The organism is Stenotrophomonas sp. 112478_Sma (genome assembly GCF_056479905.1).
This window is the reverse complement of sequence record NZ_CM151072.1, coordinates 3941491-4053666: the sequence shown is the minus strand read 5'-3', so window position 1 is coordinate 4053666 and position 112176 is coordinate 3941491. Positions and strand designations below refer to the sequence as shown.

The following is a 112176-nucleotide window of genomic DNA, read 5'->3' as shown; positions in this document are numbered from 1 at the left end:
CGCGCCGGTGACGTGGACCTGGGCAAGAGCCTGGCCAACGTCGATTGCAGCCGCACCGTGGCCCGCATGACCCAGCCCAACCAGGACCTGAAGCCGGAGAAGGCCAAGATCGCCACCCTGGGCTTCGTCTACGAGCCGGCCAGCTGGCTGTCGGTGTCGGCCGACTACTGGTTCATCTACCGCAACAACGAGATCGTCGCCCCGGATTTCAGCCGTGATACCGACATCATCTCCTCCACCCGTTCGCCGATCACTGATGCCGATCGCGCAAACCTGGCCCAGCTGGCGGCGATGTGCGCCGACCCGGCCAGCGGTGTGAGCTGCCCCTCGGTCCTGCCCGGCTACAGCGTGGGCAACGTGGCCAGCGTGGTCGGCCAGTACAAGAACCGCGGCAAGACCCTGGTCGACGGCTTCGACGTGGACGCACGCAGCCGCTTCTCGCTGGGCGAGTGGGGCGGGCTGAACGTGGGCCTGGCCGCCACCATCGCCAATCGCAACCGCTACTACATGGATGAGGAAAGCGGCTGGTACTACGGCGACGTGGTGGGCTACTACAACAACCCGCGCCTGCGCGCCACGCTCAACGCCGACTGGACCTACAAGCAGGTGACCACCAGCATGTTCGTCAACTATGTGGGCGGTACCAAGTGGGCCCGTGACCGCGTGGATGAAGTGGATAACAACAAGGAGACCTGCACCGCCGGCTACCTGGCGCTGCAGGCCAGCAAGTGCGACGGCGCGCCGTCCTGGTGGACCGCCAACCTGAGCGTCACCTGGCGCCCCGATGACGCCTGGAACCTGAGCTTCACCGTCAAGAACCTGTTCGATCGGCTGCCGTTCTACGATCCGAACAGCTTCCTGGGTGACTCCAGTGACTACGCGACGATCTTCGGCCGTGGTTACAGTGTGACCATCGGTTATCGATTCAAGTAAGCAGGTTCGAGTGATCCAGCGCGCCGGTTGCGGCCGGCGCGCTTCCAAGAGGAGAGATGTTTGCCATGAAACGCAGGGAGTTCATCGCGGCCAGTGCCGCCGTCGCCGCCAGCAGCCTGTTGCCACAGACCCCGGCCTGGGCGCGCGGGCGCACGCTCCGCCTGGCCATGATCGGTACCGGCATGCGCGGCCAGGTGCTGTTGAAGGAGCTGGTGCGCCGCGACGATGTCGAGGTCATTGCACTGTGCGACATCGAGCCGATCATGCTGGGTCGTGCCGTGGACATGGTGACCAAGGCGGGCAAGCCTGCGCCGAAAACCTATGGCCAGGATCGCGACAGCAACGCCTGGAAGCGCCTTCTGGAACAGAAGGGCATCGATGGCGTGATCATCGCTACGCCGTGGGAATACCACGCGCCGATGGCGATCGCCGCCATGCAGGCGGGGGTGGCCGTAGGCTGCGAGGTGGTGGCCGGCATCACCCTGCAGGACCACTGGGATGTGCTGAAGACCCAGCTCGCGACCGGCACGCCGTACATGCTGCTGGAGAACGTCTGCTACCGCCGCGATGTGATGGCCGCCCTGCAGATGGTGCGACAGGGCCTGTTCGGCGAGCTGGTGCATCTGCAGGCCGGCTACCAGCACGACCTGCGCGGGGTGAAGTTCAACTCCGGTGATCCCAGCCAGCCTTACGACAGCGGCGTGGAATTCGGTCCCAAGGGCTGGAGCGAGGCGCGTTGGCGCACCGAGCATTCGGTGGAGCGCAACGGCGAGCTCTACCCCAGCCACAGCATCGGCCCGTGCGCGATGTACACCGGCATCAACCGCGGCAACCGCTTTACCCATATCAACGCTTTCGCGACCAAGGCACGCGGCCTGCACGAGTACACCGTGGCCAAAAGCGGTGGCACCAGCCACCCCAGCACCCAAGTGAAGTTCAAGCTGGGTGACATCGTGACCACCACGCTTGCCTGCGAGAACGGTGAGACCATCCTGCTGCAGCACGACACCTCGCTGCCTCGACCGTATTCGATGGGCTTCCGCGTGCAGGGCACCAAGGGTCTGTGGATGGACGTCAACCACTCGATCCACATTGAAGGCCGCAGCCCGCCGCACCAGTGGGAAGAGTTCAAGACCTACCAGGATCAGTACGAGCACCCGCTGTGGAAGCAGCATGCCGACACCGCGGCCAGCGCCGGTCACGGCGGCATGGACTGGTTCGTCATCCATGCGTTCGTCGAGGCACTGAAGGCCAAGGCGCCGATGCCGATCGACATCTACGATGCGGTGACCTGGAGCGCGATCACCCCGTTGTCCGAGCAGTCCATTGCCAATGGCTTCCAGACGCTGGAGTTCCCTGACTTCACCGCTGGCGCGTGGAAGCAGCGCAAGCCGATCTTCGCCTTCGACGGCACGTACTGATCCGTACACCCACGGTAGCGCCGGGCCATGCCCGGCGTTGCTGTGTGGACCGGTGTGCTCGCCCCTGTGGCGCTGGGCCTGCGCTCGGCGGCTGCCGGCTTCCAGTTCTTAGCGTGGAAGATCAGCGGCCTGCTGATTCTGGGGCCGTGCCGGTGGGCCAACAATCGATGGCCTGAGCAGGGAAAGATGGCGCGCCCGGAGGGATTCGAACCCCCGACCAATGGCTTCGGAAGCCACTACTCTATCCGGCTGAGCTACGGGCGCGTTGTAGAACCCACCGGTTGTCCGGTGGTAGGGCGGAATTCTAGCGGAGTCCACGATAAAAATCTGCCCCTGATTGCGCTGCTGGATTTCGAGCACAGAAGAACGGGCAATGTGGAACCGATGGCCGAAGCGCCCGGCCGCTCGCCCATCCGCAGGGAGGCCGACAATGAAGCCCGCTGGATCAGTCGAGAATCGCCTGATGAGATGATGGGACTCACGCTCAAGGTTGCCGGGTCCATGCGACAGGGGCATCGCCATACGCGCTCTGGCCGGTTCCTGAGTGCTCGCAATGCGGCTCGCAGTCGAACCCCTGCCCGGTATGGAGCACTTACCCGGTCGAGATGCCCCCAGCTTGGCCATGTCAGATGGCCTCGCCATCTGCAACTCCAGGCAGTTGGCGCAGCAGGCACCTAGCCGAGAATATAGCGGGCAGGGGATTCTGGAAGGCGCTTCCTCAGCAGGAACACAGTGAGACTCGTAACGGCCAGGCACAACACTGCACCGGATAGTACGAGCGCCAAACCGCTTGTTGACCATGGCCAGGAATCCTTCAATAGCGAAAGAATCGAGGGCAGGAACAACATATGGATCAAGTAAATGGCGTACGAGTTGCGTCCAAGCCAGGTGAGCACGCCGCCCTTGTGCAGGAGCGTCTGCGCATCGGCGAGGCGGATGGCCAATGCGAATAGTGCTCCTGAATACAGGAAATTCGAGACCTTGAGCTGCGAGAATGGGAAAGATCCGCCAATTGTCGCAAGCCAGTATTTACTCTCCAGCAGTCCAGCGGCGAAGGCAAGAAGCACAGCGCCAATGATGATGCGGAGCGGAATCCGTGAAGCATCGCGTCGCCACCCGGCTACCAGTCCGAGATGGTAGAAGGGGTACCAGACAAAGAAGGGCAGAGCATGAGCGGGAAAGCCCGATAGCCTGGTATTGGGTTCGATGGTCTGAAAATAATATGTGTATGCGATTCCCATAAGAGAAATGGAAATAATCACGATCCAGTGCGTTGTGAGACTCTTTAGACTCAGCAGCAAAGGAGTTAGAAGAGTGAACTGGCACAGGACTATTACGAAGTAGCCGATTCCTATTCCCGTTCCGAATACATAGCCTTTGAGCATCGTGATTGGATCTATCCCTTCACGGAACGCTCCAACGCCCAGATAGATCGTGGTCCAGACCAGATACGGCGGCAGTATTCGCAGCAATCGGGAAGAATAGAATTCTCTGATGCAGGTAATCTGCCCCTTCGGAGCAAAGAAACCTGCGGCTGCAAAAAAAAATGGGACTGCGAAGTTGGTCAGCTGTCTGATCCACATTTCCTGGGTGGCGGCGCCGGATCCTGCAGTGCCGCCTGGGAATCCGCTGCACGCATGAATCGTAACGACTGCGGCAATGGCGAGCCCTTTCCAGTTATCCCAATATGCTGATCTCATGAATCATCCTTCAAAGGAACTGCGGGACGTCGCCAGTTGGTCAGTCATGTGGTTGCAATTCAATAACGGACAAAAGGGCTGCAACGCTATCATTCCCCGATGACGTCATGAATCAATGGCGCTATCTGCGCCGCTGCAAGACGTGCAGCCGACATGCTGGGATGATGCGAGTCAAAAAGTATGGCGTTACCGCCGGGCGCGAAGTTGCATATATCGCGTTGGCAAAAGAGCCTTTGAGGGGAATACAATGTTGCCGACTTCGACAGCGTGCTCTCAAGTTCTTTCATCCCTTCGAGTTGGATGACGTGTTCGGCGCTCCCGCCGCGTGCAAGATAAGTTGGCAAGTCAGTGCGCTGGCTGATCATCGGAAACGGTCCAATTACAATGACATGCTTTCCGACACTCCTGAGGAACGACGCCGTTCTGGCAAGCTCGTTCTGCCTGGTCGCCGAGCGTGACACCGGTGATTCGAAGTATGCCGATAGAATTACGACGCCGGTTGACTTGTCATCGGCGAGGCTTTTGGCAACTTGCTTGTTCCAGTCACTGCACTGAGGGCGGTTACTCGTACCCACGCCGTTGGAGCTGGGCGGGCAGGATGAATAGGTGAGCTGCCTGACGGAAAAGCCCTGCTCACTGATAGCTTTCGCCATCTCTACACCATGGCTATCTCCCCACACTGCCACCTTGAGGCCGTTCTTGGGACCAAGCACGCAGGCTGAAGAATAGTCAGGGAGGCCTCCGTCGAAATGGCACCGAGCCCGGTCTGGACTGTAGTCGTTCCTGGCGGCGTCAAACGCGACCGTCGAGGCAGGTAGCCGGCCCGGCCATCCTCCGAGAGAGGAATAGATTGCCGAGACGAACAACAAGATCGCGGTCGAGGAAGCTGCGCCTACGAAAAGCGTTCTGCTGCCGATCTTCGTGCGATCGCGGGTGGGCGATTCAACAAACCGCCACGTGAGCCATGCAAGCAGGGACGACAGAAGGATGACGATTGCCTTGCCCAAGCTGCTTTCGAGCCAGCCCACGTTCCTAAACAGGGTGATTACTGGCCAATGCCAGAGGTACAGGGAGTAGGAAATGTGGCCAATAAAGACCAGCGGCCTTGTGCTGAGCAATCGTCCAGCGAAGCTGCTGGGCCCAGCATAGATCAGCATGGCCGCGCCTGCGGTTGGCGCGATGGCCGCATAGCCGGGGAAGGGAGTCGACTTGTCATAGACAAACACTGGAACCATGGTCAGCGCCAGTCCTATGGCGCCGATCAATCCAGAAGCCCGCGTTGGAGCAGGATTGTCTCGGGTCGAGATGTAGATGGCCAGTGCCGAACCCACCAGAAGCTCCCACGCGCGCGTAGGCAGGAGATAGAAGGCTGCCGAGGGCGATCGCGGTGTGAGATAGATGCAGGCGCCCAGTGAAAGACCGATCGCTATCAGCGTTATCGCCAGTCGATATCGACGCGCATACTTGACGGTCACAAAGAGTGCGAGGGGCGCGATCAGATAAAATTGCTCCTCGACACCCAGCGACCACATGTGCAGGAGCGGCTTGGCCTCGGAGACAGGGGAGAAGTATCCCGACTGCAGCCAGAAATTGATGTTTGCGACAAATAGCAGGGAAGACGCGACGTCGCGTCCGAACGGCTCGAACTCGCTGGGAAGCAGGATGAAAGGTGCGCAGATGATCGTGAAGAACACCACGACTGCAAGAGCAGGAAATATTCTTCTGATGCGCCGTTCGTAGAACGATAGAACACTGTAGGTGTTGTTATCAAAATCTCTCAGCAGGATTCCTGTAATCAGGAAGCCGCTGATCACGAAAAAAATATCCACACCGACGTACCCGCCGGTGATGAGCGGTATGCCTGTGTGATAAAGGAGCACGGGCAGGATAGCGATCGATCTTAGGCCATCGATATCTGCGCGGTACTTTTGCATCTGATTTCCCTGGTCGCCAACTGGGTGTTCTAGGAGAGCTGCTGCGTGAGCCGTCGAGCTTTCGCTCCGTCGGGGGCGGAATCATTCACATCTTTCGTTCTTCGCAGCGCCGGCTGCCAGGCATACAAGCGCAATGCCCAGTGTTGTATACACATTGTTGAGGGCCGATACGGAAAGGCCACTTGCCAGAACGATGAGAATGACGCAGAGCCGCTGATGGCGTTTGGCGTTCTTCATCACACCGATGAGGTAGATGAACGTCAGGGCGGTTACTGCAAGGCCATGATCGTAGATCACCCGCATATTAAAGCTATGCAGGATGACGGAATAGCAACTCCCGTTGCCGCTAAAACTGAAGAGCGATTGATAGTAGGAGAGTGACGAGCACACGTGCGCGGGAAGTGGAGAAATCCTATCGGCACCAAGTAGATAGTCCGTTGTGTCCCAGTCTCTTATCGACTCAAGGAACATCATCAGAAACCGAAATCTATCGATCGACTCGATTCCACCTTGTGAGCGATTCTCGAAAATCAGGAATGCAAACACGACTGCTGCGGTGCCGGCGATCATTCCGCCGACGACTTTTGCAGAGTTACGGGACCTGAAGTCGAACGCGAACAGAACGGCCAAGGCGGCAGCGATTGCAGCGGAGCGAGATCCGGAGAGGATGACCACGGCCAGCAGTGTGCCAGTCTGCAATCCGCTGATCTTTACACCTGAAACATGGGCGCTGAAGTAGACGAGTGACAAGAAGATGATTTCGAAGTTGTTCTCTGTCATCAGAACGGGCCGATCAATTCCGATGACCCGCTTTGCTAGATAGACACTGAAGAACATGAAAAGGCAAAGGTTCAGCAGTCGCCTGAAATCTTCCGATTTCATGGGGCCAGGTGCCCACGCGAACGGTGCGAGCAGGATCAAGTACCAGACGAATTTGTACGCCTGCGCAAAGTCCAACGGATTTGTATTCCGCAAGCCAACGGCAAGCGCCGCACCGGCGACAAGGTAGCCAATCCAGAAGAGCTGCTGAGCAAAGAGCCGATCCTTACGTGCGCCATACACCCACAGCAGGGCAGCAGACGATGCCGCGAAAACCAAGTCCAGCATGGGCTCGCCAACCGTCACGCCGGACAGTCGAGGTAGCCACGCTGTTGTCACGATGAGAATCGTTCCAAGGTAGAGTAGCGAAATTGGATACGGCCGGCGTTTGATGGTGAATGCGCTGGAAATACTCATTCTTGGAATTCACTGCTGCTTGGGCCCTTCTGCTTCAGAGAGCGAATGGCGACAGAGACAATAGAGCGGTAAAGCGATCTTGGTAGCATGAATCGCAACCAATGACGGAGCGCCACCTTGGGCGGCACTTTCGCGACAGTCACACTTTGTACCAGATCCTTCAGGACAACCAGGAAACGATGCTTGGGCTGATAATAGGAGAGCACTGTAGCTCGATATCCGATGATCTCCGCCGGTGTCATCATATGGGCGTGCTGGTTCAACCACTGGGCAGGTGCCGCTGATCCCGCATGGCGCGACGTACGTCCTACCTCGCTGATGTCCGTCCAGACGATCAAGGGTTGCTCCAGCATGCGGAACTTGGTCCCATCCACGTCCACTCTGAGGCAGAAATCAAGGTCTTGACCCTTGCGAAGCTCAGGATTGAACTTGATCCGCTTCGCGAGGCTGCTGTCCATGACGATCGTTGAGGTCTGCACGAACTGATTTGCGATGAACAGATAGCTGGCCATCGACTCATCCTCCCGGATCGGGCGGTCGGGACGTATCCACATGCGCTCGGGAACTCCACGGTCCACCTTGGCGTAAGAATAAAGCGCCGGATAGGGCGACCGACGCAGATACGCGTGGAAGAGCTCCAACTTCTCGGGTACAAAGAAGTCGTCGGAATCAAGAAATGCGATGTAAAGTCCGACTGCGGCCTCGATTCCCGTATTGCGCGCGGCCCCCCCTCCCCCGTTGGGCCGCTGTATTACACGGAAACGCCGATCCGCAAGCTGGTCTACCAACCTGGTCAGCGCGTCGACATCCTTTGATCCATCATCGACGATGATGCATTCGAAATCGGAGAACGTCTGACCCTGAACCGAAAGCAGCGTCGGGAGAATGGTTGATGAGCGATTGTAGGTGGGAATCACAATCGAAAAGAAGGGGGACATGCGTGTCTCTCATCGGCTGCTACCCGAGCCATGGGAAGTGGAGAAAGCAGAACTGCCGTGCGACTATTTTGAAGCCAGCTTGGAATGATCTGTCAGCGCGATCCACAGCGAGTGAGGCGTTGTAACGGCATATCGGACGAACAACTCCTTCGGTCGCGTGGCCAAGCGATGAACCCACTCCAGGTTGTTGCGTTGCATCCAGGCAGGAGCGCGAGGATAGTCACCGGTCACGTAGTTGAAGCACCCTCCGCAGGTGATGATCCATCGCGGCTTCAGTTTGTCGCGCCAACGAACGCAGAATTCCTGCTCCTTGGGCTTCCCCAGGCCGACCCAGAGGATATCCGCGCCGGAAGCGTTGATTGCGTCGACAACTTCCTGTTCTTCGTCCGGGGTGAAGAACCCATTGCGACGGCCAGAAATCTTCATGCCCTTGTACTGCTCTTGCAGAATGCTGGTGCATGATGAATTGACGCGCTCCTCGGATCCCAGAAGATAGAACCCAAAGCCGGTATTCTCGAATGCCCTCGAAAAATCGTGGAGCATGTCAGTTGTGGCACTGCGCTCAGGGATGGCATTGAGCTTCAATCGCTTGGACAGGGACACCAGAAATCCTCCATCGGCATGAATGATGTCGGCCTCCTGTACAAGTGAGCCAAATCTGCGATCGGTGCGTGCCAATGACAATGCGTGGCCATTAGCATCGAACACCAGCTGCGCAGGGCGCGATCGATGCGCGCAGTCGTAAAGCGCCATGTCCACCAGGTCCTGCCGTGACGCGCAAATGATGTTGAAGTCGCCAAACCGCACGGTATCGAACGTGGGCCGCTTCAGGGGAACTGTCGGTGCCGGGATGCTGGTTGCCATTGCCGCCTTTCGTCGAACTGATTAGTAGAAGTAGGGATTGGATTGCCCGATGGCGAACTTCGCTTGCCTGATCCGGCCTATGACGAAGTCCAGGAACGGGCCGCGGCGCGGCTCCATGATGTGCGTGCGCAGCTGTCGGTACTCCTTCGAAAAGACGATCCGATTGCTGGAATGCCACTGCTTGTGTGCCGAGGAGAAGTGCATGATCGCCGGTGACTCGAGGAATGACATGGACCAGCCAGGTGCGAGCTCTCCAGCCAGTTCCTTGTGCCTGAGCAGCATTGATACCTGGCAGTTGTACGTGGGATCAAGCTCGCGCCACCGTCCCCTGAGCACGGCATTCAATGCGTCCTGGTCCGGCATCCTCAGCAAGTCCGTGTTGGCGCGTAGATACGCCAGAACTTTGTCCTTGGTGCCATCAGCACGCCATTCTGCGCAGTTCAGGAGCAAGACGCCGGAATTGAAATAACGATCACCGTCCGCCAGCCCCAATCGACTTCCATCATAGAAGGGATTGATGACCGCCCCCGCCAGAACACCTTCCAGGTCGATGTTGAACAGGTCGCTAAGACTGTGTCTTACAAGAACGTCGCAGTCGAGGTACAGGACCTTATCCGCGTCGAGCAGTTCTGGAATCAATAGCCGGTAATACATGCCTCTGGAAATGTGCGTCACTTCCAGTAGGTCGCCGAACTGAGCGGGATCAATGACATGGACGGTCACATCACCGGAGCATAGTGCTTTGAGTGCACCCAGAACGCCAGCCTTTGGTTCCTTGTCCACGATGATATCAACCGAGAACTTGGTGCCCGACGCGCAGCTCTTCGCGATTGATTCTACGGCAGGGACTATGAAGTCCACATAGCGCCCATCCGCGCAGAAGCAGTAGCGCTGCGGCTCGTGGGGAATCTGTTTGTCAGCGTTCAAGGACATATTCAGCGATGCGTTTATGGTTCATGACCACATACGCCACCATCAGTGCAGCGTAGACGGCCAGGGTGTGAACAAAGCCGAGGTGAATGAAACCGTTGTAGCCAATGATCAGGAAAACGTATCCGGACAGCGCCGCCACGCAGGCCAGGTAGGGTGCCTGGTTCTTCATGAGCTGATAGAAGGCCATGCGGGTGCGCAGTCCGCAGGCGCTGGCGGCGGCGAAATAGAACAGCATTCCTGCACTCAGCCGTTGGGCCGCCATTGCGACACACGCGCCTTCCACGCCGAAGAATTGGCCGCCGATCCAGACAAAGACAATCAAGGTCAATGCATCGACCAGCGACAATATTCCTCGCTCACGGTAACGCGCCATCGCTTCGAGTGCGGAAGAGCCAAGTGGCGAAGACAGCAGTCGCGGTGGGACAGCGGCCGTCACTATCAGAGTAAGAGAAATCGCGGCATCCCACTTTCCGCTCCAGACATGACGAATGACGAATGGGAACCACACCAACAGGGAAAGGCACAAGGCCCCTGACATCAGCGAAAGCGCGTGGCCGGCCTTGTGCAGCCCTGAGCGAACTCTAGCCGCGTCGTTTCTGATCGCGGAGAAGAGCGGCAAGAGGAGATGATTCAGCGCCATTCCGATCAACTGCACCGCTGCTGCCATCAACTGATAGGAAAAGTAGAACAGCCCGAGAGCCGCTTTGCTCAGGATCAGAGACAGCACGAGGTACTCGCCTCGTGTAGCAACGTTGTTGAGATAGGAGGAAACAATCAACCACTTGCAGCGTTTGAAGAACGCTCGAAGCCTGCTTGCGCCCGGCCATAAGGGGCTTGCAATGCGCGGTTGGCCCCAGCGGTACATGAGAAATGTGACGAGCGCCAAAATCACTTGGGACGCGACAAAGCTGTAGATTCCCGCGCCAGCTGCGGCGAGCCCGGCCATGCTGAGGTTGCTGGCCAGTGCCGATACCGATTCAACTCGGGAAATACGCTTGAAGTTGAACGCGATCGCCGATCTGGCCTTGTATGGGAGTGCGGCGATGTTGAACGGCATGGTGAGCGCGAGCACTACCGTGATCCAAAGAAGCCGCGGATCGTGGTAGTGCTCAGCCATGATTGGCGCCGCCACAAGCAACAGCGCAACGCCGCTCAGATTCAGTATCTGCGCAGAGGCTGTGAGGCTTGGTGCTTGGGATTCAAAATCGTCACGATGCTCCTGCAGTATCTGATAGAGCCCGACTTCCTTGAATCCGGACGCCAGGAGATAGACGATGGAGATGATTGCAATCAGTCCGAAGTCTTCCGGAAACAGGAAGATGCCCATCACCCATTGGGCAATGAACGCAGACGCCCTGCTCGTCAGCACAATGACCAGCAGGTGGGCAAACCCCTTTTTGCCTACTTGGCTCAGATTCACGGGTTGCCCAATGCTTCGTTGAGGTATCGCTTCGAGCGCAGGATTTTACTCTCCAGATCGTCGCTGATGCTCAGGCGCGCGCCATCGCGGACAACCCGAGTGACCGCTGCCCTCACAACGTTGGGATCATTCTCCAGCACCAACAGATCAGAGGCATTGAAATCTCGCATCATGCTGACGATCCTCTCGGAGCGCCAGCCTGAGGAATAGGCGATGCAGGGACGGTCGAACTTCTGGGTGAAGATGACCCCGTGGAAGGAATCGGTCACCACATACGCCGAGTTCTGGATCGAACGCAGGAACTCCAGGGGGCCATAGTCATTTATCAGATGCGACGCCCACGCAGGTTTGTCAAAGTTCTTCTCGCCGTTGACAAAATGAACCTCCAGATTGGGGTCGGACTCCTTCAGCTGGCCAATGATGCGTTCAGCAATGGGGAAGTTTGCGGTGTCCAATGCATAGACCATGATGTATCGACCGGATGCGGCAGCACCTTCCCCATCGGACTTCAGCTCGTTGAAGTCATGGAGGAGCGTCGGGTCGACGACAACTGTCGACTCAATGCCGATCAAGTCGGCGATGATCTGTCGGCTCACCTCATTGCGAACTGCAAGCGCGTCGAAATTCTTCAGATCCGGCGCAGCCCTTGTGATTATCTCGGGCTTCTGCTCGCGCGTACCGAAGCAGGAAGCGTAACTTACCTTGCGTGGACCGCCGTGGTGAAAGCCTTGGAAGAAGTACGAATCGTACTTGGGCATGAACTTCGTATTGAAGGTCTGGTCGCTCCCGGTAAGGATCACGTCGAAGCGCGCCAAGGCGGCATTGATGGCCTCTTTGGAGGACAGTTGCGGAGCCAGCGGAAGCCTTGAACGAAAGGCGTCAAAACGTCGGTATCGCTTGGCCTGCCGAAAGCGCCTCAGGACGGCCTTGAGCGGATTCCCGCCCTTCAGCCCCATTCCTCGCCAGAACGAGGTGTTCCCCACCATATGGGCGGGGTGAGCCGTGGGTACGACAACTTCATGGCCGATACTGCTCAGGTATTGCGCAGTCGCGTATGCCTGCAGCAGGCCGCCATAGTTGTAATTGAATGAATAGGTCAGAAGCAGCACGTTCATTGCTTGTGCTCCAAGTCCGGGAAGTGAGCAATGTCCGCCAATGGTCGACGCTCTGATCGAGCCACGCTGTACTCGTCCTTGAGTGGCCCGATGGCAACCATCATGATGATGCTCTCCGAGTCCGGGATATATCCCAACTTGCGGATCCCGATGTCCCGCGTGATGGGCGCAGACCAGTTAAGCGGGCACGCTCCGTATCCCTGCGCGTGAATGCCGAGCAGGAAGTTCTGCGCGAACAGGCCGCCATCGATCCAGTGTTGGTAGCGCTCAGTCGGTTCAAGCATCTCGGCGATATCCACTGTCACGATTGCAATGACGGCGGCAGTGTCTCCGAAGCCGCGATTTCCCTTCTGATAGCTCAGTGCCTTTCGCTTCTGCTCTTCGGTCGTAAGAAAATAGAGTCGGCCAGCCTGGCGATTGCACACGCACGGCGCAAACTGGGCCGCCTGAGCTGCCTTCAACAACACCTCTTGTGGCACGGCTCCATCGCCGAAGCCGCGCACTGAGCTGCGGCTGCGCAGGAAGGCTAGATGGATCTCAGAGTCTTGCTGCCGCACTTTCATATGCTTGAGAGCCGAGCCGGAGGGCGCAAATCCTGCATTGCGAGCGCTGACGACCGACTGCGTTACGTGCGAAGGCGAAGGTGTACCCATCTCCGCGTTGAAAGCCATGTAAGTATCAAGGGCGTCTGCGGACAGTTGCACTTCATGTGCGCAGATGCCATCCCGCATGGCCCGCTCCATTTGATCGCCAAGATCCTTGGTCATCTCGGCGCCGAATCCTGGCCGCGGCTGAGGCAACGCTAGACCTTTCTCCACCATATGGTAGTACTTGGTCATGAGGGCGCCACGCGTGGCCGGATGCGTGCGCGTTCTCAGGGTGCCGCTGAATCTGACGAAACGGTAGATGTCATACGAGTAGACTTTCGCGTAGCCATAGGCCACTTTTATAAATTCAGTTAGCTTTTTCATATGGCTGTCGTGCCGATGGCGGAATGAGGGTGGTTTTCACGCAGCATCGCGCGTCACCAGGAATCCGCGGCCTTGGGGGTGAGAGTGGCATTGGCGATTACAATTCAGTCCGAACCGAAAAGGTCGCGCGTGTAGACTTTCTTCGCGACATCCTGAAGTTCGCCAGAAACTCGGTTGGCTACAATTACATCAGCCTTGCGCTTGAACTCAGGCAGGTCGTTGACAACGCGGGAGCGGTAGAATTCTCCATCGCGGAGTGATGGTTCGTAGACTATGACTTCAATTCCTTTCGCCTTGATTCGCTTCATGACGCCTTGAATGGCTGAGGCGCGGAAGTTGTCAGATCCGGCCTTCATGACAAGTCTGTAGATACCAACAGTCTTCGGGGCTTGTCGAATGATGGCATCGGCAATGAAATCCTTGCGCGTGCGATTTGATTCGACAATGGCGTGAATCAGGTTCTGAGGCACGTCGCTGTAATTGGCCAGCAACTGCTTCGTGTCCTTCGGTAGGCAATAGCCGCCATACCCGAACGATGGGTTGTTGTAATGATTGCCGATGCGCTGATCGAGGCTGACCCCTTCGATGATCTGGCGGGTATCAAGGCCGCGGGAGCTGGCATAAGTGTCCAGCTCATTGAAATAGGCGACACGCATGGCCAGGTAAGTATTGGCGAAAAGCTTAATGGCCTCCGCCTCGGTGGCATCGGTAAACAAGGTGGCGATCTCCTTGCGGATGGCGCCCTCTTTCAGCAGTTCTGCGAACTCGGTTGCACGCGCTGAGCGTTCGCCCACGATGATGCGGCTTGGATGAAGGTTGTCATACAGTGCTTTTCCTTCCCGCAGAAATTCGGGGGAAAAGATAATGTTATCGGTTCTGAAGCGGGCCTTCAGGGCGGCCGTGCATCCTACCGGCACAGTCGACTTGATGACCATTATCGCATTCGGATTCGTGGCAACGACATCCTGGATGACGGACTCGACCGAAGACGTGTTGAAGCAATTGCTGTCTGGATCGTAATCGGTCGGAGTTGCGATAATGACGAAGCGTGCGTCTTTGTAGGCGACCTCTCGGTCAAGAGTCGCGCTCAGTTTCAGAGGCTTGTTCGCCAGAAAATCTTCGATCTCCCGGTCTTCGATCGGGGACCGGCGGGAGTTGATGAGCTCGACACGGCCTGCATCGATATCTAACGCGACAACTTCATGGTGTTGCGCCAAGAGCACAGCGTTGGACAGGCCAACGTAGCCTGTTCCGGCAACGGCAATCTTCACTTCAGCATCCTTCTCTGGCGTTGCACTACGTCAGTCGTGCCAACTGGGGGAGGCAGGGTAGACGCGGTGTGGCCGTCGCGCCCCTCGGCGTCGGTCATTCCAAGGTCCTTGTTCATTTATGTATAGGGGCGTTCATTTTGGGGTTGCACAACGCGTGCAGCCCAAAGCGAAGATTGAATCGTACTACAGCGAAGCTGGCCTATCGCTGGACCGAGAAGGCCCGCTGGCGCCCAGGTGGTTAGTCAATTGCACTTGACTTTGTTGCGCAGGGTGTGGTTGTCGCCCCGCTCCCTTCGGGCCAAGGCTTCGCTGTGCCTGGCAATCTAGTACACTGATGCGCTGGCTAGATTTTGCGGTCACCCTGAACACCCAAGCCTTTGATCGAGCAGTGAATCGTGGCCGCGCCACTGCGTCTCCTCATTTTGAAGTGGAAGCGATGACAAGACAGACGGAAGCCCGAGCAATCAAGGACGATGAGATCGATCTCCGAGAGATCCTTGGCACGATTCTCGACCGGAAGTGGTTGATTGCGGCGGTCACGGGGCTCTTCTTCGTGGTGGGGACGTTGTATGCACTGCTCGCCACTCCGGTCTACCAGGCCCAATCGATGGTGCAGGTGGAGTCCAAGATGCCCGGCATCCCCGGGCTTTCCGAGCTCACTTCGATCGGCGTGACAGGTGCGAGCCCGGCAGCAACCACCGAAGTTGCGCTGCTCACCTCACGTAGCGTGATCGGCAAGGCCGTGGATGACCTGCGTCTGGATATCAGCGTGGCTCCGTACCGGTTTCCTTTGCTGGGCGACTATTTTGCGCGCCGCTTCATGCCCGAGAAGTCGGGTGAAGTAGCACCTGCCAAGTTTGGTGCAGAGAGTTACGGATGGGGCGGAGAATTGCTTGACGTCCAGCGGCTCGACGTCCCTGAAGCTCTGATCAATCGGGAGCTGGTGCTGCGTGCTGCCACGGATGGCGCGTTCGTCCTGGAAGATGACGACGGCCGCGTCTTGCTCAAGGGGAAGGCGGGAGAAAGTGCCCAGGGGGGGGGAGTGACCATTGAGGTGGCGCAACTGCGTGCATCGCCTGGTACACGCTTCAGGGTCATCAAGCTCCGTCGCCTGGATGTGATTTCTGGCCTGCAACAGGCTGTGGTTGCCGCCGAGCAGGGCAAGGACTCGGGCATCCTCAAAGTTACATTCGAGAACGAAGATCCCGAACTGGCCGAATCTGTTGTTCAGCGTGTTGCCCAGGCCTATGTGCGTCAGAACGTTGATCGTGGGTCTGCAGAAGCGGCGGCACAGCTTCAGTTTGTGAAGGAGCAACTCCCCATCGTGCGCAAGCAGGTGGAAGAAGCTCAGCAGGCGATGACCAACTACCAGTCACGCGCCAATTCCGTTGACATCACCATGCAGACCAAAGGTCTCCTGGATCAGGAAGTGGCTGTGGAGGGCAGCATCCAGCAGCTGCGCTTGAAGCAGGCCGAGATGGATCGGAGTTTCACGCGAGAGCACCCCGCCTACCGTGCACTGCTGCGCCAGATCAGCGAACTTGAGAGCCGGAAGTCCGGCTTCCAGCGCCAGGTAAGTAGCCTGCCGGATACGCAACAGGAGTTGCTGCGCTTGACCCGCGACCTGCAGGTGAGCAATGAGCTTTACACCGCGCTGTTGAACCAGGCGCAGCAATTGGATGTCGCCCGCGCAGGCACGGTCGGCAACGTGCGCATCGTGGATCCGGCCGTAGTTGATACAACCAATCCGGTGAAGCCGCGTAAGGCCCTGATCATTGCTATTGCTACGCTGCTGGGCGCTTTCCTGTCCACCGCCTTTGTCTTCCTCCAGCGTATGCTCAACCCCGGCATCGAAGACCCAGCCGACATCGAGGCCATGGGCTTGCCGGTCTACGCGGCCATCCCGCTCAGTGCGTCCAGCACGCTGCCAAAGCTGCGCAAGGGCAAGCACGGAACGCGCGTAATCGCCGATGGTCGCCAGCATCTGCTGGCCGTTTCAGCTCCCGCTGATCCGACGGTGGAAGCGCTACGCAGCCTTCGTACCAGCCTGCATTTCGCCATGCTGGAAGCGAAGAACAACATCCTGACCATCTCGGGTCCACGTCCTGGGGTGGGCAAGACCTTCGTTTCGGCCAACTTGGCGGCAGTAATCGCGCAGGCAGGGCAGCGTGTGCTGGTGATCGATGCCGACATGCGCAAAGGCACGCTCCATAACATTCTCGGCGTGTCGCATCAGAACGGTTTGTCGGACGTGCTGGGCGGCAAGCTCAGCGTTGAAGACGTGATCCACCCGGTATCCGGCTTGGAAAGCATGCACTACATGGTGCGTGGCAACATTCCACCGAACCCGGCCGAGCTGCTGATGCACCCACGCTTCGCGCAGCTCCTGCAGGACATGTCGAACAAGTACGACCTGGTGATCGTTGATACGCCGCCAATCCTGGCCGTCACCGATCCGGCGCTGGTGGCGACCCATGCCGGCTCGAGTCTGCTGGTAACCCGCTTTGGCGTGAATCAGGCCAAGGAGATCGAACTGACACTGCAGCGCTTTGAGCAGAACGGCGTGCAGATCAAGGGTGCAATCTTCAACGCCGTCGAGAAGCGTGCCACTGGCTACTACAGCTATGGCTACTATGAATACAAAACCGACGGCAAGGAGTAATTCCCTGCCATCGGAGGGATGAGGAAGCCGACGGCAAGGTGTCGGCCCTCTGTGTGTTTCGTGGGCGAGGATGCTCCGGGCACCATTCACATCAAGGAAGGCCCCGATGCGTGACATTCTCATCTGTGGCGGTGCCGGCTACATCGGTAGCCACATGGCCCAGCACTTGGCCGAGCAAGGGCACCGCGTCACGGTGTTCGACAATCTGTCCACCGGGCATCGCGAAGCCGTCGCCTGGGGGGAGTTGGTTGAGGGCGACTTGCTGGATGCCGCATCGTTGCAGCGGCTGTTTGCCGGCCGTCGCTTCGATGCAGTGATGCACTTCGCCGCACAGTCGTTGGTTGGTGAATCCGTACGTGATCCCTACGCGTACTATGCCAACAATGTCGGCGGAACAATCAACCTGCTGCAGGCAATGCGCAAACATGGCACTGAGCGCATCGTGTTCTCGTCTACGGCAGCGATCTTTGGTGAGCCGTGCTCAGCGCTGATCGATGAAGACCATCGCAAACAGCCCATCAACCCCTACGGCGCCAGCAAGCAAATGGCCGAGCGCGTACTTGCAGACGCTGCTGCCGCATACGGCTTGCGTTCCGTGAGCCTGCGTTACTTCAACGCTGCCGGGGCGCTGCCGGAACATGGGATCGGGGAGGCGCACCGCTGCGAGACTCATCTGATACCCAATGTGCTGCGTTCGATGCTTGGCCAAGCAGGACGTCTCCAGGTATTCGGACGCGATTACGACACCCCCGACGGCACTTGTGTGCGGGATTACGTCCACGTGCAGGATCTTGCCCGAGCTCATGCGCTGGCACTGGACTACATGGACACGGAGCCCGGTGCACATGCGTTCAACCTTGGTAACGGGCAGGGTTTCTCTGTGCTGGATGTGATCCAGACAGCTGCGACCGTATCCGGCATGCAGGTCCCCTACGACATCGCTGATCGACGTCCAGGTGATCCTGCGCGATTGGTGGCGTCCGGCGAGCGGGCGCGCCGGTTGCTGGGATGGCAACCGACATGGACCGAACTGGCGCCAATCATCGAGAGTGCATGGCGCTGGCATCGTGAGCCTGCAGTATGGGGCAGGGTCTGAGTTCAGCGCTGTCATGCCGTGCGCATCGGCGTATCATCGGCGAATGATGCAAGACCGTGCCCCCTTTGCCGACATTCCGCGCTGGCGGCATTACTGGAGTCTGATGCGCGCGGATCGTCCGATCGGCACGTTGCTGCTGCTGTGGCCCACCTGGTGGGCGCTGTGGCTGGCGGCAGGCGGCATGCCGCCGCTGTGGACCCTGTTCGTGTTCACCGCAGGTGTCTGGCTGACCCGCTCGGCGGGGTGTGTCATCAATGACTACGCCGATCGCTGGCTCGACCCGCATGTGGAGCGCACCAAGGCCCGTCCGCTGGCGACGGGGGCGATCAGTGGCCGTGCCGCGCTGGTGCTGTTCGCGGTACTGATGCTGGTGGCATTCGGACTGGTGCTGACCCTGAACGGGCTGACCATCGGCATGAGCTTCATCGGCGTGTTCCTGGCCGCCAGCTATCCCTACCTGAAGCGCTATACGCACCTGCCGCAGGTCTATCTGGGCATGTCGTTCGGCTGGGGTATTCCCATGGCATTCGCCGCGGTGCAGGGCGAAGTGCCGCTGCTGGGCTGGCTGCTGTACGCCGGCAACATCCTCTGGTCGACCGCGTATGACACCTGGTACGCCATGGTCGACCGCGAGGACGACCTGAAGATGGGCTCGCGCTCCACGGCGATCCTGTTCGGGGACCTGGATCTGGTGATCCAAGGGGTGCTCTACGCCCTGTTCCTGGCGACCATGGCGCTGGTCGGTGTGCGCGCCGGCCTGGGGAGCTGGTACCTGTCCGGCCTGGCGGTGGCTGCGGCGCTGGTGGTGTACGAATTCTGGATCTGCCGCAACCGCGAGCGGGGGCCATGCTTCAAGGCGTTCCTGCACAACAACTGGGTCGGCGCGGCGCTGTTCGCCGGTATCGCGCTGGATCTGGCGCTGCGCTGACAGGCGCAGCCGGGCAGGGGCGCGATGCCGTCCTACGACCAATAGGCGACTGACAGTCCCCGCCGCGAGGCCGAGAATCGAGCCATCGAACCTGGGAGGGTAGGTGATGGCCTCGACGGCAGCAGTACAGGATGGCTGGATGGCGCGCGCAGCGCTGCGCTCGGCCTCCTGGGCGGAAAAGTGGTTCCCTGATGCCTACGTGTTCGCGGTGCTGGGCGTGGTCATCGTCGCCCTGGCAGCCATCGGCTTCGGTTCCACGCCGCAGACCACGGCCAGTGCCTTTGGCGATGGCTTCTGGAGCCTGATTCCGTTCACCATGCAGATGGCCTTCGTGGTGATCGGCGGTTATGCCGTGGCCACCGCGCCTGTGGTGGCGCGCTTCATCGAACTGCTGGCGCGGGTGCCGCGCACGGGGCGCGGTGCGGTGGTCTATGTAGGCCTGGTCAGCATGCTGGCTTCGCTGCTCAGCTGGGGCTTCTCGCTGGTGTTCGGCGGTCTGCTGGTGCGTGCATTGGCGCGCCGGACCGATCTGCGCATGGACTACCGCGCAGCGGGTGCCTCCGCCTACCTCGGCCTGGGCGCGGTCTGGGCGATGGGCCTGAGTTCTTCGGCTGCGCAGCTGCAGGCGAACCCGGCCAGCATGCCGCCGGGGCTGGTGGAGATCACCGGCGTACTGCCCTTCACTGAAACCATCTTCCTGTGGCAGTCGATCGTGCTGACCGCGGCGTTGATCCTGGTGTCACTGCTGATTGCCTGGTTGACTGCGCCGGCGACTGGCAGTGCGCGCACCGCTGAATCGTTTCCCGGTGCGGCGCAGGCCGAGCCTGAGCCGCTGCAGCGCCGCACCCGCCCCGGCGAATGGCTCGAATACAGCCCGCTGCTGACCGTGCTGCTCTCGTTGCTGGCCTTCGGCTGGCTGTTCAACGAGTTCGCCAACAAGCCGGTGGTGACCGCGATCGCCAACCTCAATACCTACAACTTCCTGTTCATCTCGCTCGGCCTGCTGCTGCACTGGCGCCCGCGCAGCTTCCTCAACGCGGTGGCCAAGGCGGTGCCCAGCACGACCGGTGTGCTGATCCAGTTCCCGCTGTATGGCGGCATCGCGATGATCCTCACCCACGCGGCCGGCGCCGATGGGCAGACGCTGGCGCACCGGCTGTCCAGCCTGTTCGTGCACATCGCCAGCACCGATACGTTCGCTCTGGTGATGGGCGTGTACTCGGCGGTCCTGGGCTTCTTCGTTCCCTCCGGCGGCGGCAAGTGGATCATCGAAGCACCGTACGTGATGCAGGCGGCCAACGAACTGAAGGCGCACCTGGGCTGGGCTGTGCAGGTGTACAACGCCGCCGAAGCACTGCCGAACCTGATCAATCCGTTCTGGATGCTGCCGCTGCTGGGCGTGCTGGGCCTGAAGGCCCGCGACATCGTCGGCTTCACCTTCATCCAGCTGCTGGTGCACATCCCGCTGGTGCTGGGCCTGCTGTGGTTGCTGGGCATGACGCTGGATTACGTGCCGCCTGTGATGCCATGAGGTGCTGCGCCCGCTGCGCGGCCGGGCCGGGCGGGCGCCGCTGAATGGGTCACAGCCTCTGCGGGCATGAGCACATGCCGAACCCGCATGAATCCTTCAGCCGCTTGCGGCACAAGGGGCCACGCCGGTTCATTCACGCGCATGCACATTTCTGTAGCTGCGTCACAACGCATGGTTAACCCACCGCTGCAGACGATGGCCGCAACCACCGCATTCCGCGAGTGGCACTGGAGACACCGCAATGGGCCAGCACAATCAGAACCAGCAGAACCAGCAGAACCAGAAGCAGCAGGATCAGCAGGATCAGCAGGGGCGCGGTCGCGATCAGCAGCAGCAACAGCAGCAGGAACAGCAGCAGCGCGGCCAGCGCAACCAGCAGCAGGGCGGGCAGGACGAGGAAGAGTGACCCTCGCGTCCCTGTCCAGCATCGCCTGAAGCCCCGCCTTGTGCGGGGCTTCTCATTCCAGTGTGCCGATCCGCTCCAGCACGGGCGCCGCCGACATGTCGTTGGGATTGGTACCCGGTACGCCCTGCGGTACGTCCATGCCCATGCTGCGGTAGAGGTCGATCCAATGCCGGGCGATCTTCCCGGTCTGCGGATTGCGGAAGTTCATCGGCTGCAGCGCGAATACATGGTGGGCACGGAAGGCACGCTCGATGAAGTCCGAGCAGTAGTAGCTGTCATCGTTCGGCACGTAGGAGGCGTTGTAGGGCCTTCCAAGCAGGGTACGCGCGGTGGCGACGGCGTCGCCGATGGCAGCGTTGTGCGGTGCGCGCAGGCGGTAGACCACGATCTGCCGCAGCCGGGCGCGCGCCTCCTGCTGGAACGTAGCCAACGTCTGCCGGCGCGAGCCCTTCTCGTCCGCATGCAGCACTTCCCAGCCCTGCGTCGTGGCGGCCACCAGGCCAACATGATCGAAACCGGGATGAGCCTGCGTACCGGTCGCATCATCGATGGCAGCGCTCAGGCCACTTTGCCCTGCGGTGACGAACAGCAGGTCGCCCTCCTGGAGATCCACGGCCGTCGCCGCGGCAGCGGGCAACAACAGGGCGAACAACAGCAGGATGCGGCGCATGGAGGGTCCGGCAACGGGAGGGAGCGCCATTGTAGGTTCCTGCACGGCACACGGCCCGTTCAGCCCCGCCGATGCGGTACGGCGCGTACCTCCCAGCCCAATTCCGCATCCCGCAGCTCACCCGCGGGTACATCTCCCATCAGCACCTGCAATCCCCGTGCGTTGGGCAGGTCCTTCTGTTCGGGGAACCAGCGCCGGTCGGCGGCAACGACGATCAGCAGGCCTTCGTCATCGCCCATCGGTGCGAACTGGGCCGAGGGCGCGCTGATCGGTTCCAGGCCGAAGCGCCCGGCGGCCTGCAGGCGCACCGAATCGACATCGTGGCTGGGCAGGCCGACTTCGCTCAGGCAGGTCATCTCACTGCCATGGAAGGCGCCCTCCTGCGGACTGCACGGAAGCCGGCGCCGGCCGATCAGCTCCAGGATCAGTCCATCCGGGCCGGTGAAGTACACCGACTGCGATTGCCAGCTGCTTTCCAGCGCGAAGTAGTCCAGTCCTGCCGGGTTGCGCTGCAGCGGCGTACGCTCGCGCAGCCAGGTCATGGCGGCCGCGAAACGGTTGTCCGGCACGTTGAAGGCCAGGTGCACGCCGCCGACCGCGACGTCCTCGGCCAGCCGCAGCTCGATCGTGCTCCAGCCGATGTGGATGCGGTTGCCGCTGACCGGCAGCTGCAACACATCGCGGAAATAGGCCGCCACCCCGGTGACGTCGGATACCGGTAGGGTGAGATGCAACAGACGCATGGTCTCTCCGCCTCGAAGCGTGCGCTGACAGTGTAGTGGCACGGGCCTTCGCGCGCCGTCGTCATCCGTGCAACCGGGCGTCGCGAAGCGCTATGGTCGCGGCTTCAGGGCGGCCTCGAAAAACCGCTGCGCCTCCGCCACGGTGCGTGCATGCGTCTGCGCTCTTGGCGTCTGGCTGCTGCACAGGGCGGGCAGTCGCTGCTGGCCCAGCGGCGTGCATTCGGACAGGAAGTCGTAGTGGCCGACACCGGGCAGGACATCCAGTCTCGCCTCCGTGATGGACGCCTTGGCGACCTCCGCGTTGGTGGCCGCAGGAGCGACCGTATCCGCCGCGCCCTGGATGATCGACACCGGTTGCCGCAGCGCCTGCAACTGCTGGGGCGGGAACGCCTGCATGATCGCCGGTGCCATCAGGAACACGGCGCGCACACCCGGGACCGGGCGGGCATCATCGGCGTTGGCCATCCACGGCGCCAGATCCGCCGCCGCCGCCGCGGCCTTGCGAGCCTCCAGGGTGTGCGACGGCGCCTCGCTCTGTGGCTGGCACACACCGTCATCCGGATGGGCTTCGCAGAAATCACGCAACCGCCGCAGGTCCGGTCGCGCCCCCGCCGCCAGCAGGGCCGTGTAGCCTCCGGCCGAGAAGCCCATTACACCGATCCGCTCCGCATCCACGTGCGGCCCCAGCCTGGGATCGGCCAGCACGGCGGCCAATGCGGCGCGCAGATCATCCGCACGCAGCCAGCTCAGCATGCTGCCCTGCAGGGTCAATTCATCCACGCCGTTGTTGCCGGGATGGTCGACGGCGATCACCAGATAGCCGGCGCGCGCCAACGCGGTGCCCAGCCAGCCCATCATGCGGGCGCTGCCGCCGTTGCCATGCGAGAGCAGCAAGGTCGGCAGGCGGCCACCGGCAATGGCGGCCTCCGGCGCCGCCTGGCCCACCACGAACAGCGGTGCATCGGGCGGACCGATACGCAGTGGCACTTCGCTGCTGCCCGCCATAGCCGGATACCAGACGGTGTAGCGAAGCGTATCGCGCTGCTGCGCGTCGCGTACCGCAGCGCTGGCCACGGTGGTCACCGCCTGGTGTTCGCCGGCCAGGCCACTGCCGGGGACGCCGGCGAGCGACGCGGGGGCAATCAGGACCAGGCCCAGCAGCAGGTGCATCAAGCGCATCGCACGACTCCTTTCAGTGTGTTGCATTCATCAGGGGTGGGGGTCCACGGGCAGCCAGATCTCCACACCGCCATTGCCGCTGTGCTCGTCGAAGCGGGCGTCGTAGCGTTCCAGGTCCGGCGCCGCGGCAAGACTCAATCCGGAGGTGGGCAGATAGTGATCCAGCAACCAGAACCAGGTGGCGCGGATGGACGAGATGTGGCCGTCATGCCAGGCCACCAGATAGCGGCGCGCGGGAATCTGCAGGCGCTGCCAATGTGCTGGAATCGAGGTCAGCGCGGCGCTGGGCAATGCGGCCAGGTAGGTGAATCCGCCGTCGTCATCGCTGTCGTGGCATACACCAAAACTGACCGGTGCGGGTTTGGGCCACTCCCGGTTGAGCTGCGCCCATTGGCCAGGGATGGCGCCACTGCTGTGGCGGGTGTGGCGCATGCCGATTCCGGCCACTTGGAACGAAGGCGTGTCGAGCAGGCGCGGTGCCACGCTGCAGGCGGTGGGAATGTCGTCCACGCGCGCCGCCTGCACCAGGACCAGATCCGCAGTGCCGGACTCGCGCACCCGTTCGGGGGTCTGCCCGAACTGCTCGCAGAAGGCACGGGTGAACGCGGCATGCGTGGAATAACCGGCGTCCATCGCCACCGGCAGGATTTCGTCGGCGCCGTCGGCCAGCCGCTGCGCTGCCATGCTCAAGCGGCGGCCGCGCAGGTAGCGCATCACCGACGTGCCGGTGCGCGCGTGGAACAGACGCGACAGATGGAAGGGCGACAGGCCAGCCGCAGCCGCGATATCGGCCAACGCCAGCGGACGGCCCGCATGGGTTTCGATGTACCACAACGCCTTGCCTGCCGCGCTCATCCCGCCATCCCCGCTGCACTGTCCGGCACAGTAGCGGATCGGCTGCCGCTGCGCTTAGCAGTTCTTGCGCAGTGGATGCCTGACATGGGGGAGAGAACCGGGCCGCCGGTCGACTCCGGCAAAGTCCCCGGCCGGCCGGGAGAGCCGGCCCGCCGGGGATACCACACAACGCTTTACCGCCTTACTTGGTTTCTTCCCACTGCACGACGTCGGGCTCGGCGGCGCGGATGCCGGCGGTCGACAGCAGTCGTGTGGTCGCGTCCAGTGCGGCGTTCACCGATGGGTACTCGACGATCGCACGGCCGGAGGCCTTGGACACCTTCACCACGGTGCCGCCGGTGGCCGTTGCCGCGCGCTGTGCGGAGGCCGCATCGGTGAAGAAGACCTTTACCCGGGAGGTGGCCACCACCGGCGCGCCGTCGCTGGAAACGGCGGCGGCGAACTTGCCGGCACCAGCATCCAGACGTGCAGCGGCACCGGTGCTGCTGGCCTCGGTGGAGCGCTTGCTGCGGGTGCCAGTGGCGGGCGCCGGTGCGTCGGTCGAGGGCGTGATGCGGAACTCACCGCCCTTGGCCTGCTGCACGGTAGCCGACGGCGCCAGCTGGAAGCGGGTCGCGCCCACGTTGAACGCGCGGCCCGTGGCCCTGGCCTTCAGTTCCTGTGCGTCCACGGCAGACAGGCTCCGGGCTGTGGGGGCCTGGGTCGAGCTCTGCGCCCAGGCGGTAGAGGAGATCGCCGCGACGGCGAGGGTGGTCAACAGAATGGTCGTCTTCATCATCAGTGCCCCAGAACGCGGATCTTGAAGAATTCGAGGCTGCCGCGCGACGCTGCGTTCGCGGACTGCCCCATGTCGGTCACTTCCAGGGTCCAGGTGCCGTTGCCGGTCTCATCCAGGAAGGCGTTGCTGGACAGCAGGTCCCAACTGGTGAAGTTGCGCTGGATCGCCACGGAACCCGACAGGCCGGAGCCGATCGAGGTGAACGCCGGTTGCACCACGCTGCGCGTCCCGCTGGGCGAAACCAGCACGAACTGCAGCTGGCGGGTGTTGCTGTGATTCACCCGGAAGCCCAGCTGCACCGATTCGACGTTGCGTGCGACATTGGCCAGCTGCACCGTCAGCCGCGCTGCCGCAGCGGAGGTGTTGCCGATGGCGACCCGGCGCGTGGTGTTGCGCCATCCGCTGTCCACCAGCGGCCCCAGAGACTGGAAGTTCTCTGCGACCTCCACCGCGCGCGCCGCGTTGACCACGCCGAAGCCGTACCAGTTGCTGTAGGCCCGGTTTGCAGCGTTGACGGTCCAGCCCGGCACCAGCGTGCGTCCATCGGCGAGTGTCACGGCAGGCTGGTTCGGGTGGTTGCGGGTGGCCGTGGTGGCCAGGATGTACTTCACGTCGCGGTACGTCAGGTTGGGATTGGTTTCCAGCACCAGCGCCGCCACGCCCGATACCATCGGCGCCGAGGCCGAGGTGCCATTCATCTTGGCGGTGTAATTGCAGGTGCTGTCGACAGCGGACTGATTGCCGTCCAGTGTGTTGCGCAGGCTCGTGTTCTTGTTGCTGCCCTGCGCGCAGCCGGTGACATCGGTGGTGACGATGGCCGGATCGTAGCGGACGGCAGGCTGGCCCGGGACGACCTGCCGCTGCCAGCCGTACTCGCCACCGAATGCGGACACCCACAGCGCGGCACCGGTGGACGAATAGGACGAACGCACGCCGTCGGCGCGCACCGCACCCACGGTGATCACATTGAACAGATTGTTGCGGGGGTCGCGGCCGGCAGGCACGCAGCCGGTGCCGCGGTTCTTGGTGTCGGTGGTGCAGACATCCTGCGTCTGGCTGATCGATGCGTTGTTGAAGTTGTTGCCGGCGGACTTCACGTAGATGCCGCCGCTGCCGCCGCGCGTGCCGGACAGCGCCTGCTCGTACGCGCGGATATCGTTCTCGCTGAACGCGAACGGCAGGTTCGGATTGCCCGGGCCTGCGCCCCAGCTGTTGTTGAACACCTGCACGTCGGCGGCCTCGGCGCCGTCCCACCACGAGTACTCGATGTTGGCCGTCTGGCTGCCGCTTGCATCGGAGGCCAGTACGTTGAAGCCCTTCAGCGTGGCCGCCGGGGCGACGCCGCGCACGCCCACGCCGTTGGCGCCCACCGCGCCGGCAATGCCGCCGACCATGGTGCCGTGATTGTCCACATCCGGAGCGGAGGGGGAGGGGTTGTTGGAGTTGTTGGCAAAGTTCTTGCCCGCCACGGCTGCCACATTGGCGGCCAAGTCCGGGTGGGCGATCTGCAGGCCGTCGTCGACGATGCCGATGATCACTCCTTCGCCGCGGATGCCATTGCGGAACAGCCCATCCACGTTCAGATCATTGCCGGCAACCGGGCGCGTGTCGCCCTGTACCGCTTGCCCGGTGTTGAGCAGATGCCATTGGATGCCGGCCAGCGGATCGGCCTGCTGGGCCTGGGCGGTCACGGCCAAACTGCCCAGTACCAGGGCAGTGGCCAGGGCCAGCCGCGCGGAGCGCGGTGGCGCGGAGTGGTGCGTGTGTCGCTTCATACACGAATCCTTCTGTTGTGAATCGGCCTGGCAGGACGGCGGGACGGAATTGCCCCATCGCAACGAGCCAAACGCGACACAACTGAGAACCCCCTACCTCTTCACGGCAGCAATCTGCAGATGTGCCGATTGCGTCACAAACACTCATGCCCCGCGGTAATGACGACTGCGTATTCCTGTTGTAAGGCCGAGCCTGGCCTCGCCGCAGAACCGAAGGCTCATCGCGCGCCTTCACCACCGACTGTGTTACCAAGGCCCGTGCACTTCCCCGCAATGGAGCAGGACGATGGTCAATCCGCTGGCCCAGGCCCATCGTGGCCTTGGCACGACGCTGTTCAGCCTGTTGAACCCGATCCCGTTCGGCTTCTTCGTCGGCGCCCTCATCTTCGATGCCATCTACCTCAACTCTGCCGAGGTGATGTGGGGCAAATCCGCGGCGTGGCTGATCACGCTCGGCCTGCTCATCGCCATCGTGCCGCGACTGATCAACCTGTTCGCCGTCTGGCGACGGGGCAACACTGCCACGCGCATCGACCGCCTCGATTTCCTGCTCAATCTGGTGGCGGTCGCCCTGGCCATCTGGAACGCCTTCGTGCACAGCCGTGATGCGTATGCGGTGGCCGTTCCCGGCACGATCCTGTCGGCGCTGACCGTTGCACTGATCGGTCTTGGCCATGTCCTGTTGTCACTGCAGCCGCCGGTGCTGCAAGGAGGCCGTCATGGTTGATCGCATCGTGCCCGTCGCAGGCGGGCTGGTTCTGGCCGCGATCCTGTCGGCGTGTGCCGGCAAAGCCGAATATCACCCCAGCGAACAATCCGGTGCGCATCCGCCGCTGCCGGCGCCGGAGAACTACCTGATGCCGCCCATGCAGGTACCGCGCGGGGTGGGCTGGGCCGATGGGCAGGCGCCGTCGGTGGCCGACGGACTGAAGATCGAGCGCATCGCTGCCAACCTGCAGCACCCGCGCCGCCTGCTGACCCTGCCCAATGGCGATGTGCTGGTGGTGGAAGGCAACGGTCCGGGCACCGAGCCGGTCACCACCCCCAAGCAATGGATTGCCGGCAAGGTGAAGGCGCGCTCGGGCAAGGCCGGCAAGGGAGGCAACCGGGTCACGCTGCTGCGGCGCGCGCCCGGTACTGCCACATGGACCCAGCACGTCTACATCGAGGGCCTGCATTCGCCATTCGGCATCGCCCTGATCGGCGACACGCTGTACGTCGCCAACACCGACAACATCATGAAGTACCACTACGTGCCCGGCGAAACGCGCATGTCCGACAAGGGCAGCGAATTCACCGACCTCCCCAGCACCGTCAACCACCACTGGACCAAGGATCTGCTGGCCAGCCGCGATGGCAGCAAGCTGTACGTGGGCGTGGGCTCCAACAGCAACATCACCGAGAACGGCCCGGCCATCGAGTACCGGCGCGCGGTGGTGCTGGAGGTGGACGTGGCGACCAGCGGCAGCCGCATCTATGCCTCCGGCCTGCGCAACCCCACCGGCCTGGACTGGGAACCCAGCACCGGCAGGCTGTGGGCAGTGGTGAACGAGCGTGACGAGATCGGTGCCGACCTGGTGCCGGACTATCTCACCTCGGTACAGGAACATGGTTTCTACGGCTGGCCGTACAGCTACTACGGCCAGCATGTGGACGAGCGTGTGCAGCCGCAGCGGCCGGATCTGGTGGCCAAAGCGATCCGCCCGGACTACGCCATCGGTTCGCACGTGGCACCGTTGGGGCTGCTGTTCTATACCGCCCAGGCACTGCCGGCGAAGTACCACGGCGGCGCCTTCATCGGCGAGCATGGCAGCTGGGACCGCTCTCCGCTGAGCGGCTATGAAGTGGTGTATGTGCCGTTCAAGGATGGCAGGCCGACGGGACGTCCGCAGACCGTGGTCAGTGGCTTTGCCTCGGAGGACGAGAAGACATTGAGGGGCGCACCGGTGGGCATGGCCATCGACAGCGAGGGCGCCCTGCTGGTGGCCGACGACGTCGGCGATGTGGTGTGGCGTGTGTCGGCCAGGTAGCTCTGCAGAGTCCAGCCATGCTCGACTGCTCTGGATCTGGCTTCTGTAGGGCCGAGCCCATGCTCGGCCTACGCGCGCAGCGCAGGGTTTCCGCGTACAGGTCGAAGAGCAGCCGAACGTGGGCTCGGCTCTACAGTTCCGTGGTACCGCTGCGGAACCCGCTGAACACCGATTCGGCCGCAAACCCGACGCCGCCCAGCAGCACGCCGAAGTACGCAACCGTGGCGACCAGGAAGGCATAGCCGGCTGCCACCGCCGCGCCATCACGCTGGATGAAGCCGATGGCGAAGGACATCAGGGCAAGTGCCGGCAGCGTGTTGCTGAAGGGAATCGGCCCGGCCGGTGCCATCAGCAGCAGCGTGGCCGCGATCAGGGCCAGGTTGTTCAGGCGCATCATCTTCTTCGAGCGCACCATCACCGCCAGCCGCATCGGTCGCGACAGGCGCTCCATGCGGTGCACCCACTTCAGTGCGCGGCCAAGGTTGGCCTTCAGCTTGTCGGTGGCGATCTCGCGACGGGCCAGCTTCTGGGGCACCCACAGCGGGCGGTTGCGCACCCGGCTCAGGCCGATCAGCAGGATCGAGGCACCGAATACGGTACTCAGCCCGGGAATCGACACCGGAATGATGAAGATGGCCGAGAGCAGGATCACGATCAGCAGCAGGCCTTCATCGCCCAGCGCGCCGAGCAAGGTGCCGACGCTGACCTGGTCACCGGGCAGCTCGTCGATCATCTGCTCGATCTGCTGGGCCAAGGGGGCGCTGTCGTTGGTTTCGGGGGCAAGGTAGGTCATGCGTCGCAAGCTTCTCCAGGGAAGGGCGGTCAACGGGCCGTCCTGCGGTGTGGGACGCACAGGCCGTGGCAGTATCCCGGCCAACGTGGGCAAAGAGGTGAACCGGGCATGAGGGGGTAAACTGGCGTGCCCCGCATGAGTTGAACGCAATGGACATGGGCCGCAGGCAATCGACCGTCGAACTGGTCGCCATCGACATGGATGGCACCCTGCTGGATCCCACCCACGCGCTCACCGCACGCGCCAGGCAGGCTATCGCCCAGGCGCGCGCGCTGGGCGTGCATGTCGTGCTGACCAGTGGCCGCCCGGTCCCCGGCCTGGCGCCGTTCCTGCACGAGCTGGGCATCGATGGCAACGACGACTACTGCATCGCCTGCAACGGCGGCCTGGTGCAGCGCATCGGCACGCGTGAAACGGTGGTCGAGTACCCGCTCAGCTTCGACGATTTCCTGTTCTGCGAGCAGGTGGCCCGCGAACTGGGCGTGCATTTCCAGGCGCTGGACAGCCAGCGCATGTACACGCCCAACCAGGACATCAGCTACTACACGGTGGCCGACTCGCACCTCTCGCGCATGCCGCTTTCGTACCGCCGAGTGGCCGACATGGATCCCACCATGTCCTTCATCAAGCTGATGATGATTGATGAGCCGGAGGTACTGGATGCGGCCATCGCGCGGCTGCCGAGTGAGCTGACCGAGCGTTTCGCCGTGCTGAAGAGCGCACCGTTCTTCCTGGAGGTGTTCGATCATCGTGCAGGCAAGGGCCCCAGCCTGCAGAAACTGGCGGAGCACCTGGGGATCGACCGTGCCAACGTCATGGCCATCGGCGACCAGGAGAACGACCTGACCATGCTGCAGTACGCCGGCACCAGCGTGGCGATGGGCAACGCGATCGATGCGGTGAAGGCCGTGGCGCGCTTCGAGACCACCACCAATGCCGACGAGGGCGTGGCACGCGCGATCGAGCGCTTCGTGCTGCGGTAGGGTCCGCGGCGGTAGGCCGTCTCCTGCGTCGACGCAAGGTTCACACAATGTTGCCGCGTCATGCTTCCTGGCATGGCCCAGTCCGATTCCGCCCAACCACCGATCCGTCCGGGCGTCCGAGCATGCCCGCGACCCGCGCCCTGCGCTGTGCCCGGGGTCGATCTCGACGCCGAATATCAGTTCTGGCAGGTCTATGAGCGTCTTGTCCGCCCCCTACCCGGCGGGGGCCTGCGGCGGGCCTGGCTGGTTCTGCAGGCGGTCTACCGCACCCGCCTGCGATTTCCTGCGGACACCCAGGAAGTCGCGCTCGCGCGGGTCATGTTCGGCAGCAATACCACTGCCGAGCGTTCGGCCGAACTGCAGGACCTCTACGGTCTCGTCAGTCGCCGTCTGGCAGCCGTCGCTGCCCGGGGCAGAGGTGCCTCGCGCAGCGGGGCAGGCGATCGCGCGAGGACCGGACCCCGCTGATGGCCCGCGGCATCCGGCGAAGACATCCAGCCCGGCGTGATACTCGGTGGTACTGACCTGGAACAGGCCCAGCAGTGAGTGGAACAGGTTGTCATGGCTGAACACCCGCGTAGCCGCATCGCGGCGCAGGCACGCAGGATCCAGTTCTGCATGGGAGGCGAACTGCGCGGAGAACCACATGATCATCGGCACCTGGGTCTGCTCCTGTGGCGCGATGAGGTAGGGCGTTCCATGCAGGTACAGGCCGTGCTCGCCGAGTGACTCACCGTGGTCGGAAACGTAGATCAGGGCCACATCGCGGTCGTCCGAGTAGGACTGCAGCAGGTCGATCGCACTGCCGAGCATGCGATCGGTATAGACAAGCGTGTTGTCATACGTGTTGACCAGCGCTTCATTGCTGCACTTCTGGATCTGGTTGCTGTCGCAGGTTGGACTGAAGAGACGGGCGTCTGCGGGGTATCGCTGGAAGTAGGTGGGGCCATGGCTGCCCAGCGGGTGCAGAACGACGAGGCCGTCGCCCTGCATGGCTTCGATGCGCGATGACAGCCCGTGAAGGAGGATTTCGTCAAGGCACGTGCCATCGTCGTTGGTACACAGGCTGTCGACCTTCAACTGTCCCATGTAATCCGTCGGCACCCGCGCACACACGCCCTTGCAGCCGCCATTGTTGTTGTCACGCCAGACCACGTCGACACCGGTCTTCCTCAGGATGTCGAGGACGTTCTCCTGCGACGCGGCCCTCTCCGCATCGAACCGTGTGCGCGGCATGGATGAGAACATGCACGGCAGGGAGATCGCGGTGGCGGTCCCACAGGACGATACGCTCTGGAAGCTGATGACGTTGTCCTTGCGCGACAGCATCGGGTTGGTGGGTCTGTCGTAGCCGTTGAGCTGGAAATTCCGGGATCGGGCGGTCTCCCCTACGACGAGGATCACCAGCCGGGGTCGGGGGCCCCGTGCACGCACGGCGTCGTCGGCCAATGTGCGCAGCGGCTGGAGACGGGCGCGGTGGCTGCTGCCGAGATGGCCATAGGTGTGCCGCACGATGTTCAGTGGCAGTACCTGTTCCCTCAGATAGCGGTTGTTCCGCAGCAGCGATGAATAGTCCTTGTAGAAGCCCAACGCAATGGTGACGAGCACCATCATCGTGGCAAGAACGTTTGCCAGCCACACCAGGGAGGATCGCAGCGGACGGCCGTGATTGCCCGTCCGCATGAGCAGCAGGATGCATGAGGGCAGCACGCCCAGCAGGAGGACGGACAGCACCAGCGGGAGCGAGAAGTAGGAAGCCATCTCGGCCTGATTGGTCTCCAGCACGTTCTGCACCATGCTTCTGTCGATCAGTACGCCGTAATGCAGCATGAAGTAGCTGGCGGCGCTGCTGACGATCAGCAGCAGCGCCAGAAGCGGCTTGCGCAGCAAGGGCAGCATCCCGACGGGTGTCAGCAGGAGGTTGAACAGGCAGAACAGCAGCAATGGCAACGAGCCGATGAACAGTGCGCTGCGAAAGCCATGGATCTCCACGATGGACCACAGGCTCTTCCAGAGGGCCATGTTGCCCGCCGTTGCGAAGAACGCGGCCGAGAGCCAGACAAGCGTTACCGGATGTGGCCGATGCCACGTGAAGCAATCGCGCACGTGCAGATCCTGCGGAGCCAGAGAGGCGCGCAGTATCTGGACGCGTTCATCAGGAAGTTGTCAGCTGCGGATGCGGACCCAGCAGGATCACCACCCATACCAGCGCGACCATCACAAGCACCACGCTCTGCGCAGCGCTGCCCATGTCCTTGGCGTTCTTCGACAGGGGGTGGTACTCGAGCGAGATGCGATCGACCACCGCCTCGATGGCCGAGTTGAGCAGTTCAACCACGAGGCTCAGCAGGCTGACGGCCAGCATCACGGCACGCTCCACCGCGCTGATGTCCAGCACACAGGCGATCGTCATGAGCAGGCCGTGCAGGACAAGCAGTTGGCGGAATGCTGCCTCCCCACGGAATGTGGCGATGAAACCGTCGCGTGAGTGAATCAGTGTGTGCAGGATGCGTCGGAATCCGGTTCTGCCGTGTCGGTACTTGCCGTCACCCTGCGGTGCGTGCTGCTGCTGCATTGTTGACCTGCCTCTCCATGAAAAGGTGGCCAGAATGTGGCGGGCAATGTCAGCAAAGTGTCAGGCACGCGCTTGCGGCGAGGACAGGTGAAGCAGGAATCGGCACCCCTGAGCAGATGTCTCCACCTTCATCTGCCACCCAAGGTGCTCTACCACGCGCTGCACGATGGACAGCCCCAGCCCTTCGCCATCCTGGCGTGCGCTGGGAAGGAACCTGCTGAACTGGGCAGGGTCGATGGTCGGGGGCAGGCCCGGACCGGTGTCGGCGATGGCCAGCTCGCCCTCCCGCAGGGCGATGCGGACCTCGCCCTTGTCGGTGTACTGGCAGGCGTTGCGCAGCAGATTCCACACGACGCAATGCGCCAGCTCCGCATGGGTGACCACAGTGACCTCCTCTGGTGCATCCAGCCGCAGTGTCACGGGCTTCCCTGCGAGCCAGGGTGCACAGCGTGCCATGCACTCCTGGACAATGGCACGCAACGGGACGTCGGTCAGAGAAAGGCTCGCAGGGGATCTGGAGAGCAGCAGCAGGCAGGTCAGCTGGCGCTGCATCTCCTGTGTGGTCCGCAGGATGCGGTCGGCGCTGGGCAGCAGATGGCTGTCGGGCGGCAACTGGTGAAGCAGTGTCTCGGCCGCGCCAGCGATGATGGCCAAGGGCGTACGCAGCTCGTGGCTGGCGTCTCCGGCAAAGCACCGCTCGCGGTGCAGGAACCGCTCCAGCTCATCGCTATGCTGGGCAAAGGCACGCGCAAGAACGCCGATTTCGTCGCGCGCGTCCTGGTACGGGAACGGCTTGGATGTGCGCTGCACCGCCTCGGAAAGTCGGGTGATCGGAGCGATGACGTGGGCCGACGTCAGTCGCCCGATCCAGTAGGCGCACAGTACGCAGGTCAGGATGACCAGTGCGGCGAAGGCATTGATCAGGTGTTCAAGGTAGGCATAGTGCTCGCCGTCCTGGAGCAGGTAGTAGCGCTTGCCCTCGACGTCGAACACCCGCAGGTGCCACTCGTTGGGTGCGGGCTCGCCGTGGTAACCGGGACCATACTGGCGCAGCACGGTCGGCACGTTCTCCTCGTCATAGAGCTGACTGTCATGCGTGACCACGCGTGGTGATCCAAGGCGGATCGCATCCTCCAGCCTGCGTACCTCGCCATCCTGCGCCCGTGAGACCGCCGAGGCGCGTACCTCGTCATAGTCGACGAGCTCGACCACGGCGATGAAGCACATGGCTCCGGCCATCAGCAGCACGAAGGAGACCGTGATGCGCGTCCGCAGCGACATCCGTTGATAGATCGACGTCCACGCCGTCGGTCCTGTCGGCATGACCTACTCCGGTTGCCCGGGCGCGGGGTTGGAAAGACGCCAGCCTACGCTGTGTACCGTTGCGATGAGCGGGTAGTCGAAGCGCCGATCCACCTGCAGGCGCAACTCGTGGATATGCGTTCGCAACGCGCCACTGTCAGGCGGCTCGTCACCCCAGATCAGGTACTCCATCTCCTGCTTGCGCACGACGGCCGGCGCCGCCCGCACCAGTGAAACGAGCAGTTTGTGGGCCGTCGGCGTAAGGCTGATCGCCTTGCCGCACCGCCATGCCTGCGGCGAGCGCGTATCCACCTGCAGCTCCTGCCACGCGATCACCGTGTCCACCTGCCGGCCCTGGGCTCGACGTACCAGGGCCTTGATGCGGGCATCCAGCTCGGCCAGTGAGAACGGCTTGACCAGGTAATCATCCGCGCCCAGGGCAAGGCCCTGCACCCGGTCGTCCACCTGGTCGCGCGCGGTGAGCATCAGGATCGGTATGGGGTTCTGGAACTCCTGCCGAAGCCTGTGGCACAGCGTCATCCCATCGAGGCGGGGCAGCATCAGGTCCAGCAGAACGGCGTCATAGTCGTTCTCCGTCGCGCGGCGCAGCCCGCTGGCGCCGTCCCGCGCATCGTCCAGCACGTAGCCCAGTGGTTCCAGGAACGCATACAGATTGGCTACCAGCTCGGGATTGTCTTCAATGATGAGCAGGCGTGTCATGGGCCGCGCGCATGAGGAGACATGAAGCCCGAACTTTGGCCGATCCACCGACGTTTGCCAAGCCTCGTCGCCCGTTCCGCCAAGGGCCCGCACGCCATGACTGCGGCATGAAGCAGCTGCGCATGTTCTTTTTCATCTCTTGAGCTTTCGCCTATCGTGTGCGGTCCAGCGGGCATCGACAGACGGAGGAAATCATGGAGACCAGACGATCGGCGCGCCTGGTGATCGTCGATGAAGACGGAAGGCTTCTGCTGTTCCGGTACCACGACGAACACCACGCGCCCTTCTGGGCGACCCCGGGCGGTGAACTTCTGCCGGGCGAGAGCTATCTGGACGCGGCGCGGCGCGAGCTCCGGGAAGAAACCGGACTGAACCTGCAGATCGGCAGGCTCGTTGAGGAAAGGGACGCCGTCTATGCGGTCGCCCGTTCGACACCCGCGAGATGGCTGGAGACGTATTTTCTGGTTCACGCTCCCGCACAGCCAGCCATTCGACGTGACGGCTGGACAGAAGAGGAGAACGCCACGATCACGGACTGGAAGTGGTGGCGCGCAGAGGAAATGAGAGAGCAGCCTGCCTGCGTGTTCAAGCCGGAATGGCTGCCGGCATTGCTGGAGCGGCTGCGGTCATGATGCAGCATCATTGGCTCGCCTTCCCCCGATCCAGCTGTCGATAGCCAATCGCCTCGGCCAGATGTGCGGTCTGGATGTTCTCGCACCCGGCCAGATCGGCAATCGTGCGTGCCACGCGAAGAATGCGATGCATCGCGCGCGCTGACAGTTGCAGGCGCTCGATGGCGTGTTCCAGAAGATCCTGGTCGGCCTCGCTCAACCGCGTGCACGCGCGCAGCGCAGCGGGCGGCAGATGCGCATTGAGTCCCCCGCGCATCTGCTGCCGCGCATGCGCAGCCTCCACCCGCCCGCGCACCGCATCACTGGGCTCGCCCAGCGGCGTGCTCTCGCGCAGCTCCACCGCATCCATGCGCGTCACCGCGATGTGCAGGTCGATGCGGTCCAGCAATGGGCCGGAGACACGGGCGCGATAGCGGGTGATCCGCTCATCGGTGCACAGGCAACGGTTGCTGCGGTCGCCGGCCCAACCGCAGGGGCAGGGGTTCATCGCCGCGACCAGCTGGAACCGCGCCGGAAACATCACGCTGCGTGCAGCGCGGGCGATGCGGATGTGGCCCGATTCCAGCGGCTCGCGCAGGGTCTCCAGCGCGCTGCGGTTCCACTCGGGAAGTTCGTCCAGGAACAGCACCCCATGGTGCGCCAGTGATATCTCGCCGGGGCAGGGCGGATTGCCGCCGCCCACCAGTGCCGCAGCGCTGGCGCTGTGGTGTGGCGCGCGGAACGGTCGTTGTCGCCATCGCTTCGGGTCCAGCCCTTCGCCGCTGACCGAGGCGATGGCCGCCAGCTGCAACGCATCGATCTCGGTGGACGCCGGCAGCAGCCCGGGAAGGCGTGAAGCAAGCAGGGTCTTGCCACAACCGGGGCTGCCGATCAGCAGCAGATGGTGCCCGCCGGCCGCAGCCACCTCCAGCGCGCGCCGTGCATGCACCTGCCCGCGCACATCGGCCAGATCCGGCAGCGGCAGGGGCATGGTGTCCCCCCGCTCAACCTGCGGCAGCAGGCGCGGATTGCCCAACCCGGCGCAGCATTCCAGCAACGTGCGGGCCACGCGCACGTCGGCGTGTTCGGCCAGCGCCGATTCGGCCGCATTCCCCGGTGGGACCACCAGGATGCGGCCCGCTTCGGCCGCCGCGATGGCGGCGGGCAGCGCGCCTGCAACCGGGCGCAGCTCGCCGGTCAGGCCCAGCTCGCCCAGGAACTCGTACGGCAGCAGCGACTGCGGCGGGATCTGGCCACTGGCGGCAAGAATGCCCAGAGCGATGGCCAGATCGTAGCGCCCGCCTTCCTTGGGCAGGTCGGCGGGCGCCAGGTTCAGGGTGATGCGCCGTTGCGGGAAATCAAAGCGGGCGCAGAGCAGCGCCGCACGTACGCGTTCGCGCGACTCGCGCACGCTGGTTTCGGCCAGGCCGACGATCTGGGTGGCGGGCAGGCCACCGGAAAGGTGTACTTCCACCCGCACCAGCGGGGCCTCGACCCCGGCGCGGGCACGGCTGTAGACCAGGGCCAGGCTCATGTGTGCTTCCTGCAGAGAGAGAGGCTCGATGGTGCGGCCGTCACTCTGTCCGTCGCCATCAGGCATTGCTGGCCAGGCGCCTAGGGCTTTCCTGCGTGGCACGAGGAGTGGGGGGAGGCACCGACGCGCGCGCGGTTCGGTATGACCGTCGGCCAAAAGCAGATAACCACTGAGCATTTCTGCATTGGGGCGCGGGCGGGGTTAATGAATGTGCGATGTCTGGTCCACCGATTGCGGCTGGCATTGCTTCCCCCACTACCCGTACAGCCCACGATGACGACAGCTCGTTCTTCACTGCGCCCGCGATTGCTGGCGTTGGCGGTGTTGCTTGCCACCGCGTCTCCCACACTTCATGCACAGTCCACCACCGGCGCGATCGCCGGACAGGCGCCGGCCACCGCCCAGCGCATCTTCGTTCGCAGCGATACCGGCCTCACCCGCGAGGTGACGGTCGATGGGCGAGGCCGCTTTACCGTCGGCCAGCTGCCACTGGGCCGCTACGTGGTGGAAGCACGCGATGCCGAAGGGAACGTGCTGCAGACCCGCGAGGGCATTTCGCTGACGGTAGGCGCCAGTACCGAGGTGTCCTTCGCTGACGTCACCCGGCTGGACGGTGTGCAGGTCAGCGCCGACCGGGCAGCGGCTGCGATCGATGTCAGCAGCGTGGACTCGCGCACGGTGATCACGGCCGAGCAGCTGCAGCGCCTGCCACTGGGTCGCTCGGCCGAGGCGATCGCGCAGCTTGCGCCCGGGGTCAACGGCAACAGTGGCAATGGCACCTATGCCGGCCCGACCGGTGCACAGCTGGTGAGCTTCGGCGGTTCGTCCGCTGCCGAGAACGCCTACTACATCAATGGCTTCAACAGCACCGATCCACTGCGCGGTCTGGGTGGCCTCACGCTGCCCTACGGCAGCATCGACCAGCAGGAAATCTACACCGGTGGCTACAGCGCCAAGTACGGCCGTTCCGATGGCGGCGTCATCAATGCGGTGGGCAAGCGCGGCACCAATCAGTGGCGATTCGGTGGCCAGGTCACCTGGGAACCAGCGTCCACGCGCTCGGACAAGGACGATGTGCGTTACCCGGGCAATGGCGCGCTGTATTCACCGGAAAGCCAGGACCGCGAGTGGGTGACCACGCAGAGCATCTACGCCGGTGGCCCGCTCCTGGAAGACCGGCTGTTCTTCTTCGGCTCGTACGAGCTCGAGCGCCGTGAGGGCACCGACGTCAAGAATGTGGAGGCGACCAATGCCTACTCCCGCTATGAGTACGACCGCCCGCGCTGGTACGCCAAGCTGGACTGGAACATCACCGACAACCACCTGCTGGAACTGACCGGAGCCTCCAGCCGCAATGTCTTCCGGGGCGATAGCTTCGCTTACGACTACGACACGCTCACCCGCGGTGCGCAGCGTGGCAAGGAAGACACCACCAAGACCGGTGGCGACCTGTGGACGGCCAAGTACACCGGCTACCTGACCGACCGGCTTACCGTCAGCGCGCAGTATGGCGAAATGCGTACCGATGACTACATCGGCAACCCGGCCTACGACGGCAGCCTGACCTACATCAGCAGCGCCACGCTGCAGAATCCGGCGCTGAACGGTGGTACGCCGATCACCAATGCGCGGACCACGTCGCTGCTGGTCAACCCGGATCGCGGCAACCGCACCAACAACCTGCGACTGGATGCGAACTACAGATGGGGCAACCACAGCATCACGGTCGGCATCGACAACCAGAATGCCCGTGCGCTCAACCGTGGCTCGGTGGCCTCCGCCGACGGTTACTACTGGATCTATGGCCAGTCCAACCCGAACGTGCCCCTCAATACCGGCCTGGGCGTGCCGGCCACCGGCGGCATCCGCAATGGTGAGGACGGCTATTACGTGCGCCAGTACATCTACAGCGCACTGGCGTCGGTACGCGCCTCGCAGCGGGCGCAGTACATCGAGGACAACTGGCAGGTGACCGACCGCCTGCTGTTGAACCTGGGCCTGCGCCTGGATCAGTTCACCAACTACAACCGCGATGGCGACGCCTACATCAAGCAGACCAGCGGTCAGTGGGCGCCGCGGCTGGGCTTCAGCTGGGACGTCGACGGCGACGGGCGCTTCAAGGTGTTCGGCAACGCGGGTCGCTACTACCTCGCGCTGCCGCTCAACCCGGCCTTCAACGCGGCGGGCGCGACGCTGGCCACCTCGACGTACTACACCTATGGCGGCATCGACAGCAACGGTTATCCAACCGACCTCACCGCGTTCTCCGGCGCGGTGTCGGCCAACAACTACTACGGCGTGCTGCCCGATCCGAAGACGGTGGCGACCTCCGGCATCGAGCCGTCCTACCAGGACGAGTTCATCCTGGGCTTCAGCAGGGCGCTCGGCCAGAACTGGGTGTACGGCGCGAAGGCGACCTATCGGGTGCTGCGCAGCGGCGTGGATGACTACTGCGATATCGGCGCGGTGCTGGCCAAGGCCGACAGCCTGGGGTATGACGTCACCAAGGACAGCAATCCGGTCAGCTGCTGGCTGATCAATCCTGGCCGCGCGAACACCTTCAATCTGGTCGATACCAGCGGCAACTACGTAAGCGTGCCGCTGACCAATGCCGAGATGGGCTTCCCCAGGTTCAAGCGCAACTACTACGCGGTGAACCTGTCGCTGGAGCACCCGTTTGATGGCCGCTGGTATGGCCGGGCGGACTACACGTGGTCGCGCAGCTATGGCACCACCGAAGGCCAGCTGCTGTCGGGCATCGGCCAGACGGCGGTGTCGACCACGCAGGCCTGGGATTACGCGCAGCTGATGGAGCACACCAACGGGCCGCAGAGCAATGACCACACCCACCAGTTCAAGCTGCACGGTTACTACCAGTTGACGCCGGAATGGCTGGTCTCGGCCAACCTCAAGGTGATTTCCGGCGCGCCCTTCAGCGCGTTGGGTTCGTATGGCCCGAACTTCGAAGACCCCTCCGGCTACGGCATTGCCTACCACTTCTACAACGGCCAGCCCGCGCCTCCGGGCAGCCAGGGGCGGCTGCCCTGGCTGAAACAGCTGGATCTGGGTGTCTCCTACCGGCCTTCGGTGGCGGCTGGGCGACTGGGCTTCAACCTGGATGTGTTCAACGTATTCAACAGCCAGGTGGCGTTGTGGAAATCGCCGTACTCCGAGTTGGATCCGGGGCAGCCGGACCCGCTGTACGGCGCAGCGACGGTACGGCAGGCACCGCGCTCGCTGCGCGTCAGCGTGAGCTACGACTACTGAGGGAATGCGCCGGCACGGGCGGGCATAAGCTGCCACCAGTAGGGGGGCGGACGATGCGTGGCTCGAAAACCGGGTTGTGTTGGGCCGGCGGGCACGAGGCCCCCACGCACCGCCCGCCATGGCCGGCAGGCGGAGACTTCATCACAACGGCGGGTTTTCGAGGCCCGGCCACCGATGCACGGTGGCCGGGCAACAATTACCTGCCGTTGTGGGGAGTGCCAAGGGATCGGGGCCAATGCGGCCAGGCCCGAGACGTTTCTGGCATTGTCGTATAGGGAGGAGTGGCGCGAGAGGCTTGAACGGCGGGGCTTTCGGTACTTCTGCGACGGCCCCGTCAGATTCGTCTGTTGGAGGGAGAAGAGTGCGTTGATTGCGACAGCGTGCGGCGCGCGTCTGCGAAGGTGCGAGTGACTTTCCACCTATTGACCGTCCAGCGCGCCACGGCGAGTCTGACTGCCGCGGCACTGCCCTTAGGACGAGAGGGCGGTGGTGTTTGAATGGATTCGCCGACCCGCGCAGACCCCGACAAGGATCATTGCAGATGTTGCGCCACAGCCGACCTCTTCTTTTCGCGGGTCTGATACCCCTGCCATGGTTCCTGTTCTGGACCACCGTTGCTGCGATGCTCGCACCCGGTTACAACCCGATTGCACAGCACGCCAGCGAGCTGCTGCAGGCACCCGCGCTCGCAAGCCTGTGCGGACGGATCGCCGCCATCGGCTGCGGGCTGGGGTTCGTACTGTTTGCCATCGCGCTATGGCGGGAATCCGGGCGCCGGATCGCCGTGGGTGCCGCCTGCTGGATGATCTTTGGCGTCTCCATGTTGACCAATGGGCTCTGGCCCATGGGTCATCCGATGCACGGCTTCTACGCCATCGGTATCGCGAACATCATTGCGCCGGCGATGTCGCATATTGAACTGAGGGCCTGGTCGGCCAACCGAAGGGCCTATGCCGTGACTGCCGTGGTGAGCATCGCGGCAGTGGTCTATCTATGGTTGAACCTGGTGGGCGCGGATCCGCAGGGTTTCAGGGGACTCACCCAGCGCCTGTTCTCTTCCATCAACTCCCTGTGGCCCTTCCTGGTCGCGCTGTACCTGCTGCGCAGGGGGCCAAGTGCACTACAGATGCAGCCCGCGCATTGATGGACAGGCGTGCCAGGCACTGGGCGATCGCGCAGGTCCGATCAAGGCTGACATCGACGGGACGCGCATGCTGAAAGACATTCCGAAAGGACGACCCGACTTCAATGGCAGCATTCGATCATTCCCTGGTAACGCTCCGATTTTTCGGCGACGACCTTCTGCCGGATGAGATCAGTGCCCTGCTGGGGGCGGTTCCAACCGCCTCGTATCACAAGGGCCAGGAACTTGGAGGCAGCCACTCGGGCGTCGTGCGTATCGCCAGGACCGGAAGCTGGCGAATGGCCGCGATGCGTCATGAGCCTGAAGATCTGGAGGCTCAGATTTTTGAGATCCTTGATCAGCTCACCGGAGATCCCGCCATATGGAAGTCGCTGGCACGGTTCCGGCCTGACCTGTTCTGCGGCCTTTTCATGGGCAGCAGCAATGATGGTGTCTCGCTTTCGCCCAAGGTCCTGCTCGCCCTGGGAGAGCGCGGCATCGAGCTCGGCCTTGACATCTACGATGCCGATGAAGAGGTGCGCAACGCTCAGCACCAATAGACCATCAGTTGATGATCTCGCCACTCCCCGATGCGACGAATTCCCTCAACTGCCGGATGAAGTCCGCATCGTAGGGTTCCCACTCGGTGATCTCACCGACAATCCGCAACGGCTGTGCACTGCGATACGACCGTGTCGGGTTCCCGGGAAACTTCTTGTTGGTGACGTTCGGATCGTCCTCGAACGGCCCGGTCGGTGCCACCACGTACACACGCGGCGGTCCCTCGCCCCGGGCCATCTCCGCGGCCAGCCCGGCGCCCTTGGCAATCGTGGTGAAGTAGATGTGGTTCATCACCACGCCATCGCGATAGTTGGAGCCGTAGCCGGCAACCAGCAGATCGCCCGTGGCCAGGTCGGCCCGGGTGCCGTGATAGAACGGCCCGGCGACCTGATCGCAGGTGTCCTGCGAAACGGGTGTCCATTCGGTGTCCTGCGTCATCGCGATACCCCAGGTTGTCCTGCCGGATCGACAGGCCGGCGAGTCTAGGGGGCCAGGTGGGCCTTGCTGCAAGGCCCCATCCGGGAAATAATCTGTAAGTGGGAGGCGCAGCGCGCCTCCTTTTTCATTCTGCGGCGCGGCGCCCTTCCAGCTCGCGCACCGCTGTTTCCAGCGCATCCAGCTTCTGGCGGGTCTTCAGCAGCACCGCGCGCTGCACTTCAAATTCCTCGCGCGTGACCAGATCGAGCTTGGCCAGCCCAGCCTGCAGCGCGCTCTTGAAGGTGGCCTGCAGTTCCTCGCGTGATTCGCGCAGGCCCGGCGGCACCAGGTCGCTGAGGCGGCGGGCGAGGTCATCGATTTGGTTCAGGTCGATCATGGGGTGCTCCGTGGGTGGCGCCCGCGCATCAGGCGCGGGCAGGCCGTTCAGCCACAAGGATACTGCCGGCGCGCGCTGCCCGGACAGGCAGCCGCGGCGTCGCACCGGGCGCGTTCAGGCGCTATCCTCCACGCCGGAAGACAGGAGATCGACGATGAAGATGGTCATGGCGGTGATCAAGCCGTTCAAGCTCGACGACGTGCGCGAAGCGCTGGCCGAGCGTGGCGTCACCGGCATCACGGTGACGGAGGTCAAGGGCTTCGGCCGCCAGAAGGGGCATACCGAGCTGTACCGTGGCGCCGAGTACGTGGTCGACTTCCTGCCGAAGGTGAAGCTGGAAGTGGCCGTGACCGATGACCAGGTGGAGGCGGTGGTGGAAGCCATCGTCAAGGCGGCCGGTACCGGCAAGATCGGCGACGGCAAGGTATTCGTGTATGACCTGGGCAGCGTGGTGCGTATCCGTACCGGCGAGCTGGACGCAGACGCGCTGTAAGCCGTCCGGCGGGATGTTGTAGAGCCGAGCCGATGCTCGGCTGCCGTTCCGCCGTTATGTAGAGTCGAGCTTGCTCGACTCTACAAAGAGCAGCCGAGCATGGGCTCGGCTCTACAAGGAGCGGTAAAGCGGTGAGCGGAGCGACGCTTACCGGCGCTTCGCCCACTTATAGAACCGCTTCCAGCCCTGGCGCACTGCGGCCACCCAGCCGGGGTCGGCCACCAGGGCGGCCTGGGTGGCGCTGGGCGCCTGCCCGGTCACGCGCTGGCGGATCTTCAGCAGGTTCTTCATGTCGCTGCGGCGCATCTGCCGGGTCAGCGGGTTGCGGCGCAGCCAGCGCGGTGCGCGCCAGGCCGAGGTGAAGTCCAGCAGCACCGGTACGCCGCCGCTGACCACCACGTTGGTGCCGTGCAGATCGTTATGGGTGATGCCGGCCGCATGCAGGCGGCTGAGTGCGTGCTGCAGCTGCTCGAACACTTCATTGCCGACTGCCTGGGCGGTGCTGAGGGTCTGGCCGGGAATGAACTCCATGCCCAGTGCCAGGCCTCCCAGTGTTCCCAGCAGCGCCGGCGCGTGCTTCCAGCCGCCCAGGCGCTGCAGCATGCGCGCTTCACGGCGCACCATCAGGCGTGCGACCAGCGACAGCGGCGTGCCGCGATAGCGGGAGTAGTCCTTGATGACGGCCTCGCGGCCATCCAGGCAGGTGCGGTAGACATCGGGGGCCAGCAGGCGTTCGCCACGCTTGAGCAGCAGGGGCGTGGTGGCATCATCGCCGCAGGTCTGGCAGGGGGAGGCAGGAAGGGGCATGGCGGGGTCTCGGACGACCCGGTGGGCGGCGCTGAAGCGTCAAGCGAACCGCTGAGGCGGGGGAAACTGGCTAAACTTTCGTTAAGTCAATTTTAGTACCGGCAAGTTCGCTAATCCACGTTCTGTCGGAGAAATGTCGGGGCCGTGGCTGGAACAGTTCGTCGCGCACGGGCGGACAATTTCGTCTCACTTTTCGGTTTGAGGCATTGAAAATCAATAAGTTGAAGAAGAAATACACCCGTTCAGCCAAGCGCCGCTGAACATGGCACACGTGTGGCTTGACCCCGGCGCACGGCCTGCCGACCATAAGCTGTTCATCCGCGACATCGGCGGCCGCCCCGTTCCGGCACGTCCCCGTCCCCTGCCGCGTTGCCACCGATGCCGGCCGCCTGCGCCGTGCATCGCCCCCTGATTCCCGTTCCGGCTGCCGCCGGAGGAAAGTTTTTGATGATCAAGATCGTACTGGCAGTGCTGTTCGTGGCCTGCGTGCTGTACATCCACTTCCGTGGCAGGGTCCGCGCGCGCTGGTCGCGCCAGCTGCTGGACCACTCCAGTTTCATGGCCCCGATCAACGTGGTCATGTACATGTTCTCGAAGGTGCCGACCACGCCGTTTCTGGACCCGGGCAAGGAGTTCCCGCAGCTGGAACCCCTGCGCCAGAACTGGCAGATGATCCGTGACGAGGCGCTGGCGCTGCGCGATGCGCAGAAGATCGCTGCGTCCAGCAGTTTCAACGATGCGGGCTTCAACTCGTTCTTCCGCCGTGGCTGGAAGCGCTTCTACCTGCGCTGGTACGGCCCCTCGCACCCGTCAGCGAAGACGCTGTGCCCGAAGACCGTGGCCCTGATCGAGTCGATTCCGGATGTTCGCGCAGCGATGTTCGCGCAGCTGCCGCCGGGCAGCGAGCTGCGTCCGCACCGCGATCCGTTCGCCGGTTCGCTGCGCCTGCACCTGGGCCTGAGCACCCCCAACGATGATGCCTGCTACATCGAAGTGGACGGCATCCGGAAGAGCTGGCGCGACGGCGAGTGGATGATGTTCGACGAAACCTACATCCACCACGCGCATAACGAGACCGAGCAGGACCGAGTGATCCTGTTCTGCGACATCGCGCGCCCGCTGCGCTTCGGCCTGCCGGGCCTGTTCAACCGTGCGGTGGCCGCCACGCTGCTGGCCGGTGGCGCTTCGCCGAACCTGCCAGGTGATCCGACCGGGGGTGTCAACAAGGCATTCGGCAGCCTGTACAAGGTGCGCCTGAAGGCCAAGGCGCTGCGCGAGCGCAGCGTGGTGGCCTACCAGGTCATCAAGTGGGGCCTGGTGGCGGCGGTGATTGCCGGAATCTGGGCGATCTGATCGAACGGCCGCCGGGCATGGCCCGGCGCTACCGGAACACGAACAACCCGCGCTGCTGCCAGCGCGGGTTTTTTGTTGGATCAGCTCTTCAGTGCCGCCTGCACGAACGGCGGGGTCACCAGCACGCCGGTGTGCAGCGCGGCGGTGTAGTACAGGGTCGTGAAGGTCTTGGCGGCCGAATCAGCCTGGCGGAAGTCGAAGCTGCTGTCGCCCTTGCGCGCCATGGTCACGCTCCACCAGCCGGTCGGGTAGCACGGCTGCGGGAACGGCAGGGTCTTGAACGAACCGAAGCCGGCCTTGCCCATCTCGGTACGCATCTCGTTGATCAGTTCCAGCTGCATCAGCGGCGATTCGGACTGCTGCACCAGGATGCCATCGTCCTTCAGCGCCTTGAAGCAGCTCTCGTAGAAGGCCTTGTTGAACAGGCCTTCGCCCGGGCCGACCGGGTCGGTGGAGTCCACGATCACCACGTCCACGCTGCCGGCCGGGCAGTTGGCCATGTAGGCCACACCGTCGTCGAACAGCAGTTCGGCGCGCGGATCGTCGTTGGAGTCGCACAGCTCCGGGAAGTGCTTGCGCGCCATCACCGTGACCTGCTCGTCGATGTCGCACTGGGTCACGCTCTCCACGCCCTTGTGCTTGAGCACTTCGCGCAGGGTGCCGCAGTCGCCGCCACCGATGATCACCACGCGCTTGGGAGCGGCGTGGGTGAACAGCACCGGGTGGCTGATCATCTCGTGATAGAAGAAGTTGTCCTTGCTGGTCAGCATGATGGCGCCATCGATGGTCATCAGGTTGCCCCAGTCGGTGGTCTGGAAGATCTCGATCTTCTGGAAGGGCGACTGCACCTCGTCCAGCTTGCCGGTGATGCGGTAGCCGATGGCCGAGCCGGTGCGCTCGAAATGCTCGATGTACCAGTTGTTGCTGTCAGTCATGGGACGTGTCCTTCTGGGGTCCTGTTCGGAGGGGGTAGAGCCGGGTTGGCGGCACGGGGCCGCGTGGCGCAAGCCACATCCGGACGGATCGGCCTGTTCAGGTCCGGCAGGAGCCGGGTCACGGGCGCGGGCGCGCATGATAACGAACCTGTGGGCATATAGGCGTTATCATGCCCCCCCCTTTTTTATTGCCAACAAGGCCGACTGAAATGACCGATTGGTCCCTCGACCAAGCCCGCAAGACCTACTCGATCCCGCATTGGGCGGATGGTTACTTCGACGTGGATCAGGCCGGGCACATGGTGGTGAGACCGACCGGGGCGGACGGCCCGGTGGTGTCGCTGCCCAAGGTGGTGGACGCCGCCCGCGAGGCGGGCGCCAAGCTGCCACTGCTGGTGCGCTTCCCGGACATCCTCGGCCAGCGCCTGGGCAAGCTGCAGGCGGCATTCGCCCAGGCCCAGCAGGACTGGGATTACGCGGGTGGTTACACCGCGGTGTACCCGATCAAGGTCAACCAGCACCGCGGCGTGGCCGGTACCCTGGCCAGCCACCACGGCGAGGGCTTCGGCCTGGAAGCGGGCAGCAAGCCGGAGCTGATGGCGGTGCTGGCACTGTCGCGCCCGGGCGGCCTGATCGTCTGCAACGGCTACAAGGACCGTGAGTACATCCGCCTGGCCCTGATCGGTCGCAAGCTGGGCCTGCAGACCTTCATCGTCATCGAGAAGCCGTCCGAGCTGAAGCTGGTGCTGGAAGAGTCCAAGGCGCTGGACGTGAAGCCCGGCCTGGGCGTGCGCATGCGGCTGGCGTCGCTGGGCGCCGGCAAGTGGCAGAACAGCGGGGGCGACAAGGCCAAGTTCGGCCTGTCCCCGCGCCAGCTGCTGGACCTGTGGAAGTCGCTGCGCGATACCGAGTACGCCGATTGCCTGAGCCTGCTGCACTTCCACATGGGCTCGCAGATCTCCAACGTGCGCGACATCGCCAACGGCATGCGCGAAGCCACCCGCTACTTCGTTGAACTGTCGCAGCTGGGCGCTAAGATCACCCACGTGGACGTGGGCGGCGGCCTGGGCGTGGATTACGAAGGCACCCGGTCGCGCAGCTTCTGCTCGATCAACTACGGCTTGAATTCGTATGCCAGCAACATCGTGCAGCCGCTGGCCAACGCCTGCGAAGAGCACGGCCTGCCCCCCCGCGCATCGTTACCGAGTGCGGCCGTGCGATGACCGCGCACCATGCAGTGCTGATCGCGAATGTGTCCGAAGTGGAACAGGCGCAGGAGGGCCGCGTGCCGGACCAGCACGATGACGAGCCGGCTTCGATCCGTCATCTGCGCGAGATCCACGAGGAACTGGACGTGCGCCCGGCGGTGGAACTGTTCCAGGAGGCGCAGCACTTCCATGCCGAAGGCCTGTCCAGCTACGCGCTGGGCCAGATCGACCTGCCGCAGCGTGCGCGCATCGACGACCTGTTCTACGCCATCGCCCACGGCGTGCGTGCACGCCTGAGCTATGACGAGAAGAGCCACCGTCCGGCGCTGGATGAACTGAACGAGCGCCTGGTCGACAAGTACTTCGTCAACTTCAGCGTGTTCGAATCGATTCCCGACGCGTGGGCCATCGACCAGGTGTTCCCGATCGTGCCGATCGAGCGGCTGGACGAAGTGCCGGACCGTCGCGGCATCATTGCCGACATGACCTGCGACTCGGACGGCATGGTCAAGACCTATGTCGAGAACGAGAGCCTGGACAGTTCGCTGCCGCTGCACGCGATAAAGCACGGCGAGAGCTACCGCATCGGCTTCTTCATGGTCGGTGCCTACCAGGAGATCCTGGGCGACATCCACAATCTGTTCGGTGACACCGACGCGGTGGAAGTGGTGGCCGATGCGGACGGCTACGCGATCACCCAGCAGCGTCGTGGCGACACCACCGACGTGATGCTGGACTACGTGGGCTACCGGCTGGACGACCTGCGCGCGGCCTATGCCCAGCGCGTGGCTGCCGCCGGGCTGTCGCCGGAGCGTGCGCAGGAACTGTCGCAGGCGCTGGAGGCGGGCCTGACCGGCTACACCTACCTGTCCGACGAGCCGCTGGTCTGATGCCTGCGGCAACGCCGGGCATGGCCCGGCGCTAACGGTCCTGATGAGCGCCCGCGCGATCTTCCACCTGTTCCTGCATGCCGCCGTGCCAGCCCTGCTGGCATGGCTGTTCTGGCGCAAGCGCTTTGCGTCGGCGTGGTTGCTGATGCTGCTGGGCTGGATCATCGACCTCGACCATCTGCTGGCCGATCCGATCTACGCGCCGAACCGCTGCAGCATCGGCTTCCACCCGTTGCACACCGCGCCGGCGATCGCGGTGTACGCCGGGCTGTGCGTGCCGAAGAAGACCCGTCTGGTGGGCATCGGCCTGGTGATCCACATCGTGCTCGACGCCATCGACTGCTGGTGGATGCACCACCGCTGAGGCGGGTCGTGCAGCGCCGGGGCGGCTCTACCGGGGAGACGGGGCGTCCGTCGGGGCCAGCGGCAGTTCCAGCCGTGCGCGCAGCCCCGGGTTCTCGTTGGAAAGGCGCAGTGAGCCGCCGTGGCTGGCGGCGATCTCCGCGGCGATCGCAAGGCCCAGGCCGCTGCCTTCCACCCGTTCGTCCAGGCGTACGCCACGTTGCAGGACACTCTCCAGCTTGGCTTCGTCCAGCCCCGGGCCGTCATCGCGCACTTCGATATGCAGCCGGTCCTGTTTGGCCAGGGCCCGCAGGCGTACTTCGCTGGCGGCCCATTTGCCGGCGTTGTCCAGCAGGTTGCCCAGCATCTCCTCCAGGTCGGTGGCTGCGCCGGCGAAGGCCAGCCCGTGTGCCACGTCCATCTGGAAGCGGATGCGGCGGCCGGCATGCACGCGGGTCATCAATCGGCACAATGCCTCCACCGCGGGCGCCACATCGCTGCGCTGGTGGTGGTCCACGGCCAGGCCGGCGGCCAGGTAGCGGTCGATGCTCGCACGCATGCGCGCGCCCTGTTCGTGCACCGTGCGCCGCCAGCCGCGTCCTTCACCCTCCGCTTCGGCCGCCAACACGCTCAGCGGCGTCTTCAGCGCATGCGCCAGGTCCTCGGCGCTGCTGCGCGCGCGCGCGACCATGCGCTGGTGGTGATCGAGCAGGGCATCGAGCTCATCGGCCAGCGGCGCGATCTCCAGATCCAGCCGGCTGCGGTCGATGCGCTCGGCATCGCCACGGCGGATGCGTTCCAGCTGCTGGCCCAGGCCGCGCAGTGGGCGCAGGCCGAAATGCACCTGGCTGGCCAGCACCGCCAGCCATGCCGCGACCAGCAGGCCCAGCGCGAGCGCGCTGCGCTGACGGAAGGCGGCGGTGTCCGCGTCCAGCGCGCTGCGATCATGGGCAACCAGCGCAATGTAGGGCTGCGATGCACGTGGCAGGCGCACCTGCTGCACACGGGCGCGCAGCGATTGCTGCATCGGCCCGCTCAGATTGCGCTCGGTCGGGCCGGTGGCCGTGACCGGCAGGGTCTGGTCCCACAGCGAGCGCGACTGCAGCAGCACCTTGCCGTTGCGGTCGGTGATCTGCCAGTAGGCGCCGGAGAACACACGCTGGAAGCGCGCGTCGTTGGGTTCCTGGCGCAGCCGCAGCTGTCCGTCGGGATCGATCTCCGCCTGCGCGAGCAGAGTCAGCATGTCCTGCTGCAACTCGCCGTCAAGACGGTCGCGCGCGCTGCGCTTGAACAGCTCGCCCAGCAGCACGCTGGCCAGCACCGACACCAGCACCAGGCCGATGCCCCCCACCAGCAGCAGCCGCCGCCGCAATGAAGGCTGGCGCGCGCTCATGCCTCGGCCAGCCGCCAACCCTGGCCACGCACGGTATGGATCAGTTCCACGCCCAGCTTGCGCCGCACCCGGCCAAGCAGCACGTCCAGCGCGTTCGAGTCCGGATCGTAACCGCCTTCGAAGACCTGTTCGCCGAGGCGGTCGCGGCTGATCACGCGGCCGGCGTGATGGATGAAGTAACTCAGTACGCGGAACTCCTGGGGACTCAGCGGCAACGGTTGCCCGTCCAGTTCAAAGCGACCGGCGTTGACATCAAGCTGCAGGGGGCCGCACTGCAGGCGCGGGCTGGCGTGGCCCCGGCTGCGGCGGATCAGGGCACGCAGGCGCAGCACCAGTTCATCGGCCTGGAACGGTTTGGTCAGGTAGTCATCGGCGCCTGCATCGAAGCCGGCCAGCTTGTCGTGCCAGCGGCTGCGTGCGGTCAGCACCAGCACCGGAAAATCGCGGCCATGGGCACGCCAGCGCTCGATCACGCTCAGTCCATCCAGGCCGGGCAGGCCAAGATCGACGACTGCGGCATGCAGGTCCTCGATCTGGCCGATCTCTTCCGCACGACGGCCATCGGTGGCCACATCGACCACGTAGCCGGCCTGCTCCAGCAGGGGCTGCAGGCGTTTGGCCAGCTCGGTGTCATCCTCGGCAAGCAGGATCCGCATCAGTCGTCCAGTTCCATCTTCAACAACGTCCCGTTGCGCGCATCATAGTCCAGCTCCACCACTGCGCCGTCGTCACGCAGGATCTCCACCTCGTACACCGCGTCGTCCAGCTCCACCTCCAGCAGTTGGCCGGGCTGGCGCCTGAGCGCGTCGCGCACCACCTGTTCCAGGGGCACGTAACGGCCCTGCTGCACGGCGCGGCGCGCGACCTGCTGCGCCGGGTCCGGCGCAGGGCCGGCAGCGGAGCCCGGAGTGGCCAGGGCCAGCAGCAGGGGCAGGGAGACCAGCATCGGTGACGGATCCTCGGGCGATGGCGACAGGCGCGAGCATGGCACCGCCGACTAACAGCCGACTAACGATGGCCGCTAAGGGGCTGTTAGCCGACCGCGGCATCGTGGTGCTGCCGGAATGGTCCGGCCACGAACAGGAGAACTCCCATGCTGAAGTCGCTCACCCTCGCCACCGTCGCCGTGCTGGCCATCGCTCCGGCCGCGCACGCTGCACCGCTGGGCATGGCCCAGGCCGAGCAGGCCCTGCGCAAGGCCGGCTACACCCAGATCCACGAGATCGAACGCGATGACGGCCTGTGGGAAGCCGACGTCAGCCGCGCCGATGGCCGCTTCAGTGAGGTCTACGTAGACCCGAAGACCGGCGAGATCTTCGATGAGCACAACGGCCGCGCGCTGCTGCCGACCGAGCAGGTGCTGGCCAAGGCACAGTCGCAGGGCCTGCGCGAGATCCACTCGCTGGAGCGCGATGGCGCCACCTGGTCGCTGGAAGCGCGCAATGCCCGCAACCAGAAGGTCGAGGTGCGCCTGAGCGGCTATGACGGCCGCATCCTGCACAGCGAACGCGACGGCTGGCTGGATTGAGCGCCTCGGGCAGCGCCGGGCCATGCCCGGCGGCCTGATGCATGCGCTGCGCTCGCCGGGCATGGCCCGGCGCTACCCGCAGGTGCTTACCAGCCGTAGGGCGGCGGGTAGTCCCAGTAGCCGGGGCCGCGACCGTAGGAGCCGCCATACGGGCCGAAGAACCCCGGGCCCTCGCCTTCGCTGACGTGGATGTTGAGGTTCACCCCGCGGGTCTTGCCCTCGTCGGTGGTGTAGTTCTTGCTCAGATTCAGCGTGGCGGCGTTGTAGTGGCTGTTGCCACCCCGCTTGGAGTACCCGATGCCGGTGGTGAAACTGCCGGAGACCTTCACCTTGTCGTCCTGCACGTCGGCGATGCGGGCATCGTCGTGCACGCGTGGGCCACTCTTGTCACCGTAGTAGGTGCCCGGCGGGTCCTGCTGCAACGTCGGATCGTTGAGGTAACGCATCGGCGCCTGCGGCAATGTCAGGTCCAACCCGGATGCCTGCGGTGCGGTGGCGCCGGCAGCGGACTGGGCGAGCACGGTCCCGGGCAGGGCCAGGCACAACAGCAGGGTCAGGGGGCGGATCATCTTGGCGCTCCAGCGGACAGGGACCACGCCACACGCGGCGTTACAGGCCGACGCTAGCAGGGCGTGCTTGAATGATGCCTGTCGGCACCGGATTGGGGTAGAGCCGGGCCATGCCCGGCTGCAGGTCACAGCCGCCCGAACCCGAACAGCTCCGCCAGCGGATGCTTGCGCCGCTCGATGCGGGCCCGCAGCAGTTGTGCGCCGATCATGGAATAGGTGATGCCGTTGCCGCCGTAGGCCATTGCCAGGTGCACGCGCGGCCCCCACTGTTCATGCGGGCCGAAGAACGGCAATCCGTCGGCGGTCTCGGCGAAGGTACCGGCCCATGAGAATGCCGGTACCGGGTCGAGCTTGGGAAACCAGTGCAGCAGCTGCTTCATGAGCTTGTCTGCCTTGCCTTCCACCCGCCGGTCGCGCCGTGCCGGAATGTCGATGGCATCGTCCAGCCCGCCCACCAGCAGGCGACGGTCGCCGGTAGCCCGCAGGTACAGATAGGGGCGCGCGCTTTCCCACACCATCGTGCGCTGCAGGGGGCCCAGCACCGCGGCATCGACAGGGTCGGTGATGAAGGCATAGCTGCTGCGGTTGCGTGCGACGCGCTGCGAGAGCCAGCGCTGGTTGGCGTATCCCATCGCCAGCACCACGTGGCCTGCGCGGATCGTCGCGCCTGATTCGGTCTGGGCGGTTACGCCCCGTGTGCCTGGCGTCAGCGTGTGCAGCACGGTGCGATCGTGAATGTGGCCGCCGCGCTGGCGCACCCGCTTCAGCAATCCATAGGTGAGGCAGTAAGGGTCGACCCGCGCTGCCTGCCGGGTCAGCAATGCGCCGCCGGCGTCCACATCGAAGCGCTCCGCCAGCGCCTCCGGGCCCAGCCAGCGGGCGTCCAGGCCGGCGCTGCGGCGTGCCTGGCCCTCGGCCATGAGGCGGGGCACGTCGCGGTGGCGACTGGCCAGGTACAGGCTGTCCATGCGCCGGAAGTCCACGTCCTTCAGGCCACGCGCCACTTCGCCCAGTGCCGGGATCGCCTCGGCACAGGCCCGGTAGGCCAGCGTGGCCGCGTCGTGGCCATAGCGCTGGGCCAGTTCCAGCAGATGGGTGTCGATCTCGTACTGCAGCAGCGCGGTGCTGGCGGCGGTGCTGCCCCAACCGATGTCGCGCTGCTCGATCAGGGCGACATCGTGACCGTGACCTGACAGCTCATCGGCGATCAGTGCGCCGGTGATGCCGCCGCCGACCACCAGCACATCGCAGCGCAGGTCGCCCTCCAGCGGGGGAAATGCCTGGATCAGGCCATTGCGTACGGCCCACCAGGGATAGCCACTTTTCAGGTCCATGGTGATGGGTCAGGCGGTGGGATGGCCGGTGTGCGGCGTGTGGATCAGTTCGGACAGATCGAAGCCCTGCAGCCGCGCCGTGGCCAGATAATGGTCCCGCACGGTGGCGTCCAGCTTCGGCTCGCGTGCCAGCAGCCACAGGTAGCGGCGATCGGGGCTGCCAACCAGCGACACGCTGTAGTCCGGAGCGATCTGGATGACCCAGTAGTCGCCCTTGGCGAAGGGCAGCCAGCGCAGGCCCTTGGGTAGGAAGCTCACTTCCAGGCGCGCGCTGTCGTTGTCGACGGGGCAGGCTTCGCCGCTGGCCTCCTCGACCTGGCCGTCCATGCGGCAGCGGTTGTGGACGCTGACGTTGCCGTTGTCGAGCAGGCTGTAGTGCGCCGAGACATCGGTGCAGCCTTCCGGCTCGTGGCGCATGGGCAGGCGCGCGATCTCATACCAGGTGCCCAGGTAGCGGGGCAGCTTGAGGTCGGCGACGGTCTTCAGTGGCAGCTGTTCGGTCATCGGCAGGCGCAGCGGGAACGGGCCTCCACGATGCCGACGGCCTCGCCACGAGCGGGTGAAGCCGGAGCGATGGCGGTGTCCAGAACATTGCGTCGCCGCGGCGTCATTCCCGCTGTCATCGGCGCGGCGGTATCCTGCCGCCAGCGCCGGGTGTTCCGATCCAACCTGAAGTGGAGGTGCCGATGTACCAGGTGATCCTGTTGAAGAGTGAAACCGCGTTCGCGCGCGAGCAATGGCCGCAGGTCGACGATCTGGTGGACTATGAGGGCGTCAGCTACAGCCTGCGCGCCGGTCCGCGCCAGCCGCTGCCGACCGACCACGACTGGCCTCCGGTGGCGGTGTACGCCCCGGACGAAATCACCGAGGAAGAGTTCCAGGACTGGTATGCGCTGCAGCAGCCGACGGTGGAGGAGCTGCGCTTGAAGTACTGAACCGCGGGGGCGGGTGCTGCGGGCGGTGCCGCCCTGGGCATCCGACCTTGACCGGTCGTGCCGTATAGTCGCGCGCAGGCGCGGTGGTCCGCGCGAACCGGTGTGCATCTGGCGTGTCTTCCTTCCTGCAATCGATCCGCATGCGCGGGCCCTGGCTGGGCCTGCTGCTGGGTGCTGCCCTTCTGCTGTCCGCGCCCGCGCTCGCGCAGAACGAGGCGCCTACGCCGAAGCAGCAGCTGGCACAGATTGACAGCGCGCTGAAGGAGATCGAGCGCAAGCGTGACGACGCCGAAGCCACCGAAACACTCGGCACGCTTTCAGAGAACGCGTCGAAGGCCAAGCGGGATGCCGAGGCGCTGGACAAGTCCCTGCAGCCACAGCTGGATCAGCTCAATGAGCAGCTGGCCCAGCTGGGTGAAGCGCCGCAGGGCACCACCGAGCCCCCCGACCTGGCCGCGCAGCGACGTACGCTCACCCGCGAGCGCGATGCCCTGGCCGCGTCGGTGGCCCAGGCAAAATCCATCGCGGTGCGTGCCCAGCAGTTGAGTGCGGACATCGACAAGCAACGTTCCGCGCAGATCAGCGAGGAACTGGGCCGCAAGGTCGATTCACCGCTGTCGCCGTCGCTCTGGCGGCAGGTGGCCGATCAGCTTCCCGACGACATCGCCCGCGTGCGCCCGTTGGCGCAACAGGGGCGTGACACCCTGGGCAAGGCCATCGACACCCACGGCTGGAGCACCCTGCTGCTGGGCCTGGCCGCAGCACTGGTGATGATGTTCCCGCTGCGCCTGTGGCTGCGGGCGCTGGGGCGCCGGTTCGCCGCCTCGGAACGCGCGCCGGACGGCCGCCTGCGCCGTTCCGGCCTGGCCATGTGGCTGCTGCTGGTGGGTACCCTGCTGCCGGGCTATGCGGTGGTGGTGCTGGTGGCTTCGCTGAATGCCATCGATGGCATCGCCCCGCGCCTGCAGAACGTAGCCGATGGCGTGGTGGCGGCGACCTTCGCTGCGGCCTTCATCGCCGCGCTCAGCGCGTGCCTGCTGATGCCCAGGCGCCCCTCCTGGCGGCTGCTGAACCTGGATGACACCGCCGCGCTGAAGCTGCGCAAGTACGCCTGGGGTGCCGCTGCGCTGGCCTGGCTGAGCAACGTGCTGGTGGCCATTGACCGTGCCACCCGCACCAGCGACGTGACCACGGTGGCACTGGATGGCGTGATTGCGCTGACCTACCTCGGCCTGATCATGGCCATGCTGGTGACCCTGGCACGCCTGCACCGGCGGCAGACGGCCGAAGCCGAAGCGAAGCTGGAAGCGCAGGCCGATGGTCTCGGCGCACAGCAGCCGGTGCGCCGCAGCAGTTGGTTGGTACTGGCGCGCGTGGCTGGCAACATCGCGGTGGTGGCGGCGATCATCGCCACGCTGCTGGGCTATGTGAACTTCGCCAAGTTCGTGAACCAGCAGTTGATCGGCGGCAGCATCGTGGTGCTGGCAGCCACCCTGCTGTTCAAGTTCGTCGATGATTTCTGCACCTGGCTGTTGAACGCCGACAGCAAGGTTGGCCAGACCATCCTGCTCAGCACCGGCCTGAGCGTCTCCAGGCTGGAGCAGGCCGGCGTGCTGCTGTCGGCGGTGCTGCGCACCTTCGTGGTCCTGATCGCGCTGCTGGCACTGGCCGCGCCCTTCGGCAATGTCGGCTCGATCGTGGAGCGCTTCGCGTCGCTGGCCAATGGCATTCCCATCGCCAAGGACCTGACGCTGGAGCCGGGCCGCATCGTACTGGCCATCGGCGTGCTGCTGGCCGGGCTGGGGGTGATGCAGGTGGTGCAGCGCTGGCTGGCCGACACCTACCTGCCCAAGACCGAACTGGATCTGGGCGCGCGCAATTCAATCAGCACCGTCGCCCGCTATCTTGGCATCATCATCGCGGTGCTGTGGGCCCTGACGGTGATGGGCCTGAACCTGCAGAAGCTGGCGCTGCTGGTCAGTGCGTTGTCGGTGGGTATTGGTTTCGGCCTGCAGGCGATCACCCAGAATTTTGTTTCCGGCCTGATCCTGTTGGCCGAGCGACCGGTGAAGATCGGTGACTGGGTGAAGCTGGGTGACCAGGAAGGCGACATCCGCCGCATCAATGTGCGCTCGACCGAGATCCAGGTGGGCGACAAGTCCACGTTGATCGTGCCCAACTCGGAGCTGATCACCAAGACCATCCGCAACATGACGATGGGCAACAACCAAGGCCGCATCCAGATCCAGTTCGCGGTACCGACCAGCACCGACGTCGCCGGCCTGCGGCAGGCCATGCTGGATGCCTATGGCGCGCACACCAGCGTGCTGCAGACGCCCGCGCCGACGGTATACATCGACGGCATTGCCGGCGGCCAGATCACCATCAACAGCTTCGCCTACGTGGCCAGCCCGCGGCAGGTGTACGGCACCCGCAGCGATCTGTATTTCAGTCTGTTGCAGATCCTGGCGGAGCGGAACATTCCGCTGTCCACGCCAACGGACATCCACATCACCCGCGACCCCCAGGAGTAGGGGATTCCCGGCAGGGCTGCGCCCTGCACCTGCCGAGGCCGGAGCAACAGCAACAGCAACAGCAACACCAACACCAAGCATTCCATGGGATGGCGGGGTGGGTCCGGTTGCGGGGGCCGCTGCAAGTACGTCCATGTAAGCTCGGTCGCCGCATCCATGCGGCTCACGCCCCCGCAACCGGACCCACCCCGCCTTCGACAGATTTCCGCGATCTGCTGGAATTGCTTTTGGGGTCAGATCCGTTTTCTTCCGCAGAAAACGGATCTGACCCCAGATTGCTTTCGATATCTGACAGAAGTGTCGACCAAGGTCGACACCTACCCACACCTGCCGGAAACCGTCAGAGGTGGGGCGGTGTGGGTTGGCAGGACCGTTGGCGCCATGGATGGCGCCATCGAGCCCCCATGGATGGGTTTACGGCGTGTCCTGCCAACCTACACCGCCCCGCCATCCCACGGAATGCACGCTGTTGCTGCTGCCTTTGCTCCAGCTCGCAGCAGGTGCAGGGCGCAGCCCTGCAGAGAACCCTATCCCCGCGGTCGGCTGCGCGAGGGCACCAGCGCGAAGGTATCCACGGCCAGCTTCTCGGCGTGATTCAACCAGGCGCGGATCTCCAGATCGTCCACTTCATGATCCAGTCCGAAGGACACATTGATCTTGCCGTCGGCATCAGGCTGGACCCACTGCTGGGCCAGCACCACCTTGCGCTGCGATGACACGGCCTCGATCCAGAAACCGCGATCCGGGCGCGTGCTTGCCACCAGCTGCAGCATGTACTGGCCGGCGCGGGTGCGGCGGCCCTTCTGGGTGATCATGTGGGCCTGGCGCACGCTCGGGCGCGGGCCCTGGAACGCATCCAGCGGCGCGTCCACCGCGATGCCACCACGCAGGTCGTCGTCGCGGTACAGCTTGATGCCGTTGTCGCGGTTCACCAGCAAGGCGCACCAGTCGCCGTCGGCCGACCCATCCTCGAATGCGGTGCAGCGATCCACATAGGCCAGGGTGTTGTCCGGATCGGCATCGTCGAACTGGCGGGACGTGTTCTCCAGATACACCGACTTCAGGCCCCAGTCCTTGTCGTACTCCAGCAGGACCGGCGGCTGCACGTGCTGCATGCCCACCACCACCTGGTCGTCGTTGTCGATCCTCAGTTCGCGGGTCGGCTCGCCCAGCCACAGCGACCGGGCGAATGCCAGGTACTGCGGGTAATCGCGGCCGCCATCGCGACGCGCCGCGACGCTGGCACTGGGGGCACGTGTTTCGTCCAGCAGCGAGCGGCCGAAGCCCATCGTGCGCAGGCCCGGATCGAGCAGGCCCAGCAGGGTGGCGCCGGAGTCCAGCGTCGAGCCGTTCTCCGCCGCCAGCTGGCGCGGCGCCACGCCATCACCGAGGAACAGCAGCAGGTTCTCGCGCTTCTGCCTGGCCAGCACGTGACTGAGATCGTTGGGCATCGCCAGATGGTCCGAGGCGATCACGATCAGCGTGTCCTTGCCGTACGGACTGGCCTGGATGCGCTGGACCAGCTGCGAGATCAGGCGGTCGGTGCATTTGAGCGCGTTGAGCAGGCCGATGTTGCCGTACTGGCTCTGGTAGCGTTCGCCCTTGCACGACACCGGCAGGTGGCCTGCGGGATGGTGCGTATCCATGGTCAGCGTGGTCAGCATGAACGGTGCGCCGGCGCGCGAGAGCTGCTCGAAGCGCTGGTAGGCGGTGTCCAGCAGCACGTCATCGTGTACGCCCCAAGCAGAGTAGTGAATGCGCCCGATCTTCTTCTGCTGCTTGAACCACGCCAGATCATGTACTTCGTCGAAGCCGTGGCTGGCCAGGAACTGGCCCTTGCCGGCGAACTGGCCGTTGGCGCCGCCCAGATAATGGTTGGTGTAGCCCTGCTGCTTCAGGTAGTCGCCCAGGCACACGGCCTTGGGGAGGAAGCTGCCCATCCGGTCCATGCTGTTCTCATCGCCCTGCGAGGTGGTCAGCGGCACGCCGCACATCGATGCCACCAGCCCGGCGATGGTCCAGCCACTGCCTTCGGCCGATGCCAGGCCGCGCACATCCAACGACCTGGCGGCCAGACGATTGAGATTGGGCATCAACCCGGGAAACACGTTCTCGTCCAGATAAGTGCGTTCAAGACTTTCGCCGTAGATCCAGACGATGTTGCGCGGCCGCTGCAACGGCTGGGTAGGCACCTGGTATTCCGGCGCGATGCGCGCGAAATCAACCGGTCGCAGCTGCTGGTAAAGACGCTGGCCGTCGCGCGCCAGCGGACTGACCATGAGCGTGACCACCCATGCGACGGCGAAGCCGGCGAACCAGGCCGCACCCCGTCCGGGCCGATGCCAGCGGCGGACCCGCGTGGCGAACAGCGGTAGCAGCGAAACCAGGGCCAGCACGATGAAGCCGGCGATGTAGCCCTTGAAGTCGGCGACGCCGGCACCCTCCATGTCCGCACCCAGGTGGTACAGCGTGGCGGCGTTGAGTCCGTCACCGGAGAGCTTGTCGATCAGCCACCACGTGCTAAGCGCCAGCAACAGCAGTGAGAACGAACCGGCCTTCCACCACATCCATTTGTCGGAAGCGAGGAACAGCCAGACCAGCAGCAACAACGACAGCAGAAGGATCCAGAGCATAGGCGGCTTCGGCAGTGAACGGGGTGGTGCGATGGACGTCGTACCGACGCGTGTCCATCCGACCGGCGCTGCCGCTAGCATGTGTGCATGACAGGCCGATGACCCGATAGTGCATGCACGAACCTGACTGAAATGTTTGTTGATCGACCGCGTGCGGTAACAGCGCGATCAAGTAAAACGAGCGTGAAAATGCGCGTTGGATTGCATTAAGAACCGCATGAATGCGGCACTTCGGAGATGGACGTATGGCGCAGGTGCACATATCGCGCACCACGCACTCCGCTCATCGATGGCCGCGTTCCTCGCGTGCCCGCGCGCGCCGATCGAACAACAGCGCGCTGGTGACGATGCCCAGCCCCAACGCCACGCCGATCAGCATCAGCACCAGCGCGATCGCCGGGTAACCGAACACATGCCAGCCGGTATCGAGCTTCATCATCAGCGATGCGGCGAGAATCAGCGCTGCGCTGATGATGCCCGCCGCCACGCGGTTGGCGATCTTCTGCAGGTTCTCCATCAGCCGTGATTCCTCCAGCCCGGTCACCTTCATCTGCAGGCGGTTCTCGGCCAGCAGGGCCATGATGTCCGACAGCTTGCGCGGCCCATCGCGCAGCAGCTGCTGCAGCTCCATCGCCTCGCTGGCGAGGTTGGCGGCCGACAGCGACTTCTTCAGGCGCGCGCGCATCACATGCTGCAGCTGGCGTTCGACGATGCGGCGCGTGTCCAGTTCGGGCGCGAGCAGGCGGCAGACCGTCTCCAGGTTCAGCAGCGCCTTGCCCAGCAGGCTCAGTTCCGGCGGCGTACGCAATCCACAGGCCGTGGCGATGCGCACCATGTCCAGCACCACGCGTCCCTCGGAGAAGTTGCCGCTGGCGGCATAGCGCGCGATCAACTGGCCGGTCTCGCGCAGGTAACGCTCCTCGTCGAAGGCTTCCAGCCGGGTGCTGATGCTGATCAGATCGTCCGCCACTTCTTCGCCGCGGCCATCGACGGCGGCGAACAGGATCTTCAGCAGGCGCTCGCGCAGCCGCGGTGGCATGTGCGCGACCATGCCCAGATCGAAGATGGCGAGGCGACCATCGGGCATCACCCGCAGGTTGCCCGGATGGGGATCGGCGTGGATCTCGCCATGCACGAAGATCTGGTCCAGGTAGCCCCGGATCAGCGCGGCTGCCAACGGGTCCATCGACTGCTCGGTACGGCGTACGCCGGGTATCGCGTCCACGCGAACGCCGGTGGCCAGCTCCATGGTCAGCACGCGCTGGCTGCTGTAATCCCAGATCGGCTGCGGGACCCACAGGCGCCGGAAGGGCCGCAGATGGCGCCCGAAGCGGGCCAGGTTCTCGGCTTCGGCGTGGTAATCCAGCTCCTGCATCAGGGTCTTGGCGAACTCGTTGAGCCAGTCGCGCAGGCGCACCCGGCGGCCGACCTGGGTCAGGTGATCGGCGGCCAGAGCGAAGCTGCGCAACGCTTCCAGGTCCGAACGCAGCTGCGCGGCGACCTCCGGCTTCTGCACCTTCACCGCGACCTGCCGGCCGTCATGCATCACCGCACGATGGACCTGGGCGATCGAGGCGCAGCCCAGCGGCTCGGGGTCGAAGGCCGCGAACAGCTTGCTCACCGGTGCCCCCAGCTCCTGCTCGACGATGGCGTGGATGCGTTCGACCGGAATCTCGGCCACCTTCTCCTGCATGCGCTCCAGTGCCGTGGCGAACTCCACCGGCACCATGTCTGGACGTGTGGACAGCATCTGGCCCAGCTTGACGAACGTCGGCCCCAGCGCTTCCAGGTCACTGACGAACTGCTCGGGATTGCCGTCGGCCGGCACCTCGGCCTGGCTGCCGGCTGCGTCCAGGTTCATGCCGGAGAACACCCCCGAATGACGGTAGCGCATCAGCAGGCGCAGGATCTGGCTGCGTCGGCTCATGCCTTTTACCAGCGGTGGATTGCCAGTGGCGGTGGGCGGATTGTTCAAACGGCACTCCTTGTGGACAACGACCGGTAGTGCCGGGCCATGCCCGGCGGAACGGGATCACCTCGCCAGTCTGGCCGGGGCAGGGTAGGCACGCGGTGAATCCACTTCCTCCCGGGCCGTTGGATCGGTCAGAATCCGTCCATCCTCCCTCCTGGAACCCCCATGGCCGGTGCCAGCCTGTTTGCCCTGCTCGACGATATCGCGACGCTGCTCGATGACGTCTCGATCCTGACCAAGGTGGCCGCGAAGAAGACGGCCGGTGTGCTTGGCGACGACCTGGCGCTGAACGCGCAGCAGGTAACCGGTGTTTCCGCCAACCGTGAACTGCCTGTGGTCTGGGCGGTGGCCAAAGGCTCGCTGCTCAACAAGGTGATCCTGGTTCCGGCCGCGCTGGCGATCAGCGCCCTGGAAGCCTGGCTGCATGGTCGTGGCTGGAACGTGCCGCTGATCGTGCCCTTGATGATGATCGGTGGCGCATTCCTGTGCTTCGAGGGCGTGGAAAAGCTGGCGCACCGTTTCCTGCATTCGGCGGACGAGGACGCCGAGCACCAGGCCGAGCGGCGCAGGGCGCTGGCCGATGCGGAGGTGGACATGGTGGCGTGGGAGAAGGACAAGGTGAAAGGTGCGATCCGTACCGACTTCATCCTCTCTGCCGAGATCATCGTCCTGACACTGGGCGTGGTTGCCGCCGCCTCGTTCTCCCAGCAGGTGCTCACCCTGGTGGTGGTCGCATTGGCGATGACGGTGTTCGTCTACGGACTGGTTGCCGGCATCGTCAAGCTGGACGACGCGGGCCTGTACCTCTCGGGTAAGGGCGGAGCGGTCGCAGCGTTCGGACGCGGCCTGGTCGCATCGGCGCCGTGGTTGATGAAGTTCCTGTCGATCGCCGGCACCGTGGCCATGTTTCTGGTCGGCGGCGGCATTCTGGTGCACAACGTGCCGGCGCTGCACCACGCGGTGCAGGCGCTCGGTGGCGAGGGCCAGTGGGGCTGGCTGATCGGCGCGGTTGCCAACATGGTGGTGGGTATCGTCGCTGGCGCCATCGTGCTGGCGGCGGTGACCGGCATCCAGAAGCTGCGCGGGAAGTAGCCGCGTCGCCGGACGGGCGGCGGTAGCGCCGGGCCATGCCCGGCGGAGCGCTTCAGCCCGCCTGCACGCGGTTCTTGCCCTGCCGCTTGGCCGCGTACAGCGCCTCGTCGGCGCGTCGCAGCAGCGCCTCGCTGTCATCGCCGGGCTGCCATTGCGCCAGTCCGGCACTGAAATGCACCGGCACGCGCCGGTCCTGCACGGTCAGTACCCGATGCGCCAGTGAGCGCTGCAGGCGCTGCACGGTGGCCATGCTGTCCGCACCGGGGGTCTCCGGCAGCACCAGCACGAACTCGTCGCCGCCCAGCCGCGCGATGCCATCGGTGGCGCGCAGCAGCAGCCTGCACACCGCCACCATGTGCTGCAGCAGCGCGTCACCGCCGGCGTGACCATGCGCGTTGTTGGTCTGGTGGAAGTCATCCAGATCGATCACCGCCACGCCCAGCGGCGTGTTGTTGCGTTCGGCGCGCGCCAGCTCGCGCTGCAGCAGTTCGTCCAGGCCCCGGCGGTTCAGTGCCTGGGTCAGCGGATCGATGCGCGCGAGGTCGCCGGCCATGCGCAGTTCCTGTTCCAGCTCGGCGATGCGTTGTTCAGCGCGCTCCACGTCCAGCCGTGCGGCAGCCAGGTGGTCGCGTGCCTGCGCGGCCTGCTGCTGCACTTTGCCGGTATCGCGCATCACCTCCTGCAGCAGCTGGTTCAGATCGGCGATGCTGCGCGCCTCGCGCAGCTGCAGTGCGTAGCTGCCGATACGGTCATGGTATTCACCGGTGCTGGTGGCCATGCCATCCATGCGTTCGATGAAATCCCCCATCAGTCCGCGCATCGCCGCCTTGGAGTCGTCGATGCCCTGGCGCAGCAGGCCCTGCCGGTAGATCACCTCGCGCAGCTCGGCACGCGTTCGTTCAACGGCCTCGGCCTGCAGCGGGCCGGACAGCAGTTGCCGCACCGCCGCGATCTGGCCCTGCAGCCAGCTGCGATCGTCCAGCAGTTCGCTCACATTCTCCAGCAGCAGTGCGAACAGCTCCAGCAGCAGCGCCTGCTGTTCCTGCCAGCTGCCGGCACGCACGCCGATCTGATGGCCGAGCTCGCGCACACCCTGCTCGATCGGCTCCAGGGCGCTGCCCGGCTGCCAGTGGCGCAGGCGAAGGGACAGCGCCTGCGCCTGCTCGCGCAGGTCCGGGTCGTGCTGCAGCAGCGCCACTACCGCGCCGCCCAGCAGCAGGCGCAGCTGTTCGGACAGGCGCAGGCTGTCGGGCTGCCCATCCGGTGAATGCTGGTCGATGGTGCGGATGTACTTGTCGATCAGTTGCCGCATCGCCCGCCCGTAGCGTGGCCAGTCGGCGCTGGCCTGCGCGGACTGCAGGCGATCACCCATGTCGCCCAGTTCGCCCGGCAGCGTCGCCATGCCATTGGCGAACGCGGCCAGCAGCGGCTCCGGCGCATCGGCACCGGCAAAGAGCCGTTGCAGGCTTGCGCTGCTGCCGCCCTGCAGGACCACGCGCTCGCCCTCACCCGCGTCGGCAACCGCGCGCACGCGTGCCGGCGGACCGAGGGCGGTGCCGGGGGCGGGGCGCGGATCGGGGTGGTCCGTCATGGAGCGAATCCTGGGGCTGGCAGGGTCTGGTTCCAGCATATCGGCGCGGCTGCCGATGGCTTGAACGGCTAGGATGGGCGACAGGATGCCGCACGGGAGGTGGTGATGCGCGTGATGTTGCTGGGGGCGACCGGCCTGGTCGGCGGGCTGACACTGCCCGGGCTGCTGGACGACCCGCGCTGCAGCGCCGTGATCGCGCCCACCCGGCGTCCGCTGGCGTTGACCCATGGGAAGCTGGAGAACCCGGTGCTGGCCTTTGACGCGCTGCCGGCCTCGCCTGAGTGGGCGCGCGTGGACGCGGTCATCTGCGCGCTGGGCAGCACCAGCGCCCAGGCCGGCAGCCGCGCGGCCTTCCACCGCATCGACCATGACTATCCGCTGGCGTTCGCCCGCCTCGCACAGGCACAGGGCGCGAAGACCTATGTATTGAATTCCGCCGCCGGTGCCAACCCGCAGTCGTCGATCTTCTATAGCCGGGTGAAGGGCGAGCTGGAGCGTGACCTGCGCGCGCTGGGCTTCGCCTCGCTGACCCTGGTGCGGCCTGGACTGATCGGCGGCGAGCGCACCGAGGTCCGTCGTGGCGAGCGTTTCGCACTGGCGGTGCTCGGTGCCCTGGGGCCGGCACTGCCGCGGGCATGGCGGATCAATCCAGCCGCCGAGATCGCCAAGGCACTGACCGGAGCCGCGCTGGCCCCGCAACCGGGTGAGCACGTGGTGACATCAAGCGCACTGGTCGGCTGATGTCGCGTGCGCTGCGCCTGACCCAGCTGCTGCAGCTGCTGCGCCGCCATCGACGGCCGGTGGCCGGACAGGTGCTGGCCGATGCGCTGGGTATCAGCCTGCGTACGCTGTACCGCGACATCGAGACGCTGCGCGGGCAGGGCGCTGACCTGCGCGGCGAGGCCGGCGTCGGCTACCAGCTCGCGCCGAGCGACACGCTGCCGCCGATGACCCTGCCACCGGCCGAGATCGACGCGCTGGTGCTGGGCCTGCGCTGGGTGGCGGCCCGCACCGAGCCGGCGCTGGCCGAGGCTGCCCGTGATGCGTTGGCGCGCATTGCGCATGTGTTGCCCACCGCTCGCCGCGAGGCACTGCGTGACAGCGGTCTGCGCGTGGGCCCTTCACGAACAGCGGCGAAGGTGCCGGCGGCCCGGCTCCAGGCGGTGCGCGAAGCCGTAAGCGCACAGCAGCGCCTGAAGTTCGGCTACGAAGATGCGCACGGCCAGCGCAGCGAGCGCATCGTCTGGCCCTTCGCGCTGGGTTACTTCGACGAAGTTCCGATGCTGGCGGCGTGGTGCGAGAGCCGCGAAGACTTCCGCCACTTCCGGCTGGACCGCATCCGCCAGGTGCGCGCGCTGGAGGATCGCTATCACGTGCCACGCGCCATCCTGCTGCGGCGCTGGCAGAAGGCCCAGGGCATCGCACCGGACTGGTTGGATCGTTCGTAGCATCGGGCTTGCTCGACGGCCTTCGAGCTTGGCGAACAGCGGGCGAACAATCGCGATGCTGCTGACAGAATCTGTCAGCAGGGCGGTACCACCATGAAGGCTCCCAACAACGGAGCGTCCCCATGTTCAGGCCCAGCACCCTGCTGCAGTACGCAAGTGATGTCGCTGCCAGCGCCGCCTTCTACAGCGGCATCCTCGGCACACCCCCCGTCGAGCAGTCGCCCGGCTTTGCCCTGTTCCTGCTCGGCGACGGCGCCGCGCTCGGCCTGTGGCAGCGCGATGACGTGCAGCCGCCGGTGTCCACGCAGGCCGGCGCCGCGGAACTGGCGATGGTGGTCGCCAACCCGGAGGCTGTACAGCAGATGCACGACGCGTGGCGCGCACTCGGCGTGCAGATCGTGCAGGCCCCGGTCACCCTGGAATTCGGGCATACCTTCGTGGGTGTTGATCCGGATCGGCACCGCCTGCGTGTGTACAGCCGCGCCGAGGGCCTACCCGCGCGCGGTTGAATCAGGGAGGGAGCCGGTACGTGCCGACTCCTGGACCTAGCCTTGCTTCTGCGCTGCTTCGATGACGGTTGCAAATGGCTCGTCGTCTTCCGAATTCCATGCAATGGCCTGCTGGGCCAGTTCTCCGACCACATCGCGCTCAGGATTGCACCGCTTGAGCTCCTTGATGAACTGCCGGACCTGACGGGGCGTCAGTTCACAACCTGGATAATCGAAGAGATTGAGCGCGGCATCTGATGAACGGTCCAGCAGGTCGGGCGCGAGTATGGAGTAGGCTTTGATGTAGCGGGAGAGCGGAATATCCGACAGGAAGTTCTCGGCTGCACACATGATCGAGGCATCATGTGGCGGGTTCCGAAGGAATTCCCTCATGACCGCAAGGACGACTTCTACCGACGGCGGTTTCGTCAGTGGCCTGTAGAAGTGGTTGGCATATGCACGATCACCTTCGCGGGTGACCGCAGCATCCGATAGCGTTGCGAGCGTCGTGATCCAGACGTCAGCGTCCAGCGGCGTAGCCGGTTCGGCATGTCCTTGTTGATCGGCATTGGGGGTGACCGCCCGGACGATGGGCTCGCCGTTGCGCCATGACTGCAGGCGGGAGTCGATAATTGCGTACACCTGCTCCTGTTTGTCCCACATGGCGTCCGGCGATGGCATGGTGTCTTGAGGGAACAACGAGAAGAAGTCCGAAAAGTAGGGAGCGGCCATGCAGAAGTAGCGAACGGTGAACTCCAGCAATTCCGGGTCAAACGCAGCGCCGGGGATTTCGTCCTGGAAGGCAGCTTCGATGCATGCCAGGGAATCTGCCGGCGAGGGGGCGGCTGCCACCGTAGAGCCGACCGACGCGTCAAGGAAAGCGTGATTTCGGGCAAGCCAGCGCAGGAAGATGATCCCGAGGACCCAGTTCGTGTCTGACGGATCCTCATCCCTCGTCAACCGTAAGAAGAATGGAGAGGCGCGGAAAAAATCATCACCCGCCTTCAGGAATTCTTCGAGTGCGGGTGGTGTCTCAGCCATGGAAGTTCGACGTCTGTAGAGGGGCTCAATGCTATCGAGCTACTCTTGGGAGTCCATGCAACTATCTTCAAAATGCTCCCCCGCGCTTTCGACTGACCGTCGGAGAGCCCAGTAGATCCACGCCATGCGTGGATGGGGCGCGATGGAGCAGGCAAAAAAAGCGCCGGGCAGTGCCCGGCGCTTCGTCCAATGATGTGCCAACCAACAGTTGGCACCCATCCCATCAGCTGGCCAGGGCCAGGTCGTCCATCATCGCGCGCAGGAAGCGGGCAGCTTCGCCGCCGGTGGCTGCGCGGTGGTCGAAGGTGACCGACAGCGGGATGACCTTGTGCGCTTCCACGCCGCCCATCACCGGGGTCATCTGGTGGCGGGCACGGCCGGCACCGACGATGGCCACGCACGGCGGCACCACGACCGGGGTCGCGTAGCGGCCGGCGAACATGCCGAAGTTGGACAGCGAGATGGTGTAGCCACTCAGTTCCGAGGCCGCGATCGAGCGCGCTTCCACCTGCTCGCGCAGGCGGTTCACGCCCTCGCGGATGCCACGGGCATCCAGCATGTCGGCGTTGCGCAGGGCCGGCACGAACAGGCCGTCGTCGGTGTCCACGGCGATGCCAATGTCCACCTGCGCGTGCAGGGTGCGGGTCAGCGCTTCGCCATCGAACCAGGCGTTCATCGCCGGCACCTTCTGCGCGGCAACCACGATGGCACGCACCAGGCGGGCGGTGACGTCGTTGCCGGGCAGCCAGGCATGGATGTCGGCGTCGTCGTTGAGCGTGGTCGGTACAACCTTGCTGTGCGCATCGGCCATCACCCGCGCCATGTTGCGGCGCACGCCCTTCAGCGGTTCCGGCTGGCCCTTGGCGACCACGCCCGGCGGTTGCGTGCGCATCGGCTTGCCCGCCGCAGACAAGGGGGTGCGGGTTTCGTTCTGAACCGGCGCAGACACCTGCGCCGGGGCCGGCGCGGCATAGGCCGCAGCGGCAGCCGGGGCCGGCGCGGCGCCGAGCTTGGCGGTGCCGTTGGCGGCGGCCTGCTTGACGTCGGCCATGGTCACCGCGCCATCGCTGCCGGTGGCGCGCACGCGGCTCAGGTCGACGCCCAGCTTGCGGGCCATCGCACGCACCGCCGGTACGGCCTTGACGCCACCGACGGCCAGCGCCTGCTCGGTGTGCACGGCATTGGAGCTCTGCATCGCGCCGACCACTGTGCCGGCGTCATCGCGCTCGGCCTTGGCGTCCTCGGCGGCGGCCGGTGCCGGAGTCGGCAGCGGCGGCGGGGTCGGTGCTGCGGCCGCAGCCGGTGCCGGCGCATGGCCGTGGCTGTGGCCGGTGTCCTGGCCATCGGCACGCTGCGGCAGGTTCGGGTCGATCTCGAAGCTGGCCAGCACCGAGCCGGTCGGAATGATGTCACCGGCCGCACCGGACAGCTTCAGCACCTTGCCGGAGACCGGCGACGGCACTTCCACCACGGCCTTGGCGGTCTCCATCGACACCAGCGGCTCGTCCAGCTTGATCACATCGCCTTCCTTCACGAACCACTCGACGATGGTCGCGTCCGGCAGGCCTTCGCCCAGGTCGGGCAGGTTGAAATTCTTGGTCTGGCTCATTTGCAGTTCTCTTCCAGCAGTTCCAGTTCGCGGGCCGGCAGCCAGCCCGTCGCACCATTGGCGCGCTCGGACCACCACCATCCGCCGTGTTCGTGATGCAGCTTGACCATCTCGCCGCTTTCCACATCCAGCTCGCGGGCGTCGTAATCGCGCAGGGCTTCGGCGCGACCGTCGTCCAGCAGTTGCAGCCAGGCGACGGGCGCCCAGCCGGCGCGTCCATCGCTGGTGCGTACCCAGGCAAACGCCGGCCATTCCTCGTCACGTACGCCTACTTCGACGATCTGGCCGGTGCGGAACCGGAGCGGGTTGGGATACTGGCTGCGGTAAGCCCCAAGGAGGCGGGCCCGCATGTCAGCCTGCCGCCACCGCGCGCTTGGCCGCGGTCACGATCCGGTCCACGCTCGGCAGGTACTTCATCTCCAGGCGGAACAGCGGAATGTGGGTGTCGTAGCCGGTAACGCGCTCGACCGGGGCCAGCAGGTCGTACATCGATTCCTCGGCCAGGCGCGCGGCGATTTCCGCACCGAAGCCCGCGGTCTTCGGGGCCTCCTGCACGATCACGCAGCGGCCGGTCTTGGACACCGACTCGGCGATGGTGGCGAAGTCCAGCGGACGCAGCGTGGCCACGTCGATGACTTCGGCACTGATGCCCTCGCCAGCCAGCTTGTCGGCCGCTTCCAGCGCTTCCTTCACCTGTGCACCCCAGGCGACCAGGGTCACGTCGGTGCCGTCGCGCAGCACGAAGCACACGTCCAGCGGCAGGGCTTCGCCGTCGTTGACGACCACTTCCTTGTACTGGCGGTAGATGCGCTTGGGCTCCATGTAGATCACCGGATCGGGATCGCGCATGGCGGCCAGCAGCAGGCCATAGGCGCGCTGCGGGCTGGACGGCAGCACCACGCGCAGGCCCGGCACGTTGGTGAAGATCGATTCGTTGGCTTCGCTGTGGTGTTCCGGCGCACGGATGCCACCGCCCCACGGCACGCGCAGCACCATCGGGCAGTGCAGGCGGCCACGGGTACGGGTACGCAAGCGCGCGGCGTGGCAGATGATGTGGTCGACCATCGGGTAGACGAAGCCATCGAACTGGGCTTCGGCCACCGGCTTCATGCCCTGCGCGGCCAGGCCGACGGTGAGGCCGGCGATGGTCGTTTCATCCAGCGGGGTGTCGAGGATGCGCTGCGCACCGAAGCGCTGCTGCAGGCCGGCGGTGGCGCGGAACACGCCGCCGTTGACGCCCACGTCCTCGCCCAGCACCAGCACCGACGGGTCGTGTTCCAGCTCCCAGGCCAGCGCCTGGGTGATGGCTTCGATCAGGGTGATGGGGGTAGCGGTCATTGCGATGTCTCCACCGGCGACAGCAGCGCTGTCGGCGGCATTGGCCTGGGAAGCGGAAGCGCCCGTCTTGATGTCATCCATGGCGCTGCTCCAGGGCAATGGCGGCCGCGCGCTGGGCCAGAAGATCCGGCGGCGGATCGGCATACAGGTAGTCGAACATCGCCTCGACCGGCTGCACCGGGGTATTGAGGTACTGGTTCACTTCCTCGTCGACCCTGGCGCCGCACTGCTCCACCCAGGCCTTTTCTTCATCCTCGCTCCACATGCCCTGGGCGGTGAGGTACTTGCGCAGGCGCAGCATCGGCTCACGGGTCCAGGCATCCTTCACTTCGGCGTCGTCGCGGTAGCGGCGCGCGTCGTCGGCGGTGGTGTGGTCGGACAGGCGGTAGGTCATCAGTTCCAGCACGGTGCCGCCTTCGCCGGCGAGGCCGCGCTCGCGCGCCTGTTCCATCGCCGCCAGCACCGCGATCAGATCGTTGCCGTCCACCTGCAGGCAGTGCAGGCCGCCAGCCAGGCCCTTCTGTGCCAGCGTTTCGGCGCCGGTCTGCGCCGAGCGCGGCACCGAGATGGCCCAGCCGTTGTTGACGATGCACAGGATCAGCGGCAGCTTGTAGGCACCGGCAGAGTTCAGCGCGGCATAGAAGTCGGTCTTCGAGCTGCCGCCATCGCCACACACCGCCACCGCGACCTGCTGCTCGTTGTTGAGCTTGAACTTCAGCGCGGCGCCCGCAGCGTGCAGGCACTGCGTGGAAATCGGCACGCAGAACGGGAAGTCCTTCACCGCATTGCCGGTGAAGTCGTTGCCGCGCTCGTCGCCGCCCCAGTACATCAGCACGTCGTACGGGCGCACGCCACGCATGAACATCGCGCCGTACTCGCGGTAGCTCGGGCCGAGCACGTCGCCTTCGCGCATGCCGGCGCCGATGCCCACGTGCGCCGCCTCGTGACCCAGGCAGGCGGCATAGGTACCCAGCTTGCCGGTGCGCTGTAGGGCGATGGATTTGCTGTCGAACGTGCGTACGTACAGCATCTGCTTGAACAGCGGCACCAGGACGCGCGGATCCTTCAGGGATTCGGGCAGGTCGTCGCGGACGAGCGTGCCGTCCGCATCCAGATACTGCAGGTATTCGATCTTGAATTCAGCGGCAACCGTCATCGCGTACTGCACCTTCGACAGAGAAGTTACAAATGATATGAATCGCCATGTTAAGGAACGCGTACGAAATAGCCTTCCTGCGGCGCAACACGGCGATTCCCCGTTGTACCCCTGCCGGCGGGTGGAGGGCCAATAACAACAACGTATTCAGTCGTTGCTGCATAGCATCAGAATACGCCTCCGGCTGACTGCCGGCGCAACGTCGCAAACGGTTCCACGCGCGGGCGCGCCATTGGCGGGTGATCCACGGCTCACCGCACGGCCCGGTATGGATCCTCCCGCTGCCAGCGCGGCGGCAACGCGCTACCCTTGCCGCCCCCGATCTGGTCCCGCCCATGTCCGTCGACAACAACCAACGCGATCTCGAAGCCGGCATCCACACCGACCTGCACGGCCGGCTGACCTACGGCGGCTACCTGCGGCTGGACCAGCTGCTCAGTGCCCAGCAGCCGCTGTCCAACCCGCCGCACCATGACGAGATGCTCTTCATCATCCAGCACCAGACGTCGGAGCTGTGGTTGAAGCTGCTGGGGCACGAGCTTGGCGCGGCCATCGGCTTCCTGCAGCGCGATGAAGTCTGGCAGTGCCGCAAGGTGCTGGCCCGCAGCAAGCAGGTGCTGCGCCAGCTCACCGAGCAGTGGTCGGTGCTGGAAACCCTGACCCCGTCCGAGTACATGGGCTTCCGCGACGTGCTGGGGCCTTCCTCGGGATTCCAGTCGCTGCAGTACCGCTACATCGAGTTCCTGCTGGGCAACAAGAACGCGCAGATGCTGCAGGTGTTCGAGCATGATCCGGCCGGGCAGGCGCAGCTGCGGAGCGTGCTGGAGGCGCCCAGCCTGTACGAGGAATTCCTGAAGTACCTGGCCCGCTTCGGCCATGCCGTGCCGGCAATGTACGAGACCCACGACTGGACCCAGCCGCATGTGGCCGACGACGCCCTGCAGCCGGTCTTCGAGCGCATCTACCAGGACACCGACCGCTACTGGCGCGAGTATTCGCTGTGCGAGGACCTGGTGGACCTGGAGACGGCCTTCCAGCTCTGGCGGTTCCGCCACATGCGTACGGTGATGCGGGTGATCGGCTTCAAGCGTGGTACCGGAGGCTCGTCCGGGGTCGGCTTCCTGCGCCAGGCGCTGGAGCTGACCTTCTTCCCCGAGCTGTTCCAGGTGCGGACCACGCTGCAGGCCGCGCCCCCGCCGGAGCTGGGCTGATCCCCATTCATCCGGATCCCGGCCGGCGGCTGGATCGTTTCAGATGCAAGTTCAGCGAGCAGGCGGGCACCTGCCTCAAACGGCGTGTATTTGACGTGAACGCCACAAGTCGGTGATCCTCGCGCGTTGCTCCATTGCACATCGGACGTGCTCGTCATCCACCGAACCAGGAATCCCGCATGAGCGTAAACGCCACTGCGAACACCCCGGAGCCGGCGCTGCCGGACTTCAAGACCACGCTGGGCCACCCGCGCCCGCTGTGGATGCTGTTCATGACCGAGTTCTGGGAACGCTTTGCGTTCTACGGCATCCGCTGGGCCTTGGTGCTGTACATCGTCGCCCAGTTCTACAACGGCAACGCCGCCGGCGAGGGCGATGCCAGCCGCATCTACGGTGCCTACCTGGCGCTGGTGTACGCGGCGGCGATCTTCGGCGGTTACGTGGCCGACCGGGTGCTGGGCTACCAGCGCTCGATCCTGACCGGCGCGATCATCATGGCGGCCGGCCTGTTCATGATCTCGCTGCCGGAAGAGCATCTGTTCAAGCTCGGCCTGGCCACGATCATCGTGGGCAACGGCCTGTTCAAGCCGAACATCTCCACCATGGTCGGCAAGCTGTATGGCCTGAAGGACGAGCGCCGCGATTCGGGCTTCACCATCTTCTACATGGGCATCAACATCGGCGCGATGATCGCCCCGGTGCTGACCGAGTACCTGGCCCGCAAGGTGTTCGGCACTTCGGAAATGCCGTCGTACAAGGTCGTGTTCATCGCCTCCGGCGTGGGCATGCTGATCTCGCTGGTGTGGTTCTACATCGGCCGGGCCGGCCTGAAGGGCATCGGCGCACCGCCGGCCGGTGCCGAAGGCTTCGGTCGCATCGTGATGGTGCTGGTGGGCGCGCTGGTGGCCATCCCGGTCGCCTACTTCCTGCTGGCGACCGGCGCCACCGCGCTGGCCTGGATCCTGGGCGTGATGTTCGCTGCGCTGGCCGTGCTGCTGCTGGTCGAAGGCATCCGCGAGGGCAAGGTGCAGCGCGACCGCGTGATCGCCATGCTGATCATCTTCGCGTTCAACGTCATGTTCTGGATGTTCTTCGAACAGGCCGGCAGCTCGTTCACCTTCCTGGCCGAGAACATCGTCAACCGTGACTTCGGCAACTGGACCTTCCCGACCGCGTGGTTCCAGTCGGTGAACTCGGTGGCCATCATCACCCTGGCGCCGCTGATCGCCTGGATCTGGGTGGCCCTGGGTCGCGCCAATCCGTCCATCCCGCGCAAGTTCGGCCTGGGCCTGCTGTTCAACGGCGCGGCCTTCGCCCTGCTGATGTTTGCCCTGTCGCAGATGGTCGTGGACGGCAAGATCCCGTTCTGGACCCTGTTCATGGTCTACGTCATCCAGTCCGTCGGTGAGCTGTGCCTGTCGCCGATCGGCCTGTCGATGGTGACCAAGCTGGCCCCGGTCCGCCTGGTCGGCTTCGGCATGGGTGGCTGGTTCCTGTCCACCGGCATCGGCAACAACCTGTCGGGCATCTTTGCCGGCGCCGTCAGTGGTGAAGGCGGCATGACGATCGATTCGGCACTGAAGGGGTATACCTTCGGCTTCTGGGCCCTGATCGGTTCCGGCGTGGTGCTGTTCCTGATCGCCCCGCTGATCAACAAGCTGATGCACGGCGTCAAGTGATGAGAGGGTAGCTGGCATGCGTACGAAGCTCGGTGGTGCGATGGGGATGGTCTGTGCGGCGCTGATCGGCGCGTGTTCGCAACCCCCGCCACCCGCCGCCACCGGGCCGACGCAGCCACTGGATACCCGTCCCACCGAGCCACCGGTCGCTGACCCCAGCGAACCGGTGGCCTCGGGCAACACCCCGGTGGCGGCGGATATCGCCGCCATCGCCGGGCTCAGTGCACAGTTCGACCCGGCCCGCGACCCCGCCGACGATCTGGCCACCGCCAAGGTGGAAGCCCAGCGTGGCAAGAAGCGCATCATCCTCGAGGTCGGCAACGCCGGCTGCGACCGCTGTCATGCGCTGGACCAGATCGTGGAGGGGGATGGCGACCTGCGCCGTTTCCGCGATGCCCACTACGTGTGGGTGAAGGTCAATGAGAGCGACGAGAAGCCCAACAGCGCTTTCCTCGGCCAGTTCCCGGAGATGGGCCGCGACTACCCCTACCTGCTGGTGCTCGATGCCGACGGCACCCTGCTGGCACCGCAGGCAACGGCGGCAATGCGCAGGGGCGAGACCTACCTGCCGGCGCAGGTGATGGCCTTCCTCAAGCAGTGGGCGCCTGATCGGTAGCGCCGGGCCATGCCCGGCGGATGCGCGCGCCGTCACATTCCCAGCATCGCCGCCTCAATTTCATCGCACGCACGCCGTTACCGGCAAGGCTCCCGGTCGACCCGACGTCGACGCACCCTACCGGAACGCCCATGCACAGCGACCACGCCGAACGATTGCCCGACCCTGCCAGCAGCCTGGGCGAGGGTGGTGCTGGCGAGGGCGTGACCCTGCCGGCACGGGACGCACTGCTGGATGACGTCGGCATCGGCGACAGTGCCCCCGAAGCGGCCCCGCCGCACCATCGCCTGCCGCAGATCGCACTGCCTGACAACGTCGTGCTGAAGGGCGCGGTGCAGACGCTGGTGGAACAGAAATCGCGACTCGATGCGCTGGCGTCGCAGGGCCAGCTGGCCGGCCTGCTGCCGCCGGAATGGCAGGGCAACGGCGTACGCGCCATCGAGCTGTCCACCTTCATCCAGGGCGTGCTGCCGTTCCTGCAGCCGGGAGAACGTGGCGAGACCGCGGCCGCACGGCTGCCGGTGCGTCATGTGCTGGGCGACGACAGCCGTTGGGGCCTGCCGGATGTGGCCGAACCGAAGTCGCTGGCGTGGTACTTGGCCAGTGACGAACGCGCCACTGCGGGCGGCAGGGACGTGGCCGAAGCCTTTCTGGTCGGGGCGCTGGGCGTGGCGTGGATGCAGGAGGGCGCGCAGCCGCGCGGGCTTCCTGCGTGCCGTAGGGCAGGACAGCCTGGCCGCGCGGGTGACCATGCTGGGCTATCCGGCGGCCACCGAGCTGGCGCTGTACAGCGTGGTCGCGCATGGCCAGTCGCAGGTCTGGTGCGTGCACGGTCGCCGTCGCATGCGTCCACTGGTCGCGCCATGGCTGAGCGTGCCGCTGTTGACGGCGTACGGGGTGCCCGCACCGGTGCCATGGCCGTCCGCTTTCCCGCCCGTGGACGCCGTTGCCGAGGCGCTGGCGACCGCGCGCCAGGGACGCGCGCTGCCCGAGGTGGATCTGGGCAAGGTGGTGGCGAAGATGGCCGAAGACGCAGCCGGCGAAGCATGGCAACCGGTCAGCCTGCTGCAGCTCAACACGTGGTCGCCGCGCTGGCATTTCTTCCTCGGCACCTTCGTCGGCGTGCCGTCGCTGCTGCTGGTGGCTGCCGCGCTGGCCCTGCCGGGGGCGGTCGAAGCGGCCACGGTTGCCGCGTCGCTGGGCTTTGCCGGTGGCGCGATCGGTGCACTCGCTGTGCCGTGGATCCATGCGCGGCGCAAGCACCTGAGCTGAACCGTGCTGTCCCGAGACCGGGGCCGAGCCCCGGCGGCATGCGTCAGACGCCTTCGCCCATCCGTTCCAGGCCATCGCCCGCCAAGCGCAGGATCAGCGTCTCCAGCAGCTGTTCCTCCTCCTCGCTCAGCACCGACATCAGCTTGCGGGTAATCTCGATCACCAGCGGGGCGATGGTCTCGTACACCTCGAAGCCCGCTGCCGACAGGGCCAGGACCGAGCGGCGACGGTCGTCGCCATGGGTCTCGCGCTTGATGAAGCCACGCTCGAGCAGGCGCGCCACCGCGCGGCTGACCGCCACCTTGTCCATCGCCGTGCGGTCGGAGACCTCGCTGGCCGACGACCCGGGATACAGCGCCAGGATGGTGATGACCCGCCATTCCGGAATGGCCAGACCGTAGCGATCACCGTACAGCTTGGCGATGTTGCCGCTGACCCGGTTGGACAGCACGCTCAGCCGGTAGGGCAGGAACTGTTCCAGGTCGAGCAGGACGTGCGATGCACGCAGGCGTGTCGAAGCGGGATCGGCGGGGCTCATGTTGCGGTGCACCTTGCTGGTGGTTTCAAGTGTAACTATAAGGGTTGGGTCCAGACCCTGCATTCTCGCCGGGTCGTTACCTGCCCGCACCTGGTTTGTACCGATGCGGTACCGATTCGGAGCCCCGCCATGAATACCGCAGTCCAGCCCTCCTCGCATCCCAATCCGGGCATGCAGGTCACCACCTTCGAGAACCCGATGGGCATCGATGGTTTCGAGTTCGTCGAGTTTGCTGCCCCGGCCGGCCGCGGCCAGGAGCTGCACGACTACTTCCGCAGGATGGGCTTCACGGCGGTGCTCAGGCACAAGCAGCGTCCGATTACCGTCTATCGCCAGGGCGACGTCAACTTCCTGGTCAATGAAGACCCGGATTCGTTCGCTGCCGACTTCGCCGAAAAGCATGGTCCGTGCGCCTGCGGCTTCGCCATCCGCTTCAAGAAGCCGGGCCAGGAGGTCTACCAGACCGCGCTGGGCAACGGTGCCGAGGCCATCGGCTTCAAGCCGGACAGCAAGGCGGTCGGCGCGCCGGTCATCAAGGGCATCGGTGACTGCATGCTGTACCTGGTCGACCGCTATGGCAGCGCCGGCAGCATCTACGACGGCGACTACGAGCCGATCGCCGGCGTCGATCAGCATCCGGTGGGCTTCGGCCTGACCTTCATCGACCACCTGACCCACAACCTGTACTTCGGCAACATGCAGCAGTGGTCGGACTACTACGAGCGGCTGTTCAACTTCCGCGAGATCCGCTACTTCGACATCAAGGGCCTGAAGACCGGCCTGGTGTCCAAGGCCATGACCGCGCCGGACGGCATCGTGCGCATTCCGCTCAACGAATCGTCCGATCCGAAGAGCCAGATCAACGAATACCTGGACGCCTACAAGGGCGAGGGCATCCAGCACATCGCCTGCTTCACCGAGAACATCTACGAGACCGTCGAGGCGATGCGTGCGCAGGGTGTGGATTTCCTCGACACACCGGACACCTACTTCGACGTGATCGACCAGCGCGTGCCGAACCATGGCGAGGACGTGCCGCGCCTGGCGAAGAACAAGATCCTGATCGACGCCGATCCGGAAACCCACCAGCGCAAGCTGCTGCAGATCTTCACCCAGAACTGCATCGGCCCGATCTTCTTCGAGATCATCCAGCGCAAGGGCAATGAAGGTTTCGGCGAAGGCAACTTCACTGCGCTGTTCGAGAGCATCGAGCGCGACCAGATCCGCCGCGGCGTGCTGTAACGTTTCAGACCTGCACCCTCAGCGGTAGCGCCGGGCCATGCCCGGCGGCTTTCCGTTCCGGCCTTGCCGTTCCAGGAGCCCCCATGTCCACCTCCATCACCGCCCGTGGCTACCAGTCCGGTTTCGGCAACGAATTCGCCACCGAAGCCGTGGCCGGCGCGCTGCCGGTCGGGCAGAACTCGCCGCAGAAGGTGGCCCATGGCCTGTATGCCGAGCAGCTGTCCGGCACCGCCTTCACCGCGCCGCGCGGCAGCAACCGGCGCAGCTGGCTGTACCGGATCCGCCCGGCGGTGACCCACGGTGAGTTCACTCCGTTCGCGCAATCGCGCCTGCAGTGCGATTTCGGTTCACAGCCGGCCTCGCCGAACCAGCTGCGCTGGAGCCCGCTGCCGCTGCCGGAACTGCCCACCGACTTCGTCGAAGGGCTGTACACCATGGGCGGCAATGGTTCGCCGGATGCCCACGCCGGCGTCGGCATCCATCTGTATGCCGCGAACCGGGACATGGTTGGCCGCTACTTCTACGATGCCGACGGCGAACTGCTGATCGTGCCCCAGCTGGGTGGCCTGCGCCTGCTGACCGAGCTGGGCGTGATCGAGATCGAACCGCAGCAGATCGCGGTGATTCCGCGTGGCGTGCGCTTCCGCGTCGAGCTGCCTGATGGCCCGAGCCGGGGCTACATCTGCGAGAACTACGGCGCCCTGCTGAAGCTGCCCGATCTGGGGCCGATCGGCGCCAACGGCCTGGCCAATCCGCGCGACTTTGAAACCCCGCATGCGGCCTTCGAGGACCTTGACGGTGAGTTCGAACTGATCGCCAAGTTCGAAGGACGCCTGTGGCGCGCGCCGATCGACCATTCGCCGCTGGACGTGGTCGCCTGGCACGGCAATTACGCGCCGTACCGCTACGATCTGCGCCGCTTCAACACCCTCGGTTCGATCAGCTACGACCACCCGGACCCGTCGATCTTCCTGGTACTGCATTCGCCCAGCGACACAGCAGGGACCAGCAACATGGATTTCGCCATCTTCCCGCCGCGCTGGCTGGTGGCGCAGAACACCTTCCGGCCACCGTGGTTCCACCGCAACATCGCCAGCGAGTTCATGGGCCTGGTGCACGGTGCCTACGATGCCAAGGCCGAAGGCTTCGTGCCGGGCGGCGCCTCCCTGCACAACTGCATGAGCGGCCACGGACCGGATGCACCGACCTTCGACAGGGCCTCCAGTGCCGATCTGTCCAGGCCCGACGTGGTCAAGGACACCATGGCCTTCATGTTCGAGACCCGCGCGGTGATCCGCCCGACCGCCCAGGCGCTTGATGCCGGGCACCGGCAGGCCGATTACCAGCAGTGCTGGGCAGGGCTGCGCAACAACTTCCGATGAGCCTCATGCGGCATCGGTGAAGGCGTCGCAGTGCTCCAGCGGCAGGACTTCCAGCAGCCGCTGCCGTACGCGTTCGCAGTAGCCTTCGGAGGTCAGCGCGGGCAGTACCTGCAACGCCGAGTGCAGCACCCGCAGCACATCGGTCTGCGCACGTGCCTGCTGCAGGTCGCGGAACAGCGCCGCTGCCTGCGGATGCCGCTGCAGCTCCAGGATGCCCAGTACATAGATCCGTGAGGCGACCAGCGAGCGACGCCGCTCGATCGGCGTGGCCGCGGTCGCGGGTGCCTGCGGCCGGGCAGGGGTGGGCCCGGATACCGCCACCGCGGGAGGCGGGGCGTCGGTTTCCAGATAGCCGGCATGGATCAGCTGGATCAGCATGGCCGGCGTCTCCTGGCCCATCAGCCCGCTCAGCTCGGTGACGCTGCGCTGGCCATCGCACAGGATCAGCAACCGGCGCTGGCGCATGTCCAGCGGCGCGCGGTGCGCCTGCAGCGCGGTTCGGGCGAGATCGGTCTTGCGCGGTTGCATGGATGGGACAGCCAGGACGGTGCACGCCGAGCCTGAACGAAGGCGATGAAACAGCGATGACAATGCAGCGCCTGCACGCGCCCTGGGGTAGCGTCCGCCCATCCCTCCTGGAGCAACACCGATGAAGCTGCTGCCATTGGCTGGCCTGATGCTGCTGTCCCTGACCGCCTGTGGCGGTGGTTCGGACAAACAGGGAGCGGCCGGCAGCGGCAGCGACTCGCCGGCCGAGACCGCCAGTGCCACCGGCCCGGCACAATCGGCCGATCCGGACCTGGCGTCACGGCCGGCCAACGATGCCCGCGCCGACAGCCCCGCGCGCCTGGAAGGTTTCGGCGGGGTGGCGCTGGGTGCGGGCATCGCCGAGGTGCGCAGCGGCTTCGGCGCGCCGCTGCAGGGGCTGGGCAGCGATGCGGCAGGCAGGCCATTGCCGGCCGACGACGGCAACGAGGACTGCTATTTCCTGCGTCCGCAGCAGGCCGATGACCCACGCCTGATGATCGAAGGCCGCAAGCTGGTCCGCTATGACGTGCGCAGCGCCGCCATCACCGCGCCGGGCGGCGGCAGGGTCGGCATGACCCTGGGCGAGTTGCAGGTGCTGTATCCGGAGCGTGCCGATGTCGGTCCAGACAAGTACGACGACAAGGCCCAGCACCTGCGCGTGCGCCCGGCGCAGGAAGGTGCGGCGGTGATCGATTTCACCCTGGGGCCCGACGGCCGGGTCAGCACGTGGCGGGTCGGCCAGACCCCGCAGGTCGATTACACCGAAGGTTGTGGCTGATCCTTGATGCAGCGCCCAGCCTCGCGGCCGGGCCAAGCGTAGAATCGCGCGACGACCGCTGGGGGAGTGCTCGATGATCGCCATTGCCATCGCCTGGTTTCTGCTTGGCCTGCTGCTGCTGGGGCTCGGCGGAGACTCCATCGTCAAGGCCGTTTCCGGCCTGGCCCAGCGCTTCGGTGCCCGCCCGTTCACGGCGGGTCTGCTGCTGCTCGGCGTGGCGACGTCGATGCCGGAGCTGGTGGTCAACGCCCGCGCGCTGGCCGTGGGCCAGCCGGAACTGGCGCTGGGCAACGCGGTGGGCAGCAGCATCGCCAACCTGGGCCTGACCCTGGCGATCGCGGCGATCGCGGCCCCGTTGCTGCTGCGCGCACGCCTGCAGACCGTGCTCTGGTGGTCGCTGCTGGGGGCCGGCGTTCTGTTGATCCTGTTCGGGCTGGATGGCCGCCTCGCGCGCTGGGAAGGTGTCGTGCTGCTGGCCGGCTTCGTCGTCATGCAGGCCGTGCTGATGCGCCGTGGCCGCAGTGAGACCGCCGATGTGCAGGCGGCCATCGCACGATCGGCGCTGAGCCGCACCAGCCTGCCGTTGAATGTGCTGCGTGTGCTGGTGGCCGTGGTGGCCCTCTACTGGGGGGCGCGGCTGGTCGTTGGCGCGGCGGCCGACTTCGGCGTCGCACTTGGATGGACGCCGCTGCTGGTCGGCCTGCTGCCGCTTGCGATCGGCACGGCCTTGCCGGAGGTGGCCACCGCCATCGCCGCTGCGCGGCGTGGCCATGGCGACATGGTGCTGGGCCACGTGCTCGGCTCCAGCGCGGTCAATCTGCTGCTGGTGATCGGCGCGATGGCAGCGCTGCAGCCGCTGGCCCTGCCGGCATCGTTCGTGCGCCTGGAACTGCCCGCGCTGCTGGCCTTTGCCCTGGTGCTGTATCCGATGCTGCGTGGCGACCTGAAGATCAGCCGTGGCGAAGGCGTGATCCTGCTGGTGGCGTTCGTCGGCTGGTTCGTATTGGAACTGCTGCTGGTGGGTGCACCGGCACTGTAGCGCCGAGCCCATGCACGGCTCGGCAGCAGATCCCCGCCCTGAGTGGATGCGGGGAGTCGTGTGATCAGCGTGTCGGGCTCTGCTCTTCTTTCCGCGCCGGCTCCGGCGGCGGCAGCTGCTCTTCGGCAGCCCGTTCGTTGCCGGGCAGGGTAGGACGGGTTTCCATCAGCAGCGACAACGCAGCCTTGGCCATCATGTGCGCGCTGATCGGCGCGGTGATGAACAGGAAGACGGTGATCAGCAGCTCGCGCGGCTGCGGATCCTGGCCGAGGAAGATGTGGTAGCAGACCGAACACACCAGCACGCAGCCCACGCCCAGCGTGCTGGCCTTGGTCGGCGCATGCAGCCGCTTGAAGAAGGTCGACAGCTTCACCAGGCCCAGCGCACCGACCAGGATGAAGAAGCAGCCGAACAGCAGCAGGACCGACAGGCCGATCTGGATCGCGGTGATCATTCGACGATGTCCCGGCGCAGCACGAACTTGCTCAGCACCACGGTGCTGCCGAAGCCGAGCATGGCGATCACCAGTGCGGCCTCGAAGTAGATCGGCGAGTTGAGGTACATGCCGAACAGCATCAGTTCGGCGATGGCAGTCACTGAAAGTGTGTCGAGGGCGAGGATGCGGTCAGGCACGCTCGGGCCGCGCAGCAGGCGCCAGGTCGCCAGCAGCATGGCCAGTCCGACCACGTGCATGCATACCACCAGGGTGGTCTGGATGACTTCAAAACCGGTCATGGGAAGATCTCCATCAACGGGGCTTCGTATCGTTGCTTGATCGTGTCGATCAGCGCCTGTGGATCCTCCAGGTGCAGCACGTGCACCAGCAGGAACCTGCGGTCGTCGCTGAGTGCCGCCGACACCGTACCCGGGGTCAGGGTGATCATGCTGGTCAGCGCGGCGATGCCGTGGATGTTGGCGATGTCCAGCGGCAGCCAGATGAAGCCCGGATGGATGTTCTTCTCCGGGCCGAGCACCTGCAGGGCCACCCGGATGTTGGACATCAGGATGTCCCACAGGGTGACGCACAGCAGCTTCGGTACCGGGCGCAACGTACCGATGCGGGCGAACTCGCGATCCAGGCGCGCGGCGAACAGCGGCACGACCACGCCCAGCAGAAGGCCCAGCAGGATCTGGCCAAGGTTGAAGCTGTCGGACATCAGCAGCCAGAACGCCACCACCATCATGCTCAGTGCGGGGGACGGTACCAGGCGGCGGAACAGGGGGCGTTGCGCGGTCATGGCTGGCGGATCTCCGGTGTGGTCGCGCGCAACTGCTGCACGTACTCGCCCGGCTGCAGCAGCTGGGCGGCGGTGGCGTCGGTATGGCGCATCAGCGGGGCGGCGGCCAGGGTCATGCCGATGCCGTAGGCCAGCAGGATGCAGGCAGCGAACAGCTCGACCCTGCGCAGCTTGGCCTTGCGGGGCGGCGGCGCCTCCGGCTCGGGCAGCGGCACGCGCCAGAACAGGCGGATGCCCCCTCGGGTCAGGCCCATGATGACCAGCAGGCTGCTGACCAGCACGGCCGTCCATACCGCGCCGGTGTACTGCGCCGGCATCCCGGCCAGCAGGGCGGCCTTGGCCAGGAAGCCCGACAGCGGCGGAAGTCCGGCGACCGACACGGCGCCGATCAGGAACAGTACCGCCGGCGTTTCCTTGCCCGGCATCGGTGCGATCACTTCCTTGCGGTCGCTGGCACCGCCGCGTCGGCGTCGGATCAGGTCGGCCACCAGGAACAGCGCGGCAGCGACGAAACTGCTGTGTGGCAGATAGTACAGACCGGCGGAGAGCACCTTCGGCGTGCCCACCGAGAAGGCAATGAACAGGGTCGCGGCCGAGACGATCACCAGGTAGGAGATCAGCACGCGCAGGCGCGCGGCGGCCAGCGCGCCCAGGCCGCCCAGTACCAGCGTGGCCACGCCGGCCCACAGCAGCCAGTCGCGTCCGTATCCGGCCATCGCGCCGGCGTCCTCGCCGAACCACAGCATCTGCACGCGCAGCACGGCGTACAGGCCGACCTTGGTCATGATCGCAAACAGCGCAGCGACCGCAGCAGGTGCGCGCGCGTACGATTCGGGCAGCCAAAGGTACAGCGGCATCAGGGCGGCCTTGGCGCAGAACACCAGCAGCAGCAGGCCCATCGTGGCCTTCACCAGGGTCAGCTGTGCCGGCGGAACCTCGGCGATGCGCTGCGACAGCTCCGCCATGTTCAACGAGCCGAGCGAGGCGTACAGCAGGCCGAGTGCGATCAGGAACAGCGTCGATGCGGTGACATTGAACACCACGTAGTGCAGGCCGATGCGCATGCGCAGGCCACGGCCGCCGCTCAGCAGCAGGCCGTAGGAAGCGATCAGCATCACCTCGAAGAACACGAACAGGTTGAAGATGTCGCCGGTGAGGAACGCACCGTTGAGGCCGACCAGCTGGAACTGGAACAGCGCATGGAAGTGCGGCGCGCGCCGGTCCCAGCCCGAGCAGGCATGCAGCAGGCAGGGGATGGCCAGCAGCAGGGTGGTCAGCAGCATCCACGCCGACAGCCGGTCGGCCACCAGCGCGATGCCCAGGCGCGAGGGCCAGTCACCCAGCAGGTAGACGCGGATGTCACCGCCTGCCGTATCGGCGAACAGCAGGCCGACCACCACGGCCAGGGCCGCCAGTGCCGTCCAGGCCACAGTCCGCTGTACCTTCGGACCATAGCGGCGATGCTCGACGAACAGTGACAGTGCGGCGCCGAGCAGGGGAACCAGGATCGGCAGGATCACCAGATGGTTCATGCGCGGTCCTCGCCCTGGCGCGGCGGCGCATCGTCATCGGGCTCGTGCGCGTCCACGTGGTCGCTGTGGTTGTCGCTGCGGCTGCGCATGGCCAGCACGATGCTCACTGCAGTCATCGCGAAAGCGATCACGATGGCCGTCAGTACCAGCGCCTGCGGCAACGGGTCGGTGTAGTTGCCCAGGTGGCTCTCCACGCCTTCCTGCAGCACCGGGGCCTTGCCCTGCACCAGGCGCCCACCGGCAAAGATCAGCAGGTTGGTGGCGTAGGACAGGAAGGTCATGCCAAGGATCACGTCGAAGCTGCGCGCCCGCAGCAGCAGGTACACGCCGATGGCGGTCAGCACGCCGATCGCGGTGGCCAGGGCCAGTTCCATCAGTGCATCTCCCCGGTGCGGGCCGAACGGCGTTGCAGATCGATCTCGCCCTTGCGGGCGGTGCGGGTTCGAGAGGGCTTGACCGTGCCCATCATCGACAGCATCAGCATGGCGCCACCGAACACCACCAGGTACACGCCGATGTCGAAGCCGATCGCGCTGGCCAGCGGCACGTCGCCGATCAGCGGCAGGTGCAGGTCGAGGTGCCCGCTGGTCAGGAACGGCACGCCGAACAGCATCGAAGCACTGCCACTGAGCAGGGCGATCAGCAGGCCGGTGCCGATGCACCGGATGTAGTCGAAGCCGAAGCGCGACTCCACCGATGCCGTACCCTGGATCACGTACTGGATCAGCAGCGGCACCGCCAGTACCAGGCCGGCGATGAACCCGCCGCCCGGGGCGTTGTGACCGCGCAGGAACAGGAAGATGGAGACCGTCAGCGTCAGCGGGAACATGATCTGCGCCAGGTCGGCCGGTACCGGCAGCTTGATCGGCGGCCCGGGCATGATCTGCTCCGGGGCCATCCGCGTGCGGCGCAGCAGCGCGTGCACCACCAGCGCGGCGATGCCGAACACGGTGATCTCGCCGAAGGTATCAAAGCCGCGGAAGTCGACCAGGATCACGTTGACCACGTTCTGGCCATACGCTTCGGGCAGGGCACGCGCCACCAGCTCACCGGCCATGGTGTTCGGCGGCAGGGTCATCGCGGTATAGGCCAGCGCGCCGAGACCGGAACCGGCGATGACCGCGATCAGCGCGTCGCGGCGCTTGCGCCAGCGCGGCCGCTCCGGTCCGGACTGCGCGGGCAGATAGTTCATCCCCAGCAGCATCAGGACCAGGGTCACCATCTCCACCAGCAGCTGGGTCAGTGCCAGATCCGGTGCCGACAGGAACACGAAGGTCAGCGCCACCATCAGGCCGACGCCGCCCACCAGCAGCACCGCCAGCAGGCGCTGCTTGTACACACGCAGCGTGGCGATCGCGCAGCCCATCATCACCAGCCACAACGCCCAGCCCAGCAGTGGAATCGGCTGCGGCGCGGTCCAGTTCGGGGATGCGGGATTCGCCATGAACGGCGCGGCGGCCACCACGATCGCGACCAGCACCAGGCCCAGCAGCATCCGCTGCAGGCTGCCGTTGGCAATGCCGTTGGTCAGGCGCATGGCCAGTGCGGAAACCGCATCCAGCTGCGCATGGAACACGTTGCGGCCGGTGGTGGTATTGGTCACGGCATGCAGGTTGATCAGCTTGCGCAGGCCGAAGTACAGGGCGATACCGCCCACCACGCCGATCGCGCTCATCGCCAGCGGCAGGTTGAAGCCATGCCATACCGACAGGCTGTACTCGGGCATGGCGCTGCCGAGGATGGAGGCGGCAGCAGCATGCAGGACCGGCGCCACCGTCAGCGCGGGCGCGATGCCGACTGCCACGCAGACCACCACCAGCAGTTCCACCGGTACCTTCATCCAGCGCGGCGGTTCATGGGGAACGCGGTCCAGCCCGTGCGGGCCGGGGCCGAAGAAGGTGTCGTGCACGAAGCGCAGGCTGTAGGCCACGCCGAACACGCCGGCCAGCAACGCCGCGATCGACACCGCCATGCGCATGGTCTCGGTGCCGCCGGCGCTGATCGCCTCGGCGAACAGCATTTCCTTGGACAGGAAGCCGTTGAGCAGCGGAATGCCGGCCATGGCCAGCGAGGCGATGATCGCCAGTGCGCTGGTGAAGGGCATCAGTTTCCGCAGTCCGCCCAGCTTGCGCATGTCGCGGGTGCCGGTCTCATGGTCGATGATGCCGGCGGCCATGAACAGCGAGGCCTTGAAGGTGGCGTGGTTGAGGATGTGGAACACGCCGGCGACCACCGCCATCGGCGTGGACAGGCCGAACAGCAGGGTGATCAGGCCCAGGTGGGAGATCGTCGAATACGCCAGCAGCCCTTTCAGGTCGTGCTGGAAGATCGCGTTCCAGGCGCCGATCAGCAGGGTCAGCGCGCCGATGCCGCTCACCGTATAGAAGAACAGGTCGCTGCCGGCCAGTACCGGATGCAGGCGCGCCAGCAGGAACACGCCTGCTTTGACCATGGTGGCCGAGTGCAGGTAGGCCGAGACCGGTGTCGGCGCCGCCATCGCATGTGGCAACCAGAAATGGAACGGGAACTGCGCGCTCTTGGTGAAGATGCCGGCCAGCACCAGGAACAGGGCATAGGGATACAGCGCGCTGGCGCGGATCTGTTCACCGGCCGCCAGCACCACATCCAGGTCGAAGCTGCCGACGATGCGCCCGATCAGCAGCACGCCACCCAGCAGGGCCAGCCCGCCGCCGCCGGTGATCACCAGCGCCATGCGTGCGCCCTCGCGCGCGTCCTGGCGATGCGACCAGAAGCCGATCAGCAGGAACGAGCTGATGCTGGTCATTTCCCAGAAGATCATCAGCAACAGCAGGTTGCCCGACAGCACCATGCCGAGCATGGCGCCCATGAACAGCAGCAGGTAGCAGTAGAAGCGGTGGGCGTTGTCCTGCGCACTGAGGTAGTACCGCGCGTACAGCACCACCAGCGCGCCGATGCCCAGCACCAGGCCGGCAAACATCCAGGCCAGGCCGTCCAGCCGCAGATGGAAGTCCAGGCCGATCTGCGGCAGCCAGGGCAGCAGGGTGCGGACGATCTGGCCGTCGAGCACCGCCGGGGTCAGCCAGCCGAGAATGGCCAAGCCGCCCAACGGCGCCAGCGCCGCCAGCCAGGCAGCAGTCGAGCGCGAACTACGGGGGAAGGCCGCAACAGCCGCTGCCATCAGGAACGGCAGGGCCAGCAGCAGAGGCAGGCTGGGGAGCATGCAGGGAATCCATGATTCACGAGCAGGTCAGTGAGGATAACAGGCTGCGAAATGTCGCCGAAAGCCATCGAACGGCGATCAATTGCCTGTAACGTTCGCTGATTCATTTTTTTTGCAGTGCAGCATCTCCTCCGCGGTGCCGGCCAAGGGCCGCACCCTACGCCCGCGCACGGCGACCGCAGGCCCTGTCGCACAGGGGCTGCCGCTGCGACAGACGCCCCGGCAGAGGGGCAGAGCGTGCAGGCTGGCAGGCCGGCGGTGGACCGCAGGTGAGGAAACCCGCCCGTTCAGGAAGCGAGGGTGACGCTCGCCCGGAGGCGTGTCAGTAACGCCAGTCGAGCCTGCGATAGAGCTTGGCCATCACCCAGGCCGGGCCGATCAGCAGGTAAGTCAGGTCGGTCAGGAAGCTGGGCTTGCGGCCCTCGAACTTGTGCCCGATGAACTGCGCGATCCAGGCCACGACGAACACCGTCACCGCCAGCCAGAACAGGTTGTGGAGGCCGATCTCGGCCTCCAGCAGGCGGCACAGGCAGCCGAACACGAAGAACTGGATGAGCATGCCGATGCCCAGCGGACGCGACAGCTTGTTGTAGAAGCACCAGGCACTGAACATCGCGAACGCCGACCAGATGCCGTACTGGAACCAGGTGATCAGGGGGGGCAGGCACCACAGCAGGGCCACGGCCGACCACAGGATGGCCGGTACCGCGACCACGTGGATGCGCTGGTTGATCGTATTGCGGTGATCGTCGGAGTAGCTGGCGAAGTAGCGGTCGATCGGCCGCGCGAGCTCGGTGGTGGTCTGCATGCTTCTTCGCTTCCTCCGGTGAGGCCGACAGCATACTCCCGGGCGCCTTCGCACAGCGCCACCCTGGGCGCTGCCGAGCAGGACGCCCCCGGTCGCTGCGACCGGGGGCGCAGGGGATCAGTCGACGCTGATCCCGGCCAAACGCTGCAGCGCCTCGGCGTACTTGGCGCGGGTACGCTCGATGATCTCCGCCGGGATGTTCGGGCCCGGGGCGGTCTTGCCCCAGTCCAGCGTCTCCAGGTAATCGCGCACGAACTGCTTGTCGTAGCTGGGCGGGCTGGTGCCCACTTCGTACTCGTCGGCCGGCCAGTAACGCGATGAATCCGGCGTCAGCATCTCGTCCATGATGTACAGGCGGCCGTCGGCATCGGTGCCGAACTCGAACTTGGTGTCGGCCAGGATGATGCCGCGCTCGCGGGCGTAATCGGCGGCGAACTTGTAGATGCGCAGGGTGGCATCGCGCACGCGCTCGGCCAGTTCGGCGCCGACCTGCCGCACCATCGCATCGAAATCGATGTTCTCGTCATGGTCGCCCACCGCGGCCTTGGTCGAGGGGGTAAAGATCGGTTCGGGCAGCTGCTCGGCCTGGCGCAGCCCATCGGGCAGGTCGATGCCGCTGACCTTGCCGGTGCGCTGGTAGTCCTTCCAGCCGCTGCCGATCAGGTAGCCGCGGGCGATCGCTTCCACCGGCACCGGCTTCAGCTTGCGGGTGACCACGGCGCGCCGGGCGTACAGCGCCGGGTCCACGCCTTCAGGCAGCACGCTGGCCACGTCGATGCCGGTCAGGTGATTGGGCATCAGGTGCGCGGTCTTGGCGAACCAGAAATTGGAGACCTGGCAGAGCATTTCGCCCTTGCCGGGGATCGGGTCGGGCAGCACCACGTCGAACGCCGACAGGCGATCGGTGGCGACCATCAGCAGGTAGTCGCCCGGCGGGGTCCCTGCAGGCAGCCGCTCGCGCGGGATATCGAACACATCACGCACCTTGCCGCGGTGGCGCAAGGGCAGGCCGGGGAGATCGGATTGCAACAGCGTGGTTGGCACGGGCACTCCTGGGGCGTTGTCGATACGGCTGCCCAACGGACCCGGCGGGCCCGCTGACCAGCGGGCGGCCTAGTGTAAAGCCGTCCGGGCCCGCTGTGACGTAAAATGAGCGTCCATTTCGTCGGTCGACCCCGGAGCGCCATGCGCTGGTACGGAAAACTGCTCGGATTCATCGCCGGCGCCCTGCTGTTCCGGCCCAATCCGCTGTTCGGCGCGGTGGTCGGCCTGCTGATCGGCCATGCCTTTGATTCGGATTGGTTCCGCCTGAACAAGGAGAACCCGTACCGGGAGCTGGGGCTGACCTCCGAGGCCACCGATGCCGAGGTCGAGCGCGCCTACCGCAAGCTGATCTCGCAGTACCACCCGGACAAGCTTGGCGGCGCCGCCCCCGAGCTGCAGCAGCAGGCCGAGCAGAAGTCGCGGCGCATCAACGCCGCCTACGACCGTATCAAGACCCTGCGCAAGCGCTGACCCCTTTCCCCTCGTTGCAAGGCCCGGCCATGTCCCACTGCCTCATCGCCCCCTCCATCCTGTCCGCCGATTTCGCCCGCCTCGGCGAGGAAGTCGACAACGTCCTGGCCGCCGGTGCGGACTGGGTCCACTTCGACGTGATGGACAACCATTACGTACCCAACCTGACCATCGGCCCGATGGTCTGCCAGGCACTGCGCAAGCACGGCGTGACCGCGCCGATCGACGTGCACCTGATGGTCGAGCCGGTGGACCGCATCATCCCGGACTTCGCCGAAGCCGGTGCCACCTACATCAGCTTCCATCCGGAGGCCAGCCGCCACGTGCACCGCACGATCCAGCTGATCCGTTCGCTGGGCTGCAAGCCGGGCATCGTGCTGAACCCGGCCACGCCGGTGGACATCCTCGACTGGGTGCTGGATGACCTGGACCTGGTGCTGCTGATGTCGGTCAACCCGGGATTCGGCGGCCAGGCCTTCATTCCTTCGGCGCTGGACAAGCTGCGCGTGGTCCGCCAGAAGATCGATGCCAGCGGCAAGGACATCCGCCTGGAAATCGACGGTGGCGTGAAGGCCGACAACATCGGCGAGATCGCGGCTGCGGGCGCCGACACCTTCGTCGCCGGCTCGGCCATCTTCAACGCCAAGACCCCTTACCAGGATGTGATCGCGCAGATGCGCGCCAACGTCGCTGCGGCGCGAGGCTGAGGCATGAGCACGGTGGCCGTGTTGAACATCCGCCCGGCCACTGCCGCCGACGCGGGCCTGATCCTGCGCTTCATCCGTGAGCTGGCCATCTATGAGCGGGCCGAGCATTCGGTGCAGACCGACGAGATCGGCATCGCCGAAAGCCTGTTCGGTCCCGACGCAACTGCCCGCGCGCTGATCTGTGAAGCCGATGGCGAGGCCATCGGCTATGCGGTGTATTTCTACAACTACTCCACCTGGCTGGGCCGCAAGGGCATCTACCTGGAAGACCTGTATGTCAGCCCGCAGCAGCGGGGCGCGGGCGCTGGCAAGGCGCTGCTGAAATACATCGCGCGGCAGGCGGTCGCCGAAGGCTGCGGTCGCTTCGAATGGTCGGTGCTGGACTGGAACATGCCGGCCATCGAGTTCTACACCGCGGCGGGCGCGAAACCACAGGATGAGTGGACTGTATACCGGCTGCAGGGCCAGGCGCTGCACGATTTCGCCAACGGCTGACGATCGCGCCCGGGAGCCACTCCAAAAAAAAGAGGCCACGCCCATCGTTGGCGTGGCCTCGCTGCATGCGTGGGAGGCTGATCCTGCCTCCATCCGTCGTCCCTGCTATGGCCTTCCATTCTCCGGGAGCTGAATGACACGCATGTGACATTCACTGCCGGCAAACGGTGCGTTGCTAGCCTGTGCCACCCCACACCGGAATCCCCGCATGACCGCACCGCGCTGGCGCCTGATCCTCAACGGCAAGTCCGCAGGCAATGACGAGCTGCGCGACGCGGTGCGCCATTGGCGGGAGCGGGGCGTGCAGCTGGAGGTACGTGTCACCTGGGAAGAAGGTGACGCCGAGCGTTACGTGGCTGAGGCCATCGACCACGGGGTAGACGTGATCGTGGCGGCAGGCGGCGACGGCACGCTCAGTGCGGTGGCCGAAACGCTGGCCCACCGCGATGAATCCGCCGATGCCCTGCCTTCGCTGGCATTGGTCCCGATGGGCACGGCCAATGACTTCGCCACCTCGGCGAACCTTCCGACCGAGCCGGAGGCCGCGCTCGCACTGATCGGGCAGACCACGGCACTTGCCATCGATCTGCTGCGCGTGGATGCCGACGGCACGCCCTGGTGGTGCGCCAACCTGGCCAGTGGCGGTTTCGGCACGCAGGTCACCGTGGAAACCGATGCCGGCCTGAAGAAGATGCTCGGTGGCCTGGCCTACGTGATCACCGGCATCGCCAAGCTGGGGCGGATAGAGCCGATTACCGCGCGTCTGCACGGTCCGGACTTCGCCTGGGAAGGCGGCTTCATCGCGCTGGGGATCGGCAACGGCCGGCAGGCCGGTGGTGGCCAGCAGCTGTGCCCACAGGCACTGATCGATGACGGCCTGCTGGATGTCACCGTCGTACCCGAACTGGAGGGGGAGGTGGCGTCGACGCTGGGGCAGATGCTGACCGGTGGCAAGGAAGCGGCGCTGGAACGGGTGGCCACCCGCGTCCGGCTGCCCTGGCTGCAGCTCGAGTCGGCGCAGCCACTGACCCTGAACCTGGACGGTGAGCCCGTGCAGGCGCGGCGGTTCCGCATCGACTGCGTGGCTGGCCGGGTGCGCATGCATCTGCCGGCCGATTGCCCGCTGCTGGCCACGTAAGGTGGCTGCCACGCCTGGCGCTGCGGGGTTCCACTCCCGTCCAAGCTGCGATACAGTCAAGGGGTGTCCAGCCTGACGACCCCGCATACCCTTTCTTCCGCACGCCGTTGGTGGCGATGGTGGCCCGTTGCCGTCGTCCGCCCCCATAACGCTGTGTCCCGGAAGGAAAGTCGTCTTGAACTCGCACGCTCAGTTTCAGCTGCAGGCCGCTGAAGGCCACACCCACATTCCCGTTGTCCGCGAAGTGCTGTCCGACCTGGACACGCCGCTTTCGGTCTATCTGAAGCTCGCCGACGGCCCCAATACCTACCTGTTTGAATCCGTCGAAGGCGGCGAACGCTTTGGTCGTTACTCGATCATTGGCCTGCCGGCGCGCCGCGTGTATGCCTTCCATGGCCATACGCTGACCGTGCGCGAAGACGGCCAGGTGGTGGAAACCCGCGAGGTGGCCGACCCGTTTGCCGAAGTCGAGGCGCTGCGCAGCGCCCACTCGGTGCCGAAGCTGGAGGGCCTGCCGGGCTTCACCGGTGGCCTGGTCGGCTGGTTCGGTTTCGAGTGCATCGGCTATATCGAGCCGCGCCTGGCACCGCCGGCCGGCCGCGATGAACTGGGCACGCCGGACATCCTGCTGCTGCACTCCAACGAGCTGGCGGTATTCGACAATCTCAAGGGCCGCCTGTACCTGATCGTGCACGCGGACCCGCGCGTCGACGGCGCGTTCGAGCAGGCGCAGGCGCGCCTGGATGCGCTCACCGCAAAGCTGCGTGCACCGGGTTCCGGCTATCCCGCACCGCTCAACAGCGATGTGCTGGACGAATCCGATTTCGTCTCCGGTTTCACCCGCGATGGCTTCGTCGATGCGGTCCAGCGCAGCAAGGAATACATCCGCGCCGGCGACATCTTCCAGGTGGTGCTCAGCCAGCGCCTGAGCGTGCCGTTCAAGGCACGCCCGGTGGACGTGTACCGCGCGCTGCGCGCATTGAACCCGTCGCCGTACATGTATTTCCTCGATGTCGGCGACCTGCAGGTGGTTGGCTCCTCGCCGGAAATCCTGGTGCGGCTGCAGGATGGCGAAGTCACCGTACGCCCGATCGCCGGCACGCGTCCGCGCGGCGCCACCGTCGAGCAGGACCTGGCACTGGAAGCCGAGCTGCTGGCCGATCCGAAAGAACGTGCCGAGCACCTGATGCTGATCGATCTCGGCCGCAACGATGCCGGTCGCGTATCAAAGGCCGGCACGGTGGAAGTGGGCGAGCAGTTCGTGATCGAACGCTACAGCCACGTCATGCACATCGTGAGCGAAGTGACCGGGCAGCTGCAGCCGGGCTTGAGCTATGCCGACGTGCTGCGCGCCACCTTCCCGGCCGGCACCGTCAGCGGCGCACCGAAGATCCGCGCGCTGGAAGTGATCCGCGAACTGGAGCCGATCAAGCGCAATGTGTACGCCGGCAGCATCGGCTACATCGGTTGGCACGGCGATGCCGATACCGCGATCGCGATCCGCACCGCGGTGATCAAGGACGGCCGCCTGTACGTGCAGGCTGGCGCCGGCATCGTCTACGACTCGGACCCGGACAAGGAATGGGACGAGACGATGAACAAGGGCCGCGCGCTGTTCCGCGCCGTCGCCCAGGCCGCCAAGGGCCTGTAAGGCACCCTGCGCCGTGGCCTGCGCTGCGGCACCTTCCGCTGTACCTGGCTCTCTCCCTGTGCGGCACCCACGTGTACGCCCACTCCCGATAAGCGACGGAACCCGACCATGTTGTGGATGATCGACAACTACGACAGCTTCACCTACAACCTCGTGCAGTACCTGCAGACGCTGGGCGCCGAGGTGAAGGTGGTGCGCAACGATGCGATGAGCGTGGATGAGATCGCCGCGCAGAAGCCCGAGCGCATCGTCATCTCGCCCGGCCCGTGCACGCCCAACGAGGCGGGCGTGTCGCTGCAGCTGATCGAACGCCTGGGCCCGACCACGCCGATTCTCGGTGTCTGCCTGGGCCACCAGGGCATCGGCCAGGTCTATGGCGGCACGGTGATCCGCGCGGGCAACATCATGCACGGCAAGACCTCGCCGATCCGCCATGAAGGCAAGGGCGTCTTCGCCGGCCTGCCGGATCGCTACCAGGCCACCCGTTACCACTCGCTGGTGGTGGACAAGAACAGCCTGCCCGATGTGCTGGAAGTGACCGCCTGGACGGAGAACGACGACGGCTCGATCGAAGAGATCATGGGCCTGCGCCATCGCCACTTCCCGGTGGAAGGCGTGCAGTTCCACCCCGAATCCATCCTCACCGAACACGGCCACGCCCTGCTGCGCAATTTCCTGCAGCGACCGGCCGCCTGAGTCCAAGGAGCAATCCCGATGAGCTTCTCCCCCCAGGAAGCCCTGCACCGCACCATCGAGCACCGCGAGATCTTCTTCGACGAGATGGTCGACCTGATGCGGCAGATCATGCGCGGCGATGTTTCGCCGATGATGACGGCAGCCATCCTCACCGGCCTGCGCGTGAAGAAGGAGACCGTGGACGAAATCGCCGCGGCGGCCACCGTGATGCGTGAATTCGCCCGGCCGGTGCCGGTGGCCGATACCTCCAACCTGGTCGATATCGTCGGCACGGGGGGCGATGGTTCGCATACCTTCAACATCTCCACCTGCGCGATGTTCGTCGCGGCGGCTGCCGGCGCGCGCGTGGCCAAGCATGGCAACCGCAGCGTGTCGTCCAAGTCCGGCAGCGCCGACGCGCTGGAGGCGCTGGGCGCGGTGATCGAGCTGCAGCCGGAGCAGGTGGCCGCGGCCATCGAGCGGACCGGGATCGGTTTCATGTTCGCGCCGATCCACCACCCGTCGATGAAGGTGGTGGCGCCGGTGCGCCGCGAGATGGGCGTGCGCACCATCTTCAACATCCTCGGCCCGCTCACCAATCCGGCCAGCGCACCGTCGGTGCTGATGGGCGTGTTCCACCCCGATCTGGTGGGCATCCAGGCGCGCGTGCTGCGCGAGCTGGGCACCGAGCGCGCCATGGTGGTCTGGGGCCGCGACAACATGGACGAGATCTCGCTGGGCGCCGGCACCCTGGTCGGCGAATTGCGCGACGGCAAGGTGCGCGAGTACGAGATCCACCCGGAGGACTTCGGCATCGCCATGTCGGCCAGCCGCAACCTGCGCGTGGATGGCCCGGAGCAGTCCATTGCCCTGCTGCGCGCGGTGCTGGACAACGAGCCCGGCCCGGCGCTGGACATCGTCGCGCTCAATGCCGGCGCCGCGCTGTACGTGGCCGGCGTGGCCCGTGACATCGGTGACGGCCTGGCCCGTGCCCGCGCCGCCATCGCCAATGGCAGCGCCCGCCAGCGCCTGCAGCAGTATGTTGAGACCACCCGCGCGCTGGTTGCCTGAGCGCGTGGTTCAGCCTGACCCCGTCGATGGCCGATAATGGCCGTCCTCACCGCCCCCGCACCGAACCGAAGACGATGAGCGACATCCTGCAGACGATCCTGGCCCGCAAGGCCGAAGAAGTAGCCCAGCGTCGCGCCCAGCGCCCGCTCGAGGAGCTTCAGGCCGCCGTGGCCAGCGCCCCGCCGGTACGTGGCTTCGCGCGCGCGTTGCAGGCGGCGGTGGCCAACGGCGACCCCGCGGTGATCGCCGAAGTGAAGAAGGCCAGCCCCTCCAAAGGCGTGATCCGCCCGGATTTCCGCCCGGCCGACATCGCGGTCAGCTACGAGTTCGGTGGTGCCAGCTGCCTGTCGGTGCTGACCGACGTGGATTTCTTCCAGGGCGCCGACGCCTACCTGCAGCAGGCCCGCGAGGCCTGCACGCTGCCGGTGCTGCGCAAGGACTTCGTGATCGATGCCTACCAGGTGTACGAGGCGCGCGTGCTGGGCGCTGACTGCATCCTGCTGATCGTGGCGGCGCTGGACGATACCCAGCTGGCCACGCTGTCGGAACTGGCACTGTCGCTGGGCATGGACGTGCTGGTGGAAGTGCACGACATCGACGAGCTGGAGCGTGCGCTGCAGGTGCCGGCGCCGATGATCGGCATCAACAACCGCAACCTGCGCACCTTCGAGGTCTCGCTGCAGACCACCCTGGACATGCGCCTGGCCGTGCCGCGCGACCGCCTGCTGGTGACCGAGAGCGGCATCCTCGGGCCCCAGGACGTGGCGCTGATGCGTGACGCCGGCATCCACGCGTTCCTGGTCGGCGAGGCCTTCATGCGCGTGGAAGAGCCGGGCGAGGGCCTGCGTCAGCTATTCTTCGCGGCATGAAAACGCATTACCCGACGCCACGCGCGGATGCGCCGCTGGTGGTCTTCGACTTCGATCACACCCTGTACGACGGTGATTCGGGCACGCACCTGTTCGCCTCGCTGATCAAGCGCAACCCGTTGCGCATGCTCGCGGCGCTGCTGGTCACCCCGATCGCCGGGCCGATGGTGGCGATGCTGCCGACCCGCCGTGCCGGCATTTCGATCTACGTGTGGATCGGCAGCTTCGGCCTGCATCGTGCGCGCGAGTTCAACCGGGTGATCGACGCCTACGTGATCAGGAACGAGGCGCAGATGCGCGCCAAGCTGCTGCCGCAGGCGCTGGAGGTGTTCGCCGCGCACCGTGCAAAGGGGGATCGCGTGGTGGTGGCCACGGGCGCCCCGCCCGAACTGGCCCGCGCGATCCTGGCCTTCGTTGCGCACCAGGACGTGCCGGTCATCGGCACGGAGGTCGGGCCGCGCCTGGGAGGGGTGGGGCCGACCCGTCACTGCCACAACGAAGAGAAGATGCGCATGCTGCGTGAACGTGGCTATGGCGACATCGACATTGCCTACTCCGACAGCACTGCGGATCTGCCGCTGCTGCTGGCGGCGAAGGCGCCGGTAGTGGTCAACCCGAAGCCGGGCAAGGTGGCGTTCTTCCGCAGCGTACTGCCGGCGGGCACCCGCATCCTCAACTGGGGCTGCGTCGACCGCGGCGGCGACAAGGCCTGATCCACCGGGCCCGCCGGGCATGGCCCGGTGCTACCCCTTGCCGCCCGATGGCGCCGTGCCATTGCACGCCATCCCGCAGCGCGGGGCCATGCCCGGCGAATCCGCAAGCCATCCGGTAGCGCCGGGCCATGCCCGGCGAGCGCGGAGCGCGGTCAGCGCGCCAGGTACCCGGTCACCGCGTGGCCGATCTGGAACAGGCTGATGCCCAGTACCAGCACGCCAACCGCGACCAGTACCCAGCGTTCCTTGACCCGCTTGACCAGGATCGCGGCCACCGGCGCGGCCATCATGCCGCCGATCAGCAGCCCGGCGACGATCTGCAGGTGCTGCACCCCCATCGACAGCAGGAAGGTGGCCGAGATGGTCAAGGTGACCACGAACTCGGCTGCGTTGACCGTGCCGATCGTGGTACGGGCCTGGCCGCCACGCGCCAGCAGGGTGGACGTGGCGATCGGGCCCCAGCCACCGCCGCCGCTGGCGTCCAGAAGGCCGGCGAAGAAGCCCAGAACCGGCACGCGGCGGATCTCGCCGCTGGGCATCCAGCGCCCGGCAGCACGGGCCAGGATGACGATGGCAAGCACCAGCAGGTACAGGTAGATCAACGGGCGGATGAAATCGCCGGGCAGTTGGGCGAGTACATAGGCACCGATCGCACCCCCGATCGCGCCGGGCAGCGCCAAGCGCACGAACAGGCGTTTATCGACATTGCCAGCCGCAAGATGCGACACACCGGAGGCGCCGGTTGTGAACACTTCGGCGGTGTGGATGCTGGCGCTGACCTGCGCCGGCGGCAATCCCATGCTCAGCATCACCGATGAGGAGACCAGGCCGAAGGCCATGCCCAGCGCGCCATCGACCAGCTGCGCACCGAGGCCGATGAGGATGAACCACCAGAATTCGCTGCTCAGTTCCATGCACCGAGCCTAGCGCGCGAAGGAGTGCGGACCAAGGTCCGCACCCACCGGGTGCTCAACGATCAACGGGTGCCGTAAAGCACCACGGTCTTGCCGCGGGCATGCAGCAGCCCGTCGGTCTGCAGCTTCTTCAGCACGCGGCCGGCCATCTCACGCGAGCAGCCGACCAGGCGCGCCAGTTCCTGCCGCGAGACGCGCAGCTGGCTGCCCTGCGGGTGGCTCATCGCCTCCGGCTCCTGGGCCAGATCGTGCAGGGTGCGCACGATGCGGTCGGTGACGTCCAGGAACGCCAGGCGGCTGGCCTTGCGGCTGGTGTCGAGCAGACGCTTGGAGATCTGCTGGCCCAGCGCGTACAGCAGGCGCGGCGCGTCGGCCGACAGCGGGCCAAGGAACAGCTGATGCAGGCGCTCGTAGCTGATCTCGGCCAGCTCGCAGGCGGTGCGGGTCCGCAGGATCACCTCGCGGCGGTCCGATTCCACGAACAGGCCCATCTCGCCGACGAACTCGCCGGCACCGAAGTAGCCCAGCACCAGCTCACGATCGTCATCTTCCTCGGCCATGATCGAAACCGAGCCGCTGATGACGTAATACAGGGTTCCCGCCGGGTCTCCTGGTCGGAAGACGTCGGTCCGGGTGGGATATCGCCGCCTGTGGCTGTGCGCCAGGAAACGATCGATTGTTGCGATATCCAGGGCCAGTGGACTGCTAGCTAGGCGCACGGTTGACACGATAGGGGCGCTCCCTCTGCGCATGAACGGATTCACGGGGTCGATAGCGGAGCTTAACCAGCGCAATTGTTAAGGGCAAACAGTGTGCCAGAACTCTTGCGTCTTCACGTTCCCCCCGGGGGCGGTTTGCCCCATAATTCACCCTTTCTCTTCTTACACAGGAATCGACCGCCGTGGTCAAGCCGTTGCCTCGCCTGAGGTTGCAGGGTTTCAACAACCTCACCAAGGCGCTGAGCTTCAACATCTATGACGTGTGTTACGCGCGCACCGAAGAGGAGCGTCAGCGTTACATTGAATACATCGATGAAGAGTACAACGCCGACAGGCTGACTCAAATCTTGACCGATGTCGCCGAGATCATCGGCGCCAACATCCTGAACGTGGCCCGCCAGGACTACGATCCGCAGGGTGCCTCGGTGACCATCCTGATCTCCGAAGAGCCGGTGATCGACAAGAAGCTGGCGGGCAAGGAGCTGATCTCCGACGCCGTGGTCGCGCACATGGACAAGAGCCACATCACCGTCCATACCTACCCGGAAACCCATCCGCAGGAAGGCATCGCGACGTTCCGCGCGGACATCGACGTGGCCACCTGTGGCGTCATTTCGCCGCTGAAGGCCCTGAACTACCTGATCGAGAGCCTGGAATCGGACATCGTGATCATGGACTACCGCGTCCGTGGCTTCACCCGCGATGTGAAGGGCAAGAAGCACTTCATCGATCACAAGATCAATTCGATCCAGAACTTCCTGGCCAAGAACATCAAGTCGCGTTACGAGATGTTCGACGTCAACGTCTACCAGGAGAACATCTTCCACACGAAGATGCACCTGAAGGACTTCGACCTGGATCAGTACCTGTTCGAGGAAAAGGCCAGGAACCTGTCGTTCAAGGAACGCATGAAGATCGAGGCGCTGCTCAAGCGCGAGATCGAAGAGCTGTTCCACGGTCGCAACCTGTCCGAGTAACACCCCTGTGCGATGCCGGCAGGCATCGTCACCCAGGCGGGACGACCCGCCCCGTGGAACCTGCGTGCTGCGCAATTCATAGTTCCACGGCGATGTACCGACCTACGGCCCGGTGTGAAGACACCGGGCCGTTTCGCTTTTCAACCACTAGGTAAGGACCCCCACCCATGCCCTGGATCTACCTGCTGCTGGCCGGCCTGTTCGAGATCGGCTTCGCGCTTGGAATGAAGTACTCCGAAGGCTTCAGCAAGCCACTGCCCACGGCCGCCACGGTCGTTTCCGCGCTGATCAGCCTGTACCTGATGAGCCAGGCCATGAAGAGCATTCCGGTCGGCACGGCCTATGCCATCTGGACCGGCATCGGGGCCATGGGCGTGGCAGTGCTGGGCATCTACCTGTTCAACGACAGTGCTTCACCGGCCCGCCTGGCCTGCGTGGGCCTGATCGTCGCCGGTGTGATCGGCCTGAAGCTGGTGTCGCCGAACTGAGCCGGCGCCGAGGCGTCCGATGCCGCGTAGCCGGCAGCGCCGGGCCATGCGCGGCGGCCGTTCAGAGGCGGTACGCGATGGTCTTCATCACCTTCGAGGCCAGCGCCATCGCCCCCGGAATCGGGAAGGGCAGGCGGCGGGCGCCGGCCTGCTCGGCATGGTCCGCATGCCGGGCCTCGTCCTGCTTCATCACTTCGATGATCGCGCGGCTGCGCAGGTCGGCGGCCGGGAGATCGACCAGATGCTCATCCAGGTGGGCCTCGACCTGGCGTTCGGTCTCGACCACAAAACCCAGGTTCCAGCCATCACCGCGCAGCCCGGCCAGGGTGCCGATGGTGTAACTGCCTGCGTACCAGAGCGGGTTGAACAGGCTCGGCCGGCTGTCCAGTTCGGCCAGGCGGGTGGCACACCACGCCAGGTGGTCGGTTTCCTCCTGCGCTGCCTCCAGCAGATGCTCGCGGGTGGCCGGGTCGCGGGCCACGGCGGCCTGGCCGAAATACAGGCCCTGCGCGCAGACCTCGCCGACGTGGTTGATCCGCATCAGCCCGGCCGCATGGCGGCGCTGGCGGGCGTCCATGCCCGGCTCGTCGGTGTCCACCGCCGGATAGGGGCGGCTGGCCGGCGGGTTGCCGAACACCGTGTCCAGGGCGCGCTGGGCTTCGGTCAGCAGGTGGTCCAGCGGGGTGGTCTGGCGGAGCACGGTCATGGCGATACGGTGGGGCGGGAGACCCGCCGATTCTCGCCCGCGCCCGCGCCCCTGCCAACCCAGGACAGGGGGCGGCTTGCGCCGGGGCCTGGACCTGCGTACAATCCCGCCTCTTGCGCTTCACCTTTCACAACGCGTGGCAGAGTTCCGGCGAGTCCTTCGCCGCAATGAGCCCGACCTAACCTAGAGTTCTTCATGAGCACTTTCACTGCCAAGAACGAGACCGTCCAGCGCGACTGGTACCTCGTCGACGCCGAGGGCAAGACCCTGGGCCGTCTCGCCACCGAGCTGGCCCGCCGTCTGCGTGGCAAGCACAAGCCGGTCTACACCCCGCACGTTGATACCGGCGACTACCTGGTCGTCATCAATGCAGAAAAGATTGCCGTCACCGGCAAGAAGCTGCAGGACAAGATGTATCACCGTTTCACCGGTTACATCGGCAACCTGAAGACCGAGTCCCTGGCCCAGGCGCTGGAGCGCCACCCGGAGCGCGTGATCGAGATCGCCGTGAAGGGCATGCTGCCGAAGGGCCCGCTGGGTCGCCAGATGTACCGCAAGCTCAAGGTCTACGCCGGCACTGAGCATCCGCACGCCGCACAGCAGCCGCAGGTTCTGGATATCTAATCATGGCTATCACTCAAAACTACGGCACTGGTCGCCGCAAGTCCTCCACCGCTCGCGTGTTCCTGCGCAAGGGTTCGGGCAACATCACCGTCAATGGCCGTCCGCTGGACGAGTTCTTCGGTCGTGAGACCGCGCGCATGATCGTGCGCCAGCCGCTCGAGCTGACCAAGAACACCGAAAGCTTCGACATCCTGGTCACCGCCACCGGCGGCGGCACCACCGGCCAGGCCGGTGCGATCCGTCTGGGCATCGCCCGTGCGCTGGTCGAGTATGACGAAACCCTGAAGTCCGAGCTGCGCAAGGCTGGCTTCATGACCCGTGACGCCCGTGAAGTCGAGCGTAAGAAGGTCGGTCTGCACAAGGCCCGTCGCGCCACCCAGTTCTCCAAGCGCTGATCCACTGCGCCTGGCTGGGCTCCTCCGGGAGCCCGCTGGTTGGAAAAAGCAGAAGCCCGGCTTTGGCCGGGCTTTTGCCGTTTCGGGGTTGTGCATTGGAGAGGGTGGGGTCAGGGCCTTTGCCTGCGAGAAGGATCCGACCCCGGGGTTCTCTCTGGAGGGGAGCCCCCTTGATGTTCAAGGGGGTGCGCCGACAGGCGCGGGGATAAGGTGGAATGCGCGACCAAATTAAACGCAGAAGGCCAGATCTTTCGATCTGGCCTTCTGCGTTTAATTTGGCTGCCCCGGATGGATTCGAACCACCGAATGCCTGAGTCAGAGTCAGGTGCCTTACCGCTTGGCGACGGGGCAATGTATCGTGTAACTATTTTCTCACTTTTCACGCTGAAAAACAACTTCAGCATGGTGGCTATGGGTGGACTCGAACCACCGACCCCAGCATTATGAGTGCTGTGCTCTAACCGGCTGAGCTACATAGCCTTGGTGAGCCCGCTATTCTGCGGATACGCCGTGGGACTGTCAACACATTTGTGCCGCGCTTGTCGCCTGACAGGTGGCGTGGGATAGTCCTGACCAGTAGATTTTTTTAGGAGTCCGCATCGTGATCGATCCGGACGGCTATCGACCGAACGTCGGCATCGTGCTGATGCGGCAGGACGGGCAGGTGTTCTGGGCACGACGCGTGCGCCGGGATGGCTGGCAGTTCCCGCAGGGTGGGATGAACACCGACGAGACGCCCGTCGAGGCCATGTATCGCGAACTGCAGGAAGAGACCGGCCTGCTGCCTGAGCACGTGGAAGTGCTGGGGGCAACGCCCGGCTGGCTGCGCTACAAGCTGCCGGCGCGGGCTGTCCGCCGCAATGAACGGCAGGTCTGCATCGGCCAGAAGCAGGTCTGGTTCCTGCTGCGCCTGACCGGTGACGAATCCCATGTGTGCCTGGACCATACCGATTCGCCGGAGTTCGATCACTGGCGCTGGGTGGATTTCTGGTATCCGGTGGAGCATGTGGTGATGTTCAAGCGCGGCGTCTACGCGCGCGCGCTGCGACACCTGGCGCCGCTGGCGCGCGGGGTGGCGGGGCAGGGCGTCACTGCCATGCCGAAGAGCGCAGCGGAAGCGTGGATGCCCGGCAACACCGCGGGCCACGACCGACCGCGCAAGCGGCCGCGCAGCAGGGGCTACTGGCCCAAAAAGGCGCAGGAAGGACCGACGAGCTGACCGCCTGAACGGTATCGAGAATGGTTCAGGTCTCTGATTGACAACCATTCTCGTTTCCATTGGAATAGCGACCAGGCCGCTTCTGGCCTGTCAGCCCGGTTCCCGCCTGTGTACGTCTGCATCTGCAACGGAGTCACCGACCACCAGATCCGCGAAGCCGCCAGCCATGGCGTGACGTCGGTGGCCGAGCTGACCATGCGCACCGGATGCGGCGCTACCTGCGGGTCCTGCCTGGACATGGCCGGCGAGCTGCTGGCCAAGGCACGCGCCACCCACGATCTGCCGCTGCCGGTACTCGGTCTGGCCCAGGTCGCCTGACTGTCTTTTCCGCGGCGCGTTGATGCCGCGCCTTCGCATCCTTCACGTGTGGCCGCACAGGCCAATGCGCACGATTCGCGTTCCTTCACGGCCGCACGCAAGGCGGTAAAGTGCCTGCGTTTTCAGCGTGCAGGAGTATCCCCATGAAGGGCGACACCAAGGTCATCGAATTCCTCAACAAGGTCCTCTACAACGAGCTGACCGCGATCAACCAGTATTTCCTGCACGCCAAGATGCTGAAGAACTGGGGCATCAAGGAACTCGCCGAGCATGAGTACAAGGAATCGATCGACGAGATGAAGCATGCCGACATGCTCGCCGACCGCATCCTGTTCCTTGAAGGACTGCCGAACTTCCAGGCGCTGGGCAAGCTGCGCATCGGCGAGAACCCGACCGAGATCCTGCAGTGTGACCTCTCGCTCGAGCGTGATGGCGTGGTCACCCTGCGCGAGGCGGTGGCCTATGCCGATTCGGTCGGCGACTATGTGAGCCGCCAGCTGTTCGTGAAGATCCTCGATTCGGAGGAAGAGCATATCGACTGGCTGGAAACGCAGCTGGACCTGATCGAGCGCATCGGCGAACCGAAGTACCTGCTGAGCAAGCTCGAAGAGTGAGTCAGCCCGCCTGGCCGGCGCGATGCTGTGCCAGGTACCCGCCCAGCGCCACCCGTGCCCGGGCGAATTCGGCCACCAGCAGCGCAACCGCAACGGCGGGGCGCTGCAGACTGCCGGCGCGGGCCTCGTGCTCGATCCGCTGTGCGACCGCCGACAGCGACATCGCGCCGACATTCGCGCTGGAGGACTTCAGGCTGTGCGCGACTGCCTGCAGGCGCTGGCCATCGTGGTCCTGCGCCGCCTGCTGCAGCGCCTGCACCATCGCCGGTGCGTCTTCCAGGTACACCGATACGATCTGCGTGGCGGCATCACCGATGACCGCCTGCAGCTCGTCCAGCACGTTCCGGTCCAGAACCGGGTGGGCGACAGGTTCTGGACCGGCCTTCGCTGCCGCCGCCGGAACTGCCGGCGTGGGGAGGGCTTTGGGGCCCCAGCGCAGCAGCAGCGCGTGCAGCGTGTCGCGCGCGATCGGTTTGGACAGGTAATCGTCCATGCCTGCTCGCAGGCAGCGTTCGCGATCACCGGCCATGGCATTGGCGGTCATGGCGATGATCGGCAGGCGCCGGCCTCCGGCTGCGATCTCTTCCTCGCGCCACTGGCGCGTCGCGGCGTAACCGTCCAGCACCGGCATCTGGCAGTCCATCAGCACCACGTCCACACCGCCTTCGCGCAGCGCGACCAGTGCCTGCTCGCCATCGGCGGCGTTGCGGACCTCGCACTGGAACACCCGCAGCAGGTGTTCGGCCACCATGCGGTTGACCGTGTTGTCCTCCACCAGCAGCACGCGTAGACCGAGCGCTGGCAAGGCAGCCGGTGCCTGGCCCTCTTCGGCGGCAGCCAGCCAGGCGGACGGGCGCGCGCTGGCGGTGGGCGTGGCAAGCAGGGCGTGCAGGGCGGCATCCTCGAAGGCGACCGGCAGCTGGCGATGGCGCTCCTGCGCGGGCAGCGGCTCGTCCTGCAGCCACAGCACCTGCAGCGTGTCGTCCTCACCGCGCGCAGCCAGCGCCTGCCGCAGGCGGGTTCCGCCGCTGCGGCGCGCAGGCGCATCGATCAGCAGCCAGGCCGGCGCAGCGTGCCCGGGGCGGGGCACGGCTCGCAGCCGCTCGGCCAGCGCGTCCATCCCGTCGATGACCTGCACCTGCAGCTCGTGATGGGCGGCAATGCGTTCGATGCGCGCCTGCAGGTGGCTGTCGGCACTGAACAGCAGCAGGGTGGCCGGTGCGCGTGCCATCGCCGGCAGGTCGCCGGGAACCTTCAACAACGGAATCTCGAACCAGAAGCGGGCGCCCTGGCCGGGGGTCGACTGGACGCCGATGTGGCCGTGCATCAGGTCGATGATGCGTTTGCAGATGGCCAGGCCCAGGCCGGTGCCACCATAGATGCGGGTGGTCGACGCATCGGCCTGGCTGAAGGACTGGAACAGGCGTGCCTGCTGGGCCTCGTCGATGCCGATGCCGGTGTCGATCACTTCGAAGCGCAACTGGTGCTGGGCCGGACCTTCGCCCAGCCGTTGCACGCGCAGCTGCACCTGGCCGCGTGCCGTGAACTTGATGGCATTGGCCAGAAGGTTGCTCAGCACCTGGCGCAGGCGCACCGGATCGCCGCGCACGGGAAGGCGGACCGTCGGATCCAGTTGCAGCACCAGTGCCAGTCCCTTGGCGTCGGCAGCGCGCTGCATCAGCTGCACCACGGCGTCGAGCAGCTCGCGCAGATTGAAGCTGGTGATCTCCAGCTCCAGTGCCTGTGCTTCCAACCGCGAGTAATCGAGGATGTCGTCGACGATACGCAGCAGTTGCTGTGAGCTGGCCGATGCGGTGGCCAGCATCTGCCGCTGATCCTCGCCCAGCGGGCCACGCGCGATCAGCTCCAGCATCGGCAGGATGCCGTTGAGCGGCGTACGGATCTCGTGGCTCATCGTGGCCAGGAACTCGCCCTTGGCCAGCACCGCCGCCTCGGCCGCCTGCTTGGCCTGCAGCAACTGCTGTTCGAGCTGGCCCTGGCGCTCGGTGGTGCGGCGCAGCTGGTCGCGCTCGCTGGCCAGCGCGGCACGATCCCGTTGCAGTGCGGCCAGCGCCTGGCTGCGCGTGCGCAGGCGCAGCCCCGCCAGCAGCAGCGCGATGGCCGCCACGGCCAGGGCCACCAGCAGCACCGCCCACAGCGGCATGTCAGAGCACCGCGTTGTGGAAGTCGAAGTTCAGGTCGCTGCCGGCGGACTGCACCATGTTGCCCTGGATGTAGTCGACCCCTCCCACCCACATCGCGGCCGCTGCCTGCGGATCTTCGATCTGCTGCCCGATGATCTGCAGACCGGCGCCGTGCGCCCGCTCGATCGCCCTGCGCAGTTCTTCGCGCGTGCCTGGATTGGCGTGGCTGCTGGAGAAGCGCGCAGCCATGCGTACGAACGAAAGCGGCAGCTGGCCCAGCAGCGCGTCGGCATCGTTGCCGGGCTCGAACTGGCTCAGGCAGAAGCGCACGCCGGCCTGCGCCATGCGCTGACAGAACTGCTGCAGCGGCACGGTGTGGATCAGCGCATCAGGCAGGCGCACGTCGATGACCAGCGCACTGCCTGGCAGGTCGCGCTGCTGCAGCGACTCCAGCAGCCAGTCGGCGAAGGCGTCGCGCTGCAGGGTACGCAGCGACTGCGAGACGAACAGATTGAGCGGCTGGGTGGCATGCCGGTACAGATCCAGCAGGCCCAGCGCATGATCGAGCACCTGCTGGTCGAGGTCGGCGATGCGGCCGGCGGCTTCGGCGGCCGGAATCACCTGGCCGGCGGTCAGCACGGTGCCGTCGGCCTGGCGCAGCCGCAGCAGGACCTGGTACTGCGCGCTGCCTCCACCGGCGACGGCGACGATGGGTTGGTAAGCCAGTTCCAGCTGGCCTTCCAGCAGGGCCAGATGCTCCTGTTCGCTGATGGCCTGCCGATGCACGTGGCCGGCCACGCCGGCACTGAGCAGGCGCGCCTGCAGGGTCGTGCGCTCGACGGCTTCCAGCGCACTGGCGGCATCCTCGAAGCCGGGCGACAGCGGTGCATAGCCGACCACGCCACGCAGGTGCACCGATTCGTCATCGCGGATCACGAAGGCCCTCGCGGAGAGCTGCTCGCGCAGGGCGGCGGCCACGTTCTCCAGCCTGTCCTCATCGGCATCACGCGCCAGAAGCAGGAAACTGTTGTCGTTCAGGCGCGCCAGCAGGTGCGGATGGCCGGCTTCGGCCAAGCGCTGTCCGGCCTGCACCATCAGCCGTTCGAACGCAGCGTAGCCATAGCGCTCGCGCAGGCCCAGCGCGCTGGCCACCTCGATGAAGAACAGGCCGCCACGATCATGGTGGGCCAGGGCGGCGTTGAGCTGCTGCAGCACATGATGGCGCGTCGGCAGGCCGGTTTCAGGATTGCTGGTGGCCGGCGTGCCGGAGGCGCCGGGCAAGGTTGCCGCCTGCGCGCGGGCACGGCGGATGCGGTTGGCGACCGCCGCGATCAGGTGCCGCGGCCGGATCGGCTTGCTCAGGTAGTCGTCGGCACCGCTGTCGAGCACTTCGAACTGGCGCTCCGGATCGGGATCGCCGCTGAGGAACACGATGGGCAGCAACTGCAGGCCGGGCTGCTGGCGAATCATCGCCGTCAGCCGCATGCCGTCCAGGCCGGGCAGGTGCAGGTCCATCAGGATCAGGTCAGGGCGATGGTCCTTGATCGACTGCTGGACGCCTTCGGCATCGCTGAGCACGATGGCCTGCATGCCGGCGCCGTGCAGCACGCTCTGCGCGAACAGGGCCTGCGCACGGTCGTCCTCGACGATCAGCACGCGGTATGGTGAATCCGCCGGCGCCGGTGCCGGGTCGTGGTTGCCCGCCTCGGGCTGTGAGGTGACGCCCGGCAGCGGCGGTGGAGCACCGCCGGAGGCAGGCCCACTGTCAGCGACGCTGGACGGAACCGATGGGGAGGCACCCGCGTCCACCACCGCAGTGGCCCAGCGTTGCCAATGATCGGCCGGTGGCGTTTCAGCGCGACCCGGGCGGACGCCTGCGGGGGATTCAATTGCGGCCATGGGGGCTCCTGATGATCGCAGCCATTATGCGACACGCCCGGCGTTCATCCGGTGCGTGGCTGTTGCCGGTCATTGCCGTTGCCGGCACGGGCAAGCCAACGCACGCCGCGCCACAGAGCGCGCCATGCCAGCCAGACCAGCAATGCGCCGGCCAGGCTGCATGCCAGCACCACGACCAGCGCGATCCAGGGGTGTGCCAGGGCCAATGCCAGGCCGCCAACCACCACGGTGTCTTCGGCGATCGAGGCGACCCAGTTGCTGGCCGGCTCCGGCGAGGTGTTGAGCAGGGCACGGGTGCCCGCCTTCAGGCCATGGCTGGCCAGGGCAACGCCGGCGCCGGCAGCGAGCGCACCGGTACCCAGCTGCCCATCCGGCGACAGGGTGGCGGCGGCGAGGAAGGCTCCGGCGGGGACCCGGGCAAGGGTCTGCACCAGGTCCCAGACCGAATCCACGCCGGGAATCTTGTCGGCAAAGAACTCGGTCACGGCCAGCGCCGCTGAGGTACCCAGTACCCACCACGACTCGGTCGCCTGCAGGGCGGGCGGCAGGTCGACCCAGCCGAGCAGGCCGGCCAGGCCGACACCGAAGACGGTGAGGTAGACACGGATGCCGGCCAGCCAGGCCAGCAGGATGCCGATCACGAACAGGTGGGCTTCGGTCATGGCGATGCTCCGACGGCGGAACTGTGCGAGGGGCCACACTATCGACGATGGCGTGCCTGAACGCCACAGACCTCGGTCGCCTCCAGCGCAGGAATCCTGCCGATCCTGTCATACACTAGCCCGTCGTTTGCCACACGGGCCGTGCCGGTGTCGCGCCCGCGATGCCACGGGATCTACCCATGACCAACCGTCCTCCCATGCGCGTGCAGGTCCGCCTGCCCGGCGCGTCACATCCGCCCGCGGACCGCCGTCGCCTGTGGGTGATTGGAGGCATCTGGCTGCTCAGCCTGGTGCTGGCCACGATCGGAGGCTGCTGGATGGGGGCGCCGCGTGGCGAGCAGGGACAACGGTTGCAGGCGGCCGAGAAGCGTGCCGAGAGCCTGCAGGCGCAGCTGACCGAACTGCGCCAGAAGCAGGCCACGCTGGAAGCCTCCGACCGCATCAGCCGCGCCGCCAACAACGAAGTGCAGTCCTCGCTCGCCGAGCGCGACGAAGAGATCGCCGGGTTGCGCGCGGACGTCGCCTTCTATGAGCGCCTGGTCGGTTCGACCAGCCAGCGCAAGGGCCTGAACACCCACTCGATCGAGTTCAGCCCGGAATCGGCCGGCACCTGGCAGTACACCGCCGTGCTGACCCAGAACCTCAACCGCGGGGCCATCAGCCAGGGGCAGATGCGTTTCACCGTGGAAGGCGTGAAGAACGGCAAGCTGGCCACGATCAGCTGGGATGATCTGCACCAGCGCAGCAAGGTGCCGGGACAGGACTACTCGTTCCGGTACTTCCAGCAGCTCACCGGCAGCGTGATGCTGCCGGCTGACTTCACTCCGCAACGCGTGCGGGTGACATTGGGGAGTGGTGCGGGGGGCGCCACCCAGGTATTCGACTGGAAACAGGCCGGCGCGCCGGCCAGCAAAGGGGAGTAGGCAGATGTTCGGAAACAGCAAATCCAACCGTGACGGCCAGCTGGTGGTGGATGCCCTGATCGGCAACCAGGTGGTGATCCGCGGTGATGTGGAGTTCAGTGGTGGCCTGTACGTGGAAGGTCGCATCCATGGCAAGGTGATCGCCGCCGAAGGCGCCAGCACCGCGACCCTGACGCTCGCCGAGCATGGCGTGATCGAAGGGGAGATCCGTGCCCAGGTGGTGGTCATCAGCGGCCGCCTGGAGGGGGATGTCCACGCCACCGAAAAGGTCGAACTGACCCCGAGCGCGCGGGTCAACGGCAATGTCCACTACGAGGTGGTGGAGATGAACGCCGGGGCCCAGCTGAATGGACGCCTGATCCATGCCAGCGCACCGCTGGCGGCCCTGCCTGCACCTGAAAGCGGCGATCCCGCCAGTGGCAAGGGCGACACGGCGGCCCGACGCAAGCTGGCCGAAGCGATGGCTTGAAAGCCACCGCCGGTGCCCCCATGCTGATGCCATGAGCACGCTAGTCTCCCTGCCCGGCGCCCCCACGGCGGCCGCGCCCGATTACCAGTCGCTGGAGCGGCCGCTGAACTTCACCGAAGCAGCGGCCTCCAAGGTCAAGTCGTTGATCCAGGAAGAGGGCAACCCCGATCTGGCGCTGCGTGTGTATATCGAGGGTGGCGGCTGTTCGGGCTTCCAGTACGGTTTCGAGTTCGACGAGAACCGTGCCGAGGACGATCTGGCGGTACAGACCAGCGGGGTGACCCTGCTGGTCGACCCGCTCAGCCTGCAGTACCTGATGGGGGCTGAAGTGGATTACACCGAGAGCCTGACCGGCGCGCAGTTCGTGATCCGCAATCCGAACGCGAAGACCACCTGCGGTTGCGGCAGCAGCTTCAGCATGTGATTGCAGGGCGCGGGGCCTGCGCTCCGCGCCAGGTGTGTCGAGCGGTCTCCACACCTCACAGCAGAATGCGCACAGCGCCGACCTTGCCACCCGCATCGAATGGCGGCAGGCTTGCTGGATGTCCAATATTCTTTCGCCGCTGTCCGGTTTCGCCTTCATTGGCGAACCGCTGGAGCGCGCCGATGCCCTGCGCGAAGATGCCGATGTGCTGGCACGCCTGTGGCCGGATGCGCGGGTTCTCGTGCTTGACCAGGACGGCAGTGCCTTCACTGGTGCTGATGACCAGCCACTGGCGCTGACCGGCGCCGACATCGGGGGCGGCCCCGGTGCCGCGATCTTCCTGGGTCTGCGGGGTGAGCAAGCCTGGTTCTCGGTGGAAGCGTCCGCGGTTGCCGTCACTGCGCCTGGCCGGCTCGATCTG

General features: G+C 65.3%; 107 protein-coding genes, 3 tRNA genes and 2 pseudogenes (2 of these 112 cut by a window edge). 53 read left to right on the top strand and 59 right to left on the bottom strand.

Annotation, left to right across the window (positions count from 1 at the left end; genetic code table 11):
• Together ACZK08_RS18460 and ACZK08_RS18455 are read left to right on the top strand one after the other, a co-directional pair.
• On the top strand, positions 1-933 hold the 3' portion of the coding sequence (locus tag ACZK08_RS18460; RefSeq protein WP_065181474.1) for a TonB-dependent receptor domain-containing protein. The gene continues 2043 nt to the left of window position 1, outside the view; the window shows 933 of its 2976 coding nt (coding positions 2044-2976); its start codon lies beyond the left edge, outside the window; it ends in the stop codon at positions 931-933.
• Positions 934-998: 65 nt separating this feature from the next.
• Complete coding sequence (locus ACZK08_RS18455; protein WP_065181620.1) at positions 999-2354, top strand: Gfo/Idh/MocA family protein; 1356 nt, start codon at positions 999-1001, stop codon at positions 2352-2354.
• Between the two features lie 187 nt (positions 2355-2541).
• Here the strand turns inward: ACZK08_RS18455 and ACZK08_RS18450 are convergent.
• From ACZK08_RS18450 to ACZK08_RS18400, 11 genes are all read right to left on the bottom strand, one after another.
• A tRNA-Arg gene (locus tag ACZK08_RS18450) sits at positions 2542-2618 on the bottom strand.
• Positions 2619-3028: 410 nt separating this feature from the next.
• Positions 3029-4054 carry an acyltransferase family protein gene (locus tag ACZK08_RS18445; protein ID WP_478053512.1) on the bottom strand — a complete coding sequence of 342 codons (1026 nt, stop codon included), beginning with the start codon at positions 4052-4054 and terminating at the stop codon, positions 3029-3031.
• A gap of 89 nt (positions 4055-4143) precedes the next feature.
• Entirely contained in the window at positions 4144-5988 is a 1845-nt protein-coding gene (locus ACZK08_RS18440; RefSeq protein WP_065181476.1) for an acyltransferase family protein, read from the bottom strand.
• 81 nt (positions 5989-6069) lie between these two features.
• A complete protein-coding gene (locus ACZK08_RS18435) occupies positions 6070-7224 on the bottom strand; it encodes a hypothetical protein (RefSeq protein ID WP_065181477.1) in 1155 nt (384 codons plus the stop codon).
• Positions 7221-8162, bottom strand: coding sequence for a glycosyltransferase family 2 protein (locus ACZK08_RS18430; protein WP_065181478.1), 942 nt, complete (start codon positions 8160-8162; stop codon positions 7221-7223). The genes ACZK08_RS18435 and ACZK08_RS18430 overlap by 4 nt, the downstream gene beginning before the upstream one ends.
• Positions 8163-8225: 63 nt before the next feature.
• The gene (locus ACZK08_RS18425) at positions 8226-9026 is read right to left on the bottom strand and encodes a WecB/TagA/CpsF family glycosyltransferase (RefSeq protein ID WP_065181479.1); all 801 of its coding nucleotides are present in this window, start codon (positions 9024-9026) and stop codon (positions 8226-8228) included.
• A gap of 21 nt (positions 9027-9047) precedes the next feature.
• The gene (locus tag ACZK08_RS18420; RefSeq protein WP_196768729.1) at positions 9048-9953 is read right to left on the bottom strand and encodes a glycosyltransferase family 8 protein; all 906 of its coding nucleotides are present in this window, start codon (positions 9951-9953) and stop codon (positions 9048-9050) included.
• Positions 9943-11379, bottom strand: coding sequence for an oligosaccharide flippase family protein (locus ACZK08_RS18415; RefSeq protein WP_065181481.1), 1437 nt, complete (start codon positions 11377-11379; stop codon positions 9943-9945). The genes ACZK08_RS18420 and ACZK08_RS18415 overlap by 11 nt, the downstream gene beginning before the upstream one ends.
• Positions 11376-12494 carry a polysaccharide pyruvyl transferase family protein gene (locus tag ACZK08_RS18410; RefSeq protein WP_065181482.1) on the bottom strand — a complete coding sequence of 373 codons (1119 nt, stop codon included), beginning with the start codon at positions 12492-12494 and terminating at the stop codon, positions 11376-11378. Before ACZK08_RS18410 ends, ACZK08_RS18415 begins: the two co-directional genes overlap by 4 nt.
• Entirely contained in the window at positions 12491-13465 is a 975-nt protein-coding gene (locus ACZK08_RS18405; RefSeq protein WP_081284358.1) for a nitroreductase family protein, read from the bottom strand. Before ACZK08_RS18405 ends, ACZK08_RS18410 begins: the two co-directional genes overlap by 4 nt.
• A gap of 104 nt (positions 13466-13569) precedes the next feature.
• Complete coding sequence (locus tag ACZK08_RS18400; protein WP_065181483.1) at positions 13570-14736, bottom strand: nucleotide sugar dehydrogenase; 1167 nt, start codon at positions 14734-14736, stop codon at positions 13570-13572.
• A gap of 436 nt (positions 14737-15172) precedes the next feature.
• On the opposite strand from ACZK08_RS18400, the gene ACZK08_RS18395 reads away from it, so the two are divergent.
• The 5 genes from ACZK08_RS18395 (at position 15173) to ACZK08_RS18375 (ending at position 21359) form a co-directional block, all read left to right on the top strand.
• Positions 15173-17398 (top strand): polysaccharide biosynthesis tyrosine autokinase, encoded by a 2226-nt coding sequence (locus ACZK08_RS18395; RefSeq protein WP_065181484.1) that lies wholly within the window; start codon positions 15173-15175, stop codon positions 17396-17398.
• 106 nt (positions 17399-17504) lie between these two features.
• Positions 17505-18494 (top strand): UDP-glucose 4-epimerase GalE, encoded by a 990-nt coding sequence (gene galE, locus ACZK08_RS18390; protein ID WP_065181485.1) that lies wholly within the window; start codon positions 17505-17507, stop codon positions 18492-18494.
• 46 nt (positions 18495-18540) lie between these two features.
• Positions 18541-19422, top strand: a complete 882-nt coding sequence (gene ubiA / locus ACZK08_RS18385; RefSeq protein WP_428992314.1) for a 4-hydroxybenzoate octaprenyltransferase — start codon at positions 18541-18543, stop codon at positions 19420-19422.
• A gap of 106 nt (positions 19423-19528) precedes the next feature.
• Positions 19529-20953: a short-chain fatty acid transporter gene (locus tag ACZK08_RS18380; RefSeq protein ID WP_180875604.1), complete on the top strand. Its 1425-nt coding sequence runs from the start codon at positions 19529-19531 to the stop codon at positions 20951-20953.
• Positions 20954-21194: 241 nt separating this feature from the next.
• Complete coding sequence (locus tag ACZK08_RS18375; RefSeq protein ID WP_180875603.1) at positions 21195-21359, top strand: hypothetical protein; 165 nt, start codon at positions 21195-21197, stop codon at positions 21357-21359.
• A gap of 52 nt (positions 21360-21411) precedes the next feature.
• On the opposite strand, the gene ACZK08_RS18370 is transcribed toward ACZK08_RS18375, so the two are convergent.
• From ACZK08_RS18370 to ACZK08_RS18345, 6 genes are all read right to left on the bottom strand, one after another.
• Positions 21412-22029 (bottom strand): YiiX/YebB-like N1pC/P60 family cysteine hydrolase, encoded by a 618-nt coding sequence (locus ACZK08_RS18370; protein ID WP_065181487.1) that lies wholly within the window; start codon positions 22027-22029, stop codon positions 21412-21414.
• Positions 22030-22088: 59 nt separating this feature from the next.
• On the bottom strand, positions 22089-22772 hold the full coding sequence (locus ACZK08_RS18365; protein ID WP_065181488.1) for a VOC family protein: 684 nt from the start codon (positions 22770-22772) through the stop codon (positions 22089-22091).
• A 90-nt stretch (positions 22773-22862) separates the two neighbouring features.
• Complete coding sequence (locus ACZK08_RS18360; RefSeq protein ID WP_065181489.1) at positions 22863-23951, bottom strand: alpha/beta hydrolase family protein; 1089 nt, start codon at positions 23949-23951, stop codon at positions 22863-22865.
• Positions 23952-23981: 30 nt separating this feature from the next.
• On the bottom strand, positions 23982-24806 hold the full coding sequence (locus ACZK08_RS18355) for an AraC family transcriptional regulator (protein WP_065174337.1): 825 nt from the start codon (positions 24804-24806) through the stop codon (positions 23982-23984).
• 181 nt (positions 24807-24987) lie between these two features.
• On the bottom strand, positions 24988-25584 hold the full coding sequence (locus tag ACZK08_RS18350) for a S8 family serine peptidase (protein WP_065181490.1): 597 nt from the start codon (positions 25582-25584) through the stop codon (positions 24988-24990).
• Entirely contained in the window at positions 25584-27359 is a 1776-nt protein-coding gene (locus ACZK08_RS18345) for a S8 family serine peptidase (RefSeq protein ID WP_065181491.1), read from the bottom strand. Before ACZK08_RS18345 ends, ACZK08_RS18350 begins: the two co-directional genes overlap by 1 nt.
• A 286-nt stretch (positions 27360-27645) precedes the next feature.
• On the opposite strand from ACZK08_RS18345, the gene ACZK08_RS18340 reads away from it, so the two are divergent.
• Both ACZK08_RS18340 and ACZK08_RS18335 read left to right on the top strand, forming a co-directional pair.
• Positions 27646-28086, top strand: a complete 441-nt coding sequence (locus ACZK08_RS18340) for a DUF2231 domain-containing protein (RefSeq protein WP_065181492.1) — start codon at positions 27646-27648, stop codon at positions 28084-28086.
• The gene (locus tag ACZK08_RS18335) at positions 28079-29389 is read left to right on the top strand and encodes a PQQ-dependent sugar dehydrogenase (protein WP_065181493.1); all 1311 of its coding nucleotides are present in this window, start codon (positions 28079-28081) and stop codon (positions 29387-29389) included. Before ACZK08_RS18340 ends, ACZK08_RS18335 begins: the two co-directional genes overlap by 8 nt.
• Before the next feature lie 130 nt (positions 29390-29519).
• Here ACZK08_RS18335 and ACZK08_RS18330 read toward each other — a convergent pair whose 3' ends face one another.
• On the bottom strand, positions 29520-30182 hold the full coding sequence (locus ACZK08_RS18330) for an exopolysaccharide biosynthesis protein (protein WP_065181494.1): 663 nt from the start codon (positions 30180-30182) through the stop codon (positions 29520-29522).
• A 149-nt stretch (positions 30183-30331) separates the two neighbouring features.
• Between ACZK08_RS18330 and yidA the strand changes: the two genes are divergently transcribed.
• Complete coding sequence (gene yidA / locus ACZK08_RS18325; protein ID WP_065181495.1) at positions 30332-31165, top strand: sugar-phosphatase; 834 nt, start codon at positions 30332-30334, stop codon at positions 31163-31165.
• Between the two features lie 213 nt (positions 31166-31378).
• Here yidA and ACZK08_RS18320 read toward each other — a convergent pair whose 3' ends face one another.
• Genes ACZK08_RS18320 through ACZK08_RS18305 form a run of 4 tightly spaced genes read right to left on the bottom strand, consistent with a single transcriptional unit; the run spans position 31379 to position 35762 of the window.
• Positions 31379-33271, bottom strand: coding sequence for a phosphoethanolamine transferase (locus ACZK08_RS18320; RefSeq protein ID WP_155761003.1), 1893 nt, complete (start codon positions 33269-33271; stop codon positions 31379-31381).
• 49 nt (positions 33272-33320) lie between these two features.
• Positions 33321-33740 carry a diacylglycerol kinase gene (locus tag ACZK08_RS18315; RefSeq protein WP_065181497.1) on the bottom strand — a complete coding sequence of 140 codons (420 nt, stop codon included), beginning with the start codon at positions 33738-33740 and terminating at the stop codon, positions 33321-33323.
• A gap of 60 nt (positions 33741-33800) precedes the next feature.
• The gene (locus ACZK08_RS18310; protein ID WP_065181498.1) at positions 33801-35063 is read right to left on the bottom strand and encodes a sensor histidine kinase; all 1263 of its coding nucleotides are present in this window, start codon (positions 35061-35063) and stop codon (positions 33801-33803) included.
• A gap of 3 nt (positions 35064-35066) precedes the next feature.
• Complete coding sequence (locus ACZK08_RS18305) at positions 35067-35762, bottom strand: response regulator transcription factor (RefSeq protein WP_053518144.1); 696 nt, start codon at positions 35760-35762, stop codon at positions 35067-35069.
• A gap of 194 nt (positions 35763-35956) precedes the next feature.
• Here ACZK08_RS18305 and ACZK08_RS18300 point away from each other — a divergent pair, with 194 nt between their 5' ends.
• Positions 35957-36394, top strand: a complete 438-nt coding sequence (locus ACZK08_RS18300; RefSeq protein ID WP_053518143.1) for an NUDIX hydrolase — start codon at positions 35957-35959, stop codon at positions 36392-36394.
• Positions 36395-36401: 7 nt separating this feature from the next.
• On the opposite strand, the gene ACZK08_RS18295 is transcribed toward ACZK08_RS18300, so the two are convergent.
• Positions 36402-37907 (bottom strand): YifB family Mg chelatase-like AAA ATPase, encoded by a 1506-nt coding sequence (locus ACZK08_RS18295; RefSeq protein WP_478452338.1) that lies wholly within the window; start codon positions 37905-37907, stop codon positions 36402-36404.
• A gap of 273 nt (positions 37908-38180) precedes the next feature.
• Here ACZK08_RS18295 and ACZK08_RS18290 point away from each other — a divergent pair, with 273 nt between their 5' ends.
• From ACZK08_RS18290 to ACZK08_RS18280, 3 genes are all read left to right on the top strand, one after another.
• A complete protein-coding gene (locus tag ACZK08_RS18290; RefSeq protein ID WP_478452337.1) occupies positions 38181-41174 on the top strand; it encodes a TonB-dependent receptor in 2994 nt (997 codons plus the stop codon).
• A 541-nt stretch (positions 41175-41715) separates the two neighbouring features.
• Complete coding sequence (locus ACZK08_RS18285; protein WP_065181512.1) at positions 41716-42318, top strand: DUF998 domain-containing protein; 603 nt, start codon at positions 41716-41718, stop codon at positions 42316-42318.
• Positions 42319-42422: 104 nt separating this feature from the next.
• Complete coding sequence (locus ACZK08_RS18280; RefSeq protein WP_065181513.1) at positions 42423-42857, top strand: DUF4279 domain-containing protein; 435 nt, start codon at positions 42423-42425, stop codon at positions 42855-42857.
• Positions 42858-42861: 4 nt separating this feature from the next.
• On the opposite strand, the gene arr is transcribed toward ACZK08_RS18280, so the two are convergent.
• Positions 42862-43296 (bottom strand): NAD(+)--rifampin ADP-ribosyltransferase, encoded by a 435-nt coding sequence (arr, locus tag ACZK08_RS18275; protein ID WP_065181514.1) that lies wholly within the window; start codon positions 43294-43296, stop codon positions 42862-42864.
• Positions 43297-43420: 124 nt separating this feature from the next.
• Complete coding sequence (ubiK, locus tag ACZK08_RS18270; RefSeq protein ID WP_053518135.1) at positions 43421-43672, bottom strand: ubiquinone biosynthesis accessory factor UbiK; 252 nt, start codon at positions 43670-43672, stop codon at positions 43421-43423.
• A 154-nt stretch (positions 43673-43826) separates the two neighbouring features.
• On the opposite strand from ubiK, the gene ACZK08_RS18265 reads away from it, so the two are divergent.
• Positions 43827-44165, top strand: a complete 339-nt coding sequence (locus tag ACZK08_RS18265; RefSeq protein WP_005411374.1) for a P-II family nitrogen regulator — start codon at positions 43827-43829, stop codon at positions 44163-44165.
• Between the two features lie 147 nt (positions 44166-44312).
• Here ACZK08_RS18265 and ACZK08_RS18260 read toward each other — a convergent pair whose 3' ends face one another.
• Complete coding sequence (locus ACZK08_RS18260) at positions 44313-44972, bottom strand: RIO1 family regulatory kinase/ATPase domain-containing protein (protein WP_053518133.1); 660 nt, start codon at positions 44970-44972, stop codon at positions 44313-44315.
• 447 nt (positions 44973-45419) lie between these two features.
• On the opposite strand from ACZK08_RS18260, the gene ACZK08_RS18255 reads away from it, so the two are divergent.
• On the top strand, positions 45420-46325 hold the full coding sequence (locus ACZK08_RS18255) for an aspartyl/asparaginyl beta-hydroxylase domain-containing protein (RefSeq protein ID WP_065181515.1): 906 nt from the start codon (positions 45420-45422) through the stop codon (positions 46323-46325).
• An 80-nt stretch (positions 46326-46405) separates the two neighbouring features.
• On the opposite strand, the gene speE is transcribed toward ACZK08_RS18255, so the two are convergent.
• On the bottom strand, positions 46406-47260 hold the full coding sequence (gene speE, locus ACZK08_RS18250; RefSeq protein WP_053520374.1) for a polyamine aminopropyltransferase: 855 nt from the start codon (positions 47258-47260) through the stop codon (positions 46406-46408).
• A 209-nt stretch (positions 47261-47469) separates the two neighbouring features.
• On the opposite strand from speE, the pseudogene speA reads away from it, so the two are divergent.
• Positions 47470-49358 (top strand): annotated as a pseudogene (speA, locus tag ACZK08_RS18245) (arginine decarboxylase).
• Between the two features lie 43 nt (positions 49359-49401).
• Positions 49402-49722: a DUF6122 family protein gene (locus tag ACZK08_RS18240; protein ID WP_065174355.1), complete on the top strand. Its 321-nt coding sequence runs from the start codon at positions 49402-49404 to the stop codon at positions 49720-49722.
• A gap of 27 nt (positions 49723-49749) precedes the next feature.
• Here the strand turns inward: ACZK08_RS18240 and ACZK08_RS18235 are convergent, their stop codons facing one another.
• From ACZK08_RS18235 to ACZK08_RS18225, 3 genes are read right to left on the bottom strand one after another with little or no spacing between them, the layout of a single operon-like run.
• Complete coding sequence (locus tag ACZK08_RS18235) at positions 49750-51093, bottom strand: sensor histidine kinase (protein ID WP_065174356.1); 1344 nt, start codon at positions 51091-51093, stop codon at positions 49750-49752.
• Complete coding sequence (locus ACZK08_RS18230; protein ID WP_053520370.1) at positions 51090-51749, bottom strand: response regulator transcription factor; 660 nt, start codon at positions 51747-51749, stop codon at positions 51090-51092. The genes ACZK08_RS18235 and ACZK08_RS18230 overlap by 4 nt, the downstream gene beginning before the upstream one ends.
• Positions 51749-52039 (bottom strand): PepSY domain-containing protein, encoded by a 291-nt coding sequence (locus ACZK08_RS18225; protein WP_053520369.1) that lies wholly within the window; start codon positions 52037-52039, stop codon positions 51749-51751. The genes ACZK08_RS18230 and ACZK08_RS18225 overlap by 1 nt, the downstream gene beginning before the upstream one ends.
• Positions 52040-52186: 147 nt before the next feature.
• On the opposite strand from ACZK08_RS18225, the gene ACZK08_RS18220 reads away from it, so the two are divergent.
• Positions 52187-52621 (top strand): PepSY domain-containing protein, encoded by a 435-nt coding sequence (locus ACZK08_RS18220; RefSeq protein WP_053520368.1) that lies wholly within the window; start codon positions 52187-52189, stop codon positions 52619-52621.
• Positions 52622-52707: 86 nt separating this feature from the next.
• On the opposite strand, the gene ACZK08_RS18215 is transcribed toward ACZK08_RS18220, so the two are convergent.
• From ACZK08_RS18215 to ACZK08_RS18205, 3 genes are all read right to left on the bottom strand, one after another.
• Positions 52708-53190, bottom strand: coding sequence for a hypothetical protein (locus ACZK08_RS18215; RefSeq protein WP_065181516.1), 483 nt, complete (start codon positions 53188-53190; stop codon positions 52708-52710).
• Positions 53191-53315: 125 nt separating this feature from the next.
• Positions 53316-54524 (bottom strand): NAD(P)/FAD-dependent oxidoreductase, encoded by a 1209-nt coding sequence (locus ACZK08_RS18210; protein ID WP_065181517.1) that lies wholly within the window; start codon positions 54522-54524, stop codon positions 53316-53318.
• Between the two features lie 9 nt (positions 54525-54533).
• Entirely contained in the window at positions 54534-55028 is a 495-nt protein-coding gene (locus tag ACZK08_RS18205) for a lipocalin family protein (protein ID WP_053520408.1), read from the bottom strand.
• A 182-nt stretch (positions 55029-55210) separates the two neighbouring features.
• On the opposite strand from ACZK08_RS18205, the gene ACZK08_RS18200 reads away from it, so the two are divergent.
• The gene (locus tag ACZK08_RS18200) at positions 55211-55459 is read left to right on the top strand and encodes a hypothetical protein (RefSeq protein WP_053520409.1); all 249 of its coding nucleotides are present in this window, start codon (positions 55211-55213) and stop codon (positions 55457-55459) included.
• Between the two features lie 140 nt (positions 55460-55599).
• The gene (locus ACZK08_RS18195; protein ID WP_065181518.1) at positions 55600-57993 is read left to right on the top strand and encodes a DUF3772 domain-containing protein; all 2394 of its coding nucleotides are present in this window, start codon (positions 55600-55602) and stop codon (positions 57991-57993) included.
• A 527-nt stretch (positions 57994-58520) separates the two neighbouring features.
• Here ACZK08_RS18195 and ACZK08_RS18190 read toward each other — a convergent pair.
• Complete coding sequence (locus ACZK08_RS18190; RefSeq protein WP_065174360.1) at positions 58521-60626, bottom strand: phosphoglycerol transferase I; 2106 nt, start codon at positions 60624-60626, stop codon at positions 58521-58523.
• A 283-nt stretch (positions 60627-60909) separates the two neighbouring features.
• A complete protein-coding gene (locus ACZK08_RS18185; protein WP_227255316.1) occupies positions 60910-62553 on the bottom strand; it encodes an ABC1 kinase family protein in 1644 nt (547 codons plus the stop codon).
• A 210-nt stretch (positions 62554-62763) separates the two neighbouring features.
• On the opposite strand from ACZK08_RS18185, the gene ACZK08_RS18180 reads away from it, so the two are divergent.
• Positions 62764-63690 (top strand): DUF808 domain-containing protein, encoded by a 927-nt coding sequence (locus tag ACZK08_RS18180; protein ID WP_065181519.1) that lies wholly within the window; start codon positions 62764-62766, stop codon positions 63688-63690.
• 52 nt (positions 63691-63742) lie between these two features.
• Here ACZK08_RS18180 and ACZK08_RS18175 read toward each other — a convergent pair whose 3' ends face one another.
• On the bottom strand, positions 63743-65281 hold the full coding sequence (locus ACZK08_RS18175) for a GGDEF domain-containing protein (protein WP_053519859.1): 1539 nt from the start codon (positions 65279-65281) through the stop codon (positions 63743-63745).
• A 105-nt stretch (positions 65282-65386) separates the two neighbouring features.
• Here ACZK08_RS18175 and ACZK08_RS18170 point away from each other — a divergent pair, with 105 nt between their 5' ends.
• The 3 genes from ACZK08_RS18170 to ACZK08_RS18160 all read left to right on the top strand — a co-directional run bounded on the left by ACZK08_RS18170 (position 65387) and on the right by ACZK08_RS18160 (position 67238).
• Complete coding sequence (locus ACZK08_RS18170; RefSeq protein ID WP_065181520.1) at positions 65387-66022, top strand: Rossmann-fold NAD(P)-binding domain-containing protein; 636 nt, start codon at positions 65387-65389, stop codon at positions 66020-66022.
• Positions 66022-66729 carry a helix-turn-helix transcriptional regulator gene (locus ACZK08_RS18165; RefSeq protein WP_053519857.1) on the top strand — a complete coding sequence of 236 codons (708 nt, stop codon included), beginning with the start codon at positions 66022-66024 and terminating at the stop codon, positions 66727-66729. The genes ACZK08_RS18170 and ACZK08_RS18165 overlap by 1 nt, the downstream gene beginning before the upstream one ends.
• A gap of 122 nt (positions 66730-66851) precedes the next feature.
• A complete protein-coding gene (locus ACZK08_RS18160) occupies positions 66852-67238 on the top strand; it encodes a VOC family protein (RefSeq protein WP_065181521.1) in 387 nt (128 codons plus the stop codon).
• Between the two features lie 36 nt (positions 67239-67274).
• Here the strand turns inward: ACZK08_RS18160 and ACZK08_RS18155 are convergent, their stop codons facing one another.
• The 5 genes from ACZK08_RS18155 to pdhA form a co-directional block, all read right to left on the bottom strand.
• Entirely contained in the window at positions 67275-68258 is a 984-nt protein-coding gene (locus ACZK08_RS18155; RefSeq protein WP_231107741.1) for a hypothetical protein, read from the bottom strand.
• 223 nt (positions 68259-68481) lie between these two features.
• Positions 68482-69867 carry a dihydrolipoamide acetyltransferase family protein gene (locus tag ACZK08_RS18150; protein ID WP_053519855.1) on the bottom strand — a complete coding sequence of 462 codons (1386 nt, stop codon included), beginning with the start codon at positions 69865-69867 and terminating at the stop codon, positions 68482-68484.
• Complete coding sequence (locus tag ACZK08_RS18145) at positions 69864-70217, bottom strand: SH3 domain-containing protein (RefSeq protein ID WP_053519854.1); 354 nt, start codon at positions 70215-70217, stop codon at positions 69864-69866. The genes ACZK08_RS18150 and ACZK08_RS18145 overlap by 4 nt, the downstream gene beginning before the upstream one ends.
• A gap of 1 nt (position 70218) precedes the next feature.
• Positions 70219-71286 carry an alpha-ketoacid dehydrogenase subunit beta gene (locus ACZK08_RS18140; protein WP_053519853.1) on the bottom strand — a complete coding sequence of 356 codons (1068 nt, stop codon included), beginning with the start codon at positions 71284-71286 and terminating at the stop codon, positions 70219-70221.
• The gene (gene pdhA / locus ACZK08_RS18135) at positions 71279-72361 is read right to left on the bottom strand and encodes a pyruvate dehydrogenase (acetyl-transferring) E1 component subunit alpha (RefSeq protein WP_478452333.1); all 1083 of its coding nucleotides are present in this window, start codon (positions 72359-72361) and stop codon (positions 71279-71281) included. Before pdhA ends, ACZK08_RS18140 begins: the two co-directional genes overlap by 8 nt.
• Before the next feature lie 335 nt (positions 72362-72696).
• Between pdhA and ACZK08_RS18130 the strand changes: the two genes are divergently transcribed.
• The 4 genes and pseudogenes from ACZK08_RS18130 to ACZK08_RS18115 all read left to right on the top strand — a co-directional run bounded on the left by ACZK08_RS18130 (position 72697) and on the right by ACZK08_RS18115 (position 77139).
• A complete protein-coding gene (locus ACZK08_RS18130; protein ID WP_053519851.1) occupies positions 72697-73572 on the top strand; it encodes a tryptophan 2,3-dioxygenase in 876 nt (291 codons plus the stop codon).
• Between the two features lie 179 nt (positions 73573-73751).
• Positions 73752-75251, top strand: coding sequence for a peptide MFS transporter (locus tag ACZK08_RS18125; protein ID WP_053519850.1), 1500 nt, complete (start codon positions 73752-73754; stop codon positions 75249-75251).
• Between the two features lie 16 nt (positions 75252-75267).
• Complete coding sequence (locus tag ACZK08_RS18120; protein ID WP_053519849.1) at positions 75268-75867, top strand: thioredoxin family protein; 600 nt, start codon at positions 75268-75270, stop codon at positions 75865-75867.
• A gap of 131 nt (positions 75868-75998) precedes the next feature.
• Positions 75999-77139, top strand: a pseudogene (locus ACZK08_RS18115) (hypothetical protein).
• 43 nt (positions 77140-77182) lie between these two features.
• Here ACZK08_RS18115 and ACZK08_RS18110 read toward each other — a convergent pair.
• Positions 77183-77677 (bottom strand): MarR family winged helix-turn-helix transcriptional regulator, encoded by a 495-nt coding sequence (locus ACZK08_RS18110; RefSeq protein ID WP_065174367.1) that lies wholly within the window; start codon positions 77675-77677, stop codon positions 77183-77185.
• A 129-nt stretch (positions 77678-77806) separates the two neighbouring features.
• Here ACZK08_RS18110 and hppD point away from each other — a divergent pair, with 129 nt between their 5' ends.
• A complete protein-coding gene (gene hppD, locus ACZK08_RS18105; protein WP_227255313.1) occupies positions 77807-78919 on the top strand; it encodes a 4-hydroxyphenylpyruvate dioxygenase in 1113 nt (370 codons plus the stop codon).
• 83 nt (positions 78920-79002) lie between these two features.
• Complete coding sequence (gene hmgA / locus ACZK08_RS18100; RefSeq protein WP_065174368.1) at positions 79003-80301, top strand: homogentisate 1,2-dioxygenase; 1299 nt, start codon at positions 79003-79005, stop codon at positions 80299-80301.
• A 3-nt stretch (positions 80302-80304) separates the two neighbouring features.
• Here the strand turns inward: hmgA and ACZK08_RS18095 are convergent, their stop codons facing one another.
• On the bottom strand, positions 80305-80829 hold the full coding sequence (locus ACZK08_RS18095) for a hypothetical protein (protein ID WP_065181524.1): 525 nt from the start codon (positions 80827-80829) through the stop codon (positions 80305-80307).
• A 121-nt stretch (positions 80830-80950) separates the two neighbouring features.
• Here ACZK08_RS18095 and ACZK08_RS18090 point away from each other — a divergent pair, with 121 nt between their 5' ends.
• Together ACZK08_RS18090 and ACZK08_RS18085 are read left to right on the top strand one after the other, a co-directional pair.
• Positions 80951-81607, top strand: coding sequence for a hypothetical protein (locus ACZK08_RS18090; protein ID WP_065181525.1), 657 nt, complete (start codon positions 80951-80953; stop codon positions 81605-81607).
• Between the two features lie 73 nt (positions 81608-81680).
• On the top strand, positions 81681-82646 hold the full coding sequence (locus ACZK08_RS18085) for a sodium:calcium antiporter (protein WP_065181526.1): 966 nt from the start codon (positions 81681-81683) through the stop codon (positions 82644-82646).
• A 64-nt stretch (positions 82647-82710) separates the two neighbouring features.
• Here ACZK08_RS18085 and ACZK08_RS18080 read toward each other — a convergent pair whose 3' ends face one another.
• From ACZK08_RS18080 to ACZK08_RS18045, 8 genes are all read right to left on the bottom strand, one after another.
• Complete coding sequence (locus tag ACZK08_RS18080) at positions 82711-83100, bottom strand: Na+/H+ antiporter subunit G (protein ID WP_053515546.1); 390 nt, start codon at positions 83098-83100, stop codon at positions 82711-82713.
• Positions 83097-83381, bottom strand: a complete 285-nt coding sequence (locus ACZK08_RS18075; RefSeq protein ID WP_053515548.1) for a K+/H+ antiporter subunit F — start codon at positions 83379-83381, stop codon at positions 83097-83099. The genes ACZK08_RS18080 and ACZK08_RS18075 overlap by 4 nt, the downstream gene beginning before the upstream one ends.
• Complete coding sequence (locus ACZK08_RS18070; RefSeq protein ID WP_053515550.1) at positions 83378-83884, bottom strand: Na+/H+ antiporter subunit E; 507 nt, start codon at positions 83882-83884, stop codon at positions 83378-83380. Before ACZK08_RS18070 ends, ACZK08_RS18075 begins: the two co-directional genes overlap by 4 nt.
• Positions 83881-85416, bottom strand: a complete 1536-nt coding sequence (locus ACZK08_RS18065) for a monovalent cation/H+ antiporter subunit D (RefSeq protein ID WP_065174371.1) — start codon at positions 85414-85416, stop codon at positions 83881-83883. Before ACZK08_RS18065 ends, ACZK08_RS18070 begins: the two co-directional genes overlap by 4 nt.
• Positions 85413-85790, bottom strand: coding sequence for a Na+/H+ antiporter subunit C (locus ACZK08_RS18060; RefSeq protein ID WP_053515553.1), 378 nt, complete (start codon positions 85788-85790; stop codon positions 85413-85415). Before ACZK08_RS18060 ends, ACZK08_RS18065 begins: the two co-directional genes overlap by 4 nt.
• Positions 85790-88618, bottom strand: coding sequence for a monovalent cation/H+ antiporter subunit A (locus ACZK08_RS18055; protein WP_065181527.1), 2829 nt, complete (start codon positions 88616-88618; stop codon positions 85790-85792). Before ACZK08_RS18055 ends, ACZK08_RS18060 begins: the two co-directional genes overlap by 1 nt.
• 322 nt (positions 88619-88940) lie before the next feature.
• On the bottom strand, positions 88941-89426 hold the full coding sequence (locus ACZK08_RS18050) for an Mpo1 family 2-hydroxy fatty acid dioxygenase (protein WP_053515557.1): 486 nt from the start codon (positions 89424-89426) through the stop codon (positions 88941-88943).
• A gap of 117 nt (positions 89427-89543) precedes the next feature.
• A complete protein-coding gene (locus tag ACZK08_RS18045; protein WP_053515559.1) occupies positions 89544-90470 on the bottom strand; it encodes a phosphoribosylaminoimidazolesuccinocarboxamide synthase in 927 nt (308 codons plus the stop codon).
• 141 nt (positions 90471-90611) lie between these two features.
• Here ACZK08_RS18045 and ACZK08_RS18040 point away from each other — a divergent pair, with 141 nt between their 5' ends.
• From ACZK08_RS18040 to ACZK08_RS18000, 9 genes are all read left to right on the top strand, one after another.
• A complete protein-coding gene (locus ACZK08_RS18040; RefSeq protein WP_005411327.1) occupies positions 90612-90941 on the top strand; it encodes a J domain-containing protein in 330 nt (109 codons plus the stop codon).
• A gap of 29 nt (positions 90942-90970) precedes the next feature.
• Positions 90971-91648: a ribulose-phosphate 3-epimerase gene (gene rpe / locus ACZK08_RS18035; protein WP_065174373.1), complete on the top strand. Its 678-nt coding sequence runs from the start codon at positions 90971-90973 to the stop codon at positions 91646-91648.
• A 12-nt stretch (positions 91649-91660) separates the two neighbouring features.
• The gene (locus ACZK08_RS18030; protein ID WP_065181623.1) at positions 91661-92143 is read left to right on the top strand and encodes a GNAT family N-acetyltransferase; all 483 of its coding nucleotides are present in this window, start codon (positions 91661-91663) and stop codon (positions 92141-92143) included.
• Between the two features lie 208 nt (positions 92144-92351).
• The gene (yegS, locus tag ACZK08_RS18025; protein WP_065181528.1) at positions 92352-93281 is read left to right on the top strand and encodes a lipid kinase YegS; all 930 of its coding nucleotides are present in this window, start codon (positions 92352-92354) and stop codon (positions 93279-93281) included.
• 175 nt (positions 93282-93456) lie between these two features.
• On the top strand, positions 93457-94932 hold the full coding sequence (gene trpE, locus ACZK08_RS18020) for an anthranilate synthase component I (protein ID WP_065181529.1): 1476 nt from the start codon (positions 93457-93459) through the stop codon (positions 94930-94932).
• Between the two features lie 108 nt (positions 94933-95040).
• On the top strand, positions 95041-95628 hold the full coding sequence (locus tag ACZK08_RS18015; RefSeq protein WP_065181530.1) for an anthranilate synthase component II: 588 nt from the start codon (positions 95041-95043) through the stop codon (positions 95626-95628).
• Between the two features lie 18 nt (positions 95629-95646).
• Positions 95647-96678, top strand: coding sequence for an anthranilate phosphoribosyltransferase (gene trpD, locus ACZK08_RS18010; protein ID WP_065181531.1), 1032 nt, complete (start codon positions 95647-95649; stop codon positions 96676-96678).
• Between the two features lie 74 nt (positions 96679-96752).
• Positions 96753-97547, top strand: a complete 795-nt coding sequence (trpC, locus tag ACZK08_RS18005; protein WP_065181532.1) for an indole-3-glycerol phosphate synthase TrpC — start codon at positions 96753-96755, stop codon at positions 97545-97547.
• Positions 97544-98260, top strand: coding sequence for a haloacid dehalogenase-like hydrolase (locus tag ACZK08_RS18000; protein ID WP_053515578.1), 717 nt, complete (start codon positions 97544-97546; stop codon positions 98258-98260). Before trpC ends, ACZK08_RS18000 begins: the two co-directional genes overlap by 4 nt.
• A gap of 152 nt (positions 98261-98412) precedes the next feature.
• On the opposite strand, the gene ACZK08_RS17995 is transcribed toward ACZK08_RS18000, so the two are convergent.
• Together ACZK08_RS17995 and crp are read right to left on the bottom strand one after the other, a co-directional pair.
• Positions 98413-99174 carry a sulfite exporter TauE/SafE family protein gene (locus ACZK08_RS17995; RefSeq protein WP_065181533.1) on the bottom strand — a complete coding sequence of 254 codons (762 nt, stop codon included), beginning with the start codon at positions 99172-99174 and terminating at the stop codon, positions 98413-98415.
• A gap of 62 nt (positions 99175-99236) precedes the next feature.
• Positions 99237-99926 carry a cAMP-activated global transcriptional regulator CRP gene (crp, locus tag ACZK08_RS17990; protein WP_010482649.1) on the bottom strand — a complete coding sequence of 230 codons (690 nt, stop codon included), beginning with the start codon at positions 99924-99926 and terminating at the stop codon, positions 99237-99239.
• A gap of 149 nt (positions 99927-100075) precedes the next feature.
• Here crp and speD point away from each other — a divergent pair, with 149 nt between their 5' ends.
• The gene (speD, locus tag ACZK08_RS17985; RefSeq protein ID WP_019661504.1) at positions 100076-100870 is read left to right on the top strand and encodes an adenosylmethionine decarboxylase; all 795 of its coding nucleotides are present in this window, start codon (positions 100076-100078) and stop codon (positions 100868-100870) included.
• Between the two features lie 167 nt (positions 100871-101037).
• Positions 101038-101358 (top strand): DMT family transporter, encoded by a 321-nt coding sequence (locus ACZK08_RS17980; protein ID WP_005411314.1) that lies wholly within the window; start codon positions 101038-101040, stop codon positions 101356-101358.
• 61 nt (positions 101359-101419) lie between these two features.
• Here ACZK08_RS17980 and coq7 read toward each other — a convergent pair whose 3' ends face one another.
• Positions 101420-102064 (bottom strand): 2-polyprenyl-3-methyl-6-methoxy-1,4-benzoquinone monooxygenase, encoded by a 645-nt coding sequence (gene coq7, locus ACZK08_RS17975; protein WP_065181534.1) that lies wholly within the window; start codon positions 102062-102064, stop codon positions 101420-101422.
• A gap of 195 nt (positions 102065-102259) precedes the next feature.
• Between coq7 and rplM the strand changes: the two genes are divergently transcribed.
• Both rplM and rpsI read left to right on the top strand, forming a co-directional pair.
• Positions 102260-102688 carry a 50S ribosomal protein L13 gene (gene rplM, locus ACZK08_RS17970; protein ID WP_005414692.1) on the top strand — a complete coding sequence of 143 codons (429 nt, stop codon included), beginning with the start codon at positions 102260-102262 and terminating at the stop codon, positions 102686-102688.
• Between the two features lie 2 nt (positions 102689-102690).
• On the top strand, positions 102691-103083 hold the full coding sequence (rpsI, locus tag ACZK08_RS17965) for a 30S ribosomal protein S9 (RefSeq protein ID WP_053515585.1): 393 nt from the start codon (positions 102691-102693) through the stop codon (positions 103081-103083).
• A gap of 276 nt (positions 103084-103359) precedes the next feature.
• Here rpsI and ACZK08_RS17960 read toward each other — a convergent pair.
• Both ACZK08_RS17960 and ACZK08_RS17955 read right to left on the bottom strand, forming a co-directional pair.
• Positions 103360-103434 (bottom strand) — tRNA-Gln (locus ACZK08_RS17960).
• Between the two features lie 52 nt (positions 103435-103486).
• Positions 103487-103563 (bottom strand) — tRNA-Met (locus ACZK08_RS17955).
• 121 nt (positions 103564-103684) lie between these two features.
• Between ACZK08_RS17955 and ACZK08_RS17950 the strand changes: the two genes are divergently transcribed.
• The 3 genes from ACZK08_RS17950 (at position 103685) to bfr (ending at position 105234) form a co-directional block, all read left to right on the top strand.
• On the top strand, positions 103685-104302 hold the full coding sequence (locus ACZK08_RS17950; RefSeq protein ID WP_053515586.1) for an RNA pyrophosphohydrolase: 618 nt from the start codon (positions 103685-103687) through the stop codon (positions 104300-104302).
• 108 nt (positions 104303-104410) lie between these two features.
• Positions 104411-104620, top strand: coding sequence for a (2Fe-2S)-binding protein (locus ACZK08_RS17945; protein ID WP_032951724.1), 210 nt, complete (start codon positions 104411-104413; stop codon positions 104618-104620).
• Positions 104621-104763: 143 nt separating this feature from the next.
• Positions 104764-105234, top strand: a complete 471-nt coding sequence (gene bfr / locus ACZK08_RS17940) for a bacterioferritin (RefSeq protein ID WP_005414691.1) — start codon at positions 104764-104766, stop codon at positions 105232-105234.
• A 1-nt stretch (position 105235) separates the two neighbouring features.
• Here the strand turns inward: bfr and ACZK08_RS17935 are convergent, their stop codons facing one another.
• Genes ACZK08_RS17935 through ACZK08_RS17925 form a run of 3 tightly spaced genes read right to left on the bottom strand, consistent with a single transcriptional unit; the run spans position 105236 to position 109939 of the window.
• On the bottom strand, positions 105236-107398 hold the full coding sequence (locus ACZK08_RS17935) for an ATP-binding protein (protein WP_065181535.1): 2163 nt from the start codon (positions 107396-107398) through the stop codon (positions 105236-105238).
• Position 107399: 1 nt separating this feature from the next.
• Positions 107400-109277 carry an EAL domain-containing protein gene (locus ACZK08_RS17930; protein ID WP_065181536.1) on the bottom strand — a complete coding sequence of 626 codons (1878 nt, stop codon included), beginning with the start codon at positions 109275-109277 and terminating at the stop codon, positions 107400-107402.
• Positions 109278-109321: 44 nt separating this feature from the next.
• The gene (locus ACZK08_RS17925) at positions 109322-109939 is read right to left on the bottom strand and encodes a DUF4126 domain-containing protein (protein WP_065181537.1); all 618 of its coding nucleotides are present in this window, start codon (positions 109937-109939) and stop codon (positions 109322-109324) included.
• A gap of 179 nt (positions 109940-110118) precedes the next feature.
• On the opposite strand from ACZK08_RS17925, the gene ACZK08_RS17920 reads away from it, so the two are divergent.
• The 4 genes from ACZK08_RS17920 to nudC form a co-directional block, all read left to right on the top strand.
• On the top strand, positions 110119-110862 hold the full coding sequence (locus ACZK08_RS17920; RefSeq protein ID WP_053515594.1) for a DUF6776 family protein: 744 nt from the start codon (positions 110119-110121) through the stop codon (positions 110860-110862).
• Between the two features lie 4 nt (positions 110863-110866).
• A complete protein-coding gene (locus tag ACZK08_RS17915) occupies positions 110867-111331 on the top strand; it encodes a bactofilin family protein (RefSeq protein ID WP_053515596.1) in 465 nt (154 codons plus the stop codon).
• Positions 111332-111362: 31 nt separating this feature from the next.
• A complete protein-coding gene (gene erpA / locus ACZK08_RS17910) occupies positions 111363-111755 on the top strand; it encodes an iron-sulfur cluster insertion protein ErpA (protein ID WP_053515598.1) in 393 nt (130 codons plus the stop codon).
• A gap of 118 nt (positions 111756-111873) precedes the next feature.
• Positions 111874-112176: the beginning of an NAD(+) diphosphatase gene (gene nudC / locus ACZK08_RS17905; RefSeq protein ID WP_065174519.1), read on the top strand. 603 nt of this gene lie beyond the right edge of the window; 303 of the gene's 906 nt are visible here — the first part of the coding sequence; the start codon lies at positions 111874-111876; its stop codon lies off the right edge, out of view.

Bases quoted from the DNA above. Each gene is read 5' to 3' on its own strand.
- ACZK08_RS18455 (WP_065181620.1), top strand. From the start codon at position 999: ATGAAACGCAGGGAGTTCATCGCGGCCAGTGCCGCCGTCGCCGCCAGC.
- ACZK08_RS18445 (WP_478053512.1), bottom strand. From the start codon at position 4,054: ATGAGATCAGCATATTGGGATAACTGGAAAGGGCTCGCCATTGCCGCA.
- ACZK08_RS18440 (WP_065181476.1), bottom strand. From the start codon at position 5,988: ATGCAAAAGTACCGCGCAGATATCGATGGCCTAAGATCGATCGCTATC.
- ACZK08_RS18435 (WP_065181477.1), bottom strand. From the start codon at position 7,224: ATGAGTATTTCCAGCGCATTCACCATCAAACGCCGGCCGTATCCAATT.
- ACZK08_RS18430 (WP_065181478.1), bottom strand. From the start codon at position 8,162: ATGTCCCCCTTCTTTTCGATTGTGATTCCCACCTACAATCGCTCATCA.
- ACZK08_RS18425 (WP_065181479.1), bottom strand. From the start codon at position 9,026: ATGGCAACCAGCATCCCGGCACCGACAGTTCCCCTGAAGCGGCCCACG.
- ACZK08_RS18410 (WP_065181482.1), bottom strand. From the start codon at position 12,494: ATGAACGTGCTGCTTCTGACCTATTCATTCAATTACAACTATGGCGGC.
- ACZK08_RS18405 (WP_081284358.1), bottom strand. From the start codon at position 13,465: ATGAAAAAGCTAACTGAATTTATAAAAGTGGCCTATGGCTACGCGAAA.
- ACZK08_RS18395 (WP_065181484.1), top strand. From the start codon at position 15,173: ATGACAAGACAGACGGAAGCCCGAGCAATCAAGGACGATGAGATCGAT.
- galE (WP_065181485.1), top strand. From the start codon at position 17,505: ATGCGTGACATTCTCATCTGTGGCGGTGCCGGCTACATCGGTAGCCAC.
- ubiA (WP_428992314.1), top strand. From the start codon at position 18,541: ATGCAAGACCGTGCCCCCTTTGCCGACATTCCGCGCTGGCGGCATTAC.
- ACZK08_RS18380 (WP_180875604.1), top strand. From the start codon at position 19,529: ATGGCCTCGACGGCAGCAGTACAGGATGGCTGGATGGCGCGCGCAGCG.
- ACZK08_RS18375 (WP_180875603.1), top strand. From the start codon at position 21,195: ATGGGCCAGCACAATCAGAACCAGCAGAACCAGCAGAACCAGAAGCAG.
- ACZK08_RS18370 (WP_065181487.1), bottom strand. From the start codon at position 22,029: ATGCGCCGCATCCTGCTGTTGTTCGCCCTGTTGTTGCCCGCTGCCGCG.
- ACZK08_RS18365 (WP_065181488.1), bottom strand. From the start codon at position 22,772: ATGCGTCTGTTGCATCTCACCCTACCGGTATCCGACGTCACCGGGGTG.
- ACZK08_RS18360 (WP_065181489.1), bottom strand. From the start codon at position 23,951: ATGCGCTTGATGCACCTGCTGCTGGGCCTGGTCCTGATTGCCCCCGCG.
- ACZK08_RS18355 (WP_065174337.1), bottom strand. From the start codon at position 24,806: ATGAGCGCGGCAGGCAAGGCGTTGTGGTACATCGAAACCCATGCGGGC.
- ACZK08_RS18350 (WP_065181490.1), bottom strand. From the start codon at position 25,584: ATGATGAAGACGACCATTCTGTTGACCACCCTCGCCGTCGCGGCGATC.
- ACZK08_RS18345 (WP_065181491.1), bottom strand. From the start codon at position 27,359: ATGAAGCGACACACGCACCACTCCGCGCCACCGCGCTCCGCGCGGCTG.
- ACZK08_RS18340 (WP_065181492.1), top strand. From the start codon at position 27,646: ATGGTCAATCCGCTGGCCCAGGCCCATCGTGGCCTTGGCACGACGCTG.
- ACZK08_RS18335 (WP_065181493.1), top strand. From the start codon at position 28,079: ATGGTTGATCGCATCGTGCCCGTCGCAGGCGGGCTGGTTCTGGCCGCG.
- ACZK08_RS18330 (WP_065181494.1), bottom strand. From the start codon at position 30,182: ATGACCTACCTTGCCCCCGAAACCAACGACAGCGCCCCCTTGGCCCAG.
- yidA (WP_065181495.1), top strand. From the start codon at position 30,332: ATGGACATGGGCCGCAGGCAATCGACCGTCGAACTGGTCGCCATCGAC.
- ACZK08_RS18315 (WP_065181497.1), bottom strand. From the start codon at position 33,740: ATGCAGCAGCAGCACGCACCGCAGGGTGACGGCAAGTACCGACACGGC.
- ACZK08_RS18310 (WP_065181498.1), bottom strand. From the start codon at position 35,063: ATGCCGACAGGACCGACGGCGTGGACGTCGATCTATCAACGGATGTCG.
- ACZK08_RS18305 (WP_053518144.1), bottom strand. From the start codon at position 35,762: ATGACACGCCTGCTCATCATTGAAGACAATCCCGAGCTGGTAGCCAAT.
- ACZK08_RS18300 (WP_053518143.1), top strand. From the start codon at position 35,957: ATGGAGACCAGACGATCGGCGCGCCTGGTGATCGTCGATGAAGACGGA.
- ACZK08_RS18295 (WP_478452338.1), bottom strand. From the start codon at position 37,907: ATGAGCCTGGCCCTGGTCTACAGCCGTGCCCGCGCCGGGGTCGAGGCC.
- ACZK08_RS18290 (WP_478452337.1), top strand. From the start codon at position 38,181: ATGACGACAGCTCGTTCTTCACTGCGCCCGCGATTGCTGGCGTTGGCG.
- ACZK08_RS18285 (WP_065181512.1), top strand. From the start codon at position 41,716: ATGTTGCGCCACAGCCGACCTCTTCTTTTCGCGGGTCTGATACCCCTG.
- ACZK08_RS18280 (WP_065181513.1), top strand. From the start codon at position 42,423: ATGGCAGCATTCGATCATTCCCTGGTAACGCTCCGATTTTTCGGCGAC.
- arr (WP_065181514.1), bottom strand. From the start codon at position 43,296: ATGACGCAGGACACCGAATGGACACCCGTTTCGCAGGACACCTGCGAT.
- ubiK (WP_053518135.1), bottom strand. From the start codon at position 43,672: ATGATCGACCTGAACCAAATCGATGACCTCGCCCGCCGCCTCAGCGAC.
- ACZK08_RS18265 (WP_005411374.1), top strand. From the start codon at position 43,827: ATGAAGATGGTCATGGCGGTGATCAAGCCGTTCAAGCTCGACGACGTG.
- ACZK08_RS18260 (WP_053518133.1), bottom strand. From the start codon at position 44,972: ATGCCCCTTCCTGCCTCCCCCTGCCAGACCTGCGGCGATGATGCCACC.
- ACZK08_RS18255 (WP_065181515.1), top strand. From the start codon at position 45,420: ATGATCAAGATCGTACTGGCAGTGCTGTTCGTGGCCTGCGTGCTGTAC.
- speE (WP_053520374.1), bottom strand. From the start codon at position 47,260: ATGACTGACAGCAACAACTGGTACATCGAGCATTTCGAGCGCACCGGC.
- ACZK08_RS18240 (WP_065174355.1), top strand. From the start codon at position 49,402: ATGAGCGCCCGCGCGATCTTCCACCTGTTCCTGCATGCCGCCGTGCCA.
- ACZK08_RS18235 (WP_065174356.1), bottom strand. From the start codon at position 51,093: ATGAGCGCGCGCCAGCCTTCATTGCGGCGGCGGCTGCTGCTGGTGGGG.
- ACZK08_RS18230 (WP_053520370.1), bottom strand. From the start codon at position 51,749: ATGCGGATCCTGCTTGCCGAGGATGACACCGAGCTGGCCAAACGCCTG.
- ACZK08_RS18225 (WP_053520369.1), bottom strand. From the start codon at position 52,039: ATGCTGGTCTCCCTGCCCCTGCTGCTGGCCCTGGCCACTCCGGGCTCC.
- ACZK08_RS18220 (WP_053520368.1), top strand. From the start codon at position 52,187: ATGCTGAAGTCGCTCACCCTCGCCACCGTCGCCGTGCTGGCCATCGCT.
- ACZK08_RS18215 (WP_065181516.1), bottom strand. From the start codon at position 53,190: ATGATCCGCCCCCTGACCCTGCTGTTGTGCCTGGCCCTGCCCGGGACC.
- ACZK08_RS18210 (WP_065181517.1), bottom strand. From the start codon at position 54,524: ATGGACCTGAAAAGTGGCTATCCCTGGTGGGCCGTACGCAATGGCCTG.
- ACZK08_RS18205 (WP_053520408.1), bottom strand. From the start codon at position 55,028: ATGACCGAACAGCTGCCACTGAAGACCGTCGCCGACCTCAAGCTGCCC.
- ACZK08_RS18200 (WP_053520409.1), top strand. From the start codon at position 55,211: ATGTACCAGGTGATCCTGTTGAAGAGTGAAACCGCGTTCGCGCGCGAG.
- ACZK08_RS18195 (WP_065181518.1), top strand. From the start codon at position 55,600: ATGCGCGGGCCCTGGCTGGGCCTGCTGCTGGGTGCTGCCCTTCTGCTG.
- ACZK08_RS18190 (WP_065174360.1), bottom strand. From the start codon at position 60,626: ATGCTCTGGATCCTTCTGCTGTCGTTGTTGCTGCTGGTCTGGCTGTTC.
- ACZK08_RS18185 (WP_227255316.1), bottom strand. From the start codon at position 62,553: ATGAGCCGACGCAGCCAGATCCTGCGCCTGCTGATGCGCTACCGTCAT.
- ACZK08_RS18180 (WP_065181519.1), top strand. From the start codon at position 62,764: ATGGCCGGTGCCAGCCTGTTTGCCCTGCTCGACGATATCGCGACGCTG.
- ACZK08_RS18175 (WP_053519859.1), bottom strand. From the start codon at position 65,281: ATGACGGACCACCCCGATCCGCGCCCCGCCCCCGGCACCGCCCTCGGT.
- ACZK08_RS18170 (WP_065181520.1), top strand. From the start codon at position 65,387: ATGCGCGTGATGTTGCTGGGGGCGACCGGCCTGGTCGGCGGGCTGACA.
- ACZK08_RS18165 (WP_053519857.1), top strand. From the start codon at position 66,022: ATGTCGCGTGCGCTGCGCCTGACCCAGCTGCTGCAGCTGCTGCGCCGC.
- ACZK08_RS18160 (WP_065181521.1), top strand. From the start codon at position 66,852: ATGTTCAGGCCCAGCACCCTGCTGCAGTACGCAAGTGATGTCGCTGCC.
- ACZK08_RS18155 (WP_231107741.1), bottom strand. From the start codon at position 68,258: ATGGCTGAGACACCACCCGCACTCGAAGAATTCCTGAAGGCGGGTGAT.
- ACZK08_RS18150 (WP_053519855.1), bottom strand. From the start codon at position 69,867: ATGAGCCAGACCAAGAATTTCAACCTGCCCGACCTGGGCGAAGGCCTG.
- ACZK08_RS18145 (WP_053519854.1), bottom strand. From the start codon at position 70,217: ATGCGGGCCCGCCTCCTTGGGGCTTACCGCAGCCAGTATCCCAACCCG.
- ACZK08_RS18140 (WP_053519853.1), bottom strand. From the start codon at position 71,286: ATGGATGACATCAAGACGGGCGCTTCCGCTTCCCAGGCCAATGCCGCC.
- pdhA (WP_478452333.1), bottom strand. From the start codon at position 72,361: ATGACGGTTGCCGCTGAATTCAAGATCGAATACCTGCAGTATCTGGAT.
- ACZK08_RS18130 (WP_053519851.1), top strand. From the start codon at position 72,697: ATGTCCGTCGACAACAACCAACGCGATCTCGAAGCCGGCATCCACACC.
- ACZK08_RS18125 (WP_053519850.1), top strand. From the start codon at position 73,752: ATGAGCGTAAACGCCACTGCGAACACCCCGGAGCCGGCGCTGCCGGAC.
- ACZK08_RS18120 (WP_053519849.1), top strand. From the start codon at position 75,268: ATGCGTACGAAGCTCGGTGGTGCGATGGGGATGGTCTGTGCGGCGCTG.
- ACZK08_RS18110 (WP_065174367.1), bottom strand. From the start codon at position 77,677: ATGAGCCCCGCCGATCCCGCTTCGACACGCCTGCGTGCATCGCACGTC.
- hppD (WP_227255313.1), top strand. From the start codon at position 77,807: ATGAATACCGCAGTCCAGCCCTCCTCGCATCCCAATCCGGGCATGCAG.
- hmgA (WP_065174368.1), top strand. From the start codon at position 79,003: ATGTCCACCTCCATCACCGCCCGTGGCTACCAGTCCGGTTTCGGCAAC.
- ACZK08_RS18095 (WP_065181524.1), bottom strand. From the start codon at position 80,829: ATGCAACCGCGCAAGACCGATCTCGCCCGAACCGCGCTGCAGGCGCAC.
- ACZK08_RS18090 (WP_065181525.1), top strand. From the start codon at position 80,951: ATGAAGCTGCTGCCATTGGCTGGCCTGATGCTGCTGTCCCTGACCGCC.
- ACZK08_RS18085 (WP_065181526.1), top strand. From the start codon at position 81,681: ATGATCGCCATTGCCATCGCCTGGTTTCTGCTTGGCCTGCTGCTGCTG.
- ACZK08_RS18080 (WP_053515546.1), bottom strand. From the start codon at position 83,100: ATGATCACCGCGATCCAGATCGGCCTGTCGGTCCTGCTGCTGTTCGGC.
- ACZK08_RS18075 (WP_053515548.1), bottom strand. From the start codon at position 83,381: ATGACCGGTTTTGAAGTCATCCAGACCACCCTGGTGGTATGCATGCAC.
- ACZK08_RS18070 (WP_053515550.1), bottom strand. From the start codon at position 83,884: ATGACCGCGCAACGCCCCCTGTTCCGCCGCCTGGTACCGTCCCCCGCA.
- ACZK08_RS18065 (WP_065174371.1), bottom strand. From the start codon at position 85,416: ATGAACCATCTGGTGATCCTGCCGATCCTGGTTCCCCTGCTCGGCGCC.
- ACZK08_RS18060 (WP_053515553.1), bottom strand. From the start codon at position 85,790: ATGGAACTGGCCCTGGCCACCGCGATCGGCGTGCTGACCGCCATCGGC.
- ACZK08_RS18055 (WP_065181527.1), bottom strand. From the start codon at position 88,618: ATGCTCCCCAGCCTGCCTCTGCTGCTGGCCCTGCCGTTCCTGATGGCA.
- ACZK08_RS18050 (WP_053515557.1), bottom strand. From the start codon at position 89,426: ATGCAGACCACCACCGAGCTCGCGCGGCCGATCGACCGCTACTTCGCC.
- ACZK08_RS18040 (WP_005411327.1), top strand. From the start codon at position 90,612: ATGCGCTGGTACGGAAAACTGCTCGGATTCATCGCCGGCGCCCTGCTG.
- rpe (WP_065174373.1), top strand. From the start codon at position 90,971: ATGTCCCACTGCCTCATCGCCCCCTCCATCCTGTCCGCCGATTTCGCC.
- yegS (WP_065181528.1), top strand. From the start codon at position 92,352: ATGACCGCACCGCGCTGGCGCCTGATCCTCAACGGCAAGTCCGCAGGC.
- ACZK08_RS18015 (WP_065181530.1), top strand. From the start codon at position 95,041: ATGTTGTGGATGATCGACAACTACGACAGCTTCACCTACAACCTCGTG.
- trpD (WP_065181531.1), top strand. From the start codon at position 95,647: ATGAGCTTCTCCCCCCAGGAAGCCCTGCACCGCACCATCGAGCACCGC.
- trpC (WP_065181532.1), top strand. From the start codon at position 96,753: ATGAGCGACATCCTGCAGACGATCCTGGCCCGCAAGGCCGAAGAAGTA.
- ACZK08_RS18000 (WP_053515578.1), top strand. From the start codon at position 97,544: ATGAAAACGCATTACCCGACGCCACGCGCGGATGCGCCGCTGGTGGTC.
- ACZK08_RS17995 (WP_065181533.1), bottom strand. From the start codon at position 99,174: ATGGAACTGAGCAGCGAATTCTGGTGGTTCATCCTCATCGGCCTCGGT.
- crp (WP_010482649.1), bottom strand. From the start codon at position 99,926: ATGCGCAGAGGGAGCGCCCCTATCGTGTCAACCGTGCGCCTAGCTAGC.
- ACZK08_RS17980 (WP_005411314.1), top strand. From the start codon at position 101,038: ATGCCCTGGATCTACCTGCTGCTGGCCGGCCTGTTCGAGATCGGCTTC.
- coq7 (WP_065181534.1), bottom strand. From the start codon at position 102,064: ATGACCGTGCTCCGCCAGACCACCCCGCTGGACCACCTGCTGACCGAA.
- rplM (WP_005414692.1), top strand. From the start codon at position 102,260: ATGAGCACTTTCACTGCCAAGAACGAGACCGTCCAGCGCGACTGGTAC.
- rpsI (WP_053515585.1), top strand. From the start codon at position 102,691: ATGGCTATCACTCAAAACTACGGCACTGGTCGCCGCAAGTCCTCCACC.
- bfr (WP_005414691.1), top strand. From the start codon at position 104,764: ATGAAGGGCGACACCAAGGTCATCGAATTCCTCAACAAGGTCCTCTAC.
- ACZK08_RS17935 (WP_065181535.1), bottom strand. From the start codon at position 107,398: ATGCCGCTGTGGGCGGTGCTGCTGGTGGCCCTGGCCGTGGCGGCCATC.
- ACZK08_RS17930 (WP_065181536.1), bottom strand. From the start codon at position 109,277: ATGGCCGCAATTGAATCCCCCGCAGGCGTCCGCCCGGGTCGCGCTGAA.
- ACZK08_RS17925 (WP_065181537.1), bottom strand. From the start codon at position 109,939: ATGACCGAAGCCCACCTGTTCGTGATCGGCATCCTGCTGGCCTGGCTG.
- ACZK08_RS17920 (WP_053515594.1), top strand. From the start codon at position 110,119: ATGACCAACCGTCCTCCCATGCGCGTGCAGGTCCGCCTGCCCGGCGCG.
- ACZK08_RS17915 (WP_053515596.1), top strand. From the start codon at position 110,867: ATGTTCGGAAACAGCAAATCCAACCGTGACGGCCAGCTGGTGGTGGAT.
- erpA (WP_053515598.1), top strand. From the start codon at position 111,363: ATGAGCACGCTAGTCTCCCTGCCCGGCGCCCCCACGGCGGCCGCGCCC.